Source organism: Janthinobacterium sp. P210005 (genome assembly GCF_036231865.1).
In the GTDB taxonomy this organism is placed as follows: Bacteria; Pseudomonadota; Gammaproteobacteria; order Burkholderiales; family Burkholderiaceae_D; genus Janthinobacterium; species Janthinobacterium kumbetense.
On sequence record NZ_JAZARC010000005.1, the window covers coordinates 399,048 to 510,107 of the forward strand.

Annotated in this window: 109 protein-coding genes, 5 tRNA genes, 1 other RNA gene, 2 pseudogenes and 1 riboswitch (1 of these 118 cut by a window edge); of the genes and pseudogenes, 47 read left to right on the forward strand and 70 right to left on the reverse strand. The window is 63.0% G+C overall.

Features of this window, described 5'->3' with window-relative positions; translation table 11 throughout:
* Both VPH40_RS21055 and cls read left to right on the forward strand, forming a co-directional pair.
* A protein-coding gene (locus VPH40_RS21055) for a site-specific recombinase (protein WP_289919119.1) crosses the window boundary here: on the forward strand, window positions 1-2,048 show its 3' portion. It extends 64 nt beyond the left edge of the window; the window shows 2,048 of its 2,112 coding nt (coding positions 65-2,112); its start codon lies beyond the left edge, outside the window; it ends in the stop codon at window positions 2,046-2,048.
* Between the two features lie 11 nt (window positions 2,049-2,059).
* The gene (gene cls, locus VPH40_RS21060) at window positions 2,060-3,436 is read left to right on the forward strand and encodes a cardiolipin synthase (RefSeq protein WP_442906670.1); all 1,377 of its coding nucleotides are present in this window, start codon (window positions 2,060-2,062) and stop codon (window positions 3,434-3,436) included.
* Window positions 3,437-3,575: 139 nt separating this feature from the next.
* Here the strand turns inward: cls and VPH40_RS21065 are convergent, their stop codons facing one another.
* From VPH40_RS21065 to VPH40_RS21075, 3 genes are read right to left on the reverse strand one after another with little or no spacing between them, the layout of a single operon-like run.
* Entirely contained in the window at window positions 3,576-4,394 is an 819-nt protein-coding gene (locus tag VPH40_RS21065; RefSeq protein ID WP_328574407.1) for a metallophosphoesterase family protein, read from the reverse strand.
* Window positions 4,395-4,398: 4 nt separating this feature from the next.
* Window positions 4,399-5,307: a diacylglycerol/lipid kinase family protein gene (locus VPH40_RS21070; RefSeq protein WP_289899372.1), complete on the reverse strand. Its 909-nt coding sequence runs from the start codon at window positions 5,305-5,307 to the stop codon at window positions 4,399-4,401.
* Between the two features lie 12 nt (window positions 5,308-5,319).
* Window positions 5,320-6,078: a phosphatase PAP2 family protein gene (locus VPH40_RS21075; RefSeq protein ID WP_257218687.1), complete on the reverse strand. Its 759-nt coding sequence runs from the start codon at window positions 6,076-6,078 to the stop codon at window positions 5,320-5,322.
* A 141-nt stretch (window positions 6,079-6,219) separates the two neighbouring features.
* Here VPH40_RS21075 and VPH40_RS21080 point away from each other — a divergent pair, with 141 nt between their 5' ends.
* Window positions 6,220-6,444 carry a hypothetical protein gene (locus tag VPH40_RS21080; protein ID WP_010396348.1) on the forward strand — a complete coding sequence of 75 codons (225 nt, stop codon included), beginning with the start codon at window positions 6,220-6,222 and terminating at the stop codon, window positions 6,442-6,444.
* 106 nt (window positions 6,445-6,550) lie between these two features.
* Here VPH40_RS21080 and VPH40_RS21085 read toward each other — a convergent pair whose 3' ends face one another.
* The 3 genes from VPH40_RS21085 to VPH40_RS21095 all read right to left on the reverse strand — a co-directional run bounded on the left by VPH40_RS21085 (window position 6,551) and on the right by VPH40_RS21095 (window position 10,583).
* A complete protein-coding gene (locus VPH40_RS21085) occupies window positions 6,551-7,723 on the reverse strand; it encodes an AI-2E family transporter (protein WP_328574408.1) in 1,173 nt (390 codons plus the stop codon).
* An 89-nt stretch (window positions 7,724-7,812) separates the two neighbouring features.
* Window positions 7,813-9,003 (reverse strand): DUF1501 domain-containing protein, encoded by a 1,191-nt coding sequence (locus tag VPH40_RS21090; protein WP_099664904.1) that lies wholly within the window; start codon window positions 9,001-9,003, stop codon window positions 7,813-7,815.
* A 20-nt stretch (window positions 9,004-9,023) separates the two neighbouring features.
* Window positions 9,024-10,583, reverse strand: coding sequence for a DUF1800 domain-containing protein (locus VPH40_RS21095; RefSeq protein ID WP_328574409.1), 1,560 nt, complete (start codon window positions 10,581-10,583; stop codon window positions 9,024-9,026).
* 249 nt (window positions 10,584-10,832) lie between these two features.
* Here VPH40_RS21095 and VPH40_RS21100 point away from each other — a divergent pair, with 249 nt between their 5' ends.
* On the forward strand, window positions 10,833-11,210 hold the full coding sequence (locus tag VPH40_RS21100; RefSeq protein WP_077401501.1) for a c-type cytochrome: 378 nt from the start codon (window positions 10,833-10,835) through the stop codon (window positions 11,208-11,210).
* A 24-nt stretch (window positions 11,211-11,234) separates the two neighbouring features.
* Here VPH40_RS21100 and VPH40_RS21105 read toward each other — a convergent pair whose 3' ends face one another.
* Entirely contained in the window at window positions 11,235-12,149 is a 915-nt protein-coding gene (locus tag VPH40_RS21105) for a LysR family transcriptional regulator (RefSeq protein ID WP_328574410.1), read from the reverse strand.
* 95 nt (window positions 12,150-12,244) lie between these two features.
* On the opposite strand from VPH40_RS21105, the gene VPH40_RS21110 reads away from it, so the two are divergent.
* Entirely contained in the window at window positions 12,245-13,258 is a 1,014-nt protein-coding gene (locus tag VPH40_RS21110) for a zinc-binding alcohol dehydrogenase family protein (protein ID WP_328574411.1), read from the forward strand.
* Window positions 13,259-13,260: 2 nt separating this feature from the next.
* Here VPH40_RS21110 and VPH40_RS21115 read toward each other — a convergent pair whose 3' ends face one another.
* Window positions 13,261-14,529: a glycerate kinase type-2 family protein gene (locus tag VPH40_RS21115; RefSeq protein ID WP_328574412.1), complete on the reverse strand. Its 1,269-nt coding sequence runs from the start codon at window positions 14,527-14,529 to the stop codon at window positions 13,261-13,263.
* A 32-nt stretch (window positions 14,530-14,561) separates the two neighbouring features.
* The gene (locus VPH40_RS21120; protein WP_077401491.1) at window positions 14,562-15,893 is read right to left on the reverse strand and encodes an MFS transporter; all 1,332 of its coding nucleotides are present in this window, start codon (window positions 15,891-15,893) and stop codon (window positions 14,562-14,564) included.
* A 145-nt stretch (window positions 15,894-16,038) separates the two neighbouring features.
* On the opposite strand from VPH40_RS21120, the gene VPH40_RS21125 reads away from it, so the two are divergent.
* Complete coding sequence (locus tag VPH40_RS21125; RefSeq protein ID WP_328574413.1) at window positions 16,039-17,202, forward strand: sugar diacid recognition domain-containing protein; 1,164 nt, start codon at window positions 16,039-16,041, stop codon at window positions 17,200-17,202.
* Window positions 17,203-17,247: 45 nt separating this feature from the next.
* Window positions 17,248-17,601 carry a YnfA family protein gene (locus tag VPH40_RS21130; protein ID WP_099664910.1) on the forward strand — a complete coding sequence of 118 codons (354 nt, stop codon included), beginning with the start codon at window positions 17,248-17,250 and terminating at the stop codon, window positions 17,599-17,601.
* Window positions 17,602-17,607: 6 nt separating this feature from the next.
* Here VPH40_RS21130 and VPH40_RS21135 read toward each other — a convergent pair whose 3' ends face one another.
* Window positions 17,608-18,009, reverse strand: coding sequence for a TerB family tellurite resistance protein (locus VPH40_RS21135; protein WP_077401482.1), 402 nt, complete (start codon window positions 18,007-18,009; stop codon window positions 17,608-17,610).
* Window positions 18,010-18,078: 69 nt separating this feature from the next.
* On the reverse strand, window positions 18,079-19,041 hold the full coding sequence (locus VPH40_RS21140; RefSeq protein WP_305061289.1) for a TerC family protein: 963 nt from the start codon (window positions 19,039-19,041) through the stop codon (window positions 18,079-18,081).
* A gap of 159 nt (window positions 19,042-19,200) precedes the next feature.
* On the opposite strand from VPH40_RS21140, the gene nhaR reads away from it, so the two are divergent.
* The gene (gene nhaR / locus VPH40_RS21145) at window positions 19,201-20,100 is read left to right on the forward strand and encodes a transcriptional activator NhaR (protein ID WP_289899266.1); all 900 of its coding nucleotides are present in this window, start codon (window positions 19,201-19,203) and stop codon (window positions 20,098-20,100) included.
* Window positions 20,101-20,283: 183 nt separating this feature from the next.
* The gene (locus tag VPH40_RS21150) at window positions 20,284-21,606 is read left to right on the forward strand and encodes a chloride channel protein (protein WP_328574414.1); all 1,323 of its coding nucleotides are present in this window, start codon (window positions 20,284-20,286) and stop codon (window positions 21,604-21,606) included.
* Here the strand turns inward: VPH40_RS21150 and VPH40_RS21155 are convergent.
* From VPH40_RS21155 to VPH40_RS21165, 3 genes are all read right to left on the reverse strand, one after another.
* On the reverse strand, window positions 21,603-22,730 hold the full coding sequence (locus VPH40_RS21155; protein ID WP_328574415.1) for a toxin-antitoxin system YwqK family antitoxin: 1,128 nt from the start codon (window positions 22,728-22,730) through the stop codon (window positions 21,603-21,605). The genes VPH40_RS21150 and VPH40_RS21155 overlap by 4 nt on opposite strands.
* Before the next feature lie 76 nt (window positions 22,731-22,806).
* Window positions 22,807-23,301 carry a MarR family winged helix-turn-helix transcriptional regulator gene (locus VPH40_RS21160; protein WP_099664914.1) on the reverse strand — a complete coding sequence of 165 codons (495 nt, stop codon included), beginning with the start codon at window positions 23,299-23,301 and terminating at the stop codon, window positions 22,807-22,809.
* 79 nt (window positions 23,302-23,380) lie between these two features.
* The gene (locus VPH40_RS21165; protein ID WP_328574416.1) at window positions 23,381-24,508 is read right to left on the reverse strand and encodes a toxin-antitoxin system YwqK family antitoxin; all 1,128 of its coding nucleotides are present in this window, start codon (window positions 24,506-24,508) and stop codon (window positions 23,381-23,383) included.
* A 77-nt stretch (window positions 24,509-24,585) separates the two neighbouring features.
* Between VPH40_RS21165 and VPH40_RS21170 the strand changes: the two genes are divergently transcribed.
* On the forward strand, window positions 24,586-24,993 hold the full coding sequence (locus VPH40_RS21170) for a hypothetical protein (RefSeq protein ID WP_305053508.1): 408 nt from the start codon (window positions 24,586-24,588) through the stop codon (window positions 24,991-24,993).
* Window positions 24,994-24,997: 4 nt separating this feature from the next.
* On the opposite strand, the gene msbA is transcribed toward VPH40_RS21170, so the two are convergent.
* Entirely contained in the window at window positions 24,998-26,833 is a 1,836-nt protein-coding gene (gene msbA / locus VPH40_RS21175; RefSeq protein ID WP_251350808.1) for a lipid A export permease/ATP-binding protein MsbA, read from the reverse strand.
* Between the two features lie 226 nt (window positions 26,834-27,059).
* Between msbA and VPH40_RS21180 the strand changes: the two genes are divergently transcribed.
* The gene (locus VPH40_RS21180; protein WP_328574417.1) at window positions 27,060-27,422 is read left to right on the forward strand and encodes a hypothetical protein; all 363 of its coding nucleotides are present in this window, start codon (window positions 27,060-27,062) and stop codon (window positions 27,420-27,422) included.
* A gap of 72 nt (window positions 27,423-27,494) precedes the next feature.
* Here the strand turns inward: VPH40_RS21180 and VPH40_RS21185 are convergent, their stop codons facing one another.
* Together VPH40_RS21185 and VPH40_RS21190 are read right to left on the reverse strand one after the other, a co-directional pair.
* Window positions 27,495-27,878, reverse strand: coding sequence for a hypothetical protein (locus VPH40_RS21185; RefSeq protein ID WP_251350810.1), 384 nt, complete (start codon window positions 27,876-27,878; stop codon window positions 27,495-27,497).
* A gap of 44 nt (window positions 27,879-27,922) precedes the next feature.
* A complete protein-coding gene (locus VPH40_RS21190) occupies window positions 27,923-28,885 on the reverse strand; it encodes a Dyp-type peroxidase (RefSeq protein ID WP_328574418.1) in 963 nt (320 codons plus the stop codon).
* A 158-nt stretch (window positions 28,886-29,043) separates the two neighbouring features.
* Between VPH40_RS21190 and VPH40_RS21195 the strand changes: the two genes are divergently transcribed.
* Window positions 29,044-30,465, forward strand: a complete 1,422-nt coding sequence (locus VPH40_RS21195) for an aminotransferase-like domain-containing protein (RefSeq protein ID WP_328574419.1) — start codon at window positions 29,044-29,046, stop codon at window positions 30,463-30,465.
* 18 nt (window positions 30,466-30,483) lie between these two features.
* Here the strand turns inward: VPH40_RS21195 and moaA are convergent, their stop codons facing one another.
* Complete coding sequence (gene moaA, locus VPH40_RS21200; RefSeq protein ID WP_328574420.1) at window positions 30,484-31,566, reverse strand: GTP 3',8-cyclase MoaA; 1,083 nt, start codon at window positions 31,564-31,566, stop codon at window positions 30,484-30,486.
* 113 nt (window positions 31,567-31,679) lie between these two features.
* Window positions 31,680-31,973, reverse strand: coding sequence for a helix-turn-helix domain-containing protein (locus tag VPH40_RS21205; RefSeq protein ID WP_328574421.1), 294 nt, complete (start codon window positions 31,971-31,973; stop codon window positions 31,680-31,682).
* A 166-nt stretch (window positions 31,974-32,139) separates the two neighbouring features.
* Between VPH40_RS21205 and VPH40_RS21210 the strand changes: the two genes are divergently transcribed.
* The 7 genes from VPH40_RS21210 (at window position 32,140) to VPH40_RS21240 (ending at window position 41,342) form a co-directional block, all read left to right on the forward strand.
* Entirely contained in the window at window positions 32,140-34,452 is a 2,313-nt protein-coding gene (locus VPH40_RS21210) for an FdhF/YdeP family oxidoreductase (RefSeq protein ID WP_328574422.1), read from the forward strand.
* Between the two features lie 13 nt (window positions 34,453-34,465).
* Window positions 34,466-35,845, forward strand: a complete 1,380-nt coding sequence (locus tag VPH40_RS21215) for a cytochrome ubiquinol oxidase subunit I (protein WP_328574423.1) — start codon at window positions 34,466-34,468, stop codon at window positions 35,843-35,845.
* Between the two features lie 30 nt (window positions 35,846-35,875).
* Window positions 35,876-36,856 (forward strand): cytochrome d ubiquinol oxidase subunit II, encoded by a 981-nt coding sequence (locus VPH40_RS21220; protein WP_251350817.1) that lies wholly within the window; start codon window positions 35,876-35,878, stop codon window positions 36,854-36,856.
* Window positions 36,857-36,883: 27 nt separating this feature from the next.
* Entirely contained in the window at window positions 36,884-37,804 is a 921-nt protein-coding gene (locus VPH40_RS21225; protein WP_328574424.1) for a bestrophin family protein, read from the forward strand.
* A gap of 16 nt (window positions 37,805-37,820) precedes the next feature.
* Window positions 37,821-38,666, forward strand: a complete 846-nt coding sequence (gene fdhD, locus VPH40_RS21230) for a formate dehydrogenase accessory sulfurtransferase FdhD (RefSeq protein WP_328574425.1) — start codon at window positions 37,821-37,823, stop codon at window positions 38,664-38,666.
* Between the two features lie 155 nt (window positions 38,667-38,821).
* On the forward strand, window positions 38,822-40,315 hold the full coding sequence (locus VPH40_RS21235) for a metal-dependent hydrolase family protein (protein ID WP_328574426.1): 1,494 nt from the start codon (window positions 38,822-38,824) through the stop codon (window positions 40,313-40,315).
* A gap of 46 nt (window positions 40,316-40,361) precedes the next feature.
* Window positions 40,362-41,342, forward strand: a complete 981-nt coding sequence (locus tag VPH40_RS21240; protein WP_328574427.1) for a ribonuclease Z — start codon at window positions 40,362-40,364, stop codon at window positions 41,340-41,342.
* Here the strand turns inward: VPH40_RS21240 and VPH40_RS21245 are convergent.
* Complete coding sequence (locus VPH40_RS21245; RefSeq protein ID WP_099664930.1) at window positions 41,329-41,985, reverse strand: tetratricopeptide repeat protein; 657 nt, start codon at window positions 41,983-41,985, stop codon at window positions 41,329-41,331. The genes VPH40_RS21240 and VPH40_RS21245 overlap by 14 nt on opposite strands.
* 164 nt (window positions 41,986-42,149) lie before the next feature.
* Here VPH40_RS21245 and VPH40_RS21250 point away from each other — a divergent pair, with 164 nt between their 5' ends.
* Window positions 42,150-42,809 (forward strand): XAC2610-related protein, encoded by a 660-nt coding sequence (locus VPH40_RS21250; protein ID WP_328574428.1) that lies wholly within the window; start codon window positions 42,150-42,152, stop codon window positions 42,807-42,809.
* A gap of 51 nt (window positions 42,810-42,860) precedes the next feature.
* Window positions 42,861-43,331, forward strand: coding sequence for a GNAT family N-acetyltransferase (locus VPH40_RS21255; protein WP_328574429.1), 471 nt, complete (start codon window positions 42,861-42,863; stop codon window positions 43,329-43,331).
* Window positions 43,332-43,334: 3 nt separating this feature from the next.
* Here the strand turns inward: VPH40_RS21255 and VPH40_RS21260 are convergent, their stop codons facing one another.
* Entirely contained in the window at window positions 43,335-43,928 is a 594-nt protein-coding gene (locus tag VPH40_RS21260) for a TetR/AcrR family transcriptional regulator (protein WP_328574430.1), read from the reverse strand.
* A gap of 271 nt (window positions 43,929-44,199) precedes the next feature.
* On the opposite strand from VPH40_RS21260, the gene VPH40_RS21265 reads away from it, so the two are divergent.
* A complete protein-coding gene (locus tag VPH40_RS21265; protein ID WP_328574494.1) occupies window positions 44,200-45,345 on the forward strand; it encodes an MFS transporter in 1,146 nt (381 codons plus the stop codon).
* A 3-nt stretch (window positions 45,346-45,348) separates the two neighbouring features.
* On the opposite strand, the gene VPH40_RS21270 is transcribed toward VPH40_RS21265, so the two are convergent.
* From VPH40_RS21270 to VPH40_RS21290, 5 genes are all read right to left on the reverse strand, one after another.
* The gene (locus tag VPH40_RS21270; protein ID WP_328574431.1) at window positions 45,349-45,519 is read right to left on the reverse strand and encodes a hypothetical protein; all 171 of its coding nucleotides are present in this window, start codon (window positions 45,517-45,519) and stop codon (window positions 45,349-45,351) included.
* 64 nt (window positions 45,520-45,583) lie between these two features.
* Entirely contained in the window at window positions 45,584-45,784 is a 201-nt protein-coding gene (locus tag VPH40_RS21275; protein WP_070255230.1) for a DUF3079 domain-containing protein, read from the reverse strand.
* A gap of 136 nt (window positions 45,785-45,920) precedes the next feature.
* Window positions 45,921-46,379 carry a hypothetical protein gene (locus VPH40_RS21280; RefSeq protein WP_328574432.1) on the reverse strand — a complete coding sequence of 153 codons (459 nt, stop codon included), beginning with the start codon at window positions 46,377-46,379 and terminating at the stop codon, window positions 45,921-45,923.
* A gap of 29 nt (window positions 46,380-46,408) precedes the next feature.
* The gene (locus VPH40_RS21285) at window positions 46,409-46,816 is read right to left on the reverse strand and encodes a GNAT family N-acetyltransferase (protein WP_289906434.1); all 408 of its coding nucleotides are present in this window, start codon (window positions 46,814-46,816) and stop codon (window positions 46,409-46,411) included.
* Between the two features lie 136 nt (window positions 46,817-46,952).
* Window positions 46,953-47,414: a GNAT family N-acetyltransferase gene (locus VPH40_RS21290; RefSeq protein WP_328574433.1), complete on the reverse strand. Its 462-nt coding sequence runs from the start codon at window positions 47,412-47,414 to the stop codon at window positions 46,953-46,955.
* 199 nt (window positions 47,415-47,613) lie between these two features.
* On the opposite strand from VPH40_RS21290, the gene VPH40_RS21295 reads away from it, so the two are divergent.
* Window positions 47,614-47,961 (forward strand): hypothetical protein, encoded by a 348-nt coding sequence (locus VPH40_RS21295; protein ID WP_328574434.1) that lies wholly within the window; start codon window positions 47,614-47,616, stop codon window positions 47,959-47,961.
* A gap of 237 nt (window positions 47,962-48,198) precedes the next feature.
* Here VPH40_RS21295 and VPH40_RS21300 read toward each other — a convergent pair whose 3' ends face one another.
* The 3 genes from VPH40_RS21300 to VPH40_RS21315 all read right to left on the reverse strand — a co-directional run bounded on the left by VPH40_RS21300 (window position 48,199) and on the right by VPH40_RS21315 (window position 50,760).
* Window positions 48,199-48,591: a GFA family protein gene (locus VPH40_RS21300; RefSeq protein ID WP_077401386.1), complete on the reverse strand. Its 393-nt coding sequence runs from the start codon at window positions 48,589-48,591 to the stop codon at window positions 48,199-48,201.
* A gap of 152 nt (window positions 48,592-48,743) precedes the next feature.
* The gene (locus VPH40_RS21305) at window positions 48,744-48,983 is read right to left on the reverse strand and encodes a hypothetical protein (RefSeq protein WP_077401383.1); all 240 of its coding nucleotides are present in this window, start codon (window positions 48,981-48,983) and stop codon (window positions 48,744-48,746) included.
* A gap of 466 nt (window positions 48,984-49,449) precedes the next feature.
* Window positions 49,450-50,760 carry a serine hydrolase domain-containing protein gene (locus VPH40_RS21315; RefSeq protein ID WP_328574435.1) on the reverse strand — a complete coding sequence of 437 codons (1,311 nt, stop codon included), beginning with the start codon at window positions 50,758-50,760 and terminating at the stop codon, window positions 49,450-49,452.
* Window positions 50,761-50,861: 101 nt separating this feature from the next.
* Here VPH40_RS21315 and VPH40_RS21320 point away from each other — a divergent pair, with 101 nt between their 5' ends.
* Window positions 50,862-51,977, forward strand: coding sequence for a DUF3667 domain-containing protein (locus VPH40_RS21320; protein WP_328574436.1), 1,116 nt, complete (start codon window positions 50,862-50,864; stop codon window positions 51,975-51,977).
* 344 nt (window positions 51,978-52,321) lie between these two features.
* Here VPH40_RS21320 and VPH40_RS21325 read toward each other — a convergent pair whose 3' ends face one another.
* The 12 genes from VPH40_RS21325 to VPH40_RS21380 form a co-directional block, all read right to left on the reverse strand.
* Complete coding sequence (locus VPH40_RS21325) at window positions 52,322-53,059, reverse strand: immunity 52 family protein (protein ID WP_099664945.1); 738 nt, start codon at window positions 53,057-53,059, stop codon at window positions 52,322-52,324.
* 4 nt (window positions 53,060-53,063) lie between these two features.
* The gene (locus VPH40_RS21330; protein WP_099664946.1) at window positions 53,064-53,663 is read right to left on the reverse strand and encodes a Tox-REase-5 domain-containing protein; all 600 of its coding nucleotides are present in this window, start codon (window positions 53,661-53,663) and stop codon (window positions 53,064-53,066) included.
* On the reverse strand, window positions 53,663-54,010 hold the full coding sequence (locus tag VPH40_RS21335; protein WP_251350839.1) for a hypothetical protein: 348 nt from the start codon (window positions 54,008-54,010) through the stop codon (window positions 53,663-53,665). Before VPH40_RS21335 ends, VPH40_RS21330 begins: the two co-directional genes overlap by 1 nt.
* Window positions 53,994-54,503, reverse strand: a complete 510-nt coding sequence (locus tag VPH40_RS21340; RefSeq protein WP_099664948.1) for a DUF4123 domain-containing protein — start codon at window positions 54,501-54,503, stop codon at window positions 53,994-53,996. The genes VPH40_RS21335 and VPH40_RS21340 overlap by 17 nt, the downstream gene beginning before the upstream one ends.
* Complete coding sequence (locus VPH40_RS21345) at window positions 54,500-54,916, reverse strand: PAAR domain-containing protein (RefSeq protein WP_099668180.1); 417 nt, start codon at window positions 54,914-54,916, stop codon at window positions 54,500-54,502. The genes VPH40_RS21340 and VPH40_RS21345 overlap by 4 nt, the downstream gene beginning before the upstream one ends.
* Before the next feature lie 472 nt (window positions 54,917-55,388).
* Window positions 55,389-55,604, reverse strand: a complete 216-nt coding sequence (locus tag VPH40_RS21350; protein WP_251350840.1) for a hypothetical protein — start codon at window positions 55,602-55,604, stop codon at window positions 55,389-55,391.
* Window positions 55,601-55,783 (reverse strand): hypothetical protein, encoded by a 183-nt coding sequence (locus tag VPH40_RS21355; RefSeq protein WP_442906672.1) that lies wholly within the window; start codon window positions 55,781-55,783, stop codon window positions 55,601-55,603. Before VPH40_RS21355 ends, VPH40_RS21350 begins: the two co-directional genes overlap by 4 nt.
* A 302-nt stretch (window positions 55,784-56,085) precedes the next feature.
* Window positions 56,086-56,175: transfer RNA gene (locus tag VPH40_RS21360), tRNA-Ser, on the reverse strand.
* 121 nt (window positions 56,176-56,296) lie between these two features.
* Window positions 56,297-58,342: a putative bifunctional diguanylate cyclase/phosphodiesterase gene (locus tag VPH40_RS21365; RefSeq protein ID WP_328574437.1), complete on the reverse strand. Its 2,046-nt coding sequence runs from the start codon at window positions 58,340-58,342 to the stop codon at window positions 56,297-56,299.
* 1 nt (window position 58,343) lies between these two features.
* A complete protein-coding gene (locus tag VPH40_RS21370) occupies window positions 58,344-59,432 on the reverse strand; it encodes an EAL and HDOD domain-containing protein (protein WP_328574438.1) in 1,089 nt (362 codons plus the stop codon).
* 302 nt (window positions 59,433-59,734) lie between these two features.
* On the reverse strand, window positions 59,735-60,364 hold the full coding sequence (locus VPH40_RS21375; protein ID WP_099664952.1) for a response regulator transcription factor: 630 nt from the start codon (window positions 60,362-60,364) through the stop codon (window positions 59,735-59,737).
* A 14-nt stretch (window positions 60,365-60,378) separates the two neighbouring features.
* A complete protein-coding gene (locus tag VPH40_RS21380) occupies window positions 60,379-61,749 on the reverse strand; it encodes a cache domain-containing protein (protein WP_328574439.1) in 1,371 nt (456 codons plus the stop codon).
* A gap of 241 nt (window positions 61,750-61,990) precedes the next feature.
* Between VPH40_RS21380 and VPH40_RS21385 the strand changes: the two genes are divergently transcribed.
* From VPH40_RS21385 to VPH40_RS21400, 4 genes are all read left to right on the forward strand, one after another.
* Window positions 61,991-64,051 carry a carbon starvation CstA family protein gene (locus tag VPH40_RS21385; protein ID WP_077401358.1) on the forward strand — a complete coding sequence of 687 codons (2,061 nt, stop codon included), beginning with the start codon at window positions 61,991-61,993 and terminating at the stop codon, window positions 64,049-64,051.
* Entirely contained in the window at window positions 64,051-64,251 is a 201-nt protein-coding gene (locus tag VPH40_RS21390; protein ID WP_100876906.1) for a YbdD/YjiX family protein, read from the forward strand. Before VPH40_RS21385 ends, VPH40_RS21390 begins: the two co-directional genes overlap by 1 nt.
* 315 nt (window positions 64,252-64,566) lie before the next feature.
* Window positions 64,567-67,425: a hybrid sensor histidine kinase/response regulator gene (locus VPH40_RS21395; RefSeq protein ID WP_328574440.1), complete on the forward strand. Its 2,859-nt coding sequence runs from the start codon at window positions 64,567-64,569 to the stop codon at window positions 67,423-67,425.
* Window position 67,426: 1 nt separating this feature from the next.
* Entirely contained in the window at window positions 67,427-69,586 is a 2,160-nt protein-coding gene (locus VPH40_RS21400) for a putative bifunctional diguanylate cyclase/phosphodiesterase (RefSeq protein ID WP_305058099.1), read from the forward strand.
* Here the strand turns inward: VPH40_RS21400 and VPH40_RS21405 are convergent.
* From VPH40_RS21405 to dnaX, 5 genes are all read right to left on the reverse strand, one after another.
* Window positions 69,555-70,688 (reverse strand): esterase-like activity of phytase family protein, encoded by a 1,134-nt coding sequence (locus VPH40_RS21405; RefSeq protein ID WP_328574441.1) that lies wholly within the window; start codon window positions 70,686-70,688, stop codon window positions 69,555-69,557. The two genes, VPH40_RS21400 and VPH40_RS21405, sit on opposite strands and share 32 nt — an antisense overlap.
* A gap of 88 nt (window positions 70,689-70,776) precedes the next feature.
* On the reverse strand, window positions 70,777-71,997 hold the full coding sequence (locus tag VPH40_RS21410; RefSeq protein ID WP_328574442.1) for a CaiB/BaiF CoA transferase family protein: 1,221 nt from the start codon (window positions 71,995-71,997) through the stop codon (window positions 70,777-70,779).
* A gap of 7 nt (window positions 71,998-72,004) precedes the next feature.
* On the reverse strand, window positions 72,005-72,595 hold the full coding sequence (recR, locus tag VPH40_RS21415) for a recombination mediator RecR (RefSeq protein ID WP_034786598.1): 591 nt from the start codon (window positions 72,593-72,595) through the stop codon (window positions 72,005-72,007).
* Window positions 72,596-72,642: 47 nt separating this feature from the next.
* Window positions 72,643-72,969 carry a YbaB/EbfC family nucleoid-associated protein gene (locus tag VPH40_RS21420; protein WP_034759121.1) on the reverse strand — a complete coding sequence of 109 codons (327 nt, stop codon included), beginning with the start codon at window positions 72,967-72,969 and terminating at the stop codon, window positions 72,643-72,645.
* Window positions 72,970-73,010: 41 nt separating this feature from the next.
* Window positions 73,011-75,317 carry a DNA polymerase III subunit gamma/tau gene (gene dnaX, locus VPH40_RS21425; RefSeq protein ID WP_328574443.1) on the reverse strand — a complete coding sequence of 769 codons (2,307 nt, stop codon included), beginning with the start codon at window positions 75,315-75,317 and terminating at the stop codon, window positions 73,011-73,013.
* A 56-nt stretch (window positions 75,318-75,373) separates the two neighbouring features.
* On the opposite strand from dnaX, the gene VPH40_RS21430 reads away from it, so the two are divergent.
* Window positions 75,374-75,526 carry a hypothetical protein gene (locus VPH40_RS21430; RefSeq protein ID WP_161789605.1) on the forward strand — a complete coding sequence of 51 codons (153 nt, stop codon included), beginning with the start codon at window positions 75,374-75,376 and terminating at the stop codon, window positions 75,524-75,526.
* A 28-nt stretch (window positions 75,527-75,554) separates the two neighbouring features.
* On the opposite strand, the gene ffs is transcribed toward VPH40_RS21430, so the two are convergent.
* Together ffs and ubiD are read right to left on the reverse strand one after the other, a co-directional pair.
* Window positions 75,555-75,653: signal recognition particle sRNA small type (gene ffs, locus VPH40_RS21435), an RNA gene on the reverse strand.
* 122 nt (window positions 75,654-75,775) lie between these two features.
* Complete coding sequence (ubiD, locus tag VPH40_RS21440; RefSeq protein WP_328574444.1) at window positions 75,776-77,260, reverse strand: 4-hydroxy-3-polyprenylbenzoate decarboxylase; 1,485 nt, start codon at window positions 77,258-77,260, stop codon at window positions 75,776-75,778.
* Between the two features lie 479 nt (window positions 77,261-77,739).
* On the opposite strand from ubiD, the gene VPH40_RS21445 reads away from it, so the two are divergent.
* The gene (locus VPH40_RS21445; RefSeq protein WP_180278601.1) at window positions 77,740-78,657 is read left to right on the forward strand and encodes a transglycosylase SLT domain-containing protein; all 918 of its coding nucleotides are present in this window, start codon (window positions 77,740-77,742) and stop codon (window positions 78,655-78,657) included.
* Window positions 78,658-78,778: 121 nt separating this feature from the next.
* On the opposite strand, the gene nusB is transcribed toward VPH40_RS21445, so the two are convergent.
* From nusB to ribBA, 3 genes are all read right to left on the reverse strand, one after another.
* Window positions 78,779-79,249, reverse strand: a complete 471-nt coding sequence (nusB, locus tag VPH40_RS21450; protein ID WP_034759129.1) for a transcription antitermination factor NusB — start codon at window positions 79,247-79,249, stop codon at window positions 78,779-78,781.
* A 188-nt stretch (window positions 79,250-79,437) separates the two neighbouring features.
* Window positions 79,438-79,920, reverse strand: coding sequence for a 6,7-dimethyl-8-ribityllumazine synthase (ribH, locus tag VPH40_RS21455; protein ID WP_034759563.1), 483 nt, complete (start codon window positions 79,918-79,920; stop codon window positions 79,438-79,440).
* 176 nt (window positions 79,921-80,096) lie between these two features.
* Window positions 80,097-81,215 carry a bifunctional 3,4-dihydroxy-2-butanone-4-phosphate synthase/GTP cyclohydrolase II gene (ribBA, locus tag VPH40_RS21460; protein WP_289899303.1) on the reverse strand — a complete coding sequence of 373 codons (1,119 nt, stop codon included), beginning with the start codon at window positions 81,213-81,215 and terminating at the stop codon, window positions 80,097-80,099.
* A 422-nt stretch (window positions 81,216-81,637) separates the two neighbouring features.
* Between ribBA and VPH40_RS21465 the strand changes: the two genes are divergently transcribed.
* Window positions 81,638-82,063, forward strand: a complete 426-nt coding sequence (locus VPH40_RS21465) for an OsmC family protein (RefSeq protein ID WP_305060336.1) — start codon at window positions 81,638-81,640, stop codon at window positions 82,061-82,063.
* Here VPH40_RS21465 and VPH40_RS21470 read toward each other — a convergent pair.
* From VPH40_RS21470 to glyA, 11 genes are all read right to left on the reverse strand, one after another.
* Window positions 82,060-83,439, reverse strand: a complete 1,380-nt coding sequence (locus VPH40_RS21470; protein ID WP_328574445.1) for a hypothetical protein — start codon at window positions 83,437-83,439, stop codon at window positions 82,060-82,062. The genes VPH40_RS21465 and VPH40_RS21470 overlap by 4 nt on opposite strands.
* 99 nt (window positions 83,440-83,538) lie before the next feature.
* Window positions 83,539-84,174 carry a riboflavin synthase gene (locus VPH40_RS21475; RefSeq protein WP_328574446.1) on the reverse strand — a complete coding sequence of 212 codons (636 nt, stop codon included), beginning with the start codon at window positions 84,172-84,174 and terminating at the stop codon, window positions 83,539-83,541.
* A gap of 30 nt (window positions 84,175-84,204) precedes the next feature.
* On the reverse strand, window positions 84,205-85,278 hold the full coding sequence (gene ribD / locus VPH40_RS21480; RefSeq protein ID WP_442906676.1) for a bifunctional diaminohydroxyphosphoribosylaminopyrimidine deaminase/5-amino-6-(5-phosphoribosylamino)uracil reductase RibD: 1,074 nt from the start codon (window positions 85,276-85,278) through the stop codon (window positions 84,205-84,207).
* Between the two features lie 62 nt (window positions 85,279-85,340).
* Window positions 85,341-85,937, reverse strand: a complete 597-nt coding sequence (locus VPH40_RS21485; protein WP_328574448.1) for a GspH/FimT family protein — start codon at window positions 85,935-85,937, stop codon at window positions 85,341-85,343.
* Window positions 85,938-85,994: 57 nt separating this feature from the next.
* On the reverse strand, window positions 85,995-86,498 hold the full coding sequence (locus VPH40_RS21490) for a type IV pilin protein (protein ID WP_328574449.1): 504 nt from the start codon (window positions 86,496-86,498) through the stop codon (window positions 85,995-85,997).
* Window positions 86,499-86,555: 57 nt separating this feature from the next.
* Window positions 86,556-90,506, reverse strand: coding sequence for a PilC/PilY family type IV pilus protein (locus VPH40_RS21495; protein WP_328574450.1), 3,951 nt, complete (start codon window positions 90,504-90,506; stop codon window positions 86,556-86,558).
* On the reverse strand, window positions 90,503-91,132 hold the full coding sequence (locus tag VPH40_RS21500) for a pilus assembly PilX family protein (protein ID WP_328574451.1): 630 nt from the start codon (window positions 91,130-91,132) through the stop codon (window positions 90,503-90,505). Before VPH40_RS21500 ends, VPH40_RS21495 begins: the two co-directional genes overlap by 4 nt.
* Before the next feature lie 39 nt (window positions 91,133-91,171).
* Window positions 91,172-92,131 (reverse strand): PilW family protein, encoded by a 960-nt coding sequence (locus VPH40_RS21505; protein ID WP_442906673.1) that lies wholly within the window; start codon window positions 92,129-92,131, stop codon window positions 91,172-91,174.
* Window positions 92,128-92,697: a type IV pilus modification protein PilV gene (gene pilV, locus VPH40_RS21510; protein ID WP_289899309.1), complete on the reverse strand. Its 570-nt coding sequence runs from the start codon at window positions 92,695-92,697 to the stop codon at window positions 92,128-92,130. The genes VPH40_RS21505 and pilV overlap by 4 nt, the downstream gene beginning before the upstream one ends.
* A gap of 242 nt (window positions 92,698-92,939) precedes the next feature.
* A complete protein-coding gene (nrdR, locus tag VPH40_RS21515; RefSeq protein WP_077401309.1) occupies window positions 92,940-93,401 on the reverse strand; it encodes a transcriptional regulator NrdR in 462 nt (153 codons plus the stop codon).
* A 306-nt stretch (window positions 93,402-93,707) separates the two neighbouring features.
* Window positions 93,708-94,955, reverse strand: a complete 1,248-nt coding sequence (glyA, locus tag VPH40_RS21520) for a serine hydroxymethyltransferase (protein ID WP_034786580.1) — start codon at window positions 94,953-94,955, stop codon at window positions 93,708-93,710.
* A 111-nt stretch (window positions 94,956-95,066) separates the two neighbouring features.
* A riboswitch (ZMP/ZTP riboswitch) is annotated at window positions 95,067-95,191 on the reverse strand.
* Window positions 95,192-95,505: 314 nt separating this feature from the next.
* Between glyA and ybgC the strand changes: the two genes are divergently transcribed.
* The 11 genes from ybgC to VPH40_RS21575 all read left to right on the forward strand — a co-directional run bounded on the left by ybgC (window position 95,506) and on the right by VPH40_RS21575 (window position 101,930).
* Window positions 95,506-95,907 carry a tol-pal system-associated acyl-CoA thioesterase gene (gene ybgC / locus VPH40_RS21525; RefSeq protein WP_046682324.1) on the forward strand — a complete coding sequence of 134 codons (402 nt, stop codon included), beginning with the start codon at window positions 95,506-95,508 and terminating at the stop codon, window positions 95,905-95,907.
* A 47-nt stretch (window positions 95,908-95,954) separates the two neighbouring features.
* Window positions 95,955-96,644, forward strand: a complete 690-nt coding sequence (gene tolQ / locus VPH40_RS21530; protein ID WP_034759183.1) for a protein TolQ — start codon at window positions 95,955-95,957, stop codon at window positions 96,642-96,644.
* A 15-nt stretch (window positions 96,645-96,659) separates the two neighbouring features.
* Window positions 96,660-97,100, forward strand: a complete 441-nt coding sequence (locus VPH40_RS21535) for an ExbD/TolR family protein (protein ID WP_242428498.1) — start codon at window positions 96,660-96,662, stop codon at window positions 97,098-97,100.
* Between the two features lie 48 nt (window positions 97,101-97,148).
* Complete coding sequence (gene tolA / locus VPH40_RS21540) at window positions 97,149-98,168, forward strand: cell envelope integrity protein TolA (RefSeq protein WP_328574453.1); 1,020 nt, start codon at window positions 97,149-97,151, stop codon at window positions 98,166-98,168.
* A gap of 5 nt (window positions 98,169-98,173) precedes the next feature.
* Window positions 98,174-99,442 carry a Tol-Pal system beta propeller repeat protein TolB gene (gene tolB / locus VPH40_RS21545; RefSeq protein ID WP_442906677.1) on the forward strand — a complete coding sequence of 423 codons (1,269 nt, stop codon included), beginning with the start codon at window positions 98,174-98,176 and terminating at the stop codon, window positions 99,440-99,442.
* A gap of 43 nt (window positions 99,443-99,485) precedes the next feature.
* Entirely contained in the window at window positions 99,486-100,007 is a 522-nt protein-coding gene (gene pal / locus VPH40_RS21550) for a peptidoglycan-associated lipoprotein Pal (protein ID WP_034786578.1), read from the forward strand.
* A 134-nt stretch (window positions 100,008-100,141) separates the two neighbouring features.
* Window positions 100,142-100,900 (forward strand): tol-pal system protein YbgF, encoded by a 759-nt coding sequence (gene ybgF, locus VPH40_RS21555; RefSeq protein ID WP_099664974.1) that lies wholly within the window; start codon window positions 100,142-100,144, stop codon window positions 100,898-100,900.
* Between the two features lie 67 nt (window positions 100,901-100,967).
* Window positions 100,968-101,043, forward strand: a tRNA-Lys gene (locus VPH40_RS21560).
* 89 nt (window positions 101,044-101,132) lie between these two features.
* A tRNA-Lys gene (locus VPH40_RS21565) sits at window positions 101,133-101,208 on the forward strand.
* 143 nt (window positions 101,209-101,351) lie between these two features.
* The gene (gene relB / locus VPH40_RS21570; RefSeq protein ID WP_328574455.1) at window positions 101,352-101,555 is read left to right on the forward strand and encodes a type II toxin-antitoxin system RelB family antitoxin; all 204 of its coding nucleotides are present in this window, start codon (window positions 101,352-101,354) and stop codon (window positions 101,553-101,555) included.
* A gap of 69 nt (window positions 101,556-101,624) precedes the next feature.
* Window positions 101,625-101,930 (forward strand): type II toxin-antitoxin system RelE/ParE family toxin, encoded by a 306-nt coding sequence (locus VPH40_RS21575; RefSeq protein WP_257218693.1) that lies wholly within the window; start codon window positions 101,625-101,627, stop codon window positions 101,928-101,930.
* Between the two features lie 29 nt (window positions 101,931-101,959).
* Here VPH40_RS21575 and VPH40_RS21580 read toward each other — a convergent pair whose 3' ends face one another.
* Both VPH40_RS21580 and VPH40_RS21585 read right to left on the reverse strand, forming a co-directional pair.
* Window positions 101,960-103,090 (reverse strand): acyltransferase family protein, encoded by a 1,131-nt coding sequence (locus tag VPH40_RS21580; RefSeq protein WP_328574456.1) that lies wholly within the window; start codon window positions 103,088-103,090, stop codon window positions 101,960-101,962.
* 122 nt (window positions 103,091-103,212) lie between these two features.
* Entirely contained in the window at window positions 103,213-103,554 is a 342-nt protein-coding gene (locus VPH40_RS21585) for an ArsR/SmtB family transcription factor (RefSeq protein ID WP_099668182.1), read from the reverse strand.
* A 106-nt stretch (window positions 103,555-103,660) separates the two neighbouring features.
* Here VPH40_RS21585 and VPH40_RS21590 point away from each other — a divergent pair, with 106 nt between their 5' ends.
* A complete protein-coding gene (locus VPH40_RS21590; protein ID WP_328574457.1) occupies window positions 103,661-104,749 on the forward strand; it encodes an NADH:flavin oxidoreductase/NADH oxidase in 1,089 nt (362 codons plus the stop codon).
* Here VPH40_RS21590 and VPH40_RS21595 read toward each other — a convergent pair.
* Both VPH40_RS21595 and VPH40_RS21600 read right to left on the reverse strand, forming a co-directional pair.
* The gene (locus tag VPH40_RS21595) at window positions 104,743-106,230 is read right to left on the reverse strand and encodes an MDR family MFS transporter (RefSeq protein WP_328574458.1); all 1,488 of its coding nucleotides are present in this window, start codon (window positions 106,228-106,230) and stop codon (window positions 104,743-104,745) included. The two genes, VPH40_RS21590 and VPH40_RS21595, sit on opposite strands and share 7 nt — an antisense overlap.
* Window positions 106,227-106,685, reverse strand: coding sequence for a MarR family winged helix-turn-helix transcriptional regulator (locus VPH40_RS21600; protein WP_099664977.1), 459 nt, complete (start codon window positions 106,683-106,685; stop codon window positions 106,227-106,229). Before VPH40_RS21600 ends, VPH40_RS21595 begins: the two co-directional genes overlap by 4 nt.
* A gap of 119 nt (window positions 106,686-106,804) precedes the next feature.
* Here VPH40_RS21600 and VPH40_RS21605 point away from each other — a divergent pair.
* Both VPH40_RS21605 and VPH40_RS21610 read left to right on the forward strand, forming a co-directional pair.
* Window positions 106,805-106,880, forward strand: a tRNA-Lys gene (locus VPH40_RS21605).
* Between the two features lie 79 nt (window positions 106,881-106,959).
* Window positions 106,960-107,035 (forward strand) — tRNA-Lys (locus tag VPH40_RS21610).
* A 100-nt stretch (window positions 107,036-107,135) separates the two neighbouring features.
* Here VPH40_RS21610 and VPH40_RS21615 read toward each other — a convergent pair.
* From VPH40_RS21615 to VPH40_RS21630, 4 genes and pseudogenes are all read right to left on the reverse strand, one after another.
* A complete protein-coding gene (locus VPH40_RS21615) occupies window positions 107,136-107,819 on the reverse strand; it encodes a PEP-CTERM sorting domain-containing protein (RefSeq protein WP_305053552.1) in 684 nt (227 codons plus the stop codon).
* 241 nt (window positions 107,820-108,060) lie between these two features.
* Window positions 108,061-108,219: pseudogene (locus VPH40_RS21620) on the reverse strand (transposase); the annotation flags it as partial.
* Between the two features lie 124 nt (window positions 108,220-108,343).
* Window positions 108,344-108,990, reverse strand: a pseudogene (locus VPH40_RS21625) (IS5 family transposase); the annotation flags it as partial.
* Between the two features lie 235 nt (window positions 108,991-109,225).
* Window positions 109,226-110,029 carry an AraC family transcriptional regulator gene (locus tag VPH40_RS21630; RefSeq protein ID WP_328574459.1) on the reverse strand — a complete coding sequence of 268 codons (804 nt, stop codon included), beginning with the start codon at window positions 110,027-110,029 and terminating at the stop codon, window positions 109,226-109,228.
* A 65-nt stretch (window positions 110,030-110,094) separates the two neighbouring features.
* Here VPH40_RS21630 and VPH40_RS21635 point away from each other — a divergent pair, with 65 nt between their 5' ends.
* Both VPH40_RS21635 and VPH40_RS21640 read left to right on the forward strand, forming a co-directional pair.
* Window positions 110,095-110,352 carry a hypothetical protein gene (locus tag VPH40_RS21635; protein ID WP_305053554.1) on the forward strand — a complete coding sequence of 86 codons (258 nt, stop codon included), beginning with the start codon at window positions 110,095-110,097 and terminating at the stop codon, window positions 110,350-110,352.
* 67 nt (window positions 110,353-110,419) lie between these two features.
* Window positions 110,420-111,028 carry an IMPACT family protein gene (locus VPH40_RS21640; protein WP_328574460.1) on the forward strand — a complete coding sequence of 203 codons (609 nt, stop codon included), beginning with the start codon at window positions 110,420-110,422 and terminating at the stop codon, window positions 111,026-111,028.
* Window positions 111,029-111,060 lie beyond the last annotated feature (32 nt).

The following is a 111,060-nucleotide window of genomic DNA, read 5'->3' on the forward strand; positions in this document are numbered from 1 at the left end:
TCAACTCACTGCGTCCCAAGCGCCCCCACGACAGCGCTACCGCGATTGCCAACGTGCGCACCCTGCGCCAGCTTCTCAAAGGTAACCCCGCGCAAGCGCGCGCCCTGCACGAATACGTGCTGCGCGTGCTGGCCGCGCGCCGCCACGCCAGCCTGTACACCGATATCGGCGTGCTGTCGAACAGCGGCTTTTTCACGGAATTGAAACGCCGCATCGCCTACCGCATGCTGCCGCCCGCCTTGGGCGACGAATACCTGAACGACGCGCTCGACCAGGTGCTGTACCTGAAGACCGATTATTTGTGGATCAGCAACGTGCCCGCCACGGACTGGCTGGAACTGTTCGACGTGCTCACCAGCGACGACATCGAACTGGCCGTCGGCGACGGCAATATCATGCTGCCAGGCATGCTCGACGCCATCCGCACCCTGTCCTACCGCGTCTGCGCCATGGGCCTGGAACCGGAATTGACGCGTTTCCATAGCGAAATCGAAGTGTTCCAGTCGCCGTTCATGGTGCAAAACACGGAAGTGAACGCCTACCTGGACGCCTACACGAATCTGCTGCACGGCGATCTCGAGCACATCGAGGATGCGCGCCATTTGCTGGTGATGCTGGACCAGTGCGACGCCGTCATCGCCAAGATCCGCAAGAAGGCGCTGTACCAGGGCACCAGCATCCCCCTTACGTATTTATTGGTGGCGCTGGCGCAAAGCATCGAGCGCCTGCGCAAGCTGCTGTTCCTCGTCGACACGAGCGGCGAATTGCCGGCCTCGAACAACGTGGACATCGCCGCCATCACGGTGGACGCCACGCAAGACTTGCTGCACCCGCAACCCGTCAGCCGCCGCCGCGCGGGCGCCGTCGGGCTGGCGCTGGAACTGATTCAGGCGCACAACAACAAATACAAGGTCAGCGACCTGTTTTCCGACAATATCAACTTGCTGGCACGCAATGTGACGGAAAACGCCAGCCGCACGGGCGAGCATTACATCGCGGAAAACCGCCGCGAAATGGGCGCCATGTTCCTCTCGTCCGCGGGCGCGGGCGTGATCATCGGCTTCATGGCCCTGTTCAAGATATTGATGTCCTACCTGCGCTCGGCGCCGCTGGTCGAAGCGTTCATGTTCAGCATGAATTACTCGATCGGCTTCATGTTCATCCACTTGCTGCATTTCACGGTGGCCACCAAGCAGCCGGCCATGACGGCGTCGCGCATCGCCGCCGGCCTGCACAGCAAGGATGGGCGAAATATCGACCTCGACAGCATGGCGGAATTGATCAACAAGGTGTTTCGCACGCAAAACATGGCCGTGCTGGGCAACCTGGCCACCGCCATCCCCACGGCGTGGCTGATCGCGCTCGGCTACAAGGCGATTACCGGGCACAACCTGGTGACGCCCGAGAAAGCCATGCACTTGCTGCACGATATCGACCCCATCGGCAGCCCCGCCATCTTTTACGCCATGATCGCCGGCGTGTGCCTGTTCGTGGCCGGCCTGATTTCCGGCTACTACGACAACCAGGCCCTGTACACGCGCTGGGCGCAGCGCATCGCACAATTGCGCGGCCTGGGCCGCGTCATCGGCCAGGAACGCCTGCAGCGGCTGGGTTTGTACCTGGAAAACAACCTGGGCGGCCTGATGGGTAACTTCTATTTCGGTATCCTGCTCGGTTCCATCGGCACCCTGGGTTTCCTGATCGGCTTGCCGATCGATATCCGCCACATCACCTTCTCGGCCGCCAACTTCGCCACGGCCCTGGTGGGCCTGGACCACAACATGAGCTGGCAACTGGCCGTCAAGTCGCTGTCGGGCATCTTCGCCATCGGCACGGCCAACCTGCTGGTGAGCTTCGGCCTGGCCCTATGGGTGGCCCTGCGTTCGCGCCAGGTGCGCTTCAAGCACGGCATGCAACTGTTGAAGATCCTGGGCAAGCGCTTCCTGCGCTCGCCCATCGTCTTCTTCTTCGGCTCGAAAAACCCGCCACCTTTGGCATTGGCCGATGACTCGGCAAACCTGTCACCCACGACCAAGGCTCAAAAATGACCGCCAGGCGCATGCAACCCTGCCTCACCGCCCTACTGCTGTGCTGGACCCTGGCTGCATGCGCCTCGCTGCCTAACGTCAAGAATCTCAACACCACCCTGGAACCGGTGGCCAAGCCCAAGGTGATCACGGGCAAGGGCGCCGTGCTGAACGTCAACAGCCGCGCCGCCCTGCTCAACAAGCGCTGGGCGAAGTCCGGCATGGACTTGAAAGCCCAGGCCGCGCTGGAAGAGGCGGCCACGGGCGTACCTTTAATCAAGGGCAACAAGGTGACCCTGCTGTTTGACGGCCCGCAAACGATGGAAGCCATGTTCCAGGCCATCAGCGAAGCGAAGAACAGCATCAACCTGGAAACGTATATCTTCGACCAGGACCCGCTGGGCCTGAAGTTTGCCGACATGCTCATCGAAAAGCAGCAATCGGGCGTGACGGTCAACGTCATCTACGACAGCGTGGGCACCCTCGGCGTGCCGCAGGCGTTCTTCGAGCGCATGCGCGCGGCCGGCGTGCACCTGGTGGCCTTCAACCCCGTCAATCCCGCCAAGCTCAAGGGCGACGACTGGAAGATCAACAACCGCGACCACCGCAAGGTGTTGATCGTCGACGGCAAGACGGCATTTACGGGCGGCGTCAACATCAGCGACACCTATGCGAAAAGCTCGCTGTTCCGTTCCAAGAACAAGTCCGCCGACAAGAGCGACGTGGGCTGGCGCGATACCCACGTGAAAGTGGAAGGCCCGGCCGTGGCCGCCTTCCAGTGGCTGTTCATCCGCACCTGGGCCCAGCAAGACCAGGCCGACTTGCCGGATGCGAACTATTTCCCGACCCTGTCGGAAGTGGGCGACAAGCTGGTGCGCGTCGTGGCCAGCGAGCCGGACGGCGGCTTCGAAATCTACAAGGCGTATATCCTGGCCATCCAGGAAGCAAAAAAAACCATCCACATCACGTCCGCCTATTTCGTGCCCGACCAGCAGACGGTCGACGCGCTGGTGGCCGCCGCGAAACGGGGCGTGGACGTCACCGTGGTGCTGCCGGGCGTGTCCGACAGCGGTCTCGTATTCCATGCGGGACATGCGCTGTACGACCAGCTGCTGGCCGGCGGCATCCGCATCTTCCACTTGAAACTGGCCGTGCTGCACGCCAAGACGGCCGTCATCGACGGCGCCTGGTCGACGGTGGGCTCGACCAACATCGACATGCGCAGCTTCCTGCATAACAGCGAACTGAACGTGATCGTGCTGGGCGACAGCTTCGGCCTCGAAATGGAAAACGCCTTCCAGGAAGACTTGCGCGACTCGGAAGAGATCACCAGGGCGAAATGGGAAACCCGGCCGATTGCCGACCGCATGAAGGAGTGGGCGGCCCGTTTCATGAATTACTGGCTGTAGCGGAGTAGCCATCAAAAAGTCCAGGGCGTTGTTGCATTGCCTCGCCGCACTATTCGTACTGTCTTCGGCAACGCGCCTAGCCCTGGCCATTTTGCCGGCCACTCCTGATGCCGGTTGTTGCCTACCCCATTAATTCTGGCTACAGCGGCCGCAAGCTGGTCCACACGCCGCCCTGGCGCGCGAATGCTTCCATGCTGACTTTTTCAAAGTCGGCGCTGTCTTCATTCCAGCTGTAGCGCTCGACGCGGATACAACTGTTTTCCACGCGCAGCACGTTGAAGGAATTCGATTCACCCCTGCCCCGCGTGGACGTGGCCGTGCCCGCCTGCACCATCAGGGCAGCGTAGCCGGCGATCTTGTAGCGCTCGGCCGTGTTGCCCGCCACACTGGCGTGCAAGTGCCCGGCCAGCAATAGATCCACGCCGCATTCGGAAAACATTTGCAGCGCCAGCGGCGCACGGTCGACCAGATCATCGTCGCCGAAGTGCTCGGGCAAGTCAAACGGATGATGCGTGACGATGATGCGCGTCAAACCGGGCGGCAAACGGCCCAGGCGTTCGCGCAGGAAATCGATCTGCTCGTGGCTGATGCGGCCATCCTTGAACGTCAGGGAGCGGGCCGTATTGATGCCCAGCACGGCGATTTCCTCGTCCACATATTCGGGCGACAAATCGTCCGTCACATGGCGCCGGTATTTCACCAGCGGCGTCAGGAAGCGGGAAAAGACGTTGTAGAGCGGCACGTCATGGTTGCCCGGCACCACGATCTGCGGCCCCGGCAAGCTGTCGAGAAACTGCCGCGCTTGCTGGAACTGGGCGCTGCGGGCCCGTTGCGTCAAATCGCCCGACACCACCACCACGTCCGGTTCCAGCCGTTCGACGAGCGCGCGCAAGGGCGCCAGCAAGGCCGCGTCGACCTTGCCAAAATGCAAGTCGGACAAATGCACGATGGTACGCATGGCCTTACTCCCCGGAAGGTGCCGGCGCAGGCACCAGCACCGTCAGCGCGGCGGGGCGGATGCGGTACTGCAGCGGCGTATTCATGACGGTCACTTCGCCATCCGTGGCCACACGCAGGCGCCGGTGCTTCGTGGCGATTTCCAGGTCGGTCGCCGTCAGCACGTCGAAGTCCTTGGCCTGCGACAACTTGCCGAACAGTGCATGCAAGGCCAGCTTCAGCAATCCCAGGCGGCCCGGACGCTGCGCCACGTACAGGCTCAGCTGGCCGCCATCGAGCCGTTCGCGCTCGCCGATATTCAAGCCTTCCATCAGGTATTCATTGTTACCGATAAAGACAAACGGCGTGCGCCGCGCATGCACGGCGTCCTTCAGTTTCAATTGCACGCTGAGGAAGGGATAGCGGCGCAAGGCGGCCACCAGCGCCCAGCTGAACGCCAGCCACTTGCCCCGTCCCAGCCGGCGCTGCTGCTTTTCGCGGTCGCGCACGATGTCGGGATACAGGCCCAGGCTGGAATTGTTCAGGAAGATGCGGCCATTGACTTCACCCACGTCGACCTGGTGCGGCACGCCCTGCGCCACGTTGGCAATCGCCGCATCGAGTTCGAGCGGAATGTTCAAATCCTTGGCGAAATGGTTCAGGGTACCCAGCGGCAAGACGCCAAACGGCGTGCCGCTGCCGACAACGACGGACGCGACAGCATTGATGGTGCCGTCGCCGCCACCGGCCACGACGATGGGCGCGCCATCGCGCAGCGCCTGCCCGGCCGTGGCGATCATGTCGGCGCCGCTGGCCGCCAGGGTGATGGCGGCGTCGAGCCCCACGGCGGCGAATTTCGCTTCGAGCTGCTGCGCCCAGTCGGGCGCATAGCCGCAACCGGCGCCCGCATTGATGATGACTGCAATCTTGCTCAGGATGGTTTCCCCTTATCTGGTTTGCCGGATATGCCGGCGGCGGCGCAGGGTCGACACGCCGGCGATGCAGATGGCCAGCCAGCCATAGCTTTCCGCCATGGCCGCCAGCACATCGCTCAGGTAATGCGCGCCCAGGTAAATGCGGCTGAAACCCACGAGTGAGGCCATCAGGAAGGCGCCCAGCGCGATGGCGATGCGCTTGCCCCACGCACCCGGCGCCGTCTGGCAAATCAGGTAGGCGGCCAGCAAGCCGTACAGGGCCGTCGAGGTGGCCGTATGACCACTGGGAAAGCTGTACGTGCTCAGGGCCGTCTGCAGGATGGGCTCGTCAAAGCTGGGCCGCGCGCGCACAAAAATGTACTTTAGCAGCAGGTTCAAAAACATGACGCCCGGCATGGTAATGACCAGGGTAAACAGCCAGTAGCTGGCGCCCTTGCGGTGCAGATACCAGCCCAGCAAGACGGCCAGGGTGATGGCGCCGATCACGCCGTGCATGTGCGTGACGACCAGCAGGCAACTGGTGATCCACGGCACGGCATGCTGGTTGAACCACTGCGCCACCTGCAAGTCGATCACGGTGATTTGGGCCATGCCCATGACGGCTTCGGCGATCTCATGGAAGACCACGATGGCGACGAGCATCAGGGCCACGCCCACCGTCATATGCAGGCCCAGTTCGCCTTCGGGCGACAGGCGCGCCTCGACGAAGCGGCGCAGTTTCGTGGTCCAGCCCGTGGTCATGCCCATGTCATTTTTCTCTTGCAAACTCATCTCTCTTTCATGTTCCCGGTACTGATCAAAAAAACCACACCAGTAAAAAAATACTGTTTATTCATACAGTAGCTGTGTATTCATACAGTAGTTATGCTATTCTGATGACTCGTTCAACACATCTCCCTCAAAGGAATTGTCATGGCAACATTGAATAGCGGTTTTGGCTCACGGTTCGGCCTGGAATACGCCCCAAGCTCTTTCCTCGTCCGCATGGGCAAGCGCGAAATCCTCGTCTGCCGCGACTTCCGCAAGCGCTACTACACCGTCAATCCCTTGATCGAGTGCGGTACGGGCATCGAGCCGGGCTATGTTGAAGTGCTGCTGATGCGCCGTTGGTTGCTTATTCTATCCAAGGCACATTAAGAATGACTTTAAAACAAGGTGTTCGCACCCTGTTATCAAGTCAGCTCCGTCCGGCCCCGCCGGGAACGCCTCAGTACCGGCCAGCAGCACGCTGACCGACCCCTCACTACTGTGTGCGTTCCGGCGCGGCCGGGCTGGCAGGTGTTTCGGCAGCTATGCCGGCAACCGTACCGGCAAGTGCGTCGGCACCTGCATCGGCAGCTGTGCTGGAAGGCATGTTGGCCGGCGGTACGTGGTCAGTCGCATTCGCTTCGTACCACAAGGTAACAAACAGCACCATCACGACAGGGCCGATGAACAGACCCACGAGGCCCAGGGTTTCCACGCCGCCCAGAATGCCGAACAGCACGGCCAGAAAAGGCAAGCGGGTGGCGTTGCCGATCATGCCAGGGCGCACGAAGTGGTCGGCAACAAACAGCACCACGGTGCCCCAGGCGGCCACGCCGATGGCGGCGCCCACATTGCCCTGAAACACCAGCAAGGCGGCCGCGCAGCCATACGCGAGCGGCGCACCAAACGGGATGATGGCCAGGATGCCCGTGGCAAACGCCCACAGGGCCGGTGACGGCAAGCCGGCGATGGCATAGGCGATGCCGATCAGCACGCCTTCGGCCAGGCCCACCAGCACCAGGCCGTTGACGGTGGCGCGGATGGCCGTGGGGATCTTTTGCGCATAGCGGCCCCACCGTTCGGGACGCAAAAAATGGCTGCCGACGGCCGTGATCTGGCGCGTCAGCGCTTCACCATCCTTGTAAAAGAAAAACAGGCATAAAAACGCCAGGCCGAAGTCGACCAGGCGGTGAAACACGTCCGCGCCCAGCACCTTGAGCATGTCGCGCGCGGAATGAAAGCCGCCCACGGCGCTGCCCGCAAAGAAGTGGCCCAGGCCATGCGGCTGGCTCAGGGTGGCTTGCCACCAGTCGCCGATGGCGCTGCCGGCCAGCGGGACATGCGCCACCCAGTCCGGCACGGGCAAGCCGTCGGCATTCGCATGCACGACGAAATTGGCCAGCACGGGCACTTCACGCGCCGCCTGCGCCACGCCGAACAGCACGGGAATGATGAAGATGCAGGCAAACGCCAGGGTCAGCACGGCTGCCGCGACGATGGTGCGCTGGCCCAGCGCCGCGCGCACGCGCACATACAAAGGCCAGGTGGCCACGCACAGGATGCCGGCCCACACGAGCGGCAAAAAGAAACGCTGCATGACGAAGGCCGTCACGGCGATCAGGGCCAGGGAAAAGCCTGCGCTGACAATGTCGCGCTGGGTATCGTTCATGCTGCTCCATTCGTGCCCGGCGCCATGGGCCGCCAGTATTCGCTATGCGCCACATGCGCAGGCGTAGCGTAACACGGAGATTCGCCGATTTACACGAGGCCCAGTTCCGCCGGTTTCACGCCGGCAAACACGTGGTCGAGTTGCGCCGGCGTCAAGCCGAAGGTGCGGCGCAGCAAACCGCCCAGCACGGCCCGGTATTCATTCAGCACGGGCATGTCGCGGTTCTGGAACAGGTTTGCCTGCGCAATCGCCACTTGCTCGCCCGCCACCTGCTTGCCCTTGATCCCGCCGCCCAGCACCCAGAACACGCTGCCGTGGCCGTGATCCGTGCCGCGGTTGCCGTTTTCGCGGAAGGTGCGGCCAAATTCGCTGACGACGACGACGACGGTATTGCGCCAGGCGCTGCCCATTTCCTGCGAAAACGCGGCCAGTCCCCGTCCCAGTTCATCGAAACGCCCCGCCAGGTAGCCGCTGGCGCCGCCCTGCCCCACGTGCGTATCCCAGCCGCCCACGTCGACGAAGCCGAGGTTGTACTTGTCCTTCATCAAGCGGGCGATGCGCTGCGCTTCCAGTTCAAAGCCCTTGGTACTGATGGCGTTGCGGTTGGCCGCCTGCATTTCCCCCGTCAATTCCTTCGTCACGTCGTCGCGCACGACAAAGCCCGCGCTGACGGGTTGCTGCAAGGGCGTGCCCCGGTACATGGCGGCGATGATCTGGCTTTGACGCGCATCAATGCCGGACTTGCCCACGGAGCGCAGCGCCATGTTCGGCACTTGCACGCCGCCCTGGAAGATCAGCGGCAGCTGGTCGGTGAAAGCGATGGCGGGGCCGGCCTTGCTGCCATTCAAGGTCTGCACGAGGCGGTTCAGGAAACCCGACCGGAAGTCGCGCCGCGTGTTGATCTCTTGTCCCAACTCGATGGTATCCTGCGTCTCGAAATGGCTGCGCGTCAAATCCGTCGTGCCCGCGAACGGGATGAAGGCCGCCTCGCCGCCCGTAAACATGGGATAAATGCTCTCGCGCAAGGCCGGATGCAAGGCCCAGTCGGCGTTCAAGGCCAGCGCGCCGTTTTCCTCGCCCGGTTTCGCGATGGCGATATTCGGCCGCGCCGCGTAGTAAAAATCGCTGCCGACCGGCACCAGCAAGTTATTCGCGTCATAGCCGCCGCGCAGGAAGACGAACAGCAGCTTCGCATCCGTGGCGGGTGCGGCCAGCAGGCTGCCCGCGTGAGTGAACAAGGGTGCGGCGGCCAGGGCTTTCAACAGGTCACGACGATTCATGGCAATCCTCCGATTTCAACTTAACGGTGCATCATTTCCGGCGAGGAAAGAAGAAATGTATTCCACTCCTGCGGCGAAGCGGCCTGATCCAATGCCTGGCGCGTGGCCGGACTCAAGCCTGGCTGCAGCGACTGGTAATACAGGGCGCTGGCCAGTTGCGGGAACGCCACTTTTTCCTGCGGCTGCGGGCCATCCGTCTTGAACAGGCCGGCGCTGCCCGAACCGATGGTGCGGGCGATGTCGAAGCGCGTCGTCATTTGCCCCGGACTGGCCCAGGAAGCGTCCGTCAGCGGATAGCCATCGGGCGTCTGGCGTCCGTACAGGGGCTGGCCCATGCGCGACAGCCAGTTCAGCATGGGTCCCGCATTCAGGATGGGCTTGTCGTCATAGCTGAGGCGCACGGCCGACACGACATAATGCATGGGGTCCTTGAATTTCTTGCCCAGCGATTGCCTGAATTCGGGGCTGTCGAACATGGTTTGCAGCACGTCGGCGATCAAGCCGTCGCTGCGCTGGAAGGTGGCCGCCATGCGCGCCACCAGCGGTGCGGGCGGGTTGTCGCCAACGAAATACTGGGCCAGCTTGCCGCTGATAAAGTGCGCGGTGGCGGGACTGCGGCTCAGGCGGTCCAGCGCTTCATCGAGCTCGGCCAGGCCCCTGCCCTTCACCGTTTGCCCGAGGAATTGCTTGTCGCCGTAATCGTGGCGGTTGGGATTGAACTCGAACAAGCCCCGGCGCACGTATTGCGACTGCAGCGCCGGCTTCACTTTCGGCGTGTCCGCTCCCAGGTTCACGCCCACGCCCGTCAGGATGCGCGCCAGTTCCTGCACGTCCATCTGGCTATAGCCGCCGTTCACGCCCAGCGTATGCAGCTCCATCAGCTCGCGCGCATAGTTTTCATTGATGCGCTTGGCGGCATTGGCTTCATTGTCCAGGTAACGCAGCATGGCCGGATGGTGGACGGTGGCGCCCAGCAAGTCACGGAATTTCCCCAGAGCATGTGGCGCGATGGCGTTCGCCTCGTAATCGCCCACCATGGCGCGCAAGTTGTGCTTGCCCTGGTGCACGCTGAAATGGTTGAGCCAAAACCAGCTCAATTGCTGCTGCAACTGGTTCGGCGAATACACGTCCAGCAACAAGGAGCGCGTGGCCGCTTCGCGCGCTAGGCGATTGAGTTCTTGCTGGTAATCCTTTTGCGCCTGCTGCTTCGCCATGTCGTCCATGACGCCGGCCGACTCCTTGCGCTTTTGCTCCATAGAGATCACCAATTGCTCCAGCGGCACCTGGCTGATGGTCATGGCGTCGATTTGCGCGGCGATGGCCGGCGGCAAGGCCGCTTTTCCTGGATGCAACTGCGTCCGCAGCCAGGCGTTCCAGCCTTTGTCCTGCACCTGGCGCACGCTGCCCCCGCTCACGCCCCAGCTGACCCGTTCCAGCATGGCGATGTCTTGCGCGGGACTGGTCTGCGCGGGACTGGCCTGCGCGCCATGATCGGACTGAACGGCGGGCCCGTTCGCGGCGCAGCCGGCCAGCAAGAGCAGGGAAATCAAGGTCGTCGGCAATAGTCGGTGCGGGGTCATGGCGGTCCTTCAAGCGGTTTCATGCAGAATGCTTGAGGGTACGCCCAGGTTGACCCGCGCATGATTGCCATTTGCAACGAGTTGTAATCAGGCACGATGGTTCGCCAGCCAATCTCTCGCCGGCATGAGCACATTATGATGAATCATCTCGGATAAAATGTTATCGGGAGAATTGCATATTGCAATGGCAGCTGCGTATTTTCTCTCGAACCAGACATTATCCATACAATACGTCCACATTAAAAAGAAATGAAAATATTATTTATCGCTGCATTAGGAACGTTATCGCTGATTCAAGCGCCGTCAGCCTTGGCGGAGAATCTGAATGGGAAAACCCTGTATGTACAGCGCTGTGCCGTGTGCCATGGCGCAGAGATCAAGGGAACGGGGCCGTTGGCGAATAAAAGCAATCCGCCTACGCCCGATCTGACCACCGCCGCCTTCAAAAAACGCCTGAAGGATTATCCGGGCGTGATCGTATCGTCGGTCATCCTTCGTCCGAATGGCGATCTGATTCCCAAGACCTTGAAAGAGAATGGCGTCAAGATTGCGCCATATGCCTGGCGGGTGAAAGACTTTCGCGATTTGAATCAATACATGAGCGATGTGATTTTAAAAAATCGCTGATATCAGATAAGCAAAGTTCCCCGGTCAATTCTGCTGTTTTAATAACTGCGCACATTTGTCGCGCAGGAAATCGCGCAACTGCAGCACCAGCGGCGTCACCTGCGCCCGGTGCGTGCAGACCAGGTGCAAGGGCGTGGCCTCGCCCGCCACGTCGAGCAACAGCGCTTGCAGGCGGCCGGCGTCCAGGTCGCCCGCCACGTCGAGCCGCGACTTATAGGCGATGCCCAGTCCCGCCACGGCCCAGCGGCGAACCAGGTCGGCGTCGTCGGCGCTGCGGTTGCCGCTCACGGACACCGTCACTTGCTCGCGCTGGGGCAGGCGGTAAAAAGTCCAGCGGTCGTGCAAGCCGTCTTCCAGCGCGAAGCGCAGGCAATTGCGCTGCGACAACTCTTCCAGCGCCAGCAAAGGGCCGTATTCGCGCAGGTAGGCGGGCGATGCCACCAGCACCCGGTCGTTGGCGGGCGCGATGGGCATGGCGATCAGGCTCGAATCGTCTTGCTGGCCATAGCGGATGGCCACGTCGACTTGCTGGCGCACCATGTCTGCCACCCGGTCGCTGACGCTGAGCTGGTAATGCAGTGTCGGATGGCGCAGCTGGAATTCGTCCAGCCAGCCCAGCATCAGATTGCGGCCCAGGTCGGAGGGCATGGCAATTTTCAAGGTTCCGCCGAAACTGTCCTTGCCGGCCAGCAGGGCATCGTGGCCTGCGCGCAGCAGGCGCAAGGCTTCCCGCGCATGTTCCAGGTATTGCGTGCCTTCCGGCGTCAGGCTCAGCGAGCGCGTCGTACGGGCCAGCAGGCGCAAGCCCAACACGCCTTCCAGGCGCTTGACGGCGGCACTGGCCAGCGCGGGCGAGATGCCGATCTCGCGCGCGGCCGCCGACAAACTGCCCCGGTCGGCCGTGCGCACAAATACCTGCAAGTCATCGAGTCGCAGCAATTTTCAACATTCCTTTGAAAGTGTTTCGGTACGCGCCCCCTGTTTCCAGGTCGACATTGCCACCATCATACGGTATCCACTCAACGAGGAAGCACATGAAAGCCATCGCCTACCACCACAGCCTGCCCATCACGGATGCCGACGCCCTGCTCGACATCGAGCTGCCCGTGCCCGTCGCCACGGGGCGCGACCTGCTCGTCGCCGTCAAGGCCATTTCCGTCAATCCCGTCGACACCAAGGTGCGCCAGAACCGCGCGCCGAAGGATGGCCAGCCGGAAGTGCTGGGCTGGGATGCGGCCGGCGTCGTCACGGCCGTCGGCCCCGACGCCACCCTGTTCCAGGTGGGCGACAGGGTCTGGTACGCGGGCGCCATCAACCGCCCCGGCAGCAACAGCGAATTCCAGCTGGTCGACGAGCGCATCGTCGGGCACATGCCGGCCAGCCTCGATTTCGCTCCGGCCGCCGCCCTGCCGCTGACGGCCATTACGGCCTGGGAATTGCTGTTCGACCGCTTGCAGCTCAGCCGCGACAAGAGTTTGACGGGCAAATCGCTGCTGGTGATCGGCGCGGCAGGCGGCGTCGGCTCCGTGCTGGTGCAACTGGCGCGGCAATTGACGGGTGTCACCATCATCGGCACGGCCTCGCGCGCGGAAACGGCGGACTGGGTGAAGGAATTGGGCGCGCACCACGTGATCGACCACAGCCTGCCGCTGGCAGGGGAAATCACGCGCCTGGGTTTGCCGCCCGTCGACTATGTGATCAGTCTGAACCAGACCGACCGGCATTTCGACCAGATCGTGGAATTGATCGCGCCGCAGGGCAAGTTCGCCCTGATCGACGACCCCGAGCACATCGACGTGCGCAAGTTCAAGGGCAAGAGCGTGTCGCTGCACTGGGAACTGATGTTTACCCGTTCGCTGTTCCAGACGCCGGACATGGTCAAACAGCATGAACTACTGGAAGAGCTGGCGCAGCTGGTGGACGCCGGCGTCATCAGGACGACCCTGGCAGAGCGCTTCGGCACGATCAACGCACAAAACCTGAAGCGCGCGCATGCCCTGCTGGAAAGCAATACGGCAAAAGGGAAGATCGTGCTGGAAGGGTTCTAAATTCAGGTAATCAGGATGGCCCGGAAATCATTGACATTCGTCAAGGTCGGGCCCGTGACCACGCTGTCTCCCAGCGCCTGGAAGAAGCCGTGGCCATCGTTGTTGTCCAGGCTGTCGCGGGGCTTGATGCCCAGCGCCCAGGCCCGTTGCAGGGTGTCGGGCACCAGGACCGCGCCAGCGATGTCTTCCTGGCCGTCGACGCCATCCGTGTCGCCGGCCAGCGCGTCGATGCCCTCGCGTCCATCGAGCGCGATGCCCAGCGCCAGCAGGAATTCCACGTTGCGCCCGCCGCGCCCGTTGCCGCGCACGGTGACGGTCGTTTCGCCGCCCGACAGCAGCACGCACGGGGCGGGAAACGGCTGGCCCCGCTGCGCCGTTTGCAGCGCGATGCCGGCCATCACCTTGCCCACGTCCCTCGCCTCGCCTTCCAGGCTGTCGCCCAATATATACGGCGTGACGCCGGCTGCGCGCGCCACCTGCGCCGCCGCTTCCAGCGCCATCTGCGGCGTGGCGATCAGGGTGGTTTGCGTGCGCGCCAGGCGGGGATCGTCGGGTTTCACGGATTCGCCGCGCCCGCTTTCCAAGGTGGCGCGTATGCTGTCCGGCAAGTCCATGCCATAGCGGCGCACGATGGCCAGCGCATCCTCGCACGTCGTCGCGTCGCCCACCGTGGGGCCGGACGCGATGTCGCCCAGCTTGTCGCCAGGCACGTCGGAAATCGCCAAAGTGATGACTTGCGCAGGATGGCAGGCGGCCGCCAGGCGCCCGCCCTTGATGGCGGACAAATGGCGGCGCACGCAATTCATTTCGCCGATGGTGGCGCCGGACGCCAGCAGCGCGCGGTTCAAGGCTTGCTTGTCGGCCAAAGTGATGCCATCGAGCGGCAAGGCCAGCAGCGACGAGCCGCCGCCCGAAATCAGGCACAGCACCGTATCGTCCGCCTGCAGGTTGCCGACCAGTTCCAGCATGCGGCGCGCCGCATCCATGCCGGCCTGGTCCGGCACAGGGTGCGACGCTTCCACGATTTCGATGCGTTCGCAGGGCACGGCATAGCCGTAGCGCGTGACGACCAGCCCGGACAGCGGTCCCGGCCAATGCCGTTCCACGGCTTGCGCCATGGCGGCCGACGCCTTGCCGGCGCCGATGACGATCAGACGGCCCTTGGGCGCCGGCGGCAGATGGGGCGGTATGCAGTGCGATGGCTGGGCCGCTTCGATGGCGGCCTGGAACATGGCTTGCAGCAAGGCGCGCGGCGCCGGGGTCGTCGTCATGGTCAATTCCTCCGGTTCGATGGCAGCTTCGTTCAACGGTTCACGATGCGCGCGGGAACGCGCAGCACCAGTATGGCGCCCAGCAGCATGACTGCGGAAAGAATATACAGGGCCACGTCGGTGCCGCCCGTCGCATCCTTGATCCAGCCGACGAGGAAGGGGCTGACGAAGCCCGCCACCTGGCCCAGCGAATTGATCAGCGCCAAGCCGCCGGCCGCCGCCGCGCTGCCGAGAAACGCAGTCGGCAAGGGCCAGAACATGGGCAGGCCGGACAGCGCGCCCATGGTCGCCAGCGACAGGCCGATGAGGGCGACGACCACGTTGCCGTGTGCCTGGGTGGCCAGCAGCAAGCCGCACAGCGCCATCAGCAGGGGGCCGCTCAAATGCCAGCGGCGTTCCTTGTGCTTGTCGGCCGAACGGCCCACCCAGATCATGAAGATGCTGGCGCACAGGTAGGGAATGGCGCTGATCCAGCCCACGGCCACGGGGCTGGCGAAACCCAGCGACTTGACGATGGTGGGCAGCCAGAAATTGATCGCGTACACGCCCATCTGGATGCAGAAATACACGAGGCCCAGCATCCACACGTGCTTGTTGCGCAGCACGCTGGCGAAGGTGTCGGCCGTATTCGCGCTGTTGCGGCGCTGGCGTTCGTCCTCGTCGAGGTCGGCGCGCAGCAGCTGCTTTTCTTCCGTATTGAGCCACTTCGCCTGGGCGATGCCGTCGTTCAGCAGCACATACACGAGAAAGCCCAGCAGCACGGTGGGGATGCCTTGCAGCAAGAACATCCATTGCCAGCCGGCCAGGCCGCCGTGGCCGGCGAACGATTGCATCATCCAGCCCGACAGGGGGCTGCCCAGCAAGCCGGAAATGGGAATGGCCGACATAAACAGGCCCATGATGCGGCCCCGGCGCGAAGCGGGATACCAGTTCGTAAAGTACAGCACGATGCCGGGGAAGAAACCGGCCTCGAACACGCCCGTGATGAAGCGCAGCGAGTAGAACGCGGCCGGCGTGGTGACGAACATCAGGCAGGCCGAGGCGATGCCCCAGGCGATCATCAGGGTGCCGATGACCTTGCGCGCGCCCAGGCGGTGCAGCAGCAGGTTGCTGGGCACGCCGCTGGCCACGTAGCCGATGAAGAAAATGCCGGCGCCCAGGCCGTACACGCTTTCGCTCCATTGCAGCGCATCGAGCATTTGCAGCTTGGCAAAGCCGACATTGACACGGTCCAGGTAATTGAACAGGTAGCAGATGAAGATGAAGGGGATCAGATGCAAGGTGACCTTGCGGTAGGCGCCTTCGCGCACGCGGTCCTGCGCGGACGCGCCGGCGGACAGGCTGGCGCCTGGATGGGTGGTCATGGGTGTCTCCTGACTATTTTTTATGGGATGCGACCAGCCCATCGTACAATTGCCCACAGAAACAGTCATCGTGCGGATGCATGAAGAAACATAGTGTTGAATCCGATGATTCCATGCAAATGCACAAAACCAGAAGGTGAACACCATGCCGAGCATCGATCCCCCATTGGCGCAGGACATCGTCCGGCGCACCATGCACATCATTCCCTTCAGCGTCAACGTGATCGATGCGCGCGGCGTGATCCTGGCCAGCGGCGACCCGCAGCGCGTGGGCGACCTGCATCCGGGCGCGCAACTGGCGCTGGCCCGGCACGCCAGCGTGGAAATCGGCGCGGCCGACATGGCCAGGCTGCCGGGCACGCGGGCCGGCATCAACCTGCCCCTGACGGTGCGCGGCGAGATTTGCGGCGTGCTGGGCCTGACGGGCGAGCCGGACGCCGTGCGCCAGTTCGGCGAACTGGTGCGGGCCATGGCGGAAATGATGCTGGAGCAGGCGCGGCTGGTCAGCGAGTTGCAGCATGAAAAGCGCTACCGCGAGGAATTCGTGTTCCAGCTCGTGTATCGCACGGGCATTTCCGATGCCAGCATGCAAGCGTGGGCGGCGCGCCTGGCGCTGGACTTGCGCGTGCCGCGCGCCATGTTCGTGCTGGAAATACCCGATGCGGGAGAAGGTCCGGGCGAGCGGCTGGACCAGGTGCTGACGCAGCTGCAGCAAGTGCAGTCCGACCTGTCGGCGCGCTGGCCCGCCCTGCTGATGGCCGTCGTCTCGCCGGGCGAACTGGTGCTGCTCGACGCCTTTCCCGCCAGCGGCCCGCAGCAGGCGCGCGCGGCGCAGGCAAGGCAGCGCCTGCTCGAACTGCACCAGGTGGCGCAGCAGGCGCTCACGCCGCCCGCCACCCTGTCCATGGGCGTGGCCTTGCCGGGCCTCGATGGCGCGACGGCGTCGTATGAATCGGCGAAGCAGACGGCGCGCGTGGGGCGCGCCCGCGATGGCGCGCAAGCCACTTTTTCCTACCTGGATCTGAGCCTGCCCGTGCTGCTGTCCGGCTTGCAAGCCGGTTGGCAGGCGGAGCAATTGCGCCAGACCCTGGCGCGCCTGCAGGCGCACGACCGCAAGTCGGGCACCCTGATGCGCACCCTGGCCGCCTGGTTCCGCCACCACAGCCACCCGATGGCCACGGCCAGGGCCCTGCACATCCACCGCAACACGCTCGATTACCGGCTGCAAAAGATCGCCGAACTGACGGGGCTGGACCTGGACGACACAGATGACCGCCTGCTGCTGTATGTCGCCCTGCAACTGAATTGAGGCAGGCCCGTCTACAATGGCGGCTGACCGCACAACAGGAATAGCATGAACGACGCCTTCGAATGGACCAGCCTTGCCCGCACTTTCGGGCTGTTTACCGTCACGGCCGTGGCCGAACTGCTGGGCTGCTACCTGCCCATGCTATGGCTGAGCAACAAGGGCAGCGCCTGGCTGCTGTTGCCGGCCGCCGTCAGCCTGCTGATCTTCGTGTGGCTGCTGACCCTGCATCCGGCCGCCAGCGGCCGCGTGTATGCCACGTATGGCGCCATCTATATCGCCACGGCGCTGGGCTGGCTGTGGCTGGTGGACGGCGTCACGCCCGCCTGGACCGACATCGCCGGCGTGGGCCTGGCCCTGGCCGGCGCCGCCGTCATTGCCATGGGACACAAGGCGGCTTGATTTACCTCAAGCGGCATGCGCGCGGAAGTTTGTTTCCGCCGACCATGCCGCGCTGGCGCGGGCCAGCAGGACGGCTTCGCCATCGGCCAGCCAGTCGTCCGCATCGGCGATCTTCCACATGGCTTGCAGCAGCTTGCGGCGCAAGTCCGGGTCCGTGATTTCATCGAGCAAGCTGTCGATCACGCCATGGGCCAGCTGCACGGCGCCATGCACGGTCGACGTCAGCATGTCGTCGCACAAGTCTTGCAGCAGTTGCTGGAAGGCTGCCGGTTCCAGGTCGATATGCTCGAGGATCTTGCTGCGATGCATGGCTTGCAGCTCGGCGCTGGCCAGGTTGCCGTCGACCACCATCATCAGGGCCAGGATACGTCCCGCTGCCTGGGGACTGTTCGCTTCATAGGTACGCATGATTTTCTACTCTTTCTATTAGTCAATTAAAAGGCACGCCACCGCCAGGCGGGGCGCGCCGTACAACATTTACTTCTTGTCGCTGCGGGTGATGAACACGCTGGCCACGCAGCTCGACACGATCAGTACCGCCACCACCAGCAAGGACGCTTCCACCGGCACGTGGTACCACGGCATGACCAGCATCTTGGCGCCGATGAACACCAGCACCATCGCCAGGCCATACTTGAGCATGTGGAAGCGGTCCGCCACGTCCACCAGCAGGAAATACAGTGCCCGCAAGCCCATGATGGCGAACAGGTTCGACGTGAAGACGATGAACGGGTCCGTCGTGATGGCGAAGATCGCCGGGATCGAATCGACCGCGAACACCAGGTCCGTCACCTCGATCAGGATCAGCACGAGGAACAGCGGCGTGACATAGCGCAAACCGCCCTTTGCCACGAAGAAACGTTCGCCATGGTCGCCATCGGCCACCCGCAAGTGACGGCGGGCAAAGCGCAGCACCGGGTTGTTCGCCACGTCCGGCTCCGCATCGGCCGCCACCAGCATGCGCATGCCCGTCACCAGCAGGAAGGCGCCGAACAGGTACAGCACCCAGCTGAACTCGCTCACCACCCACGCACCGGCCATGATCATCACGGCGCGCATGACGATCGCGCCCAGCACGCCATAGATCAACACGCGGCGCTGGTACTGGATCGGCACCTGGAAGGCGCTGAAGATCAGCAGGAAGACGAACACGTTATCGACCGACAAGGCTTTTTCGATCAGGTAGCCGGAGAAAAATTCCAGCGCCTTCTGGTTGGCGATCTCGGGACCGGCCGTGCCGTTCAGATACCACCACAGTCCGCCGTTGAACAGCAGGGCCAGGCTGACCCACACGAGCGACCACGTCGCCGCTTCCTTGACGCCCACCTTGTGCGCCTTGTTGCCGCCGAAGACGAACAAGTCCAGCGCCAGCATCACCAGGACAAAGGCGATGAAACCGGCCCACATGGGTGCCGTTGCAATACTTTCCAGGCCGTTCATCGGCGGCCTCCGCAATGCTCTGTTTGTATTCTGAAGTCCATGGCACTCTCCTTGCATGAATTGAGCAGCCATCATAGCCTTCTTATAAACATCGAACAAATCGAATATAATTTAAGAATACATCGAAAAATTCGATGTATTCATTTTTCGGAAAACACCATGTCCACACTCAACTTCAAGCACTTGCGCTATTTCTGGATGGTGGCCAAGACGGGCAGCATCGCGCGCGCGGCCGAGCAGCTGCACCTGACGCCGCAGTCGATTTCCGGCCAGCTCAGCGAGTTTGCCGACACCCTGGGCGTGGAACTGTTCCGCCGCAGCGGGCGCCAGCTGGAATTGACGGACACGGGCCGGCGCATCCTCAGCCATGCGGAAAGCATCTTCAGCACGGGCGATGAATTGCTGGAAATCGTGCGCGACCAGTCGCGCACGACGACGACGACCTTCCGCGTGGGCTGCGCCGATTCCGTGTCGAAACTGATCGCTTGCCGCCTCGTCGCGCCGGCGCTGGGACTGGCCGAGCCGCTGCGCATCATTTGCCGCGAAGGCCGGCTGGCCAGCCTGCTGGCGGACCTGGCCGTGCACCGGCTGGACCTGATCATGGCGGACCGTCCCATGCCGGCCCACTTGAGCGTGCGCGGCTTTAACCACTTGCTGGGCGAAAGCGGCATGACCCTGTTCGGCACGCCGGCGCTGGCCGCCACCCTGACCGGGGACTTTCCGCTATGCCTCGATGGGGCGCCGCTGCTGCTGCCCGGCGAAGACTTCGCCATCTACGGCCGCTTGCTGCAATGGCTGGGCGACAACAAGCTGCACCCGCGCATCGTCGGCGAGTTCGACGACAGCGCCATGATGAAAGCCTTCGGTCAGTCCGGCGCCGGCCTGTTCTTCGCGCCCACCGTCATCGCGCCCCAGGTCTGCGAACAATACGCCGTGGTGGCGCTGGGCCGGGTCGACAGCCTCGTCGAGCAAGTGTATGCGATCACCACGGAACGGCGCCTGAGCCACCCGGCCACCATCGCCATCAGCCAGAGCGCGCGGCGCGAGCTGTTCGTGTAAGCCGTGGCCATCCGGGCCGCACCTGGCGCCGAAAGTGCGGGCGCTCGTCGATTTCCTGGCCGAGGCGCAGCTGTTGTCGTCAATTGCCCACAAATAAGGCAGAGTAAAAACATTCGGACAAATATATCTTTATAATGGCAAGTCTTCCCGACGCCCTGCGCGCCCCTTCCTGGACTTGCCGCAATGAAGCACTTGCACGATATTCCCTCTGCCTTCAAGCATGAATTTGCCAACCCGCGCCTGTGGTGGTCGCGCGCCGTCGTCGTCGGCATGGCCGCCATCGCCGGTCTCGTCGTCGTGGGCTTTACGTGGCTGGCCGAGGAAGCGCTGGACCTGTTCCTGTTTTTTAACGGCAAGGCCTGGTGGTTCGCCCTGCTGTGGACGCCCGCCTGCGCCGCCCTGCTCGTCTGGCTGACGCGCCGCTACGCCATGGGCGCGGCCGGCTCCGGCATCCCGCAAGTGATGGCGACACTGGACCCGGCCGTGGCGCCCGGACAGCGCTCCTTGTTTGTCTCGTTGAAACTGAGCGCCGCGAAGATCGGCCTGACGGCGGGCGGCTTGCTGGGGGGACTCTCGCTGGGACGCGAAGGCCCGTCCGTGCAGATCGCCGCCGGCGTGATGCTGGCCGCGCGCCGCTGGCTGCCCCGCCACTCGCAGGTGAGCGCCCATTCCCTGCTGGTGGCGGGCGGCGCGGCCGGCATCGCGGCCGCCTTCAATACGCCGCTGGCGGGCGTCATGTTTGCCATCGAGGAACTGTCGCGCTCGCCCGAGCAGCGCAACAGCGGCCTCATCGTCGCTGGCATCGTGCTGGCCGGCATGATGGCCGTGTCCATCCACGGCAACGCTACCCACTTCGGCATCATCCATCCCGGCCCCATCGGCCTGGCGCTGGCCTTGCCGGGTTTGCTGGTGACCCTGGTCGCGGGCGTGGCCGGCGGCCTGTTTGCGCGCCTGCTGCTGGCGTCCGCCAGGGGCAATCCGCTGGGCAAGCTGTCCGCATGGAGAAAAGGCCGGCCCGTGCTGTTCGCCGCCGTCTGCGGTGTGCTGGTGGCGGCCATCGGCATCGCCAGCCATGGCGCCACGTTCGGCAGCGGCACCGTGGCCACGCGCGCCATGCTGGAAGGCTCGTCCGACGTGGCGCCCGCCTTCGTTGCCTTCAAATATGTGGCGACGTGGCTGACCGTGTGGTCGGGCGTGCCGGCCGGCATCTTCGCGCCTTCCCTGGCCATCGGCGCCGGCATCGGGCATGACATTGCGCAACTGCTGCACTACCCGCACGCGCCCGCCCTGATCGCGCTGGGCATGGTGGGTTTCCTGGCCGCCGCCACGCAAGCGCCGCTGACGGCTTTCATTATTGTCATGGAAATGGTCGACGGCCACGGCATGGTGCTCAGCCTGATGGCTTGCGCCGTCGTGGCCAGCACGGTGTCGCGCGTGCTCAGCGAACCGCTGTACGGGGCGCTGGCGCAGCTGCAATTGCAACGGTTGCCAGCGGCAACAAGCTAGAAATTACGGCAGGCACGCAGCAAGCGGCCATCCTGCCACTCGCAGACGGTGCGCGTGCCGTCGCCGGCCCAGGCCCGTTCCAGGCCCTGCTTGCGCCCGTGCACGTAGTCCACGGCATGGCGGGGCGAGCCGTCCGCATGCCATTCGCGCCAGGCGCCATGCGGCTCGCCATCGCGGTAGGAAGCGAGCCGGGCCAGCGTACCGTTCGCATGCCATTGCCTGTCCTCGCCCTGCGCGCGGCCCTGTTCATCCTGCTGGCGCTGGCGCAGCGGCGTGCCATCGTCGCGCCAGCTTTGCGTGCTCAGCATGACGCCATCTTCGAACAGGTTTTTCTGGTCCAGCTGGCCATTCGCGAAATACAGCAGCGACCAGCCCTGCGGCTTGCCATGCAGGAAATTGAGGCGCGACATTTCTCGGCCGTCCGGCCACCAGGCCTGGTGCAAGCCGTTGCGCTGGCCGTCCAGATACGGTCCCCGCTCGGCCAGCCGGCCATCCGGATGAAACGCCGTCACTTCACCGGTCAGCACGCCATCGGCGAAATGCGCGCGGTTGCTGACCTGGCCATGCTCGTCAAAGCTCAGGAATTCGCCATCGGCGGGCTGGCCCGCCTGGTACAGCAAGGCATGCCTCAGCTGGCCATTCGCATGAAAGTGGCTGTGCAAGCCGTCGTACTCGCCGTCGCGGTACGCCTTGCGGCTCTTCACCGTCCCGTCCGCATAGTATTCCACGTTCACGCCATTGAAATCGCCCTCCCCGTTGCGCTCTTCCAGCAGGCCCAGTTGGCCATCGGCAAAATACACGCTGCGCCGGCCGGCGTAGCGCGGCGACGCCACGTCGGTGCCCAGCAGCCAGGCATCCATGTGCAGCTTGCCCGGCGGCTGGGCGAAATGCAGCTGCCAATGCCAGGCCTGGCGGGCCGCATCGTAGCGCAGCGGCGCGCGCTGCTCGTACACGGCCGCGGCGGGCGCCACGGGCTGGTAATCCCCGTCAAAATACTGGGAGGCCGGCGACGGTTCGGCAGCCAAGGCCGGGGTGGCCGGGGCATTGTCCAGGGCGTGGGCCATGGAAACGGGCGGGGAACCGGCCAGGACGGCGGCCAGCAAAACAGAGGTGAGTATCTTCAATGCATGCTTTCATCAACGGTGCGACGGCGCCGATGATACGGGCAAGCGGAGCGGCGCGCCACACGCTTGCGCGTGACTACATGGTGAACGGAAACGGCTGCATGCCCGCCTGCCGGTCGTCGGGGGCGACGACGGCCAGCAAGGCGTTCAAGCCCTGGTTCAGGTGCGCCAGGCTGTCGGGGTCCAGCTGGGCCAGCGCACTGGGCAGCAAGCCGCGCGCCGGCTGCGGCGCGCCGGCGATGACGGCTTGCCCTTCCGCCGTCAGGGTCAGGGTGACCACGCGCTGGTCTGGCTGGTCGCGCGCCTTGCGCACATAGGTTTTTTTGACCAGCGCCTCGACCAGGTTGCTGGCCGTCGTCTGGTGGATCGACATCTTGCTGGCCAGCTCGCCCATGCGCAAGCCCGGCCGTTCCAGCAATTCCTGCATCACCCACAATTGCGCGCCCGACACGCCGCATTGCTTTTCGATTTGCGCCGAATGGCGCTGCGCCGCGCGCATGACGACGCGCATGTTTTGCAAGGCCATGCCTTGCGCCCTGGCCATCGCCGAAACTTCCGCTTCCACCACCATTGCCTCCAGTTATCCTGCCGGCTTCGCGCCTGCTGGCGGGCCGGAATCCCTGCATGATACCTGCAAAGGCGGACGACTCCTAGCGCATGGAAACTGGCTCTCCGGCCTGCCACGCCTGCTCCAGCACCAGCTTGCCGGCCTGGTCCCAGTGGCGCTCGATGCCGTGCTTCTTGCCGTGCTCATACGGCACGATCTGCCGCAGGCTGCCGTCGCTGTACCAGGTTTGCAGCAAGCCGTGGCGCTGGCCTTCGACAAACGGGGTCACGCTGGCGCGCGCGCCGTTGGCATGCCAATCCGTCGTGTCGCCGTGGTCGCGCCCCTGCGCGTCTTTCTGCCAGGCAAACACGGGCCGGCCATTCGGGGCCCACGTTTGCAAGCTGAGCACGGCACCCTTCTGGTACAGCGTCTTGTTCGACACGACGCCATTGCCATGGCTTTCAAACGACCAGCCGTCGGGTTGGCCGTGCACCCACACGGTGCTGGCCAGCACCTTGCCATCCTGCGCGTACATGACGAACTCGCCCTCGCGCTGGCCATCGACGTACCGCCCCTTCCGGAACAGCTTGCCATCCGCATAAAACGATTCCTCCACACCATCCATCTGGCCATGGCGTCGATACGAGCGGCTGCTGACTGCCCCATTCGCACCATACGACACATGCTCGCCATCGGCCATCTCGTCGCCGTGATACAGCGTACGACTCATCAGCTGGCCATTCTGGTGATACGTTTCCGAGATGCTGTCGCGCCCGTTCGGCAACGCGGTCACCCGCTGCTGAACCTGGCCATTTTCAAAGTACACGCTGCCGCCGAGCAGTTCCTCGCCCTGGGCATCGAAATAGGTTTCGCGCAGCAGCTGGCCATTTTCATGGTAATACTTGCGAAACTTCACGAACTTGACCTGGCTCAAGTCCAGGTCCGTGGCATAGGTTTCAAAGGCCGGCACGCCCGGCGTGTCGGGAAATTCGAGCCGCACATGCCAGGCGCCCAGCGCCTCGTCGCGCACGGGCGGCGTGCGCAGCGCATACACGGCGCCACGCTGATTGCTGGGCATGAAATTTTCATCCAAATACATGGTCCGGTCTTCCTCCTGCAAGGTTGGCGTCGGCGTTTGCCCTGCGGGCTGTGCCTGTGCCGCCAGCGGCGAGGCCAGGACCGCGCCCAGCAAGGCGGCCAGGGCCACGCGTGTCTTCTGTCGTGTGTGCATTGTGTTCCGTTGCAATGTTATCGTGCGGCGGCCATCATAATGGAAAGCAACGTTTTTCCCCGTCACGAAAGAAATCCATGCACTTGCCCTCCGCCCCCAGCGATACACAGATACTGGACATCATCGACGCCTGGATCGCCGACCTGGCGCGCGGCGATTACGCGTGCGCCCATGCGCGCACGGCGCACGACGCGTATTACGGCTGGACGCCGGCGCTGCTGCGCGCCGTGATCGAGGGTTATGGTTCGCCGCAGCCGTATGCGGATGGCAGCGTGTATCGCGTCACGCCGGCGGCGCTGGCCAGCGGCGCGCCGCACGAACGCTGCGTCGAGCGCCCGGCAAGCGAGGACGGCGGCGTGGCGATCGCCGAAGCGCGCCACGCCCTGCCACTGAACGGCGCCTGGTCGGACCTGACCGCCACGTTCCGCGTGGAAGGCACGGCGGCTGGCGCCATGCTGGTATTACAGGAAATTCACGTGTTCTAAGGTTCTAGGCCGCGCCATCCTTGACGGGCGACAACTGGCTCGCATGCAGGCGCGCATACGCGCCGCCCTGCTGCAGCAAGGTGGCGTGGCTGCCCGATTCCACCAGGCGCCCGCCCTGCATGACGACGATGCGGTCGGCGCTTTCGATGGTCGACAGGCGGTGGGCGATGACGATGGTGGTGCGGTTGCGCATCAGCACTTCCAGCGCCGCCTGCACGGAACGTTCCGACTCCGTGTCCAGCGCGCTGGTCGCTTCATCGAGCAGCAGGATGGGCGCGTCCTTGTACAGGGCGCGCGCGATGGCCAGGCGCTGGCGTTGCCCGCCCGACAGGCGCGAACCGTTCTGCCCCGCCTGCGTTTCGTAACCTTGCGGCAACTGCATGATGAAGTCGTGCGCATAGGCGGCGCGCGCCGACGCTTCGATGCGGGCCTGGTCCGGGGCCGGGTCGCCATACGCGATGTTCGCCGCCATCGTGTCGTTGAACAAAATCACATCCTGGCTGACGAGGGCGAACTGGCGCCGCAGGGCCAGCAAGGCGTAGTCGCGCAGGTCGACGCCATCGAGCAGGATCTGGCCGCCGCTGACGTCGTAAAAGCGCGGCAGCAAGCCCAGCAAGGTCGTCTTGCCGCCGCCGGAGCCGCCCACCAGGGCCACCGTTTCACCGGCGCGGATGTCGAGCGTGATATCGCTCAAGGCCGTGGGCGCATCGGGATCGTCGCTGTTGTAGCGGAAGTTGACGTTCTGCAAGGACAGATTGCCCTGCACCGTGACCGGCGCGATGGTGCCCGGGTCCGGTTCCAGCGGCGTGTCGATCAAGCCGAAGACGGACTCGGCCGCCGCCAAGCCCCGCTGCAGCGGCTCATTGATCTTCGTCAAATTCTTGATCGGCGACTGCATCGCCATCAGCGCGCCCATGAAGGCGACGAAGGCGCCCGGCGTGATGGCGCCGCTTTGCGCGCGCAGCATGGCGAAATAGATCACGGACGACAGGGTAATGCCGACGAGCATCATGATGAAGCCGGAATTCATGGCCGAGGTGGCGGCATGCTTGACGGCCAGCTGGCGGTTGCGCTTGACGACGTTGACGAAGCGCGCCTGTTCATAATCCTGGCCGCCAAAGATTTTCACCACGCGCTGGCCGCCGATGCTTTCGTCCAGCACGGACGTCAGCTCGCCCACGGCTTGCTGCGAACTCTTGCTCAGGTGGCGCATGCGGCGGCCCGCCAGGGTCACGACGATGGCCACGATGGGCATCGACGCCATGCAGAACAGGGCCAGTTTCACGTCGATGCTGAACAATAAAATCAGGTAGCCGACGGTGGCGACGGAATCGCGCACCATCACGTTGAGCACGTTCAAGCCCGCCTGCGACACCTGGCTGGCGTCGAAGGCCACGCGCGACTGCGTCAGGCTGGTGGTGGTGGTGTCGAAAAAGCGGCTGGGCAGGCGCATGATGGTGGCGAACATCTTTTCGCGCAAATCCGCCTGCACCCGGCTCGATAACCAGACGGAACCGTAATCGCCGGCAAAGCTCGACACCATGCGCAACACGGCCAGGCCCAGGATGGTGGCGGGAATCACCCACAAGTCCACCTGCCCTGCCTGTGCCGGCAAGAAACGGTCGACCCAGCCCTGCAGCATGCCCATCACGCCGGACGCGGGCGCGGCCTGCGTGCTGGCCGTCGCGCGCATGGCGTCGACGACGTTTTGCAGTTGCCTGATTAACAACACATCGGTGGCGGACGCCACGCCCACGGCCAGCAAGGTGGCGGCAACGATGGCGCCATAGCGGCGAAACTGGCCGGCCAGGCGGAAGAACAGGAGGCGACTTTGCTGCATGCAGATGGGAAAAAGAAGGTAAAACGTGATTCTAACCGTTGCGGGTGGCTTTCCCCCAAGAAAGTAGAGCAGCATGGCTTGCGCGCCTGGCCATGGTGACAATTGGAGATGGTGATGGTGAAAATACGACCTACACTTGCTGAGCTAGCTTAACGATGCCGAGACATCGGGACTGGCCCTACACGCCGCGGGCCTGGCGGCGCACCCCATCCTTCCTGGAGATACCATGAGCGTTCCCATCTACAAAGTAAAGGCCGTGCACCTCGCCATCGACAAGAGCCTTCCCCCGCATTTGCATGTGAGCGCGATCGGCGAAGTCAGCTCCGGCGGCTGGCAGGCGGTCCCCCTCGCACCGCGCGTCTACCTCAAGCCGCCGCAGGACGGCATCCAGGACCTGGACTTCGGGGCGACGCCGCCCAGGGGCAGCGAGTCCGTGATCCAGGTCATCCTGCCCATCGTGGCGGGCGCCGTCCTTGCCCTGCCGGACTGGCTCAAGGGCGTGCGCGTCCATGCCAGAACCAATGCGGTGGTCACCTTGCTCACCGACGAGGCATGCTTGCACCAGGTGGCAGCCATCAACCACGACTAGGCAGCCGCAGCGCACGCTGCGGGCAGTCATCGCGACGCCGCCCTCCCGGCAAGGAAGGGCGGCGGCCGGTGCTTATTGTTTTTTCACTTTCCAGGCAGCCGTGCCGGCCTTGCAGACCGTCAGCTTGAGGGTCTGTTCCTGACCCTTGGCGCTCAAGCCCACCTGTACCTTGCGGCAGGTTTGCTCATCCGTCTTTTGCGTGTCGCTGGCCGTGATGTCGGCGGCGATGCGCACGGAATTGCGCAAGCCTTCATTGCTCCATTGCACGGTTTCGCCATCTTTCTTGTCATTGAGCACGTCGGTGACGGCCTTGACGAAGACGGGCTTGTCGTTCTTGTTCAGGTAAGCCATCGGCGTATCGGCCAGGAAACCCAGGCCGACGGCGGAAGCGGAAGCGCTGAAGACGACGCTGCCGAAGATCAGGGCGGACAGCAGTGTGGCGGGACGTATACGCATGAAAAACTCCTTTAAAGTAAAAATAGGGACCGCCGGGGCGGCCCTCAGCCGGGGTCCGCCGGCGAAATGCCCGCGGCCAGCAAGGCGTCGATGCTGGGCACGAAATAGATCGCCGACGACAGCGCCGTGGAAAAATCCAGCAGCCGGTCCGTCTTGGTGACGCCATCATAGCCTACGCCGTACATTTGCCGCAGCATGCCCATGGTCACGGAGATGTCCTTGCAAAAACCGACAAACATGACGCCCGCCTCGGTGGCATTGGCGTAATTGGCGTTGCGGCGCACGATATCGACTTCCTCGCCATCGCGGATGAACTGGTTGCGGCCCACGTGGGAATCGACGGGCAGTGGCGACAATTCATGGCTGCCGGCCTTGGTGCGGCCCCACACCTGCTCCGCCGCGTGCACGGGCAAGGCCCGCAGGCGCTCCACGTCCATGCGCCATTTCTGCAGCAGCACGGTGGAGCCGCCCGCGCCCGCTTCGCCGTCCGGGATGATGGCCACGCCGTTGGCGCGGAACGGATTCGGGTTGGCGACGCCGTCGGCAAAGCCGTCAAACGTCACATTATTGTGATACGGAAAACACACCTGTTCGCTGGCCAGCTCGGCGAAGGGACTGAGCAAGGTGAGCGTCGTGCGCATGCTGTCGTACAGGGTGGCCGCGTTCGACTGCGTGATCCAGACCCAGAAATCGTGCTGGGTGGCCGGCGCCGTCTTGCCGTTGGCGCCCACCAGGTCGTGCGCGAACGATGCCATATTGTCCGGCACGCAGCCGGGGCACGCGGCGCGCCACAGTTCGGGCTTGAATCCCAGCACCACATTGGCCGTGCCGCCCGTCAACTGATGGTGGCGGTTCAGGGTGGGGTCCAGGATGCCCGTGACTTCGGATTCCCACAGCTTGCCCAGCCGCTGGAACAGCTGCCGCATGTCGACGCCGGCCTTCACCTTGAACTGCAAATGCACTTCGTCGCGCGCGACGACAGACAGCATGCTTTGTGGAATTGCCATGACAGTTGTTCCTCTTTTTCGTTTCTATGTGGATCTTAAACCAGAAGTGCCGGTTGGCAGTTTCATTTTGGCAACATGCGATAACTGTAACTATAGGTAGTCATGAATTGGACGATAATGCAATGACGTAGAGCAAGAATAAGAATGGATACCATTGCATGAAATTGTATGAAAAGCTCGTCAGCGACATCGAGCAACTGGTGGCCAAGGGCGTGCTCTTGCCCGGCGAACGCATTCCCTCCGTGCGCCAGACCAGCCAGCAGCACAAGCTGAGCATCACCACGGTGCTGCGCGCCTACGTCAAGCTGGAGGGCATGGGCGTGATCGAAAGCCGGCCCCAGTCCGGCTACTTCGTGCGCCAGCGGGCCAGCGACACAGCCACGCCGTCCATCTGCATGCAGGCATCGCACCCCAGCCCCGTGCCGGCGGAAGTGCACGTGAGCCGCCTGGTGCTGTCGACCCTGCGCTCGATCGGCTTGCATGACGCCATCCCGCTGGGCTCGCCCTACCCCGACCCGTCGCTGTTTCCCTGGGAACGCATCAACCAGTATGCGGGCGCGGTGGCGCGCCGCAACCGCGCCTGGAACGTGACGGACGACCTGCCGCCGGGCAACCCGCAACTGATCCGCGAAATCGCCCGCCGCTACATGGAAAACGGCCTGGCCGTCGATCCCGACGAAATCATCGTCACCGTGGGCGCCACGGAAGCCATCAACCTGTGCCTGCAAGCCGTGGCCAAGCCGGGCGACACCATCGCCGTCGAGTCGCCCACCTTCTACGCCATGCTGATGGCCGTCGAGCGCCTGGGCATGAAGGTGGTGGAAGTGTCCACCGACCCGTATGAAGGCATCAGCATCGAGGCGCTGGCCGACATCATGGCCCGGCAGCCGATCGCCGCCGTCATGGTGATGCCGAACTTCCAGAATCCGCTGGGATTCCAGATGTCCGACCAGCGCAAGCGGGCCTTGTACCAGCTGCTGGAGCAGCACGACGTGCCCGCCATCGAAAACGGCGTCTACAACGAGCTGTATTACGGCGACGCGCACCCAACCTCGCTCAAATCCTACGACCGCAAGGGCCTGGTGCTGCATTGCTCCTCGTTTTCCAAGAGCCTCAGTTCCGCGCAGCGCGTGGGCTGGGCCCTGGCCGGACGCTACCGGGGCAAGGTGGAGGAACTCAAATTCCTCAACACCCTGGCCACGTCCTCGTTTCCCCAGCTGGCCATCGCCGAATACCTGCAAAACGACGGCTACGAACAGCATCTGCGCCGCACCCGCAAGGCGTATGCCCAGCAGGCGCGCATCATGGCGGCCGCCGTGCAGCGTTTCTTTCCTGCTGGCACGAAAATCTCGCACCCGCAGGGCGGCTACGTGCTGTGGGTGGAATTGCCTGGCGACATAGACTCCATGCAGCTGTACCGGCGCGCGCTGGAATGCAAGATCACGGTGGGTCCGGGGCGCATGTTTTCCGTCAGCCAGGCCTACAAGCATTGCATCCGCCTCAACTACAGCTATCCGTGGAGCGTGGGCGTGGAACAAGCCATTATTCTTCTCGGCAAACTCATCACCGAATTCCTGTAGGCATTTCACGCAGTCCCGTCACCCGCCCACCAGCGACATGCGCACGGTGGGATATTGCTTGCGGCCGCTGGCCTGGGCCAGTGCGCCGCGCACTTCCGAATAGCGGTCGCCGCGGCGCTGCCAGTGCCGGCGCAGCAGGCTTTCCAGACCTTGCGCAGAATCAAGCCGGGGCCGCAGGTCGAGGCCGTCCTGGGCGAACAAACAGGTAAACAGCTTGCCGTCCGACGACACGCGCACGCGGCTGCAATCGCCGCAGAACGGCTGCGACACGCTGGAAATGAAGCCCACTTCGCCGCCGCCATCCAGATAACGGTAGCGGCTGGCCGTTTCGTGCGAGACAGGCTTGCCTTCGCCCAGCGACACGAGGGGGAACTCGGCGGCGATCAGCGCGCGCGCCGCCTCGGACGTGACGACGTGCGTGCGCGACCAGGCGCCGATGCCGCCCACGTCCATGAATTCGATCAGGCGCAGCACCACGCCCGTGTGGCGGAAATGGCGCGCCAGCGGCACGATCTGGCTGTCGTTGACGCCTTTCTGCACCACCATGTTGACCTTCACGGGAGTCAAGCCCACGGCTTGCGCTACCTCAATGCCGTGCAGCACTTTTTCGACGGGAAAATCGACGCCATTCATGCGCTGGAAAATGCCGTTATCCAGGCTGTCGAGGCTGACGGTGACCCGCTCCAGGCCCGCATCCTTGAGCGAACGCGCCTTGGCCGCCAGCAAGCTGCCATTCGTCGTCAGCGCGATGCTCACGGCGCGCCCGTCCGGCGTGGTCAGTTTCGCCAGCGCCTCGATCAGCTGTTCCAGGTTCTTGCGCAGCAGCGGCTCGCCGCCCGTGATGCGGATCTTGTCGACGCCGAGGCGCACGAAGGCGCGCGCCATCGTCTCGATCTGCGCGAAGGACAGGCGTTCGCTCGATGGAAGAAACGGGTAATCGCTGGGGTACAGCTCGGCCGGCATGCAATAGGTGCAACGGAAGTTGCACTGGTCGATGACGGAAATGCGCAAATCCGTCAGGGGGCGGCCCAGCATGTCCACGCACGGTTCGATATGGCTTGGCTGCCGGAGCGCCGGCTGCGGATACAGGATGGTGTTCATGGTGCTTCCCCTCGATAGGCATTCGTCTGGAAGTAGCATAGGACGAATGAAGGGGGTCAAGGAGGTACAGTCCGGCGCCAGCCGATAGAGTACAGACGCGCGGGACTGTGCTCCTACTGCGCTGGCGGTGCCGCAAACACCGTGGCGCACAGGTCCGCGCCCGCCGCGCTGAGCAGCGCGCTGCCGCCGCCGCTCTCCGCCGTCGTCACGTTCACCAGTCCCGCGCTGGACAGCGCATTGAGCTGGCGCAACAAAGTGCTCATCTGTACTCCCGCCCGCTTGGCCAGCTTGGCCAGCGACCACGGCTTCTCCGGCGCCTCCTGCCGCGCTTCCCACAGCAGCGCCAGCAGCGCTATCAGGGCCGCGTCGATGCCGTCTTCCTTGTCTTCCTTGTCTTCCTTGTGCATGTTTTTTCTCCTTGTCCACATCATAGATCACGGCCGGCGCCGGCGCGACCGACATCGTCATCTTGCCATCTGTACTCTGTTTTTTTGTCCGGAACTGTGCGCCTACGGGGCAAGCCGCCGCCCCTACCATGTGATTGTCCCATCGCATATCACCAGGAGAGTCATCATGAGCAAGCCAAAGTCCGACGCGCGCATCGCGCCCTACACCCATGCCGCGGCCGGTTGGGGTGCCCTCAAGTACGTGGCCATCAACCTGTTCAAGGAAAAAGTCAGCGCGGGCAATTACCGTTCGCTGTTCGAACAAAACCAGCCCGACGGCTTCGACTGTCCCGGCTGCGCCTGGCCCGACCGCGAACACGCGTCCACGTTCGAATTCTGCGAAAACGGCGTCAAGGCCGTGGCCGCCGAATCGACGAGCAAGCGCGTGCGCCCGGAATTTTTCGAGGAGCACACGGTCACCGCATTGATGGAGCAGTCGGACTATGATCTGGAACAACATGGCCGCTTGACGGACCCCATGGTGTACGACGCGGCCAGCGACAAATACCAGGCCATTTCCTGGGACGACGCCTTCGCCCTCGTGGCGCACCACCTGCACGTGCTGGACGACCCGAACCAGGCCGCCTTCTACACGTCGGGCCGCGCCAGCAACGAAGCGGCTTTCCTGTATCAACTGTTCGTGCGCGCCTACGGCACGAACAACTTCCCCGACTGTTCCAACCTGTGCCACGAAGCGACGAGCCGCGGCTTGCCGGAAACGGTCGGCATCGGCAAGGGCACGGTGCTGCTGGACGACTTCGAGCACGCGGACACCCTGCTGCTGTTCGGCCAGAATCCCGCCACCAACCACCCGCGCATGCTGGGCGAATTGCGCGAAGCGTCGCGCCGCGGCGCCACCATCGTTTCCATCAACCCGCTGCACGAACGGGGCCTGGAGCGCTTCACCAGCCCCCAACATCCGCTGGAAATGCTGACGGGCGGCAGCACGAACATTTGCTCGCTGTTCATCTGCCCCACGCTGGGCGGCGACTTCGCGCTGATCAAGGCCATGGCCAAGCGCGTCGTCGAACTCGATGACGACGCCATCTCCCATGGCCAGGAGCGCGTGCTCGACTGCGATTTCATCGCCGAACACACGAGCGGCTTCGACGCCTTCGCCGCCGACCTGCGCGCGGAAAGCTGGGACTTGCTGCTGGCCGAATCGGGCGTGGCGCGCGACAAGATCGAAGAATTGACGCAGATCTATGTGAAGGGCAAGGCCGTCATCGCCACCTGGGGCATGGGCGTGACGCAGCACAAGAATTCGCTGGCCACCGTGCAAATCCTGTCGAACTTGATGATGATGCGCGGCAATATCGGCAAGCGGGGCGCGGGCCTGTGCCCCGTGCGCGGACATTCGAACGTGCAGGGCGACCGCACCATGGGCATAGAAGAACAGCCGACCAAGGAATTCCTCGACCGCCTGGGCCTCGTCTTCAACTTCGAGCCGCCCCGCCACCACGGCTACGACGCCGTCGGCACCATCGAAGCCATGCTGGAGAAAAAGGTGAAAGTGTTCGTCGCCCTGGGCGGCAATTTCTCCATGGCCACGCCGGACACGCCGCGCACCTGGGATGCGCTGCGTTCGTGCGACCTGACCGTGCACATCGCCACCAAGCTCAACCGCAGCCACCTCGTGCACGGCAAGGATGCGCTGATCCTGCCCACCCTGGGACGCACGGAAATCGACGTGCAGTCAGGCGTGGCGCAAGGCGTGACGGTGGAAGACTCGATGAGCATGGTGCATATCTCGTTCGGCATGAACCAGCCCGCCTCGCCCAATCTGCGTTCGGAAATCGCCATCGTGGCCGGCATGGCGCAAGCGACCCTGGGCAGCGAGAAGATCGACTGGCTGCGCTATTCCGGCAACTATGCCTTGCTGCGCGATTCCATCGAGCAAGTGTTCGATGACTTTTTCGACTACAACTTGCGCGTGGCCAAGCCGGGTGGTTTTCACCTGGAAATCGCCTCGCGCGAACGGGTATGGAAGACGGAAAGCGGCAAGGCGCAATTCCTCGTCAACGCAGTGGAACTGGACACGCCGATCCACCGTGCACGCCAGCAATATGGCGAGCGCCTGATGGTGCTGATGACAACACGTTCGCACGACCAGTACAACACGACCATCTACGCCATGGACGACCGCTACCGTGGCGTCTTCGGCCAGCGCCGCGTCGTCTTCATCAACAAGGACGACCTGGCCATGCTGGGCTTTGCGGCCGGCGACTGGGTCGACCTGATCGGCGTGTGGCACGACGGCATAGCACGCCGCGCCGACCGTTTCCTGCTGGTCGAGTACGACATCCCGCGCGGCTGCATCGGCGCCTACTATCCGGAAACCAATCCGCTGGTGCCGCTCGACAGCGTCGGCTACGGTTCGCGCACGCCGACCTTCAAATCCATCCCCGTGCTGCTGTCGCCTTCGGCCGCAGTCAGCTGAACAGGAGAACGCCATGTTCGGTTTCGATACCCTGGACCTGTCGCGCGCGCAATTTGCGATGACGGCCATCTTCCACATCCTGTGGCCCATCTTGACGATCAGCCTGTCGCTGTTCCTGTTCGTCGTCGAGGCGCTGTGGCTGCGCACCAGCGACCCCGTGTACTACCGCCACGCGCGCTTCTGGAGCAAGTTGCTGGTGCTCAACTTCGCCGTCGGCGTCGTCAGCGGGATTCCCCTGGAATTCCAGTTCGGCACCAACTGGGCGCCGTTTTCGCACCATTCCGGCCAGTTCATCGGCAACATCCTCGGCTTCGAAGGCGCCATGGCCTTCATGCTGGAAGCGGGTTTCATCGGCGTCATGATGTTCGGCTGGGGCCGCGTACCGAAGGGCGTGCACCTGTTTGCCACCGGCATGGTGGCGCTGGGGTCCAGCATTTCCTCGTTCTGGATCATGGTCGCCAATTCCTGGATGCAGACGCCGGCCGGCGTGCGCGTGGTGGACGGCAAGATCATCGTCACCGATTACGTGGCCGCCATCTTCAATCCCGACATGGCCTGGGCCGTGGGCCACATGTGGGTGGCCGCCGTGGAAACGGGCTTGTTCGTCATCGCCGGCATTTCCGCCTGGTATATGTTCAAGCGCCGCGAACCGGCCTTCTTCGCCCGCTCGTTCAAGCTGGCGCTGATGTTGCTGCTGGTCATTGCACCGTTGCAAGTGTGGCTCGGCGATTCCAGCGGCGTCGACGTCTTCAAGACCCAGCCCGCCAAGGGCGCGGCCATCGAAGGCCACTGGCACACGAACCGCGATGGCGAGGGCGCGGCCTGGTCCTTGCTGGCCTGGCCCAACCAGGCGGAGCAAAAGAATGACTGGTCCGTCGAAGTGCCCGGCATGCTCAGCGTGATCGCCACGCATAGCGCCACGGGCAAGATCACGGGCCTGGCCGACATCGCCCGCGCAGACCAGCCGCCCATGCTGCCGCTGCTGTACTACGCGTTCCGCGCCATGGCCGGCATCGGCATGTGGTTCGTGCTGCTGTCGTTCTGGACCTTCGTGGCCTGGCGCAAGGTGGGTGGACGGGTGCAGGAGTTCGTGTGCAACCGCAAGCTGCTGCTGGCCTGGGTGCTGACGATTCCGCTGCCCTACATCGCCGTCGAGTGCGGCTGGATCGTGCGCGAAGTGGGCCGCCAGCCGTGGGTCGTGTACGGCTTGCTGCGCACGCGCGACGCCGTCTCCGACGTGGCGGCCCACGCCGTGGCCGGCAGCATGCTGATGTTTGCCGTGTTTTACGTCGTGCTGTTCCTCACCTTCTTTGTGTTCGCAAAGAAATGGCTGCAACAAGGCCCGGACGTGGCGCTGCCGCTGCCGGACGCCGCCCATGCCGCGGGGTATTGACATGCGCCGCTATCTGACTAGGAGTATGTAATGGATATGAATTCGCATGCCATGCTGGGCAATGCCTGGTTCGGCTTGATCGGCCTGATGCTGATCTTTTACGTCGTCACGGACGGCTTCGACCTGGGCGTGGGCATCCTCAGCCTGTTCACCCGCCGCGAGCAGGAACGCAACCTGATCTTCCAATCGATCGCCCACGTGTGGGACGCCAACGAAACCTGGCTGGTGGTGGTGGGCGGCGCCCTGTTCGGCGCCTTTCCCAGCGCTTACGCCACCTTGCTGGAACAGCTGTACATTCCCATCATGCTGCTGATCGCCAGCCTGATCATGCGCGGCGCCTCGATCGAGTTCCGCCATGCGGCCGGCAACAAGCGCCTGTGGGACGTGGTCTTCGGCGTGGGCAGCCTGCTGGCCGCCGTGGCGCAAGGCGTGGTGCTGGGCAAGGTCATCACGGGCTTGCAGCCGGGCTGGCTGAGCGGCATCTTCACGGCGTGCACGGCACTGGGCGTGGTAGCCGGCTATTGCCTGCTGGGCAGCACGTATCTGATCAAGAAGACGGGCGGCCTGCTGGAAGCGGCGGCGCGCCGCTACGCGACCACCAGCGTGCTGGCGACGGTCGCGGCCGCCATCGTGCTGTCGGCTGGCACCATGGTCTTCAGCGCCATCGGCCACGACCGCTGGGCACAGCCGGGCGTGTTCGGCGTGCTGCTGGCCCTGGCCGCCATCGCCGCCAGCGCCTTCATCTACATCCTGTGGGCCGTGCATGTGAACGGCGTGCGCGGCCCCTTCCGCGGCGCCATCGTGCTGTTCCTGGCGTCGTTCGCGGGCCTGGCCATCAGCTTTTTCCCCGACCTGGTGCCGGGCAAACTGAGCATCGCGGCGGCCGCGTCCGACGAACCGACCCTGATCTTCATGCTGATCGGCATGGGCACGATGCTGCCGATCATGATCGGCTACAACCTGTTCCAATATTACGTCTTCGAGGGCAAAGTCGTGCCCCGGAAACATTGATTCACATCACAGCATGCGTCTTCCATCATGATCATTCGCCCCACCACCAACTGGTTCCGCATGCTGTTTGTCTGGGATGGCTCGGTGCTGCAAGCCATCATCCCGCAATTGCTGCTGATGCTGGTCGTCAGCTCGCTGGCCTTGCTGACGGATGGCCGTATCTTCGGCGTCAAGATTCCGCTCGATACGGCGCCGTTTCCCATGGTCGGCATCAGCCTGGCGATCTTTCTCGGCTTTCGCAATAACGCCAGCTATGCGCGCTTCGTCGAGGCGCGGCATATCTGGGGGCAATTGCTGATCGCCGCGCGGGCCCTCGCTTCGCAGGCGCTCACGTATCTGCCGCAGGAAACGAGCGGCCTGGACCACCAGTTGCTGCTGCGCCGCCTGGTCGCCTTCGTCTACGCGCTCAAGCACCAGTTGCGCCAGACGGACCCGCAGGAAGACCTGGCGCGCTACCTGCCGGCCGAAGACGTGCAGCGCTTGCAGGGCGTCAACTTCAAGCCCGTCGCCATACTGCATGCGGTGCGCGCCATGCTGCACGACGCCGTGCAGCGCCAGCCGGGCCAGACGCAGCTGCTGTGGATGCTCGACACCCAGCTCAACGACCTGGCCGCCACCGTTGCCGGCTGCGAGCGCATCAAGAACACGCCGATCCCGTATCCGTACGGCGTGCTGGTGCACCGCACCGTCTACATGTACTGCTTCCTGTTGCCGCTGGGCCTGGTGGACGCCATCGGCGTGGCCACGCCCCTCATTTCCGTCTTCGTCGCCTACACCCTGTTTGCGCTGGAAGCCATCGCGCAGCAGATCGCCGAACCGTTCGGCCTGGCGCCCAACTGCCTGGCCCTGAACGCCATGACGCGGGAAACGGAACGCTCGCTGCTGGAATTGCATGGCGACCCGCTGCCGCCCTCGATACGGCCCTGCCCGCGCTATCAGATCGATTAACTGGAGGATACATATCATGGAATGCGACATCACCACCATCGAGCGCGACGGCTACCTGGACGTTCCCATGGTGCGCCACCAGGGGGGCGTGGCCACGGCGGGCCGCGACATGGTGGCCGAGGAGTATCCCGTGGCCCTCGTCTACAACGGCATCGCCCACGCCGTGATGATGGCCACGCCGCGCGACCTCGAGGAATTCGCCGTCGGCTTTACCTTGACCGAAGGCATCGTCGGCAGCGTGCGCGACATCTACGACCTCGACGTGTGCTGCGGCGAGGATAGCGCGGAAGTGCGGCTGACCATCGCGCAGCCGGATTTGATCAAGCTCAAGGGCCGCCGCCGCGCGTTGTCCGGGCGCACGGGCTGCGGCGTGTGCGGCATCGAAAGCCTGGCCCTGCTGGACCTGGTGCCGGAAAAGATCACGCGCCCCCTGCCGCCGCTGGTGGCCAGCAGCGCCATCCTCGGCCGCGCCGCGCGCGAACTGCTGCCTTACCAGGAGCTGATGCACAAGACGGGCGGCGTGCATGCGGCCGCCTGGTGCACGGCCGAGGGCGCCATCGTGAAAGTGTTCGAGGACGTGGGCCGGCATAACGGCCTGGATAAACTGATCGGCTACCTGGCGCTGCACCGCATCGCCATGCACGACGGCTTCGTCTTCCTGTCCAGCCGCGCCAGCTATGAACTGGTGCGCAAGTCGGCGCGCATGCATATCGGGCTCGTCGCCACCATCTCGGCGCCCACCTCGCTGGCCATCCGCATCGCGCGCCAGGCCGGCATGCAGCTGGCCAGCTTTTGCCGCCGCGACGGCTTTGTCGATTACACGGCCGGCGACGGGGAAGATTGCGGCCAGCATGCACCTTAGCATGCACCTTGAACGGCAAATGCTGCATTCTTTGCTGTAAAGCAAGTGCACGCTTGACTTGCCATCGCTGCGGGCTTTCAATGGTCATTGTTTCCATTAATTAACTTTGTCCGCGTGCCGGCACACGACGCGGCAGCGATGAAAGGATGACCGCAATGGCCCTGGCACAGGAGCAGCATCTGATGGATACGTGGCAAACGGGCGGCTTGAAGCCGCGCGCCTGCGACTGCGGCGGCACCGTCTTCACCATCCTGCACCAGCGGGTGATGGCGGACATGCGGCGCCGGCAATTTCTCGGCGGCGCGGCCGCCATGCTGGCGCCCTTCATCGGATTGTCCACCAGCAACGCCATCGCCCAGCAGCCGCAAACGCCCCAGCGCCCCCTGCTGCTGACCAATCTGCGCCTGTTCGACGGCACGGGCAAGGCGCCCCGTTCCGGCATCCACGTGCTGGTGACGGGCCCGACCATTACCGCCCTGTTGCCGGCCGGCGAAAAGGTGGACGGCGCGCAAGTGATCGATTGCCAGGGCAAGCTGGTGATGCCGGGCCTGATCGACGCCCACTGGCACACCATGCTGGCCGCCATCAACCAGGTGACGGCCATGACGTCCGATATCGGCTATCTGTACCTGGTGGCGGCGCAGGAAGCGCAGCGCACCTTGCTGCGGGGCTTTACGTCCGTGCGCGATCCGGGCGGCCCCGCGTTTGCATTGCAGCGCGCCATCGATGAAGGCATCGTCGATGGCCCGCGCATCTTTCCGTCGGGCGCCATGATTTCGCAAACGTCGGGCCATGGCGACTTCCGTTTGCGCTCCGACATCCCCCGTGCGGCGAATGCGCCGCTGGGCATGGCGGAAACGGCAGGCATGGCCATGATCGCCGATGGCGAAGCGGAAGTGCTGCGTCGCGTGCGCGAGCAGCTGATGCTGGGCGCGACGCAGATCAAGATGATGGCGGGCGGCGGCGTCGCCTCCATGTACGACCCGCTCGACAGCACGCAGTATTCGGAGCGCGAACTGCGCGCCGGCGTGGAAGCGGCGGCCGACTGGGGCACGTATGTGATGACCCACGTCTACACGCCGAAAGGCATACAGCGGGCCATCCGCGCCGGCGTGCGCAGCATCGAGCATGGCCAACTGGCGGACGACGACTCCGCGCGCCTGATGCGCGACACGGGCACGTGGTGGAGCCTGCAACCGTTCCTGCAAGACGCGGATGCGAACGTGTATCCCGATGCGGCGCGCAAGGCCAGCCAGAGGATCGTATCCGAAGGCACGGTGAGGGCGTATGCGCTGGCGCAAAAGTACGGCATCAAGACGGGCTGGGGCACGGATATCCTGTTCAACGCGAAAAACACGCCCACGCAAGGCCGCCAGCTGGCGAAACTCACGCGCTTTTACGATCCATTGACCTTGCTGGCGCAGGCGACGGGGCAAAATGGCGAACTGCTAGCCCTGTCCGGGCAGCGCTCGCCCTACCCGGGCACCTTGGGCAAGCTGGCCGCGGGCGCGCTGGCCGACTTGCTGGTGGCCGATGGCGACCCTGCGAAAAACCTCGATTTCCTTGCCCAGCCGGAAGAAAACCTGCTGCTGATCATGAAGAACGGGCGCATCTACAAGGACAAATTGCGCGCGCCATTGGCAAGCTGAAGACTGGCGCGTTGGCAACGGCGTTGGCTTGCCGCATAATGCGCCCATGTTCAAACTGACTTTTCTCGGCACGTCTTCCGGCGTGCCCACGCGCTACCGCAACGTCACGTCGCTGGCCCTGCAAACGACGCACAACCGCGACTGGTGGATGATCGATTGCGGCGAAGCCACGCAGCACCGGCTGCAGCGCCTGCCCCTGTCCGTGCACGACCTGGTGGGCATCTGCATCACCCACGTGCACGGCGACCACAGCTATGGACTGCCGGGCTTGCTGGCCAGCGCCTCGATGACGGGGCGCAAGAAGCCCTTGCTGCTGATCGCCCCGGCCGCCATCAAGGCCTGGATCGACGCCACCCTGCTGCACACGGAACTGTTCCTGACGTATCCGCTGATCCACATCGACGTGGACAGCGCGCCAGTGGTGTACGAGGAAGCGGGCTTGACCGTCTCGCGCCACGCGCTGTCGCACCGCGCACCGAGCGTCGGTTATCGTTTCGCGCTGGAAACGAGCAGGTGGAAGCTGGACAAGGCCGCCCTGCAGGCGGCCGGTGTGCCGCCCGGTCCCGCCTGGGGACTCTTGCAGGCTGGCCAGGATGCGCTGCTCGACGATGGCACGGTCTTGCGCGCCGCCGCTTTCCGCCAGACGGAAACGCAGCGCGCCACGGTGGTGGTCGGCGGCGACAACGACACGCCAGCCTTGCTGGCCGACGCTTGCGCGGATGCGCAACTGCTCGTGCATGAAGCCACCTACACGGAAGCCATGCTGCAGAAAGTGGGGCCCGGCCCCACGCACAGTTCCGTGCAGCGCGTGGCGCAGTTCGCCGAAGCGGTCCGCTTGCCGAACCTGATCCTCACCCACTTCAGCGCCCGCTATCACCATGCGGAAGGCATGGCCGAGCTGGAAACGGAAGCGCGGCTGCATTACTCGGGCGAACTATTCCTCGCGCGCGACTTCGACAGCTATGAACTCGACGCGGCCGGCGTGCTGACCAAGCTGCCGGCAAAATCGTCGCTCAGTGGGGATTGACGCCATACTGCGCCGCATACTCCGCGGCCAGCGCGCGCGCCGCCTGCTGCTGTGACGGCGTGAGAATTTCCAGCAACTGGTCGCGGTTCTTGATCGATTGCGCGCTGCCCGCCTCGGCCGGCATGGCGATCCACGCATACGCCTGCACGTAATCGAGTTCCACGCCCTGCCCCTGCGCGTACAGCAAGCCGTATTCATTCTGCGCCGACAGGGAACCGGCTTCGGCCGCCTGCTTGTACCAGAACGCCGCCTCGGCATAGTCTTGCGGTACATCAATTCCCTTGCGGTAAGCCTGCGCCAGGTTGAATTGCGACTGGCCATCGCCCGCCTCGGCCGCCTGGCGGCCATACGCGAGCGATTGCGCCATGTCTTGCGCGACGCCATCGCCGCCCGCATACATCAGGGCCAGATTCGCCAGCGATGGCGGGAAACCCGCTTGCGCGGCCGCCGTGAACAATTCCACCGCTTTCGGCAAATCCTGCGTCACGCCATGGCCCTGGTAATACAGGCTGGCCAATAAATGCTGGCCAGCCGGATCGCCCGTGCGCGCCGCCGCATCGAATTGCTTGAAGGCCTCGGCATAATGACCGTCGTTATAAGCGAGAATGCCCGCTTCATTCAAAGATTCAGGAGAGGAGCTCATAAAGATTCCTTATTCGGGGATTTTTTGGCATTGTACACAGCACTGTTCCGCGCAGAATGCACGATAGGAATCGTGTGGCGCATTGCCGGATTCATGCAGTATGATCATTCTCCGCCTGATGTAATCCACGCATTGTGCACTCGTGCCAGCCCATAAATATCGCCATGAAACTGATCGCTCTGCTTTTATCCCTGATTTCCACCTCGGTCTATGCTGGCACCTTGCATCTGGATAAAGCCGCGACAGGCAAAGTGCGGCAAGCCGCCGATATCCGCTATGCGAATCACGATGAAAAACAGACGTATCGGCTGAAAATCGGAAAGCAGTGGATGAATGGCAGTTGCAGCAGCAGCGGCACGGGCAATTTGCACGCGCTGCTGCTGGACATGAATTTCGACGGCCATGCCGACCTGTGGGTCACCGGATACACGGATAGCCAGGGACGCATCCGCTGTTCCGATGTATGGTTATGGGATGCGCCAGCGCAGCAATACCGTTTCAATCAACCCTTGTCAGCCATTCCGAATCTGAACATCAACATGGCCGAGCAAAGAATCGAAGGGGGCATTCCCAATTGCGGCTGCGCGGCGCAATGCTTTTATGAAGACAGCTATGCGTGGCAAGCCAGCAAATTAATTACCATCGCCCGGCGCGAACAGGATTGCGAACGCTATCGGGAATACCGCTTGAATGACAAAACCGATTTGATTATCGTCAAGGATGAAATCATCGATAGCGGCAATCCCGGCCAGCAGGCAATCGAGAATAGCAAAATCTTTGACTGGCAGCGCCATGCGCAAACCATGCGCAAACCCTGGGAATGAGGTTTATCCAGCCTCATTTTCGCCACAGACACGACACCAGCGAGTAATGACATGACGACACATCCAGCTTCCATTACCTTCCATCCCGCCAAGGCGGAAGACACTCCGGCCTTTATCGACTTGCGGGGCAGGACGCGGCAAAACGCCGTGTCCGCGGAACGCCTGGCGGAAGTGGGCATCACGGCCGACACCTGGGCGGAAATGATGCGTTCGGGCAGCCTGCCTGGCCACGTCTGCCATCATGACGACCAGCTGGCCGGCTACTGCTTTGGCGAGCGTGACACGGGCGAAATCATCGTCCTGGCGCTGCTGCCGGAATTCGAGGGGCTCGGTATCGGCAAGACCTTGCTGGAACTGGTGATGACGGAACTGCGCGCGCACGGTCATCAACGGCTGTTCCTCGGCTGCTCCGACGACCCCGCTTCGCGTTCGTACGGCTTTTACCGCTACCTGGGCTGGACCTCGACGGGCGAGACGGACAAATATGGCGACGACGTGCTGGAGTTTCGCTTTACGGCCTAGCGTCTAGCCTGGCACGCGGCTGGCATCCCACACGCGCAGAATCTGCGTGATGGCGCCGTCCAGCACGGAGTAGCCCACGCCATCGCGGGTCTGGATAGCCACGCCCGACAAAAAACTGTCGAAGACGGACGCCAGCGCTACGGCATCCATATCACCAGGCAATTCACCGCTGGCCATGCCCCGTTCGACGCAGCGCACGAAGCCGGCACGCGTGCGGGCGCGCGATTGCGTGAGGGGCGCGGCCACAGCCGCATGCTCGGCCGTCGGCGCGCTCATGCAACCGAGCGCCACCATGCAGCCGGGCGGGTGGCCCGCATCGGACTGCATGCTGGCCGACTGGCGCAAGGCCAGCTCGATGGCTGCGCGCGGCGCCAGGCCGTCGTCCCACAGGCATTCCGTCACGCGTGCAAACGTGTCCAGATAGCATTGCGCCGCTTCGCGGAACAACGCTTCCTTCGAGCCGAACGCCGCATAAAAGCTGGGCGCGGAAATACCGCCGCCCAGGCTCGCCTTGAGCTGACTCAAGGACGTCGATGCATATCCCTGTTGCCAGAATAAAAACATGGCCTGCTCGACCGCCGCTTGCCGATCGAACATGCGCGGCCGTCCCATTTGCGCCATCCATCGTTCCTTTTCATCTACCCGTATGCTACTTACATACTACTCGATACAGAAGTCATTGACAACGCGGCGCGCCATCGCCTATATTTGTACCGATCGATACATATGTACCGCAACGACGGTCAGGGGCACTCCTGCGCCTGATCACTTGACAAGGATGTTTGCCGTGAATCACGCCACTATCACCACCGGAGCCAGCCCTGCGCTGACCGACCGCCTCCCCGTCGCCGGCCTGCTGGCCCTGGCCATGACGGGGTTTATCTGCATCGTCACGGAAACCTTGCCCGCCGGCTTGTTGCCACAGATCAGCGCAGGACTCGGCATCAGCGCCGCGCTGGCCGGGCAAATGGTCACGGCCTATGCGCTGGGCTCCCTGCTGGCGGCCATTCCGCTCACCATCGCCACGCGCGGCTGGCGCCGCCGCAATGTGCTGCTGCTGACCATCATCGGTTTTCTCGTGTTCAATACCGTCACGGCGCTGTCGTCCCACTACTGGCTGACCCTGGCGGCCCGCTTCTTTGCCGGCATGGCGGCCGGACTGGCGTGGAGCTTGCTGGCAGGCTACGCACGGCGCATGGTGGCGCCGCATCAGCAAGGCCGCGCCCTGGCGCTGGCCATGGTGGGCGCACCCGTCGCCCTGTCCCTGGGCGTGCCGCTGGGCACCTTGCTCGGTTCGCTCGTCGGCTGGCGCGCCGCATTCTGGATCATTTCCGCCCTGACATTGATCCTGATCGCCTGGGTGCTGGCGAAGGTGCCGGACTATCCGGGCCAGTCCGTCCATGAACGCCTGCCCCTGCGCCGCGTCTTCACGACGCCGGGCGTGCGCTCCGTGCTGGCCGTCGTCATCGCCTGGATGCTGGCGCACAATATCCTCTACACCTACATCGCCCCGTTCGTGGCGCCGGCCGGCTTGACGGAGCGGGTCGACTTGGTCTTGCTCGTCTTCGGCGTCGCCGCCATGGCCGGCATCTGGATCACGGGCAAGCTGGTCGAGCGCCACCTGCGCGCCACCGTGCTGGTCAGCCTGGCCGTGTTCGCCGCGACGGCCCTCGTGCTGGGCATCGCGTCACAGTTTCCCATTGTCATTTACCTGGGCATGGCCGTCTGGGGCTTGTCCTTTGGCGGCGCGGCAACGCTGTTGCAGACGGCGCTGGCCGACACGGCCGGCAGCGGCGCCGACGTGGCCTTGTCGATGAATGTGGTGGCGTGGAATGGGGCCATCGCGGCAGCGGGCGTGGCAGGCGGCGCCTTGCTGGAAACCTGGGGCGCGGGCGCCTTCCCATGGGCCATGGTCAGCTTGCTGGTGCTGGCCTTTGCCATCGCCTGGTCGGCCCGCGCGCATGGTTTCCGGCCGGGACGGCGCAGCGGCGGCGCGCCCGTGGCCGGGCATTGAGCATCAGGGAGCCGCAGGGACACTCATGATGCGCGGCACGTGTCCCGTCTGCGCGAGAAAACGGACCAGGGTGGCATGCGACAGCGCCACCGTGGCCGTGTTGCGCAGCGGGTGCTCGACGAACTGGACATCGCCGGCGCTGCTTGCCAGCCAGCGGGACAGGGTTTCTTGCATGGAGGCTCCTCAGCGCGGACGCGATGAAGAGATTGTAGCGGCGCGCCGCGTGCTGCGCTTGCCGTCAAGGCGGGTTCTCGTCCTTGTCGGCCTTGTCGGCCGCCGCCAGCCCCCAGTCATTCCAGCCTTCGCCAAACAGCTCGATCGGATGCTGCGTGCGTTCGGAACCATTGCCGCAGCGCATGGCATCCGGCGGACAATACTTGTCGCAACCCCAGCAGATGCGTTCGGGGTTCTTCGGGTTTAAGGGAAAGGGCTTGGCCATGGGAGGCGATCGTGGTCCGTTGAGGGTTCTTGTCGACTCTAGACCTGGCGCGGGGGGAGGTCAAACCAATTTCAGCTAGAAACTTGTCCAATATCAAGCTTGTGCAGATCGTGGAGCATCGGCATGGCGCCGTCCCCTACTCTTTATCGTTTCTGACGGATATGGCCACTTCCAGCACGATACGCGCCACATTGACGCCGCCGTCGGCGGCAGGCTGTGCCTTCAGCTCATCTTGCGCGTAGACCATCGTCACCATGGCGCCAGGCACGAACAGCCTGATGTCTTGCTTGTGGTTTATGTAGATGCTTTCGTCCACTGTCGAGCCATTCGCCAGGCGCAAGGTGAAGCTGTTGACCTGATCGCCACGGCGGCTGTCCTGGCCCGCGAAATACGTTCGTTCGATGATGCCCGTCAAGGTTTGCGTCGGGAGGCGCTGGGCCTCGATGCTTTCCCACCAGGCTACGGAAGCGAACAAGCCATGCCTGCCTTTCAGGCCCATGTGGGGCCTGGCACTGTCGAGGGTGAGGGCCTGGGTTTTGGCGACGCGGCCGGGATCTTTTGCCAGGGCTTCAGCGAGGGTATAGACGGGTTTCATCAGCTGCGGGAATTGTTAAAAACAGTCGCTCAATGTTTGCGCCGGATGACGTAAGCGTTGCCGGCAGGCTCGAAACCGAGCGTCGGATAGTAGGACATGGCGTCCGGGGCGGAGAGCAGTATCAAAGACACGTCGTCGCCGATGATGGCCTGGGTGCGCTTGACAAGTTCCTTGCCGATACCCAGGCCCTGGTACCGCTGGTCGACGGCCAGGTCCGACAGATAGCAGCAATACGCATAATCGGTCAGCGAGCGGGCCAGCCCCACCAGCTCATTATCCACCCAGGCCGACAGCGAGAGACAAGGTGCGGCGAACATGCGCGCGATTCTCGGGAGATTGGCGGTCGGGCGCTTGATGCCGGATTGATCGAAGACACGGACGACATCGAGCGGATCGAGGGGGAAGTTATGGCGATATTCGACAGTGCTGTTTTTCATGGATTCAAAAGTGGAAAGTGATCGCGCATGGGAATAGCTTGTTTCTGCAAACTTTACTCAGATTCGCATATGCATTGAATAGTATGCCAGTTGCGGGAGAGAAAGGCTGTTCCCGTCCCCACCGCGCCTGTGACGCTCATTCCGATGTCCGGAACTTCAAAAAGCGTTGGCCTTCATACTCCACCTCGCGATCAAACAGGAAGCCGATTCTTGCCAGCCCCTTGACGCGAGTGCGGCTGGGCGGCAGCAGGATGCTGACCGGGCCAATGCCCAGTTCCAGCCGGCGGTGCATGAAATGGCGCGCCAGCGCCGGCCCATGTCCCCAGAACCCGGGGAGCAATACCAGTGCCAGGTCTGCTTCGTCCCCTTCATTCTGAAAACCGCCCCAGCCGGCAAACGCGCCATCCACCCGGATAGCCCTCGGTCCATAGCCATTCGCTTGCCACTGCGCGTCCTTGCCTTTCGCCCATTCCGCAATAGCGCCATCCGTCCAACGTTCGGTGGCCAGTGGCATATGGCGGATGACGTCCGGGTGATTCAACAGAAGGAGCCATTCTTCGTGGGGAATATCGGAAAACGGGTGAAAAGTAAAAGCCATGTGCGTTCAGTCAGTTGAATGAAAAGCCGATGAACTTATCATCGTGCCACGAAAAGTACGTACTCGCCAACGGAGAACAAAAACGGCGGATCCGGGATTGCAGACTGTAGAATGCAAAACCTTTCATATCTCTATCTGATATCGAACAGACTTGGCAAGGATTGTAAATATGTTGGCACCGTTACGTTTGAATAGATGCATGTACGCTTCCTTGGTCGTCGCCGTTTTTCTTGTTGCTGGCGTCTCATCGACACTCGCGGCCACGCTTGACGAAGACCGGACACGCGGCGACATCCATGGTTTGTTTGAAATCAGGGAGGCCGCAGTACAGTTCATTGCAGCAGAAAACTCCAAAAAGGGAACAAGTTGGCAAGTCCTGGAGCCGAACCGGAAGATTCTGGTGACAAAATGCGCGGCAGCTTTGAGCGTGAAATGGGTTCCGCAAAGCCACGGCCTGTCTGGGCCGAATGTTGCCGTGAGTTGCGCCAAGACCGTCAATCCCGCGATACAGCATAAATGGGAAGTGTTTGTGCCAGTTAGCCGTTAAAGGGGGCATCGCGCATAAATGATCGCTTGGGAAGCCAAGATCGAATGGGCGCAAAGGCCAGTTCCGCCATTGGCGCATGGACAAAGGCGTTGGACGTCGTGGATGCCGGCTCAATTGAAAAGCAAGCCACGAAATAGATATCAAGGCAACAGGGCCATGGGCGAATAAAAGCAATCCTCCCGCACCGGACCTGACAACATGCGATAAAAAAGCCAGTCAAATGACTGGCTTTTCTTATTATGTCGGACTTTCTTGAAACTGTTTTGCACTATCACAAATCTCATACCATGCAGGCTTGGAGCCAACATGCACATGGAATTGTATTCTTGCCTCAGGGTCATCATCCAGGCAATTGACTGAGATGGGAAATGAATCATTCTCTGAGCCAATTTCCCCTAAAGAAGTTCCGCATTTTTTGCAAAAAGTTCTTGCATATGTAAACGGAGGTTCCGGCTCATAGCGTTGAATGAATTCCCGTCCCGCCAGCAAGGTAAATGAATTTTTATCAACAAAGGCCAAGGCGCTCGCTCCGGCCTTCCGACAACGGGAACAGTGGCACATGCCCATCATGCCCGGGGGGGATGCCAATTCAAACTTTACCGAGCCACAGCAGCAACTGCCTTTGATCATGAGGAGTCCTTTTTGAAAGTTGACACTGTATTTTTACACAGTATTTCCAAACAGACAAGGCACACATGATTCAGAAAACACCGCGCGCGGGGCTGCCGCGCAGCGGGGCATTGCTGCCGCATCACCGGATACCGGCAGACTATTCTTGGCCATCAGGGCCAGATCATCTCCAGACCGACCATCTTGACGACGAAAAAGGTGACGAGCCCCAGGCCCAGGAGCGTGAGCACGAAGAGTGCGGCCACCTTGCCGCCCGCGCGCAGCACCGCGCGCGCCTCTTGCTCTTTCCCCTTCTTCCCTTGATCGTAATGCCACTTGATGGCGAAGAACATGCCCGTGCAAAGCACGAGAGCCTTGAACGTAACGAAGACTATAGGGGTCCAATCCATCATTTTGAGTATTTCCAGGTGTTATTACTTGATACTGTCTATCGTGAGGAGCACATCCCCAAAACGCCGCTTCCGCAACTACGGTTCAAACCATCCCCCAGGGCATCCTGCGCGACTCTTTCATTATAGCCAGCTATGAAATATCAAGAGCACCGAGCGCCGTGATTTGCCGAATGCGGATGAGCGAGGTGAAAACGTCAGCGACGGCCATGCAAGGATGGTGTTGCTGCAGGTTCTGACACATACTACTTTAAAACAATATCCATACATTGAGACAAAATGTCCCAGTTGCAAACCATACAAGATTGAAACCTGACCATCTGCTTGCCGCGCCTGGCCGGGAATAAAGGGCCGCGTTTGTTGCGGCTTGCGGAGGCGTTGCAGGCGGCGGTGGCAGAAGGATTGCTGACACCGGGTGACCGCCTGCCTCTGCAGCGCCGGTTGGCGGCACGTGTGCATCCCCCTCGAATTACTCAGGAAAACCATTGCCAACTGCAATAGTCGCCGCCTTCACCGCAATCATTTCGGCCCCCGGGAGGCCCCTGTCAGCATTGGTCAGCACCGCCACATACAGCTGTTTCTCGGGCAGACGCAAAGCGTAGGTGGAAAAGCCGGGAATGCCGCCGCCATGTGACTGCATTGGCATGCCGCGCATCTTGCGCACGCTCCATCCGTAGCCATAGGGAACACTTTTGCCGTCGGCCAGGACATGGGCGGTAAACGCTTTCTGCTGGCTGGAAGGCTTAAGCAGTGTGCCGGCGCTGACGGCGGCATCCCAGCGCGCCAGGTCGTCCACCGTGGACACGAGCGCTCCGGCCGCATACGGCAGCGTCATGCTGACCGCCTTACCTGGTTCGAAGGCGGAGCCGGCACTGCTGCGCGTATAGCCCCTGGCGCGCATCGCACTGCCACGCTCATGGCCTTCGTACGCGCTGTCGAGCATACCGAGCGGCACGAAGATGCGCTGCTCGACGAATTTGGCATACGACAGGCCTGATACCTTCTCAATAATTGCACCCAGCAAGAAGTAACCCGAATTACTGTACGAATAGCGCGTGCCTGGCTCGAACTGGAGCGCATCGTTCTTGAAGCTGTCGATCATCTGACCCACCGTCAGATCCGTATTCATTCCCGCCTCAAAGGCCGGCTTGTTGGTAAAGTTTGCGATGCCCGAGGTATGCGTCAGCAGATGCTCGATCGTAATGCGCTTGCCTCCGCTGGGGTAGTCGGGAAGGAACTTCCGGATGTCGTCGCCCAAAGCCAGCTTGCCTTCATCCGCCAGCATCAGGATGCCGGTGGCGGTGAACTGTTTGCTGATAGAGGCGATGCGCATCACCGTGTCCGGGGTCATGGGCAGGCCCTTGGCCACGTCGGCCATGCCATACGCCTTGCGAAACACGGTAAGGCCAGCCTGCGTGACAATGACGGTGGCGCCAGGCTCGTTTGCCTTGAACAGGGGCGCGATCTCGCTGTCGATACGTGCGGCCAGCGCCACTTCTTCGCTGGCCCCAGTGACGCTTGCAGGAGCGGCGGTGGAGGCGGAGTCAGCGTGGCTGGCGGGAGCTTGCAGCACCAAAAGCAATGTCAGCAGCAGCGGTGAGGCGAGGCGACGCGAGTAAAGTTTCGACATATGGATATCCCGTTGAAAGTGGCTCGGCAGCGCGACCGTTCGCGCCAGCTCAGTAAGGAAGATAAAGAGGATGACGGCAAAGAACCAGCGGCTTGCGACGAACTGCGTTTTCGGCGGACAAGCGGAAGAAAAACGTCGTTTTTTTAGCACGCACCGGGCTGGTCGAACGGATAGCCGTTTTTGCCAGTATTTACTTGAACATACAGGCTCCTTGTTGCACAATCAGCCATTTTCCTGGTGGGAGATGCACGATGAGTGAGCAGAAAGCGGCCGGCGCCCTGACGATGGCAGATGTGACGGCCAGCGAGATCGCGGGCGATCAAACGCCGCAGCCGGCCAGTGCCGCGCACTTGGCGAACTGCGCCAACTGCCAGGCGCCGCTGGGCGGCGCGTTTTGCCAGGCCTGCGGCCAGCCGGCCCACATCCACCATTCGCTGCTGCACCTGGCCGAAGAAGTCGTGCACGGCATCCTGCACTTCGACGCCAAGGCTTGGAAGACGCTCCCGCTGCTGGTGGCCTTTCCGGGCCGCCTGACGCGCCGCTACATCGACGGCCAGCGCAAGAACTATGTTTCGCCGCTGGCGCTGTTCCTGTTCATGGTCTTCCTGACCTTCTTCGTCACCTCGTTCGGCAGCGGCCAGCTTCTCAGCCGCGACGCCAATATCGCCTCGCTGACCAACCACGCCGCGTCCGCCAAGCTCCGGGTCGAGCGCAATGAGCAGGCGCTGGAGGAGGCCCGCAAGGCCAATACCGGGGTCGCCGGTGTCGAGAAGGCGCTGGCCGTTTCGCGCAAGCTGCAACACGAAGCCGAGCAACGCCTGCTGTACGTCGCATCACCCGAAAAAGTGAACAGTGAGGAGGCAGTTGAGCTGAGAGGGCCCGGTTGGTTCGACAAGACTGTCTCCAGGATCGCGTCCAGCCCGCCCAATCCCGACGCCACTTTTCCTGAGCTGGAAAAAAGCTTTCATCACGCCGCAGAGAATCCCGAGTTGGCGTTTTACAAGCTCAAAAACACGATCTACAAGTTCTCGTTCCTGCTGATCCCGATCTCGCTGCCCTTCATGTGGCTGATGTTTTTCTGGAAGCCTGGCGTGACCATGTACGAGCATGCGGTGTTCGTGCTGTACTCGCTGTGCTTCATGTCCTTGCTGCTGACCGTGCTGATACCGCTATCGATACTCAACCAGGGCTGGCTGATCGGATTGCTGGTGTGCGTGGCGCCGCCCCTGCACATGTTTCTGCAGCTACGCGGCACCTACAACCTGGGCAAATGGGGCGCGCTGTGGCGCACTTGCATGCTGCTGGTGGTGGCCAACATCGTGTTTTGCGTGTTCATTGTGCTGGTGTTGATGAAGAGCGTGCATTAGAGTCACAAAAATAGGGGGATTCGGGGCGGGCTGGGCAGGTAGGCCCAGCCCTTTGAATCTCACACGCAGGGCGCCGCCCTGCTCGTTTCCGCTAGACAATAAAAAACCGCCCGAAGGCGGTTTCTTTATTTCCTGGCGGAAGCGGTGAGATTCGAACTCAGGAACAGTTTAACCCGTCGCCAGTTTTCAAGTCTTCAAAATACTTCATACAGTTCAAATGCTTACGCGTAATTTTGTTCCGCACGCAATGTTTTTCCACCACCTTGCAACGCACTGTTTTCACCGCCCCACACGGACGATGCGGAAACGTTTTTTTGTGCAAGTGTGGTCTGTACAGCCAGCGCTTAGTGGTCCGCGAAAGGAGGTAGTAAGTCTTGATCGACCAAACGGATTTCGATGGCGTTGGCTATCTTGACGTGCTCAGGGTTCTCGTCCGAGAACGGCACGTCGGTGACACTGACAATGATGGTGCCGATTTGTTTATCGTTATCCTTCTCGTCCGTGATCATCACAGGCACAAGCGCGCGGGCCTCTGGCACTTGCTGGACCGCCAGCACGCGCGGAAGGTAGAGCATCCAGCCTACGCCAGGCCGATCCTGGAATACCTGCTTCTCAAAATACTGATAGCGTGCGACATTGATGATGCTAGGTTGAAGACTACCGGCAATCATTGAGAGAAGCTCTATCACGCCATCAAGCCCCCCAAGACGTTGAATACCTTCGCCTTGATAATTAATCTCAAGGCTCCAGGCAGGCCAGTCCTCATCGTGAAACTGAAAAGTAATAGTCGCTCCATCGCCTTGCTTAAGTTCTCCATTCCATGCAGCAAAATAACGAATATTGTCGCCTTTAAACTCTGTTTCGAGTACCGCCTCGGCTGCAGGGGTGAGTTCTCCCAGGGCGTCGAAAGCTGGGTATCGAAGCGACTCCTCTTCGGTATCCCCCATCAGGAACCACTGTTTTCCCAGGGGATCAGTTTTTTGCAGAAATCGGACGATAGGCCCAATCTGTTCGACATTGGACCGGAAGGCTAACGATGTGCCGGGTGTCAGTTTTTTGAATGCGGCTTTTATTATGGTCATAATATTATGGAATGTGAAGGACGGATATTCCCAAACTGAGTAACTTTGGCTTCATATATCTGCAAGCCATCGCGGTTTGGAAGTAATACGTTAATGCGGCCGGTTTGTTTCTGCCTACGATTATTGATTGGGCCAGGGCCTGTTTCCCCATGTCAACGAAAATTTTTTCTTGAAAGGGGTATAGAAACTCACCTTCTCTATTAAAAAACTGATCGTATTCTGCTTTTGCCTCTTGCAACAAGCACATGCCAGATTTAAAGCCGTCGAAGTCTTTTCCTTCAAATAACCATTCCATGCCTGTAGGAAATCCCGTTATTCTGGCCTGATACTCCATCGAGTTTTGCGACATGTGGTGATTGACAGGCATAAGAGCACCACGGTCCGGCGGGCACTCTTTGCACTTTTCTTTTTCTTTCGTTGTGGCCTCCGTGCGCGCAATCGCGCCTGATTTAGCCTTATCGGCCTCTTCCTGGCGTTTGCGTGCCTGCTCAAGCGCCGCTTCGCCCGCAGCGCCGGCGGCGAGGCCGACACCGAGTGCAGCCAGTACACGCACTGCAACGGCCTCAACGACAGGAATGACGACAGGAATGAAAATTGCTGGCATCAGTTCATTCCCTGTAATTTGTTGCGCATGATTGCATCGATTTCATCTAGGCGCTGCTCCGGAGTCGCGCCGCGTTTACATAGATAGCCATTGACCAACGGATCATCATGAATACGTACGGCATCAGCAGACAGGTACATCAATCGCATAATGTGCGGCGTACTGGTGAAACCCACACGGGCAGCATAGTCATGCGCATTCTGCATACGTGCCAGAACGGCCTCCCGGCCGGGCTGTACAAGCATGTCAGGCCGGTTAGCAAGGAACTCATCGCATACCATTGAGACGAACTGGCGGGCTTCGCCTTGCTGCAGGGCCTGCCACTGTTCCTCAGTGAGCGTCAGCATGTTGCCTCCCGACCCAAACACGCTGCCCGTTGTGCAGCAGGTGCCACTCGTAAATATGGCTGAAAAATTCCTCCCGCTGCCCGGCATCGAGCGTCTGAGCAAGGTTGGCCAAGACGCGTGGGTCCCAAAAACGCAGCAAGGCGCTACGGCCATCCGGCAGGCGCACCTCCAGCCTCAGTTGCAACAGTTGCGCGAGTCCATCCAAGTCTTGTGGCGAGATCAGCCAAGACAGAGAAGGAGTATCGCGCTCAAGCGCAGTCAGCTCTTCGACAAAAGACTCCGCCACGCTGGCCACATCGACCAGCCAAGGCCCGGCATGCCTGAGCGCAGCGTCCGGGGTGCCTCTGAATAGGGGAAAAAGTCCGGTGCCGGCCAGTAGCCGCTTGTTGCGTTGGGTTTGGTACTGAGCACCATCCACCAAGGCGTATAAGTGTAGCTCGGGCATCGCGTCGCGTCGCTGTTCCCACCGAATTCTGACGTCAAGCATCGTCATTCGCGGATCACCACGGGACTGCCAACGTGGGCAGCCTTGAGCAGGCAATCAAGACAGATGCCCGACGATGTGACGGCCGCGATCTGAGGCGTGGCCTCCAGAGCTGCGATCTTGTCTTCGGCTGCCGGGTCGCCCATTGACGATTCGTCCGACCAGCTCGTGGTTATTTGGCCGGAAATCAGTTTCGCACCGCAAGCGGTCATATCCATGTGACGCGCATAGCCGTTGCCGCTGCCATCCACCAGGTCGCTCGGACCGGACTTGATGGCGAAAGCCCCCTTACATTTGGGACACACTGTCATGTCACCCACGCGCGCGACATACTTGCCGTTGATATCGACGGTGAGATCGGCGCTGATGACTGTGCCGCCGTGACTGGTCTTGTCGCCCAAGACGATGAGGGGTCTGTTCAAATGATGCTCCTGTATGGGATGCCGCCACGCGATAAGTTGCATTTATAGCATACTTTTTAAATATGCCTGATAAGCACGATTCAAAACTCATAGAACTGGCTCGCGAATCGGAGCTCAATGATTCAGCGCGTTAAAGCCGATATCTACTCGAACGCCGCACCGCACGAAAAACTGCTCAAAGTGCGTCAAAATGCGTCAAATCGCACTCCCCCTCTTCGCCCCGACACGCCAGTCCTCATGCGCCTTCGGCCATGGCGCACATTTGAGTCAAAAGAGCCCTAACTAGCGGGCAGGTGTGGAGGGGGGACAACTGCGCGCGCCGGGCCGAAATGGGGATTTTTCTTACTTCCATAGCAATTCCATTCGTCCGGACGTGAAAAAGCCGCCTCGTGGGCGGCTTGTGCGGTGGCTGGGGCGCTCCGGCGCGGCGGGACTGTCGCGCCCGCCCCTGCCGGCTATCGTTGCGTGACGCTCATCCTGCGCGGCCGGCGCGGATCATCGCCGCCTGTTCCTTCTCGTAGTCGTCGCGGCAGTCCACATTGCAGAACAGCAGCGCGGGCGCCAGCGCCTCGTCGCAGTAGTGGCAGCAGCCATGCGCCACCAAGCCCGGCCGGCGGCGCACCGCGGCCAGCCAGCGCGCCACCTCGGCAAAGATGATCTTGTCCGTGTTGTCGATGTGGTCGCTCATGCCGCGCCCTCCCCGCTCGTGGCCAGGTCATACGGGGCGAAGCGCAACACCTCCACGCCGGCCCACTCGTTGATCGCCATGAACTGCGCCTGCAGCGGCACCAGCTCGTTGCGGGGGAAGATGCGCGCGGCCGGATCCACGGCTCCGAAGCCGCCGGCATTGTTCGGCAGGATGCCCATGAGCTGCTGCGGTGCGCGGTGCGCGGCCAGTTGGTCGTCGAGGCAAGAGGGTCAGGTCGGCTATTCGGACACGGACTGATGCGTGGGGCGCTGTAGAAGCTGGCTCAGTTGAAGACCTAGTTAGAACCACGAACGCGCGCCCTCGGCGCGCGGGGCTGCCGCGCAGCGGCAGCGGGTGGAGGATTCGGGGCGGACTGGGCCGGTAGGCCCAGCCCTTCGAATCTCACACGCAGGGCGCGAAGGCGCCCTGCTCGTTTCCGCCAGGCAATAAAAAACCGCCCGAAGGCGGTTTCTTTATTTCCTGGCGGAAGCGGTGAGATTCGAACTCACGAACAGTTTAACCCGTCGCCAGTTTTCAAGACTGGTGCCTTCAACCACTCGGCCACGCTTCCAGATGGCAGCATTATACATAAAGGTCCGTGGCTTACCAATGGCGAGTAGTCGGTGGGGCGCATTTAAGCCCCAAAGCGGCCTCTGGGGTCAGTGACCGGCGCCGGTACGCCAACGGAAAGCCTACACGCCCCAGTTTTCCCGCAGCGCCTTCTCGAACTCCCCCGCCGGCAATGGGCGCGAGAACAGGTAGCCCTGCACCTCGTCGCAGCCCGAACTCTTCAGGAAGGCCAGCTGTTCCGTCGTTTCCACGCCTTCCGCGATCACCTTGTGGTGCAGCTGCTGGGCGATGCTGATGATGGTGCTGGCGATGGCGCAGTCGCTGGCGTCGGTGGGGATGCCGGTGGTAAAAGACCGGTCGATCTTCAGGGTGTCGATGGGGAAACGTTTCAAATATGACAAGCTTGAATAGCCGGTGCCGAAGTCGTCCAGCGACAGGGCCACGCCCAGGGCCGTGATGCGGTCCATGATGCCGATGACCCTCTCGATGTTGTGCATCAGGGTGCTTTCCGTGATTTCCAGCTCCAGCCAGGCCGCTTCCAGGCCATAGCGGGCCAGGGTCGCCGCCACCCTGGCGGGCAAGGCTGCCGTGAATTCGCGGGCGGAAACGTTCACGGCCAGACGGATCGGCGGCAGGCCGGCCAGTTTCCACGCCTGCGCCTGGGCGCAGGCTGCTTCCAGCACCCATTCGCCCACTTGCACGACCAGGCCCGTCGATTCGGCCAGGGGGATGAATTCGGCCGGCGGGATCATGCCGTGCTGCGGGTGGTGCCAGCGCACCAGGGCTTCGGCGCCGATGATGCGGCCGCTGCCCAGCGCGTATTTCGGCTGGTAGTGCAGCAACAGTTGCTGCTCGGACAAAGCCTGGCGCAAGCCTGTTTCCAGGCGCATGCGCGCCTGCATGCCCAGGTTCATGTCCTGGCTGTAGAAAGCCACGCTTTCCCCTTCGCCGCCGCTGTCCTGCTTGGCGCGGTACATGGCGATATCGGCCAGGCGCAGCAGGGTTTCCGCATCCTGCCCGTCCTGCGGGTACACGCTGATGCCGATGCTGGCGCCCACGCGCAGGTCGTGGCCTTCGATCAGGAACGGTTCCACCAGCGAGCCCAGCAGCTTTTGCGCCACCATACTGGCCTCGAAATGCTGGCCGATGTCGAACAGGCCGACGGCGAACTCGTCGCCGCCCAGGCGCGCCACCAGGTCCTGGTCGCGCAAGGCATGGCGGAAACGCAGCGAGACTTGCCGCAGCAATTCGTCGCCGATGCGCCGGCCCAGGGTGTCGTTGATCAGTTTAAAACGGTTCAGGTCGATGAACAGCACGCAGCCCAGCATCTTGCTGCGCTGCGCCACGGAGAGGGCCTGGTCGACCAGCTTGGCCAGCAAGGTGCGGTTAGGCAGGCTGGTCAGCGGGTCGTAATACGCCAGGTGGTGCAAGCGCTCTTCGGCCAGCTTGCGCTCCGTGATATCCGTCAGGTAGGCGATGAGTCCGATGGGCTTGTCGTCCAGGTCTTGCAGCGGCGACAAGGACAGGCTGGCCCAGAAGATCTCGCCTGACTTCTTTCGGCGGCGCACCTCCATCAGGCGTCCTCCCTGCTCCAGGAAGGCGTCATGGAAACCCGTGTCTTCATCGTCGTACAGAAACAGGATGTTGCGCCCCACGGCTTCCACCGAAGTGTAGCCGAACAGGCGCTCGGCGCCCTTGTTCCAACTGGTGATGTAGCCCGTCAAGTCCATCGTCAGCACGGATTCGTGCAACTGGTCGAGGATTTGCGTCTGCTGCGCCAGCAAGGCTTCGACTTGCGCGTAGGCGTGCGTGGAACGTTGCGCCAGCGAATGCACTTGCAAGACGCCCGCCGTCAAGGATGCCAGGCTGGCCAGGTGGCGGCGGTCGGCGTCGCTGTACAGGCTGCGTCCCGCCACGCTGTAATGACCGAAACAGTGGCCATCAAAACTGATTTCCTGCAGCAAGGCGGGCGTATCGCGGGGAAACGGCACTGGCGGCGCAGCGGCGTCCAGGCTGGCAGCAGGCAGGAACTGGCCGTGCGGGCTGGCCATCACGGCGCTGGCGATGCGGCCCAGCTCAGCGACCAGCGCGGGGCCGCGCAAACGCACGACGGCGTCGCACAGGGCGGCGCTGTCACCGAGGAAATCCGACACCGGAAACAGGGTCATGCTAGAGGTTCCGGCTGACCTGGATGGCCCATTGGTAGGCCTGCAGCAGGCTGCGCCAATAGGTTTCTCCATCGATGCCGGCGCGGCGCAAGCCCTCGGGCGGCGGCGTGGCGCTTTCGACCAGCGCCAGCAAGGTGCCCAGCTCGCCATTGCGTTCGAGCAAGGCGACGCTCACTTCCGGCGCCAGGTTCAGGGTGGCGATGATCTCTTCCATCGGCATGCCCAGCAGGACGTCGAGCAGCGAGAACACGCCCGCCATGAAGGCCAGGTCTTGCGCGTCGCGGTCGCCGCCGCGCAGCTGGCACAGCGCTTCCATCTGCGCCGCGCGCACGGCCGCCAGCGGCAGCAGCGCGTGGATCTTGCCATCGTCCTGTTGCCGTGCATACAGCAGCAGTTGCAGCCAGCGCTGCAGCTGGCGCCGGCCCAGCAAAGTGATGGCCTGGCTGAAGCTGGTAATCGGCGCCGTGAAACCGAAGGCGGCTGAATTGACCAGTTTCAACAAATGATAGCTGAGCGATGGATCTTGCTTGAGCGGCACTTCCAGCTCGTGCGCATCGGCATCGCGGGCCAGCAAGCCCAGCAGCGCCAGCAGGCGGCGCCGCGACGTGGCGTCTTCCGGCTCGCTTTGCTGGCGCGCATGGTGCAGCGCGTAATCGCCGGCAAACCAGCTGACGCCAAGTTCTTGCAAGGCGGCAAACTGCCCCGCGTCGGCGATGTTGTAGGCCAGGTGCGGCCCCGCCAGGGGCAGCAACTGGTGCAGGGCCGGACGGGCGCCGGACGCGTCAAAGCTCAGCGCGCGCGCGTCGACTTGCGCCGCCGTCACGGGACCGGCTTCGGCGCCATCGAGAATGAGGCGATAGCCGGCATCGCGCCATTGCTGGCATTTTTTCTGGATGTGCTTGTCGCTGGCAAGATGGGCCGGCAAACGGAAGATGGTGCGTTGCGGCGCCAGTTGCGCCAGCACGGCCTCGTCCACGTCATGCGGGTCGGCCAGAGGAATGATGCAGTCGAGCGGCGCAAGGAAGGCATACGCATCGGCGGCGGCCAGCGCTGCCAGCAGCGGCGCCGTCGAGGCCTGTGGTACATGCAAGGTGACAGCGACCCACTCGTTATGAGCATTGGCAACTGCTTGTAATCCCACCAACGGAAACAGGTTTGATTCAGACGCTGACATCGGTATCTCAGTGTGGGTAGGGCGCCATAGTAAATAAACTGACCAGCATTGGCAACCCTGGCCCGACAGGGATGCCATTTCGACAGCGAGAATCATTCTATCCGAATCTCACCCACGAAACAGTTTAATTTTGGCAATAAATATTCAAAAAAAACATTCCACCGGGAGACCCGCCTGTCATGCGGGTTTGACAAAACCACGGCACCGCGCACGCCTGCTCAGGCGCTGCCGCCATGCGCGTGCTCGACCGCATATTTGATCAATTCGGCCTGCCCTTCGATACCGAGCTTGCGCTTGATGTTCAGCCGGTGCGTCTCCACCGTGCGCACGCTCAGGTCGAGGTCGCGGGCGATCTGCTTGTTCGACTGGCCCGCCGCGATATGCTGCAGCACTTGCTGCTCGCGCGTGGTGAGGAAGGAATCGTGCACTTGCGGACGCGACAGCTGCCGCGCCAGCGCGGCGCTGTAATAGATGCCGCCGGACATCACCGTCTCGATGGCGAAGACGATATCTTTCCCAGGGGCATCTTTGAGCACATAGCCGCGCGCGCCGGCGGCGATGGCTTGCGACACGTATTCGAGCTTGTCGTGCATGGACAGGATCAGCACGGCAATCTGCGGAAACGCCTGCTTGAACAGCGCCGTCGCCTCGATGCCATTCGTGCCGCGCATATTAATATCCATCAACACGAGGTCCACCTGGTGTGCGCGCGCCTGGCTCAACGCCTCGTCGGCGCCGCCCGCCTCGGCCACCACGTCGAAATGCGCCACCGCTTCCAGGCGCGCGCGCAAGCCGTCGCGCACGAGGGGGTGGTCGTCCACCAGCAGGATGTTGATCTTCTCGGTCATGGTTGCGTATCTATTTAGTGTGTGGATGGAAGGCCGAGCCGCGCCAGCACCAGGGTGCCGGCCGGAGACGAGGTGATGTGCAGGCTGCCGCCGATGGCTTCCATGCGCTCCGTCATGTTGCGCAAGCCGATGCCGCGCTGCGGATGCAGGGCGATGCCGTCGAAATCGAAGCCGCCGCCATTATCCTGGATGCGCAATTCCACCGCCTTGCCCGCCTCGTGCAGGCTCACTTCCACGCCGCTGGCGTGCGCATGGCGCTCGCAATTGGTCAGCGCTTCCTGGGCGATGCGGAACAACACGGTATTGACCATGTCGGGCAAGCCCTCGCCCGCCGCCGCCGGGCTGGCCGTGAAACTGGCTTGCGCGCTGCTGCTGTCGTTAAATTCATGCACCAGGTGGTCGAGCGCGGCGGCCAGGCCCAGGTCGTCGAGGATGGCCGGGCGCAGGTTATGCGAAATGCGCCGCACCTCGCCCAGCACCTTGTTCAGCTGCTCGGCGGCCCGCTCGAACGTGGCGGGCGCCTTGTCTTTCTGTTCGGCATTGCCGGCCAGGCGCGCGATGCCCGCCTCGATCTGCAGTTTGATCGACACCAGCCACTGGCTGATGCCGTCATGCAAGTCGCGCGACAGCCGCGCCCGCTCCTCTTCCTGCGACTCGACCACGCGCTGCGCCAGCACTTTCAGCTTGGCGTCGGCCACGCGCAATTCGCGCAAGTTCAGCACCAGGCCGCAGGCGGCCACCAGCAGGGAACCGAGGATGGCGATGGCGGCGATCAATTCCATGGTCGAGCGGATATTGCGCGACTGCTGGGCGTCGACCTTGGCCAGCGCCTGATCCACGTCATCCATGTAGATGCCCGTGCCCATCATCCAGCCCCATTCCGGCATCAGGATCACATAGCCGAGCTTGGGCGCGGACTTGTTGCTCGACGGCTTGATCCAGTTGTAGCGCTCGAAACCGCCGCCGCCCTTCGCCCGCTGCATCAGGCGCTGGATGGTCAGATTGCCCTCGGCGTCGCGCAACTGCCACAGATTCTGCCCCACCAGTTCGGGCTGGCGCGGATGCATCAGCGACTTGCCCTGCAAATCATAGATGAAGAAATAGCCATCGTCGCCATAGCTGAGGGCGGACAGGATGCGCTTGGCTTCCTCTTGCGTGGCGTCATCCTTGCGCCCCGACTGGTACAGGGAAGCGATGGAATGGCTGGCCAGGGTCACGTAATGCTTGAGTTCGGCTTCCTTGCTGGCCAGGTACGCCTGCTGGATGGTGGCGCGCTGCTGCTCGGCCAGGGTGATGGCCTGGTGCCGCACGGCAAATGCGATGGCGCACAGGGCGAGGATCAGCGGCGTGAGGGCCAGGAAGATGACTTTCTGTCTGAGTTTCATGGCCTGGCGCTCCGGCGGCGTCGATGCTGGTGGGAATGCGTGATTTTACGTCGCGGCGGCGCGATCGGCCTGCGTAGTAATACTGAGCGTTACTGCGTAGTCGTGCGCTTGCGGCAATTATACGATTCCTGAATACTCGCCATAAGCTGCAGATACACCAATTCATACCAAACTGGCAACGACCAGGCTCGGCAGCACACATCATCGCACGGCACAGCGCCCGTCAATCTCTGGAGGAAGCATGAACCGCATTTTCAAACAGCTCGGCTGGGCAGCGCTTGCGCTGGCAGGCGCCGGGTCCCTGGGCGTCGTCGCCCTGCAACGCGGCGAACCGATCAGCGCGATCTGGATCGTCATCGCCGCCGTCTGCGTCTACCTGATCGCCTACCGCTTCTACAGCCTGTTCATCGCCGACAAGGTGCTGGGCCTGGACGCGCGCCGCATGACGCCCGCCTTCAAGCACAACGATGGCCTCGACCACGTGCCGACGAATAAATATGTGCTGTTCGGCCACCATTTCGCGGCGATTGCCGGCGCCGGCCCCCTGGTCGGCCCCGTGCTGGCCGCACAGATGGGCTATCTGCCCGGCATGCTGTGGATCTTGGCGGGCGTCGTGTTTGCCGGCGCCGTGCAGGATTTCATCGTGCTGTTCATTTCCATGCGCCGCGACGGCCGCTCCCTGGGCGACCTGATCAAGGCTGAACTGGGCGAAATTCCCGGCATGATTGCGCTCCTGGGCTGCTTCATGATCATGGTCATCATCCTGGCCGTGCTGGCATTGATCGTCGTCAAGGCGCTGACGGGCTCCCCATGGGGCAGCTTCACCGTGATGGCGACGATTCCCATCGCCCTGTTCATGGGCGTGTATTCGCGCTTCATCCGCGTGGGCCGCATCGGCGAGATTTCCATCATCGGCTTCGTGCTGCTGATGCTGGCCATCATCGGCGGCCAGTACGTGCAGGAACACGCGGTGCTGGGCCCGATGTTCACGTTCACGGGCACGGAACTGACGTGGATGCTGATCGGCTACGGCTTCATCGCTTCCGTGCTGCCCGTGTGGCTGCTGCTGGCGCCGCGCGACTACCTGTCGACTTTCCTGAAAATCGGCACCATCCTGGGCCTGGCTATCGGCATCATCGTCGTCGCGCCTTACCTGAAAATGCCGGCCATGACCAAGTTCATCGACGGCTCCGGCCCCGTCTGGTCGGGCAATCTGTTCCCCTTCCTGTTCATCACCATCGCCTGCGGCGCCGTGTCCGGCTTCCATGCCCTGATTTCCTCGGGCACCACGCCGAAGATGATTGAAAACGAAAGCCACGCCCGCTTCATCGGCTATGGCGCCATGCTGATGGAATCGTTCGTCGCCATCATGGCCCTGGTGGCCGCCTCGACCATCGAGCCAGGCATCTATTTCGCCATGAACAGCCCGGCCGCCCTGATCGGCACCACGGCAGAATCGGCCGCACAGGCGATCTCGCAGTGGGGCTTCTATGTCACGCCGGACATGCTGACGCAGACGGCCAAGGACGTTGGCGAGCACAGCATCATCTCGCGCGCCGGCGGCGCACCGACCCTGGCCGTCGGCATGGCGCAGATCCTGTCCGGCGCCATCGGCGGCAAGGCCATGATGGCCTTCTGGTACCACTTCGCCATCCTGTTCGAAGCGCTGTTCATCCTGACGGCCGTCGATGCGGGCACGCGTGCCGGCCGCTTCATGCTGCAAGACTTGCTGGGCAGCTTCGTGCCTAGCCTGAAAAAGACGGAAAACGTCATCGCCAACCTGCTAGCCACGGGCCTGTGCGTGGCGGCCTGGGGCTACTTCCTGTACCAGGGCGTGGTCGACCCATTGGGCGGCATCAACACCCTGTGGCCGCTGTTCGGCATCGCCAACCAGATGCTGGCGGCCATCGCGCTGATCCTCGGCACCTGCGTGCTGTTCAAGATGAAACGGGGACAGTATGCGTGGGTGACGATCACGCCGACCATCTGGCTGCTGCTGTGCACCCTGACGGCGGGCTGGCAAAAGATCTTCGACGCCAATCCGCGCGTCGGCTTCCTCGCGCACGCCAAGAAATACTCGGCGGCCCTGGATGAAGGCACCCTGCTGGCGCCGGCCAAGTCGGTGGCGCAGATGCAACAGATCATCTTCAACGATTACCTGGACGCCGGCCTGGCCGCCTTCTTCGTCATCGTCGTCGTCAGCGTGCTGTTCTTCGGCATCCGCACGATTCTGAAGGCGCGCGCCGACAGCCGCCCGAGCACCAAGGAAACACCGTTCCAGGCCATGCCCACGGTGCAATGATGATCGAAGAAATCATCAAGGCTGGACGGTATCTGGGGCAAAGCATGCGGCTCATGTGCGGCTTGCCCGAGTACGACACCTACGTGGCGCACCGGGAAGTGACCCATCCCGGCGAGCCGATGATGACGTATGAAGAGTTTTTCCGCGAACGGCAGGAAGCGCGTTACGGCGGCGCCGGCAAGCGTGGCGGTTGCTGTTAGCGGACACCTGCCCCAGCCTGCTGCGCGTCGGTATAGGCGGCTTGCGATGCTCACCGCCTCGGCGGCCCCGTACAAAGTACGGTTGCGCTTGTCGGCCACCTCTCCCTTCCGCTCGCTACGGCTAAGTCAGGTGTTGTTGCTCAGCAATAATTTGAGGGCGGTCTTGTGAGACCGCCCTTTTCATTTCCTCTCTTATAAGTTCCCCTCCCCTTTCGTCCATTAGACCCACATCAATATCAGGGTGTGTCTTCGCGTCTATATTTTTCCAATAGGAATTAAATAACAGTCAACGGGCGACCGGGGAAGCAGCGACGCATGTTCAATTTCCAACGCTCCAGCATCAGCCAGAAGCTGACCATGATCTCGGTACTGTCGTCGGGCTGCGCGCTGCTGCTGGTGTTCGTGGCGTTTGCGCTGACGTCCGTGCTCAGCCACAAAAATGATGAAGGCAAGCAACTGCTGTCGCTGGCGGGCGTGATCGGCGCGGCTGGCGCGGTGCCTTTGCTGGCGGGAAAATCGGCGCAGGGGCAGGCGGAACAGGTGCTGGCGGCCTTGTCCGCGCGCAACGAGGTGGCCCAGGCAGCCCTGTTCGACAAGGGCGGGCGCCTGTTCGCCCTGTACCGCGCGCCGCAGCATGCGGACGGCCTGCCGGCGCCGGAAGACATGGACCCGGCCTTGCTGGCCGACATGGCCGTGCAGCCCGTCACGCAAGGTTCGGGCACGACCCTGGCGCCCGCCATGCGCCTGTACCGCCCCGTCTACCGGCCCGGCGAGCCGCAACAGATCATCGGCGCCGTGCTGATCGAGGCGGACCTGAACCACATGTGGCGCGACATCGGCCGCCACGTGAGCGCCATCGGCGGCGCCACCGTGCTGTCCTTCCTGGTCGCCGTATTCCTCGCGCGGCGTTTCAAGAGCGTGATCGCCGAGCCGATCACCAAGCTGATCGATACGGCGCAGAAAGTGTCCAGCAGCCAGACCTACAGCCACCGCATCGCGCACCAGCGCAGCGACGAGCTGGGCGTGCTGATCGACAGTTTCAACGACATGCTGGCGCAGATCGACAGCCGCGACAGCACCCTGGCCAATTACCGCGACCAGCTGGAGCGCCAGGTGGGCGTGCGCACGGCGCAGCTGGAAAAGGCCAAGGATGCGGCCGAGGCGGCCAGCCAGGCGAAGAGCGCCTTCCTCGCCACCATGAGCCATGAAATCCGCACACCGATGAATGGCGTGCTGGGCATGACGGAACTGCTGCTGGCCAGCCCTTTGAGCCCGCAGCAGCGCCACTACACGAGCATGGTGCAGCGCTCGGGGCAGAATTTGCTGGTGATCATCAACGACATCCTCGACTTTTCCAAGATCGAGGCGGGCAAGCTGAGCGTCGAATACATCCGCTTCAACTTCCGCGAATTGCTCGACGATATAGAACACGTGTTCGCGCCGCAGGCGGAAGCGAAAAACATCAGCCTGGAATTCGACATCGCCTACGACATCCCGATCGCCATTTGCGGCGACCCGAACCGTTTGCGCCAGATCATCGTCAACCTGCTGGGCAACGCCATCAAGTTCACGGAAACGGGCAAGGTCACGGTGAAAGTGACCGTGTGCAGCGAAGACGCGCCCAGCGTGGGCTTGCGCTTCGAGGTGCACGACACGGGCATCGGCGTCTCGAACGAGGCGCAGACGCGCATCTTCGAATCGTTTTCGCAGGCGGACGGCTCGACCACGCGCAAGCACGGCGGCACGGGCCTGGGGCTGACGATCTCGAAACAGCTGGTGGAGCTGATGGGCGGCACTATCGGCGTTGATAATGCTTTAACGCAAGGCTCGATCTTCTGGTTCGAAGTAAATTTCGATAAGCGGCGGGTCGACAGCGACGACCCGTCCTTCAACCTGAAAACCACGCGAGGGTTACGCGCCTTGATCGTCGACCACACACCCGCCACGCGCGCCGTGCTGGAGCGGCAACTGGCCAGCTGGCACATCGTCAGCGACAGCGCCGGCACGGCCAGCGATTGCCTGGGCAAGCTGCGCGCGGCCGCCCAGGCGGGCACGCCGTATGCCGTGGCCCTGCTCGACATGGAATTGCCGCGCACCAGCGGCCTGGCCCTGGCCGCCAACATCAAGAGCGACCCGCTGCTGGCCGACCTCAAGCTTTTGCTGCTGAGCACGGAACAGGCGGCGGCCGACCCCGTGCAGCGGCGCGAGGCGGGCGTGGCCTACCAGCTGATCAAGCCGGCCCGCGAATGCGACCTGTTCGACTGCATCGTCACGCCGCCGCGCGCCAGCGACAGCCTGCGCATCCATCCGCCGCACACGGCGCGCCAGGTGGGCCGGCGCCAGCGCCGCCGCGTGCTGCTGGCCGAGGACAATCCCGTCAACGTGGAAGTGGCGCTGGCCATGCTCGACAGCCTGGGCCTCGATGTCGTCTGCGCGCGCAACGGCGAAGAAGCCTTGCAGGCGGCGCAAGCCGAGGATTTCGATCTGATCCTGATGGATTGCCAGATGCCCGTGATGGATGGCTTTGCCGCCACGGCGGAAATACGCCGCCATGAACAGCACTGCGGCCACGCGCGCGTGCTGCCCATCGTCGCCATCACGGCCAATGCGCTGCAGGGCGACCGCGAAGCGTGCCTGGCGGCTGGCATGGACGATTACCTGAGCAAACCTTTTACGCAGCAAGACCTGGGCCACACGATCGCCCGCTGGATCACCCTGCCGCGCGCGGCCACCGTGCACCACAGCGAAGCGCCGCAGGAGGCGCCTGCCGAGCCGCCGCCCGTGGCGACGCCGCCGGCGCCTGCATCCCCGGCATCGGGGCCACCGCTGAACCGGCAGGCGCTGGAAAATATCCGCGCGCTGTCCGGCACGGATGGCGATGCGCTGCTCGAACGGGTCATCCTCGCGTTTACCGGCGAGACGCCGCGCCAGCTGGGCGCCATGCGCGAAGCCATCGCGACAGCGGATGCGGAAGCGTTGCGCAAGGTGGCGCACAGCCTCAAGTCGGGCAGCGCCAACGTGGGCGCCGACGGCCTGGCGCAGCTGTGCAAGGAAATGGAAAAACTGGGCCGCGCCGGCAGCACCGAGGGCGCGGCTCCCCTTCTGCAGCAGATGCAGCAAGCCTTCCTGGCCGTACGCGAATCGCTGAACGCCATCCTCGTGAAGGAACACTGACATGACAGCGCCCCTCTCCCCTCCCCGCGGCCTGGTGCTGGTGGCCGACGACGATCCCGTGATGCGCCTGCTGATGCGGCAAATGCTCACGCAGGTGGGCCTGGACGTGATCGAGGCCGAGGACGGCGTGCAGGCGCTGGCCAGCTACAAGCACAGCGGGCCGGACCTGGTCATGCTCGACGTCGACATGCCGGCCATGGACGGCTTTGCCGTGTGCCGCGAAATCCGCCACCAGGAAGTGGGCGGCACGGTGCCCATCATCATGGTCACGGGCGGCGACGAACTGGAAGCCGTCACGCGCGCCTACGAGGTGGGCGCCACCGACTTCATTTCCAAGCCCATCAACTGGCCCATCCTCGGCCACCGCGTGCTGTACGTGCTGCGCGCCAGCGACGCCATCGCCCGCCTGCGCATCGCCGACGCGCACAACCGCGCCGTGCTGGCCGCCATCCCCGACACCTTCTTCCGCCTGAACCGCGAAGGCTTTTATCTCGACTACGAACAGGGCCACGACGCCAGCGCGGGATTTTCCCTCAGCGACTGCGTGGGCAGCCATATCCGCGACGTGCTGCCGCCCGAAATCGCCGCGCGCCTGCTCGACAAGGCGCACGCCGTGCTAGCCACGCAGCATATCGGCTCGGTCGACTACACGCTCACGCACGAAGACAGCACGCGCCATTTCGAGGCGCGCCTGGTGGCGACGGGGGCCGACGAGGTGCTGGGCCTGGTGCGCGACATCAGCGAACGCAAGCGCACGGAAGAACAGATCCGCCGCCTCGCGTATTGCGACAGCCTGACGGGCATCCCCAACCGGCAAGCATTCCTGGAAACCCTGGAGCGCGAACTGCTGCGCTCGAAAGAGCACGACAAGAAATTCGCCGTGCTGTTCATGGACCTGGACGCGTTCAAGCGCATCAACGACACCCTGGGCCACGACGTGGGCGACCATTTGCTCAAGGTGGTGTCCGAGCGCCTGCGCGAAACCATCCGCCCCAGCGACCTGGTGCTGCGCGCCGAACACGAGTTTGAAACCACCTTCGGCGGCAACAACCTGGCGCGCCTGGGCGGCGACGAATTCACCATCCTGATTCCCGACCTGGAGCGGGTGGAAGACGCGCTGAACGTGGCGCATCGCGTCAAGGAAGCCATGCGCCGGCCCTTCATGATCGAGGGACACGAGATTTTCGTCACGGCCAGCATCGGCATCTCGCTGTATCCGGAAGATGGCGAGGATTGCAACTCGCTGCTCAAATATGCGGACACGGCCATGTACCACGCGAAGAACTGCGGCAAGAACAACGCCAAGCTGTACAGCTCTTCGCTGACGATGGAAATCATGAGCCACGTCAAGATGGAAGTGGGGCTGCGCAAGGCCTTGCAAAACAACGAGCTGTACCTGCTGTACCAGCCGCAGATCGACGTGCCCAGCACCCAGATCGTCGGCGTGGAAGCGCTGGTGCGCTGGCGCCATCCCGAACGGGGCATCATCTCGCCCACGGAATTCATCCCGCTGGCCGAAGAGACGGGGTTGATCGTGCCCATCGGCGAATGGGTGCTGCGCACGGCGTGCAACCAGGCCAAGGCGTGGCAAAGCGACGGCGGGCGCGCCATCCGCATGGCCGTCAACCTGTCGGCCAAGCAATTCAAGGATGAAAACCTGATGCAGATCGTGCTGTCGGTCCTGGCCGACACGGGCCTCGATGCGCGCCTGCTGGAACTGGAATTGACGGAGGGAACGTTGATGGACGATGCGCGCGCCACCATGGTGACCCTGGAACAATTGCGCGGCATCGGCGTGTACCTGTCCATCGACGACTTCGGCACGGGCTATTCGTCCATGAATTATTTGAAACGCTTCGACGTGCGGGCCTTGAAAATCGACAAGAGTTTTATCGCCGGCTTGCCGCAGGATACGGAAAACGCGGCCATCACGCGCGCCATCATCGCCATGGCGCATGGCTTGAAAATGGTGGTGGTGGCCGAGGGCGTGGAAACGGACGAGCAGCTGCTGATGCTGGAAGAATACGGCTGCGACATGGCGCAGGGATACTTTTTAGGCCACCCGTCGCCGCACGACACGATCACGGCCATGCTGGCCAGGCAACGGGGCCAGCTGGCCAGCGTGGAAACTAGAGCACTTCGAAGGCAAGGATTTGCGTGACTTGCTGGGCGTTGAAATTATCGTCGGAAATCATCACCAGGCTGCGGCGGCCGTTTTCCAGGCGCGGGCCCCAGCTGATGCCTTCGATATTGTCGACCCGCGGCAAACCGATCTTTTCCAGGTCCAGCAGCAATCGCTTGCGCGCCGGCACATAGCTTGCACCCGCCAGGGCCGGGATGGCCTGGATATCGGTGGCGCCCTGCGTATCCATCTCGTAGATGCGCACGTGATTCGTGTAGATGCCGTCGGCGTGTTCCACGCCGGCCCGCTCCACCACCAGCACCTGGTGAGCGTTGACGGCGAGGATTTCCGACACGCCATTGTCCGCTTCCTTCCCCGGCGCAGGCCGCGATGCCACCGGCTCGATCGGATACGCGTACTGGCCCAGCACGGTGCCCGCGCGGTCCAGGCGCGTGATGCGCACCACGGAGCCGTGGTCCGGCGTGGCCAGCGGGCCATCCTGGTACAGGGCCGCTTCCATGCCCAGCCACAGGCTCTTGCCATCGCTGGCAAACGACAGCCCCTCAAAGCTCATGTTGTTGCGCGATCCCGTTTCATCCTTCGCCACCTTGAACATGGCGGGCGTAGGCAAGGTGGCCAGGTAGTGGCCGCCGCTATCGGCGTGGCGCACGAACGGGTGCAAACCCACCTTGCGGTTGCCTTCGCTGCCGTACCACAGGCTGCCATCCTGCGGATCGACGCGGATGGTTTCGATGTCGGCCACCTGGTCGCCCTGCTCCAGCCTGGCATGGGCCAGGTTCGGATAGCGGCTGCCGTCGGGCTGCGTGAAGAAATGCACGCTGTTGAAGGTCACGCCGGCAAATGCGCGGCTGTCGTAGTCGAGCGCGGCGCGGTAGAAGCGGGCCGGATTGATTTCCGAGCGGTCATCGCTTTCCATCACCCAGCTGTTGTTGGCCGCATCGTAATCGATGCCGGACAGGCCGCCCACCGTCGTGCCCTCAAACGGCTGCTTGAGCGCAATGCGCTGTTCGCCGATCAGGCGCAAGCCCGCGATGGGTGCGTCGTGGGGGAAGCTGGCGCAGGCGGAGAGGAGGATGGCGGCGGACGCCAGGGCAAGCGCGGTGCGGAACAATGGAGGCATGATCGGTATCAAATAAGTCGGGAAGCAAATTCCGGGGTCTGACCCGCCGGGTCTGACCCCAGCTTTAGTTCTGTGGGTTAATAGCGAATTACACCACGCCATCAGTCTTGAGCCGCGCGATGGCGGCCGCATCATAGCCGAGCGACGCCAGCACCTCGTCGTTGTGCTGGCCCAGGGTCGGCCCCAGCCACTGCGTCTTGCCCGGCGTGGCGGACAGTTTCGGGCTGATGGCAGGCAATTTGACGGGCGTGCCGTCGGCGAAATGGTGTTGTTCGAACATGTCGCGGGCGAGGAATTGCGGGTCGCTCAGCATGTCGCGCACGGAGTAAATCTTCCCGGCGGGGACGTCTGCCGCCGTCAAGACGGCCAGCGCGCTGTCGATCGTGTGCGTGGCGCACCAGGCGCCGATGGCGTCGTCGATTTCCTGCGTGCGCGCCACCCGGCCGTCGTTGCGCGCCAGCTGCGGGTCGCCCGCCATGTCGATGCGGCCCATGGCCAGCATCAGCCGCTTGAAGATGGCGTCGCCATTGCCCGCGATGACGATGTTTTCGCCGTCGCCCGTCGTGTAGGTATTCGAGGGCACGATGCCGGGCAAGGAACCGCCCGTGCGCTCGCGCACCACGCCCGCCTGGTCGTATTCGGGCACCAGCGACTCCATCAGGTTGAACACGGATTCGTACAGGGCCACGTCGACCATCTGCCCTTCGCCGCCATCCCGGCCACCCGTCACGTCGCGGTGGCGCAGCGCCATCATGGCGCCGATCACGCCGTGCAGGGCCGCCACGGAGTCGCCGATGGACACGCCCACGCGCACGGGCGGGCGGTCGGCAAAGCCGGATACATAGCGCAAGCCGCCCATGGATTCGCCGATGGCGCCGAAGCCGGGCAAGTCCTTCATCGGTCCCGTCTGGCCAAAGCCGGACAGGCGCACCATGATGAGGGACGGTTTCTCTTTCTTGAGCTGCTCGTAGCCGAGATCCCACTTTTCCAGCACGCCGGGGCGGTAATTCTCGATGATGATGTCCGCTTCCAGGGCCAGCTGGCGCGCGATGGCGCGGCCCTCGGGCGTTTTCAGGTTCAGCGTTAAACTTTTCTTGTTGCGCGCCTGCACCGACCACCACAGCGAGGTGCCGTCTTTCAGCACTCGCCAGGTACGGATGGGGTCGCCGCCATCGGGCGACTCGATCTTGATCACGTCGGCGCCGAATTCGGCCAGCATGCGGGCGCAGAACGGCCCCGCGATCAGGGTGCCCAGTTCCAGCACTTTAATGCCTTTCAATGGACCAGTGGTCGCGGAGGATGTTGTCATGTTGTGCTCAGGTTGCCCTGCGGTCGAGCATCGCGCGGGCAATCGTGCCCGCGTCGACGTATTCCAGTTCGCCGCCCACGGGCACGCCGCGGGCCAGGCGGCTCACGCGCAAGCCCCGCGCCTTCAGCATTTCGCTGATGTAGTGGGCCGTCGCTTCGCCTTCATTCGTGAAATTGGTGGCCAGCACCACTTCACCGACCACGCCATCGTTGGCGCGGTTCAGCAATTTTTCCAGGTGGATATCTTTCGGGCCGATGCCGTCCAGCGGAGACAATCTCCCCATGAGGACGAAATACAGGCCCTTGTAGGTGAGCGTCTGCTCGATCATCAGCTGGTCGGCGGGCGTTTCCACCACGCACAGCAAGCGCTTGTCGCGCTCTTCGTCGAGACAGGTCTCGCACACTTCGTGTTCGGTAAACGTATTGCACAGGCCGCAGTGATGCACGGCATCGACGGCCTGGAACAGGGCGCGCGACAGCATGGCCGCGCCTTCCCTATCGTGCTGCAACAAATGAAATGCCATCCGCTGCGCCGACTTGGGGCCGACGCCGGGCAGGCGCCGCAGCGCCTCGGTCAAGAATTCAAGCGACTTGGACATGGATCAACCTTGCCCCGTGCCATAGATCGAGCGCATGCGGCAGTGCATCAGAATGGCATTTTGAAGCCGGCTGGCAAGTTCATGCCGCCAGTCAAGCCTGCCATTTTTTCCGCGGACGTCGCTTCCGCCTTGCGCACGGCGTCGTTGAAGGCGGCGGCCACCAGGTCTTCCAGCATGTCCTTGTCGTCGGCCAGCAGCGACGGGTCGATGGACACGCGCTTGACGTCGTTCTTGCACGTCATGACGATTTTCACGAGGCCGGCGCCGGACTGGCCTTCCACTTCCACCAGCGCCAGTTGTTCCTGGGCCTTTTTCATGTTGTCTTGCATTGCTTGCGCCTGCTTCATCAGGCCAGCCAGTTGATTTTTCATCATGAGAATGCTCCGTTCAATTCAGTTTGTGAGTGTGTTAATCATCAATGCAGGGTCGGCGCGGCGGAGCCGGCCGGTGCAGGGGTAATCGTTCCCGGCACAACAAAAGCGTCGAATACACGCTTCATGTCGAGCACGAAGGGATCGCTGGCGATGGTCGCTTCCGCTTGCAGCTGGCACGCCTCGCGGTGGGCCTGCGCTTCCGCGCTGGCCGTGTACCAGACGGCGCCCAGTTCCGTGTCGACCGCGACCTTGCGGCCGAAGCGTTCGGTGAGCGCGGCCGCCAGTTTTTCCACGTTGGCGGGACTGCGCCACGTGTCGATGGGCACGCGCAGGCGGAACGTGGTGCTGTGGCCGTCGTGCAGGCATTCGATCAGCTCGGCCTGCACGGCCAGCTGCTGGGCCACGCCGCGCAGGGGCAGCACGGCGGCGACGGCCGGCCAGTTGCCGTCCCAGTCCAGGCCCGGCACGGGCGTGATCACATACGGCCCGCTGGGCGCGGCTTGCTTGGCGGCGCGCAGCGGCATGACGACGGCCGGCTGCTCGCTGCTTGGCGCGGCGGGCGCCGACACGGCGGCGGACGCGCTGTCGTCGGAAAATTCGGTGACCCACGGCGGCAAGTCGTCATCCGGCTGCGCTGGCGGCGGCGCGGCAGGACGCGCCTGCTGCACGGGCGCCGCAGCGGCCGCTGGTGCTTCCATCACGGCAACTGGGGGCGCATCGTCCCACGGCGCAGGCGCTTTCGCGGCGGCGGGCGGCGGCGGAGCTGCCTGGACGGGTGCGGCCGGGGCTGGCGCCGCGGCGACCGGCTCCGGCGCGGGTGCAGCCGGCTTGGGCGCCGACGATGGCGCCGACGGCGCGCTGCCGGGACGGCCTTTCGAGGCGGCGCGGGCCGCTTCCAGCGCCGCGTTGATGGCGGCGCGGGCGGAACTGATCGGAGCGCCCGATGCGGCCGGGGCGGCTGCGGCCGGAGCAGCCGCCGGCGGCGCCGCTGGTGGCGGCGCAGGGGCGGCGACAGGCGCCGGTGCCGGAGCAGCCGCGCGCGGCGGCGGCGCTTCGCTGCGCGCCATGCTGGCGGCAGCGGCGGCCACGACGGCGGGCGGGGTCACGGCGGCATGGCTGGCCACGCTGTTCGTGGCGGCGCGGGCTGCCGGGGCGGATGCGCCAGCGGCGGCGCGCGCGGCGGCCACGGCGGCGGGACGGTTGCCCGTGGCTGCGGCAGGAGCCGCCGGCACGCCATCGGCGCCGCCTATGCCGGGCCGAAAGGCCAGCATGCGCAGCAGGGTCATGGTAAAGCCCGCATATTCATCGGGCGCCAGGCCCAGTTCATTGCGGCCATGCGCGGCGATCTGGTAAAACAGCTGCACTTCTTCCGCGTCAAACGCGCCAGCCAGACGCACGATATCCGCGTATTCAGGCAAATCTTGCGGCAAGGCGGCGGGCACGGTTTGCGCCAGCGCAATGCGGTGCAATAAAGTGCCCAAATCCTGCAGGGCGCCGTTATACGACAGGCTGCGCGAGGCCATTTCGTCGGCCACGGCCAGCAAATCGGCGCCATCCTGCTGCGCCAGCGCGTCGAGCAGGCGCACCAGGTACGACTGGTCGAGCGCGCCCAGCATGCCTTGCACGGCATCTAACGTGACTTCGCCGGCCGCATAGGCGATGGCCTGGTCCGTCAGCGACAGCGCGTCGCGCATGGAGCCGTGGGCGCCCTGGGCCAGCAGGCGCAAGGCCGGCTGTTCGAAGGCGATGCCTTCCTGCCCCAGGATATTGTCCAGGTGGCTGATGATGTGGCCGGGCGGCATCTGCTTGAGGTTGAACTGCAGGCAGCGCGACAGCACGGTCACGGGTATCTTTTGCGGGTCCGTCGTGGCCAGGATGAATTTGACGTGCTCGGGCGGTTCTTCCAGCGTCTTCAGCATGGAATTGAACGCGTGGTTCGTCAGCATGTGCACCTCATCGATCATATAGACCTTGAAGCGGGCATTGCTTGGCGCATACACGGCTTGTTCCAGCAGCTGCGCCATTTCATCGACGCCGCGGTTCGACGCCGCATCCATCTCTATATAGTCGACAAAGCGTCCCGCGTCGATCGCCGTGCACGCTTCGCACACGCCGCACGGCTGGGCCGTGATGCCGCCCGTGCCATCGGGGCCGATGCAATTGAGCGACTTGGCCAGGATGCGCGACAGGGTCGTCTTGCCGACGCCGCGCGTGCCCGTGAACAGGTAGGCGTGATGCAATCGGCCACTGTGCAAGGCATGCGTGAGCGCGCGCACGACGTGCTCCTGGCCGACGAGCGTCTCGAAATTCTTGGGGCGGTATTTACGGGCGAGGACTTGATAGGACATGCTGAGATTTTACCATGCGATTTTGCGGGTGATCCTGCGCGGCGGGCGCAAGCCTCATGGCCGGGCCATTCAAAATGGCAAACGCGGCAAAGCAGCAATTGTATAACATGGCCAGCTGGAAATATGGAAAACACGGCAAGCCCGGCAATGCTGCGGGCCGGCAAGAAAATGGCGCCGTAAAAGCAAAAAAGCTGCCCATGGCAGCTTGATTGTCGATCCTGATAAAACATTCCCGAAGGAGGCGAGCCTGATCTGCGGCACTCATGGTTAATAGCCGTGGCTGCTTCGTTCCCGACCTGACCAGGTTAGCCATGCCACGATGCGCAGGGGCCCGCCGGGGACAATTATAACCGACCTGCGCCCGATTGGGGAAGCAAGCTGAAATCCGGGGTCAGACCCCCGGTCAAGTTGACAATGACCATTGCGTCAGCGGTGTTGAGGGTCTGACCCCAGCCGTTCTACAGCCCCAGCTCTTGCCAGATGCCATCCACCTTCGCCTTCACTTCCGGCGTCATGGCGATCGTCGTGCCCCATTCGCGCGTCGTTTCGCCCGGCCATTTATTCGTCGCATCGATGCCCATCTTGCTGCCCAGGCCGCTGACCGGCGAGGCGAAGTCCAGGTAATCGATGGGCGTGTTGTCGACCAGGGTCGTGTCGCGGATGGGGTCGACCCGCGTCGTGATGGCCCAGATGACCTCTTTCCAGTCGCGGATATTCACGTCTTCATCGACCACCACGATGAACTTGGTATACATGAACTGGCGCAGGAAGCTCCACACGCCGAACATCACGCGCTTGGCGTGGCCCGCGTACTGTTTCTTGATCTGCACCACGGCCATGCGGTAGCTGCAGCCTTCGGGCGGCAGATAAAAATCCGTGATTTCGCTGAACTGCTTTTGCAGCAGCGGCACGAACACTTCATTCAGGGCCAGACCCAGCACGGCCGGCTCGTCCGGCGGTTTGCCTGTATACGTGGAGTGGTAGATCGGGTCGCGGCGCATGGTGATGCGGTCGATGGTAAACACGGGGAAACTGTCCTGCTCATTATAGTAGCCCGTGTGGTCGCCATACGGCCCTTCCAGCGCGTGCTCGTAGCCGCTCGGATGGTTTTCGTCCGGATAGATATGGCCTTCGAGCACGATTTCGGCGGACGCGGGCACGCGCAGCTCGCTGCCGATGGCTTTCACCAGTTCCGTGCGGCTGCCGCGCAGCAAGCCGGCGAACTGGTATTCGGACAGGCTGTCCGGCACCGGCGTGACGGCCCCTAATATAGTAGCGGGATCGGCGCCCAGCGCGACCGCGATCGGATACGGCTTGCCCTTGCTCTGGATCGCGTGCTCGCGGAAGTCCAGCGCCCCGCCCCGGTGCGCCAGCCAGCGCATGATGACTTTATTACGCCCCAGCACTTGCTGGCGGTAAATGCCCAGGTTTTGCCGCTTCTTGTTCGGGCCCTTGGTGATCACCAGGCCCCAGGTGATCAGGGGAGCGACGTCGCCTGGCCAGCAATGCTGGATCGGCAGGCGCGCCAGGTCCACGTCGTTGCCTTCCCAGACGATTTCCTGGCACTTCGCGCCGCGCAACTCCTTCGGCGACATGTCCCACACGGATTTCACCAGGGAACCGAGGCCCAGCAAGTCCTTGAAATCCTTCGGCGGCTCCGGCTCCTTCAGCCGCGCCAGCACATGGCCGATCTTGCGCAACTCGCTGACATCTTCCGCGCCCATGCCCAGCGCCACGCGACGCGTGGTGCCGAACAGATTGCCCAGCACCGGCATGTCGTATCCCGTCGGGTTATTGAACAGCAAGGCCGGTCCGCCTGCGCGCAAGGTGCGGTCGCACACTTCCGTCATCTCCAAAATCGGTGAAATGGGGGTCGAAATGAGCTTAAGTTCACCCATTTGTTGCAGTTGAGAAATAAAATCTCGCAAATCTGAATATTTCATGTGTTTTTAATTTTTTTTGACGTCGGACGCCGTTGCTGAAGGATCTATGCCAAGTAATTGATTTTATTGGCTTTTGGCACAATGCAAGTCAAAAAGTAAGACATAAAAGTAATAAAGAAACGATTCGTTAGTATTGACTTGATATAAAACGGCTTCTACAATTCGCCCAACTTGAAAGAGCACGCCGGCCCAGAGCTTGATTTTAGCGTTTCTCTTTCATTCACGGAGTCGGGGCTCCACATGACATTTTAAGGAGTGTTTTCAAAAGGCGTCTGCCTTACCCCCGGTAAAAGTTGTATTGCGACTGATCCAATACCAAAAACGGGACCGATCAGCTCAAGCAAGCAATGACGGCGTTTCTCGCACGCATCCATACGCGGCGGAAACGATGATATTTCTGATGCACGGCATTGGCAGTACCCACAACACCGCGAGACCGCGGAGGGACTGCCTGTTGACGCGACATTTCGGGGAACTCTATGACTCATCGTAGCACTGAAGCAGCATTGCCTGCTTCAACCGTGGCTGGCCAGCCAGCGTTGGCGCGCTTGCGCGCCCGCGCACAGGCCATTTCGGCACGTGGCGTTTTGACCACTGCACAACACACACTGACAGTCTTCGGCATTTCCGCCCTGGCACTGATCGCCCTGCTGATGTTCCGCCCTGACCTGGGCAAGCAACTGACGCACAGCCTGTTCCCGCTGCCGATGGCAGAGGCGCAAGCCGTTGAAGCACCGGCCCTGTCCGCACTGATGGAAGCGCCTGCTTCCGTGCAAACGGCCGCCGCCAGCGATACCCCGCTGACCAAGGAAGAAAAAGCCTTGCTGGGCACGCAAAAGCAGCAGCAATGGGTTACCAACTGGCTCTCCAAGCGCTACCGCGTGGCCAACGACGCGACCAATATGCTCGTCTCGACGGCTTACCTGACGGCCCGCGAAATCAAGCTGGACCCGCTGCTGATCCTGGCCGTGATGGCCATCGAATCGGGCTTGAACCCGTTCGCGGAAAGTCCCGTCGGCGCGCAAGGCTTGATGCAAGTCATGTCGAAAGTGCACCACGAGCGCTTCCAGGAAATGGGCGGCGTGCAAGCAGCGCTGAACCCTGTCGCCAATATCCGCGTCGGTTCGCTGATCCTGAAGGATTACGTCACGCGTGGCGGTTCCGTCGAAGCGGGCCTCAAAACCTACGTGGGCGCCGCCAACTTCGCCACCGACTCGGGCTACGGCTCGCGCGTGCTGGCCGAATACCGCCGTCTGAAACAAGTGTCGGCCGGCCAGCGCGTGCCGACGACGACGCCGGTGATGGCATCGAACACGCCAGCGCCAGCCAAGGCGCCGGCAGCGGAAAGCGGCATCACCATCAAAGTACTGCCCCACAACGAGATCGCCGGCCTGTGACCCTTTAAAAGCCCTCACAGGGGCATCCAAAAAGCAGCACGCAGTAAAAAAGCCACCGCACGCAAGTGCCGGTGGCTTTTTTATTGCCCTGCGGCACTGGCCGCAGGAACTGCTCTCTATATTACTTGCGCTTGTTGGCGTTGACTTCTTCCTCGCGGAATTTCACTGCCAATTTATCCAGCACGCCGTTCACATACTTGTGGCCATCGATACCGCCAAACGACTTGGCCAGCTCGACCGCTTCGTTGATGACGACGCGGTACGGGATTTCCATGTTGTTCTTCAGCTCGAAAGCGCCGATCAGCAGGATGCCGTGTTCGATGGGCGACAGTTCCGCGATATTGCGGTCGATCAAGGGTGCCATGCTTTCGCGCAACGCCAGCGAATCCTTGATAGCGCCGTACAGCAACACCGTGAAATGATCGCCATCGGCCTTGTCGAAACCATGCGCGGCGCGAATATTGTTCACGACGGTAGTCGCGTCTTCATTGTTCAGCAGCCACTGGTACAAGCCCTGCAGCGCAAACTCGCGCGCGCGGTGACGCGGCGTGCGGTTTTTGCTGGGATTGGCGAGCAAATTTTTCTCAGTCATGATTGTTACCTGTTCTTAAGTACGTGTTCACTACAAATTCCGGCGAGACACTACGGCGCGCTTTTAGGCAGCGCAGCCGCGGCTCAAGCGTGCGTGAGAAGGATGTCAGGGCAAGGCGCGAGGCCGAAGACAGTACGAAAGTACGGCGAGGCCTTGCAACGCAGCCATGGCATTCTTATCACACGCGCTTAGTCTTCGTCGGTGTCCTGCAACTCTTCCAGCGCTTGCGCCAGATTGGCCATTTCCACTGCCACGCGTGCCGCTTCTGCTCCCTTGACCAGCATGCGTACTTCCGCTTGCTCGTCGTTTTCCGTCGTCAACACTGCGTTGGCGATGGGGATGCCGTAATCGAGACCGACGCGCGTGATGCCCGCGCCCGATTCGTTCGATACCAGCTCGAAGTGATAGGTTTCACCGCGAATCACGGCGCCCAGTGCGATCAGGGCGTCGAATTGCTCGGTTTCCGCCATTTTTTGCAGAATCAGTGGGATTTCCAGGGCGCCCGGCACGGTCACGTGCAGGATATCTTCATCGGCCACGCCCAGCTTGCTCAACTCTTCCAGGCATGCCGACAGCAAGCCACCACCGACGATTTCATTGAATCGTGCCTGGACGATACCGACGCGCAAACCTTCGCCGGCAAAATTAGTTTCGTATGCTCCTACGGTCATCATATGCCTCTTTAATCTGGTGGTTCAGGGCGACATGCACATGTCGCCATCGTTTACTCTACATCGACGCCTGACAAAATCGTAGCGAGCGGCAGCGAGTTGTGGTCGAGAAGCGCAACTGTAAGAAGGTACAGTGAGCATCACAGGCCGCAAATCGCGACGCGCAGTAGATTTAGTCAGGTGTCCTGGCCTGGGTGGCACTGAAAACCTGTTACTTCCAGGTCGAAACCGACCATCGACGGCATCTTGCGGGGGCTGGCCAGCAATTGCATCTTGCTCACGCCCAGGTCGCGCAGGATTTGCGCGCCGATGCCGTAGCTGCGCAAGTCCATGCTGGCGGCGCGGCCTTTCGGCTTGGCTTGCGGCGTATCGAGCGCGGCGAACTGGGCAAACAGCTCGCCCGACGTCTCGCCGCAATTCAGCAAGACCATCACGCCCCGCTCGGCCTGCTTGATGGCGGCCATCGAGGCGGCCACCGTCCACGAGTGGGTAGTCGCTTCGCTTTCCAGCACGTCCAGCAGGGAAACGGGCTGGTGCACGCGCACCAGCGCTTCCAGGCCAGGCGCCAAATCGCCATGCACGAGGGCCAAATGGGCCGACGCGCTCGGTTTATCGCGGAAGGCGATCAGACGGAATTCGCCATGCGCCGTATGCAGGGTGCGCTCGGCAACGCGCTCGACCAGGGACTCCGTCTGGCTGCGGTAATGGATCAGGTCGGCAATCGTGCCGATTTTCAAGCCATGTTGCTCGGCAAACAACAGCAAGTCCGGCAAGCGCGCCATGGTGCCGTCGTCCTTCATGATTTCGCAAATCACGGACGCGGGCGTCAAGCCGGCCATGGCAGTCAGGTCGCAACCGGCTTCCGTATGGCCTGCGCGCATCAGCACGCCGCCTTTTTGCGCTTTCAGCGGGAAGATATGGCCAGGCTGGACGATATCGCTGGGCTGCGTGCCCTTGGCAACCGCCACCTGGATGGTCTTGGCGCGGTCGGCGGCGGAAATGCCCGTCGTCACGCCTTCAGCCGCTTCGATGGACACGGTAAAATTGGTGCCGTAGGCGGTGCCGTTGCGCGATGTCATCATCGACAGGTTCAGCTCGTCGCAACGCTCTTCCGTCAGGGTCAGGCAAACCAGGCCACGCGCATGCGTGATCATGAAATTGATGGCTTCAGGCGTCACGAAATCGGCGGCAAGCACCAGATCGCCTTCATTTTCCCGGTCTTCTTCATCGACCAGTATCACCATGCGGCCGGCGCGTAATTCAGCGACGATCTCTTCGGTGCTGGATATTGACATTATTCATCCTCTGAAGACACCTGGCAAAACCTGCTGCGCGTCGGTATAGGCGGCTTGCGATGCTCACCGTACCTTCGTACGGTTGCGCTTCTCAGCCACCTCTTCCTTCCGCTCGCGACGGTTTTGCCTGGCGTTGTTAATGAAACTAAAAACTGAAATATCGAGCGCGAAAATTCCGCGAATTTCCGGGAATTTTCTTATAACCTGCTATTTTAAAGGATTTAGCGCTTGCAGACCTGAAATAAGACAGCTTTGCGGCACGGATGCCACCGCCTGCCCCGCAAAGCGCCAATTCCCTGATCCAGCGCACACGGCGGCGGCAAGACGCGCGCCGCCGGCCTTGCAAAGAGCATAAGATCAACCCGTCACCGCCACGGCGCTGACGCCCCATTCGCAGCGACACCCCACACAGGAGCGGCACTATGAAAACCAACGGATCGGCCATCTGGTCAGGCGGCATCAAGGATGGCAAGGGCGCCATCAGCACGCGCAGCGGCGCCTTGCAGGAATACCCCTACGGCTTTGCCAGCCGCTTCGAAGGCAAGCCGGGCACGAATCCCGAGGAACTGATCGGCGCCGCCCACGCGGGTTGCTTCACCATGGCCCTGTCGCTGATCCTTGGCGAAGCGGGCCTGACGGCGGAAAAGATGGAAACGACGGCCGAAGTGACCCTCGACAAGGTGGACGACGGCTTTGCCATCACGGCCGTCCATTTGATCCTGAAAGCAAAAATCCCCGGCGCCAGCCAGGCTCAATTCGAGGAATTGACGGCCAAGGCCAAGGCCGGCTGCCCCGTGTCGAAGCTGCTCAAAGCCACTATCACGCTGGACGCCACCCTGCTGCCCTAGATTTTCGTCACGGGCTTGACGGGCTCCACGGCAGCTACGGGCGCCACCAGCGGCAGGCGCGAGTCGCTGGCCGGCAAGGGCCGGTTCATCAAGCCGGGATTCAAGGCTGCATTGTTCAGGTTATACGCGGCGATGGCCGCCGCCACGGACGGGTCTTGCGACGACGGCGGCGGCACGGCCATGCCCGCGTTTTGCGCGGCCAGCTCTTGCGCCTGCGCATTTTGCTGGGCCAGCTGGGCTTGCGCCGTCGCCAGGCCCGCGTCGGCTTGCCCCTGCGCTGCGCGCGCCAGCGACTGCGCCCGGTCGGATGCCGCCTGGGCCGCCATCTGCGCGTCGCTGGCGGCCAGCTGGGCCCGCACGGCGTCGTCCGCGGCCGCTTGCGCCTGCTGCTGCAAACCCTGCTGCTGCACTTGCCCCTGGCGCAGCTCGTCCACGCGCGCAGCATCCTGCTGCTGCGCCTGCTGATCGGCATCCAGGCGCTGGGCATCGACGCGCAGGTTGTCCGTGCGCTGCGTCTGCAGCAAGTCCGCTGCATTGTCGGCCTGTTGCGCTGGCGGCTGGGGCCGCAGTTCCTGCAAGTCCAGGTTCAGTTCTTCCGCTTCCAGTTGCTGCTGCAGTTCCAGTTGCCGCTGCGCAATGGCGGCTGTCTGCGGCAGTGCCGCGTCGACGGGCTGCTGCGCGGCCTGCGACGCCTGTACGGCGCCGGACGGCAGTGTTTCTCCCGTCAAATCCGCTTCGACACCGGCCGCCAGCGGCGCGCCCTGCTGCCGGGCCAGCACGGCGCCCACTTGCGCCAGCACCTCCGTTCCCTGTTGCAAGGCGTCCAGAGTGGCATTGCTGTCGGCCGCATACGCGGCTTGCAATGTTGCCGCATCGACATCTTCATTGCGCAAGTCGATGCCGATGCGGGTCAATTGTGCCTGCGTGAGCAAGCTGCCGTCCTGCGCCAGCGCCGTGGCCGCATCCGTCGTGCCGTCGCCCGACAATAAATCGTAGCGCTGCGCCAGGCTGCCCGGCGTGTCGCCGGCCGTGGCCAGCTGGCTGGCGTCGATGCCGCTCGTTTGCAACTGGGCGAACGATTCCGTCAGTTGCCGCGCCAGCGCCAGCAAGTCGTCATTGACATTCACGGGGGTATTGGCCGCCCTGGCCTCTTCCGTGGCGCCCTGCAAGGCCAGCAGTTGCCGGCGCGATAAGGCCACGCCGGACAGGAACTGGCCCAGCGGGGAGATGTCTACCTGCGTCGAGGAAAGTATTGCAAGGGCAGCCGCCGCGCCGGATGCCGGCACGGGCTGCGCCGGCGCCAGAGCTGCCGTTGCGCCCACGCGGGACGTGGCCGGGATGGTGTTGGGCACGGTTGCGCGCGAAATCGGGTCCATGGCTAGCCTCCACTGCGGAAAGCTTCATAGTATGCGCGTCTGCAAGAAAAGCAACACACGCCTGGCAAGGCGGCTGTGTTGCCCTGTTCAGTTCTTATATCAGGCGGCGGCCTTGTCCAGCGACAGCATGCGCTCGACATAGCGGGCGATCAGGTCGATTTCCAGGTTGACCTTGCCATCCACCGTCAAATGTTTCAGGGTCGTCATGGCGATCGTGTGCGGGATCAGGTTGATCGAGAAGCGGCAGCCGTTGACGGCGCCCGCGCCCAGGTCTTCCACGCGGTTGACGGTCAGCGACACGCCATTGACGACGACGGAACCCTTGAAGGCCAGGTATTTCGCCAGTTCGTGCGGCGCTTCGATCACCAGCTCCCACGATTCGCCCACGGCTTCGAACTTGCACACGATGCCCAGGCCGTCGACGTGGCCGGACACCAGGTGGCCGCCCAGGCGCTCGGCCAAGGTCAGGGCTTTTTCCAGGTTCACTTCCGTGGTGGTATCGAGGCCCACGGTGCAATTGAGGCTTTCACGCGAGACATCGACGGCAAAACCCGTGTCCGACTTTTCCACCACCGTCATGCAGGCGCCATTGATGGCGATCGAATCGCCCAGGGCCACGTCGGCCAGCGGCAAGCCACCCGCGTGGATATTCAGGCGCACGCCTGCATCGAGGCCGCCGTCGAGCGGTTGCACGGTTTCAATCTTGCCGATGGCGGCAACAATTCCTGTAAACATGGAGCTAACCTTATAAAAAGTGTAAATCTATTAAGTACGCTGGGCGAATCTTGCAAGGATACGCACATCTTCGCCCACTTGCTGAACCTGGTGAAATTGCAAAGTGCGCTGCTGCTTGATATCCGTCAAGGCGGGCAAGGCAAACATGCCTTGCGCATCGCCCAGCAAGGTGGGCGCCAGGTAGACCAGCAGCTCGTCGACGCAACCTTCGCGGATCAGCGAACCGTTCAGTTTGGCGCCTGCCTCGACGTGGACTTCATTGATTTGCCGGCGTCCCAGTTCCAGCATCAGCGCGGCCAGATCGACCTTGCCGGCCGCGTTCGGCAACAGGATGACTTCGGCACCCAGCGCCTGCAATTGCGCCTGTTTCTCCGGATTGGCGACGGCCGCCACGATCCACGTGCCGCCGCCCTGCAGGATGCGTGCGTCGAGGCTGATGTCGAGCCGGCTGTCGACGACGATGCGGCGCGGCTGGCGCGGCGTCTCGACGGCGCGCACATTCAGTTGCGGATCGTCCGCCTTGACCGTGCCGATGCCCGTCAGGATGGCGCAGGCGCGCGCGCGCCAGGCGTGGCCGTCGGCACGCGCTTCGGGACCCGTGATCCACTGGCTTTGCCCATTGTGCAAGGCCGTCATGCCGTCCAGGCTGGCCGCCGTTTTCAGGCGCACCCACGGCTTGCCGCGCTGCATGCGCGAAAAGAAGCCGATATTCATTTCATGCGCCTCGTCGGCCAGCACATCCGTGGTGACGGCGATGCCGGCCGCTTCCAGCTTGGCCAGCCCCTGCCCCGCCACCAGCGGATTCGGATCCGTCATGGCGGCCACGACGCGGCCCAGCCCCGCGCGCACGAGCGCATCGGAGCATGGCGGCGTGCGGCCATGGTGGTTGCACGGTTCCAGAGTGACATAGGCTGTGGCGCCGCGCACGTCGTTGCCACGCGCCGCCGCGTTGGCCAAGGCTTGCACCTCGGCATGATCCTGCCCAGCCGCCTGCGTCACGCCGGCACCGATCACCTGGCCATCCTTGACGATCACGCAGCCGATACGGGGATTGGGCGAGGTCGTGTACAAACCGCGCGCCGCCCATTCCAGCGCCAGGCGCATGCCATCGATATCGTTGAGTATTTCCACGGGCTTCTTTGATAGTGAGTGATAGGTGAGTCGGATTACGAACTGTCGGCCACGCCGCTGCAATTGGCCGCTTGCTGCTGCGGGTCGCACACGCGCACCCTGCCCAGCATATTGATTTTAATATGGCGCACCTGCTTTCCCAAAGCCAGGGACAAGGTCCCCCAGCGCGCCGCCAGGCTATTGGTCGCGCTGCAACTGCGGCCTGCGCCATTGTAGGCGATATAAAACGGCGCCGTGGCCGACGAAAACACGAACTGGGCCGTGATGCCCTCCGGCAGCGGCCCCTGGCGGAACAGCAATTCGTCATCGCCATCGAACGCCAGGTTGGCATTGCGGTCGATGAATGCCAGCCAGCCCGTGCGCCAATCCACGCCACCGGGCCCGGCCGGCATCAGCAGCACGCGCTGCCCCCGCGCCATCGCCTGCGCCCGCGTCAATTCGATGGCCGAGAACAAGTCCGTGGCCGCCGCCCGTACCTGCTGGCGCGCCAGCACCTGCTGCAGACTGGGCATGGCGGCGGCCGCCAGCAGCGCGGCAATCGCCAGCACGGCCAGCAATTCGAGCAAGGTATGCCCCGCCCGGCGTGGCTGCTTGCGCGAACGGGCAAACCAGGGCTGGCCGCAGGAAGGCAAAAGGCGGCATGACAGTGAATCCCCGCTGCCTCGTGCCCGCGCCAGCGCAACCATGACCTAGGGCCAGCAATGGCTGGCGGGGCCGCTGCTGCCGCGCTGGCCCGTGCTGTTCAGGGACAGGATGCCGCAATCGACATCCTGGAATTGCGCATCGACCTTGGCCGTGCCCGGCATGGCCCGCAACAGCACGCATTGCCCGATAGTCGCGCCGGGGCAGGCCAGCGCCTCGATTTCATACGCGCTGCCGGCAGCCGGTCCTTCGCCGGACCACCAGGGAAACTGCTGCGCCTGCGGCGCGGGCGACGCCGAGGAAAAGGCCAGATAGTGATTGTTTTGCGAATAATAGCGCTCCTGCTTCTGCATCAGGCGCAGCAGGGCCGCCTGCCCCTGCACCCGCTTGGCGCGCACGACATGGCCGTGATAAGCGGGCGCGGCCAGCGCCAGCAGCAGGCTCACGATCGCCAGCACGGCCAGCAGTTCGATCAGGCTGAAGCCCGGTGGGTTGGCAGCAAGAGCGCCTTCGTTTGCAGTGCACCAGTTCCGCCTTGCCAACGTCCCCATGCGATTTCCCCCTTTCCAAAAAGCGCCAGCCGATACGCTGCGCCGGCCTTGCCATGCCTATTTTTTCTTGGCCGCCTCGTGCAATTCGCGCCAGTTCGCCACTTCGCGCCAGCTGAGGCGCCGGGCCGGCAGCGGCGCGCTGACGACCTTGAGCGCCGCCCCGCTGGCTGCGCCAGGCAAGCCCGGTTGCAGCACGGCCAGTTCCTTGCGCCCCTCGGCCCGCCCTGCCGCCGTCGGGGCGCCCACCGTGCTGTTCAGTTCGAGCGCCAGCGGCGGCGCGCGCGCCAAGCCATCGAACAAACGCCCCGTCTGCTCGCCCGCCTGCACGACACCGGCGCCATCGGCGGCAAAGCCGCTCAGCACATCGAGCACGTACAGGCGCGTGGCCGGCTTGGCGCAAGGGTCGCGCCCCGGCAAGACAGTGTTGAAGAGCACCTTGCCGGCGGCCAATACGGGACTGCTGACGCTGCGTTCGCCCGTCTGCGCGGTCTGCATAAAATCGAGGTACCAGCCGCGCATGGCGTCGCTGCCCGTATAGCGCAGCTCGGCGCCGTCGACGCGCAGGCCGCCCGCCGCCTCGCCCAGGCTGCGCTGCTCCAGGTCGGCCCGGCTGCGCGTGGACGATGATTCCCGCAGATCGTCGTGCACGGCATAAAACGATTGCGACAGGAAGGCGGAAGGCCAGGTATCGGCCGCTTCGACCAGCTTGCCCGTGCCGAACAGCAGCACATAGCCGCCGCCGGGCGCGTAGGCCACGCTCAGTTGCTGCGTCACGGGCTGGCGCCGGCCCTGCGCATCGCGCGCGACAAAGACGAGCTTGCGTCCCTGCCCCTCCTTCCACGGCGGCCCGCCAGCCATGTCGAGGCGCCAGATATTGCCCTGCAAATCGCCTGCATACATATACGCCAGCGCGCCGTCGCTGCCCGGCACCACGGCGGGCGGACCCAGCGCCCGGGGCATGGCGTCCACATCCGCGTTCGCGCCCGCATCAGCGTCATGGCCGCCGCCGCTGGCCACGGGCACCTTGAGGCGGAAGTAATTACTTCCCAACACCCACGGCGTGCCGGGCGCCTTGTCCAAGGCCAGCAGGAAGATGGCGGCGGCCGACGCGGGCGCCGTCGTGTCCTTGCCGTCGTTCACATGGTTGTTGTAGCCGCTGGCGACGATGGCAAAGTCGCGGTAGGCCGGCGCGCCCTCCTTGCCACCCATATTGATGCGGGCGAAGGCGGGCGGCGCGCGCACATTGCCCATCAGCCTGTCGTCGCGGTCCGTAAATTCCCACAGCGCCCCGTCTTGCGCGAAGCGGGCCGGGTCGGTGATGTCGAGCGCAAACACGCCCTGCGCCCCGCCGCCCATGCCCGACACCAGCACCGTCTTCCAATGTCCCAGCGCCAGCACTTCCGCCGTGGCCGCCGCGCCGTCAAGCAGCGGGCCGGAGCTGTAGTGAGTGCTTGCAGCGGCTGGCGCAAGGTGCAGCAGCGCTTGCGGCAGATAGGCAAACAATTCGCTGCCCGTGCGCGCATCGAAGGCATGCAGCAAACCGTCGCTGGCGCCCAGGTACAGCATTCTGCGCCGCTGCAGCAGCGCCTGGCGGTGCAAGCCATAGCCGGTACCCGGCATGCCCAGCCCGGGCGCGCCCACGTACAGCAGATTGCCGTATGGCGCCGCGCCCAGGCTGCCTGACCTGCGCCGCAGGAAGCCGCCTGGCTGGCCCACCTCGTGCGTGCGCTGGCCCAACAGGTACGCCAGGCGCGCCTCGCCCCGGCCATCGCCACTGTCGAATGCGCCGCGCTGCACTGCGTCGAGGCGGTTCCAGGCCAGCGGCATCAGGCTGCCCTGGGCGTCGAGCGTGTAGACGGGACGCAAGGACGCAGGCGCGCCATCCGGCACGGGCTTGTCCTGTCCGCCGGCAATCCACCATGGCTTGCCGGGAAGCAGTGCTCCATCGGCCCCCACGGCAAACGCGGTGCGCGACAAGGTCATGCCGCCATCGGCCAGGCGCAGCTGCGTCTGGAACCAGTATGCCTCTTCCGTGCCGGTGGCCAGCGCCATCAGGGCCGGTCCTGCGAGCGCCGCCGGCAAGGTGCCCTTATCGGCTGCTGCGAAGGCTGCGCGCAGTCCCGCGATCAGGGCGGCAGGATCGCTGCCGGGCAAGTAATGGCCAGGCCAGCGGCCATCCAGGCTCCATTCATCCAGCGCGCCGCCCGGCGCGCTCTTGAAGGGGTTGGCGTCGCCATTCGCATCGAGAAAGCCGCCATACTTGGACGCCAGCAGCAAGGGGGTAGAGGCGGGAGTGGCGGCAGATTCGCCGGCCGGGTCGCCCTGGCGCAAGTCGCCCGCATAGTGCTCGACCTTTGCACCGCCGTCGTTCTTGCCGCCGGGACGCAAGGCCTGCACGTGCGACCAGTAGGCCAGGCCCGCCGCATGGTAGCTGGCGCCGCCCGCTCCGTCGGCCAGCCATTCCAGCGCCGCCAGTTCCGGCCGCGGCGCGGGATTGCCGGGCGTACCACCGCTTTCCAGGCTGCCCACCGCATGCGTCCAGGCCATCGCATCGAACGGCGGCGGCGCAAAACCGTCCGGCGCGCGGGCGCGGTCGCCGGATGCGGCAGGAGGGACCGGGACATTGCCGGGCACGTAACGGTCGCCCGCCATGCCCGCATCGCCGAGGCTAACGACGATGTGGCGCTGGCAACTGGCCGTTTGCGGATCGCTCCATTGGGTCACGACCGGCAAGCCGTCGTCGATGGCAGGCGGGGCCGTGGCAGGCGGCACCGGGGCGCTCGCTTGCCGTCCCTGCAGGTAGCGCAGCGATTCGTACAGCAATTCGGCCAGCGGCGCCGCCCTGGCGTACGCGCCAGGATGCCCCGCATTGCCGCGGCCCAGGCCATTGATGTAAGCGGTCACCCCGCCGCCAAGGCCCGCGCCCTGGGCCGCAGCTTCGGCCACATACACGCCGGTGGCGGGATGCCACTCGGCGCCGGCATTGTCTTGCGGCAAATAGTCGGGCGCCGTCCAGCGCTGCCTGCCCACGTGGGCCAGCGGCGCGCGCAGCACGCCGCCATACGCGGGGCCGGCGCTGGCGGGCATGCCGTTCAAATGACCAAACACGCCCACGCGCACCCTGCCGCCATGGCGCTGCACGGCGCCCACCGGCTTGTAGTTCTTGCCATACGCCAGGCACAAGTCGTCGCGCAGCGGTCCCTCATCAGCGTCGCACACGCGCACGCGCGCGAGGAACACCCCGTGCGTAGCAGCAAGGCCAGGCGCATCGCAAGTGCCGCCCGCAGACTGGCCAAGGCTGGCGTCGCCGAACAGCAGGCGGTTGCGGCAGGACACGATGGCCAGTTGCGCCAGCGCAAATGGCGTCGCCGCCGCCACGCCGGCCTGCAAGACCTTGCGCGGAAAAAAGACGGGGTGGGAAAAAAAGTCGATGGGGCTGCCGGCATCAGGCAGGTAGGCGCGCTGCAGCACCGTCTTGCGCACTTCGTCGATGACGCGGTCGCCGCCCGTCAGCGCGTAGCGGACGAGGTCGAGCATGCTGGTGCTGGCCCAGTTGAGAAAGTTGCCGCTGAAACTGTCGCCGCCGCAACCGTGCAGGGCATCGGCCGGTTTCAGCACGGAGAAGTAAGCGGTCGCTACGCGCAAGTCCGGCAGCATGACGCCGTCCTTGCTGCGGTACGGATAGCTGTAGCACATGCGCGCATGAAAGTAACCGAGGTACTCGCGCTGCGGCGCATACTCGCCGCCATACGCGGCAGCGGCCGCCGCATGCGTGAGGGACAGGTTGAGCAACAGATTCGGCGGCACCCTGGCGCCGTGCAAGCCCGCGTCGGCCCGTGCCAGCGTCACCGGCGGGACGGCGGCGGCAAGGGCGCCGCCGCAAGAGAGGCTGAGCAGGCAGGCCAGCAGCATCAGCCAGACGCAGCCGGCATGCCGCCGGGCAGACCGCAAAGCATGCCACAAAGTGGACGGCAAAGTGGGCGGCAAGATGAACCACGACGCCCTCATGGCCCCGCTCCCGCCGCCTGCTTGCGGTAATAGCTTTGCAGCACGACTTGCGTGCTTTCCTGCGCGCCAAAACCGATGGCCGTGATGCGGTACACATAGCTTTCCATGGCCAGACCGCCGGCCGCTGCCGTGGCCTGCGCGCCGGGCGGGTGAAACAGCAGCAGTTCGATAAGGTAGCGGGGCCGGCGCGACGGCAGGAATCCCTGCCCCGTCTGCATGACGGCGCCCGTAAACTGGCCATACGACACGGCGCGGCTGCTTCCTTCTGCGCCATCGAGGTCCATGCTCAACCAGAGGGCCGGCGCCTCCGGGGCCGCGGGCAGGCACAAGCCCAGCGCGCCTCCCTCGCCGCAGCCGTCCGAGAACCCGGCCGCACTGCCTGGCGCGAAGAGGCTGCTGCGTCCCGGCGCGCCGGGCAAGCCTTCGATATCGTTCTGCGCATCCACCAGTGCCTCCTCCGCCGCCTGAAACGCGATCTGCCGGTCGCGCTCGCCGCGCGCCGCCTTTTCTCCCTGCAAGGCCATCTGCGCCGCCGAAATGCCCAGCAGCAAGATGATCACCAGCAGGCACAGCACATACACGAGGGTGGCGCCGCCGCATCGCGCACGAAGTGGGCGCCAAGGCACGCAACAGCGGACGCCCGCGCCAGCCATCGCGCCGCCCGCCTAGGCCGGCCCGTTGCGCAGCATGATGCTCGTCTGCACCAGTTGCCGCAGCCGCGAACGCGTCGCGGCAGGCAAGGATGCGCGCGCAATGCGCACGCCCGTGTCGCCGGCGCCATGCGCCTCGGCATACGCCTTGCCGAACAGGTCGAACTGCGCCGGCCCCAGTTCCGCCATCTTGTCGGCCTGTCCCGCCTCGCCATGCAACAGCAGCGCCACGCGCACGCTGGCCACGCGTTTCCAGTGCGTGCGCCGTTGAAAATCGCGCTGGCGCGCGGCCGCGTCCGCCCCCTCCAGCAGCAGCGCCGCATCGTAGGCGTCGAGCGCGCTGGCGTTGACATAGCGGTTGGCCACGCCGTCAGGCGGCGTATCCGTGTCGAGGCCATACAGCACCTGGAAAGCATCGACGCCACGGATGACGGCGTCCGCGCCCCAGCCGTTCGCGCCCCGGTATTTGCAGCGCAGCTCGCCTTCGCCATCGGCGCCCTGCGCCACGTAGAAAATGCTCCAGCCCCGCTGCGCCTCCGTTTGCGCCGCGCCCACGCCGAAGCCGGCGCAATTGAGCACGGAACCGTCGCCGCCCTCTTCCTTGCCGGCGCCGTAATAGCGCAGGGCCAGCACGTCGCTGCCATGCAGGGCGCCGGGCAGCGCGCCGCTGATGCCGTCGCTGCTCTTGCCCAGGCTGCGCGCGTCGAGCCCGGCGACATTCGCGCTGTCGTAATCCGCATGGGCGACGGGCGCGGCGCTGCTGTCCCAATTCACATACGCCGTCTGGCGCACGGCGCGGGCGATGGCGTCGAGCGCGTAGCGGGCGTTGTCATCTAGGCGAGCGCTGGCGGACTGGTCGCCATAGCTGCCGCTGGCCGCCAGCAGCACGCTACTGGCGGCCAGCATCAACAGCGCACCGAGCGACAGGGCCACCAGCAATTCGATCAGGCTCATGCCACGATGCCCGCCGTTCATGCGCCGCCCCCGCCCAGCTGGAATGCCAGCCTGGGCAGCGACTCGCCTGCCGCATTCACGGCGGGCGAGCCATCGGGCAGGCGGCCGCGCCAGCCCAGCTTGATGACGATGGGCGCCCCCTTGCCGCCGCTGCACGCCCACTGCAAGCCCTGGGCGGCGGCATCCCACGCGGCAAGGTCGCGGCAGATGCGCAGGCGCGCGCCGGGCAAGGCCGCATGCAGCCCTTGCTTCCATTCGGCGATGTCGAATTGCGCCAGTTCAGCCGCGCTGCAGGCGGCAGCGCCAAGACAGTCTGGCGCACCACCGCCAGCTTCGGCGCCGTCCGCCGCCGCGTAGGCCACATTCAGGTAGGGATTGCCCGCATCGGGGCCATTCATGAGCACGTTGTTCGCGCGCATGCGCTCGGCCATGCCGGCGGCCAGTTGCACGCCTGCCGACAGCAGCGCCGACTCGTGGCGCGCGCGCAGGGCGTTCAATTGCAGGATGCTGGCGCCCAACAGGCCCAGCGCCAACAGCAGCAGCGACACCAGCACTTCGACGAGGCTGCTGCCACCCGCAGGAAACATAGTGCGACCGCCCTTGCGCATGCGCTACTCCCTTCCGCAGAAAGAGCCACACAAACAGGTGGCCCAGCTACAAGATAGGCGCGCACAAAAACCCGCGTCTGCGCTAGCGCAAACAGGACGATGATAAGTCGAGAAGAACGGCGGTGGGATTGGTCAGACCGCTTGCCAGGCAAGCGCTGGCATGGTGAACACGGGGCGCTGAAGCGGCCCCGCTGCCGGCAAAGTGAACGTCCGGGTGAGCGTCAGGGCTTGCGCGCCTGGCCCACTTCGGCGATCGCGTCCTGGAACTCGGCCAGGTCTTCGAAATTCTTGTAGACGGAGGCAAAGCGGATGTAGGCGATCTTGTCCAGGCGCTTGAGTTCCTGCATGACGAGTTCGCCGATATAGCCGGATTCGACTTCGCGCAAGCCGCTGGTGAGCAGCTTTTCCTGGATGGACGCTATGGCCGTATCCACAGAGGCGGCCGCGACGGGACGCTTACGCAAGGCCAGCATCAAACTGCCGCGCAACTTATCCGCAGCGAACTCCGTCCGGCTGCCATTCTTTTTGACGACGGCCGGCATGATAAGTTCAATGCGTTCGTACGTGGTAAAACGCTTGTCGCATTTGCCGCAGCGGCGGCGGCGCCGAATGGCATCCCCTTCCTCCGATACGCGCGTATCGAGAACCTGGGTGTCGCCGTGCTGGCAAAATGGACATTTCATGGGCTGGCTACAACTTTATAGTAATAATTACGGGAAATCGCCGCCCTTGTACAAAGGGCGCCCGAATCACTCCGGGCGCCCTTGGGCACGACTGGAATGTGTCATACAGAATCTTACTCCGTATGACACATTCTGGACAAATAATTAGCGACTATTCCGGTAAGGAGCGTCTGCAGCAGATTGCTCATCGGTCGCGCGGACAAGGCGCGAGGAGGACGCATGGCTAGCCATGCTACGACGAGCAACGCAGTACCCGCTTCCGAGGGGCTGTCTGCTGTAGATGTATTCCTTTACCGGAACAGGCTCTTAAGCTGCGTACACTGGGTGCGCGTCGGCCAGTACTTTCACGGCCGCTTTCACGCGCTCGATGGTGGCGGCGTCATGCGGATTGTCCAGCACGTCGGCGATCAGGTTGCCCACTTCTTCCGCTTGCGCTTCCTTGAAACCGCGCGTCGTCATCGCCGGGCTGCCCAGGCGGATGCCCGAGGTGACGAACGGTTTTTGCGGGTCGTTCGGGATGCCGTTCTTGTTGCAGGTGATGTGCGCGGAACCGAGGATGGCTTCGGCTTCCTTGCCCGTCAGGTTCTTGGCGCGCAGGTCGACCAGCATGACGTGTGATTCGGTGCCGCCGGACACGATGCGCAGGCCGCGCTTGATCAGGGTTTTCGCCAGCACGTCGGCGTTCTTGATCACTTGCTTCTGGTATTCGACGAATTCAGGGCTCAGCGCTTCCTTGAAGGCAACGGCCTTGCCGGCGATCACGTGCATCAGCGGGCCGCCCTGGATACCAGGGAAGATGGCAGAGTTGATGGCTTTTTCGTGTTCGGCCTTCATCAGGATGATGCCGCCGCGCGGGCCGCGCAACGATTTGTGCGTGGTCGAGGTGACGAAGTCGGCGAACGGCACCGGGTTCGGGTACAGGCCGGCGGCGATCAAGCCGGCGTAGTGGGCCATGTCGACCATGAAGTAGGCGCCCACTTCCTTGGCGATCTTGCTGAAGCGTTCGAAGTCGATCTTTTTCGAGAATGCCGACGCGCCGGCGATGATCAGCTTTGGCTTGCGTTCGCGGGCCAGACGTTCCATTGCCTCGTAGTCGATGTCTTCTTCCGCCGTCAAGCCGTAGGAAACGACGTCAAACCATTTGCCGGACATGTTCAGCGGCATGCCGTGGGTCAAGTGACCGCCCTCGGCCAGCGACATACCCATGATCAGGTCGCCTGGTTTCAACATGGCGAAGAACACGCCCTGGTTCGCCTGCGAGCCGGAGTTCGGCTGCACGTTCGCGCATTCGGCGCCAAACAGCTGTTTCACGCGGTCGATGGCCAGTTGCTCGGCCACGTCGACGTATTCGCAGCCGCCGTAGTAACGCTTGCCCGGGTAGCCTTCGGCGTACTTGTTCGTCAGCTGCGAGCCTTGCGCTTCCATTACGGCTGGCGACGTGTAGTTTTCCGACGCGATCAGTTCGATGTGGTCGTGCTGGCGCGTGTTCTCTTTTTGAATGACGGCGAACAATTCAGGATCGACGTTGGCGAGGTTGTGATCTTTTGCAAACATGTAAAAACTCCAAGTATGAGGGTGCTTGTACTGGCAGGTTGGATCGAATGAGGGGAGCCGGCGTTAAGTGAATAACAACATTGGACAGGCAGCCTCTTCGTGCTTTTCCATAGTGGCTACCCAGGCGAACGGCTGATGAAAAATCTCACGTTTCCCGGTGGGTGCCCACCTTTCGCCGGTTTGCCGACCGCCCTTCATGGAGATCGCCCGACTTTTCGCCAGTCACGTGAGACGTAATGGAAGTCAAATTGTAAGTTAAGTACCCAAATTGAGCAAGGAATGCAACCGTGCGGCTATAATCGCCGCGCGCCATCGCCGCCCGGGCGCGGCCACAGGCCGCCCCGGGGATGGCTGCGGCTTTTAAGCTGGGCTTAAACCTGGCCATGGCATGTAAGCGTATGTTACGAAGCTTGCCATTGCACACGCCGGATTTACAATGCTGCGGTGCAACTTATATGCAGCTTTTGCATGGCTTTCCAGCAAGCGCCCACAGTCACAAGAAGAAAAATCGCGTAAAATGTTGCTCAATCTCACTACTGGCGCAATAAACATGCCTTCAGTCTTTACCTGGAACGTACGTGTCTACTATGAAGACACCGACGCCGGCGGCATCGTCTATTACGCTAACTACCTGAAATTCTTCGAGCGCGCGCGCACCGAATGGCTGCGCGCCATCGACGTGGGCCAGCAGGAATTGCTGGAACAGCATGACGCGATGTTCGTTGTCAAAAGCGTCAACGCCGACTATCATGCGCCAGCCAGGCTCGATGACACGGTAAGATTAACCTTAAGCATAGAAAAAATGGGGCGTGCCTCCATCGTTTTCTTGCAACAAGCCTGGTGCGGCGACCGCCTGCTCAACACGGCCCGCGTCAAGATCGGCTGCGTCGATTCGGCACTGCGCCCGCGCGCCGTGCCTGATGCAGTCGCGGCCCGCATGCGCGCCGCCTGAGCCCTACCCGCCACCTCCGGACAATTCACCCAACAGACTGCCAGCCAATGAACGTTACACAAGATCTTTCTTTCCTCGCGCTCATCTCCAATGCCCATTTGATCGTGCAACTGATCATGGCCCTGCTGCTGCTGATTTCCCTGACCAGCTGGACCTACATTTTCCGCAAGATGTTTGCCGTGCGCCAGGCGCGCAAGCAAACCATCGAATTCGAACGCAGCTTCTGGGCCGGCGGCAACCTGCATGCGCTGCACCAGAACGCCAGCGGCAACCGCGACCAGAGCGGCGCGCTGGCCCGCATCTTCGACGCCGGCATGGGCGAATTCATCAAGGGCAAGGCTTCCTACGGTTCGCGCGAAGCGCTGGACGTCGGCGCCGTGCTCGACGGCGCACGCCGCGCCATGCGCGCCGCCTTCCAGCGTGAAATGGACGTGCTCGAATCGCACCTGGCCTTCCTCGCGTCCGTCGGCTCCGTCTCGCCGTACATCGGCCTGCTCGGTACCGTGTGGGGCATCATGAACGCCTTCCGCGGCCTGGCCAACGTGCAGCAAGCCACCCTGGCCGCCGTCGCGCCCGGCATTGCCGAAGCGCTGATCGCCACCGCCATCGGCCTGTTCGCGGCCATTCCCGCCGTCGTCGCCTACAACCGTTTTTCGCATGACATCGACCGCCTGGCGATACGCTTCGAGAGCTTCGTCGAGGAATTCTCCAACATCCTGCAGCGCCAGTCGCGCTAAGAGGGAGCAAGGTCCATGGGTTCCTCCTTTAATAGTGGCGGCATGCGCGGTGGCCGTGGCCGCAAGTTCAAGTCCGAGATCAACGTCGTGCCGTATATCGACGTGATGCTGGTGCTGCTGATCATTTTCATGGTGATGCCGTCGTCGAACAATCCCAGCGTGGTGAACTTGCCCAACGCGGAAAGGTCGGCGAAACCGCCCGATGACTATATTCAGATCGTGCTGAAGCCGAATGGTTCGCTGTCGATCGGCGTCATCGGCAAGGAACAGCTGTCGCCGGAAACGGAACCGAACCGCGACGCCCTGCTGCGCAAGCTGCGCGGTTTGCACGAAAGCAATCCCGACTATCCCGTGATGATCGCGGGCGACAAGGAAAGCAAGTACGACGATGTGATCCAGCTCATTTCGGAAGCAAAAAAAATGGGCATTACCCGCGTCGGCCTAGCCACCAAGTAAGCGCAGCACCCTGTTTCCAGACTTGACCGTTTTTAGATAGACTAGACTTTGCAGACCAAACAAATCGACCATGTACTCGGCAAGCCCTACAGCGTGCCGCGCGAACGCAGCCGCTGGCCCTCGCTGGGCCTGGCGCTGGCGATGCACCTTGGCCTGCTGTTTTTCCTGTGGGTGGGCGTACACTGGCAAAATACGGAACCTGTCGCCGTCGAAGCGGAAGTGTGGGACCTGAAAGTGCAGACGGCCGCGCCGCCGCCCGAAGTGGCGACGGAACCGGAACCGACACCGGCGCCGCCGCCGGAACCGCAAGTGGAACAGCCGGCTCCGCCACCACCGCCGCCCGTGGCCGCGCCCGAGCCGAAGGTCGACCTGCGCGAGGCGGAGATCGCCCTCGAACGCAAGAAGGCCAAGCTGAAAGAAGAAAAAGAGAAAGCGGCAGCGGAAGAACGCCGCAAGCAGGAATTGAAGGAACGCGAGGAAGAAAAGCGCGAACTGGAAAAACAGAAGCAGAAAGAAAAAGACAAGGCTGAAAAGCTGGAAAAAGAAAAGGCCGACAAGCTGGAGAAAGCCAAGCAAGCGAAAGAGAAAGAAAAAGCGGCGGAAGAAAAAGCCGAGAAAGAACTGTCCGATAAAAAAGCGGCGGCCGAAAAAGCGGCCAAAGCGAAAAAAGCGGCTGCTGAAAAAGCGGCTGCCGACAAATTGCGTGCCGATGACATGAAGCGGTTGATGGCGCAGGCAGGCAATGGCACAACAGGTACGGCCGCGAAAGCGACCGCGCCACGCAAGGACAGCGGCTATGTCGCAGCCCTGACGAGCAAGATCAAGAGCAATATCGCGTACAGCGGTAGCACGGACGTGCCGGGCAACCCGCGCGCCGTGTTCAAGATCGAGCAACTGCCAACTGGGGAAATTATTTCGGTCCGAAAGATTAAAAGTAGCGGCCTGCCGGCGTATGACAGCTCGGTAGAAAACGCCATTAATAAATCGTCGCCACTGCCGAAGAAAAAAGACGGCACCGTGGAACGCGAGATTGAACTCATATTCGAGATGAAGGATTTGCCTAAATGATGACCATGAAAAAAATGAGCTATGTCGTGCTCTGCGCCGGCCTGATGCTGGGAGCCTCCGGCGCCCAGGCGCAGCTGCGCGTGGAGATTACGGGGATCGGCAGCAACCAGATCCCGGTAGCTGTCGCCAGCTTCGTCAATGAATCGGCGGCGCCGCAGTCGCTGTCGGGCATTATCAAGGCCGACCTGGCGCGCAGCGGCGTGTTCAAGCTGATCGACGCCGATGCGCCCGTGTCGGAAACGGCGCCCGTCAGCTACGAGCAGTGGAAATCGCGCGGCGCCGACGCGCTGGCGGTCGGCACCGTGCAAAGCATGGCCGATGGCCGCCTGGACGTGCGCTACAAGCTGTTCGACACCATCAAGGGCGCCCAGATCTCCAGCATGAACAATGCGGCCGCGCCGCAATTCAACCGCTTGCTGGCGCACAAGATCGCCGACGACATCTATGAAAAGTTGACGGGCGTCAAAGGCGCGTTCGCCACGCGCATCGCCTACGTCACGCAATCGGGCCGCGAATACCGCCTGGAAGTGGCCGACGCCGATGGCGAAGGCATCCAGGTCGCCCTGCGTTCGAACGAGCCGATCATTTCGCCGTCGTGGTCGCCGGACGGCACCAAGGTCGCGTATGTGTCGTTCGAAAAGAAAAAGCCCATCGTCTACGTGCAAAACCTGGTGACGCGCCAGCGCACCATCGTGTCGAATGAAAAAGGCAGCAACTCGGCGCCGAGCTGGAGCCCGGACGGCTCGCGCCTGGCCGTGGCCCTGTCGCGCGACGGCCATACCCAGGTCTACACCGTCAATGCCGACGGCAGCGGCTTGCGCCGCGTCAGCGCCAGCAGCGGCATCGATACGGAACCCCAATTCTCGGCCGATGGCCAAAGCATTTATTTCACCAGCGATCGTAGCGGCGGACCACAAATCTACCGCATGTCGACCAGCGGTGGCGAAGCCAAGCGCGTGACGTTTGGCGGCTCCTACAACATCAGCCCGCGGATTTCGTCCGACGGGAAGACACTCGCTTATATTTCCCGTCGCGACGGCAATTTCCAGCTCTACGCGCTCGACCTGGCTAGTGGCCAGGAACTGCGCCTGTCGGACACCGCCAACGACGAATCACCGAGCTTTTCGCCCAACGGGAAATATATCATGTACGCGACCGAATCCGGACGACGCAAGTCGCTGGCAGTGGTATCGGTGGATGGCCGCGTCAAACAGCGTTTGACTACGCAAGCTGGCAATATCAAGGAGCCCACCTGGGGTCCTTTTATGAAGTAAATGCTGTACAGTTTCACCTTTAACCATGACCCGGAGAATAAAAATGAGTAACTTTAAAAGTTTGGCTTTCATCGCCGCTACCGCAGCCCTGCTGTCCGCCTGCAGCACCCCAGTAAAAGTAGCAGAGACCCCAGTGGTTGAGCGCGCTCCTGAAAAAGTCGTCGCTCCAGTTGACACCCGTCAAGTTCAGCCAGTAACGACCGCATCGGTCGATCCACTGGACGATCCAAAAGGCGTGCTGGCTAACCGCAGCATCTACTTCGACTTCGACAAATACGTCGTGCGCGAAGCGGACACCCCAGTCGTGCAAAACCACGCTGGCTACCTGGTGAAAACGCCTAGCCGCAAGATCCTGATCCAAGGTAACACCGATGAACGCGGTGGCGCTGAGTACAACCTGGCCCTGGGTCAGAAACGTGCTGAAGCCGTGCGCAAGTCGATGGCAGCCCTGGGCGTGCCAGAAGGCCAAATGGAAGCCGTGTCGCTGGGCAAAGAAAAGCCTAAAGCTCAAGGCAGCAACGAAGCAGCATGGGCAGAAAACCGCCGCGCTGACATCGTTTATTGATGTTCAGGGGTGAGCGCGGCAGCATTGACGCTTACCTAACTGGCCAGTCATAGGCATAATAATGGGGCGCAGCGCGGTGATTCACCGCCCGGCGCCCCGTTTGCATGTTTGCGTAACTTTTGAAAGCCCGACTCATGATGACATTCTCGAAAGCCGGCGTCGCCGCCGCCTTGATGGCCGCGTTTGCCTACCTGCCCCTGCACGCCAACGCCGCCCTGTTCGATGACGACGAAGCACGCAAGGCCATCCTCGAGCTGCGCGCCAAGGTCGACGCCATGGCGCGCGACCTGAACAGCCGCATCGACGCCAAGGCGGACAAGACCAGCACCTTGAGCCTGCTCAACCAGCACGACCAGACCATGCAGGAGATCGCCCGCCTGCGCGGCCAGATCGAAGTACTGGGCAACGACCTGGCAAACACGCAAAAGCGCCAGAAGGATTTCTACACCGATATCGATGCGCGCCTGCGCAAGCTCGAACCGCGCCAGGTCACCATCGACGGCCAGGAAGCGGCCGTGGGCGTGTCCGAGCAAAGCGCGTACGAATCCGCGTTCGGCCTGTTCAAGTCGGGCGATTACAAAGGCGCCGTGACGGCCCTGGACGGCTTCGTGAAACGCTATCCGGAATCGGCCTATGCGGCCAACGCGCAATACTGGCTGGGCAACGCCTATTACGCCCAGCGCGACTGCAAGAGCGCCATCACGGCCCAGCAGGCCGTGCTGAAACACTACCCGGACAGCCCGAAAGCGCCCGACGCCATGCTCAACATCGCCAGCTGCTACACGGAGCTGAAAGACAAGCCGAACGCGACCAAGACACTGAACGCCCTGATCTCGCGCTACCCGGACTCCAGCGCGGCCCAGGCGGCCAAGGAACGGGGCGGTAAAAAGTAGAAGCGGGGAAAAAGTTGCCCGTTAGGTTTGACAGAATCCCGGGCACCCCCTATAATCTTTCTTCTTCGGGTCGTTAGCTCAGCTGGTAGAGCAGCGGACTTTTAATCCGTTGGTCGCAGGTTCGAATCCCGCACGGCCTACCACGAATACGCAGTACTGATCTGCTTGCGAGTTGTTATAGCAAGCATTTTTTTACGGCACAGTGTTACCGAAGTTGTTGTAAAAAGTTTTTGGGTCGTTAGCTCAGCTGGTAGAGCAGCGGACTTTTAATCCGTTGGTCGCAGGTTCGAATCCCGCACGGCCTACCAAATACTATGAAGAAGCCAACCGTTCGCGGTTGGCTTTTTTGTTTTCGGCAGCATCGCCTGCACGGGATGCGACCGCTGACGCAAATCAAACACCCTACCACCTGCGATGCGCCTCTGTCGAACTGTCGTATAATCAGGCAATCATGAACGGCTCTCCATCCTCGACCACGTCCGCATTTGAGACAGCGGAAGCAGCCGAAACCTATGACCACTGGTTTCGCGCAAAGGTATCGGCATCATTAAATGATGACCGCCCTGCCCATCCACATGCAGCGGTCATGGCGCAACTGAAGAAAATCGTCGCAGCCCAGCCTGATGACCATGCTGCCGGTTCTATGGAAGGCTAACAACGCCTAACAAAACCGTAGCGAGCGGAAGTAATTTGTGGTTGAGAAGCGCAACTGTACGAAGGTACAGTGAGCATCGCAGACCGCAAATTACGACGCGCAGTAGGTTTTGATAGGTGTTCTAAAGCGCAGGAAGATTTGACCGCGATCCTCACTTACATCGCGCAGCGCAACCCGCCAGCAGCACTTCAGCTTTACAACGACATCGACAACGCCATCTCCCAACTTCCAAATCATCCTCATTTATACCGGACCGGAAGAGTTGCCGGCACGCGGGAACTGGTTGCTCACCCAAACTATGTCGTCGTATATCGCGTTGAGGCAAGCGCAATAGAAATTCTTGCCGTCATGCATACACGGCAACTATATCCCTGAACCTCTCCCGGCATACCGGAAACCAGTCGTTAACGCGACACCAGCGCCGGCCTCCCGGCCAGATGCGCCACCGCGCTGCCCATCGCGCGCCCCAGCGGCACCTCCACCCAGCGGTAAAACGCGGCGCCGGCCGCCAGGCTGGCGCCCCAGGCCGTCAGCATGCCCAGCGCCTGCCACTCCGGCTCAAGCGGGACATAGCTGATAAACAGCGCATTGACCAGCAGGCTGACGGGAAAGTGGACGAGAAACACGGCATACGAAATGCGTCCCAGGGTGTTGATGACGTTCCAGGCGCCGCCCTGGGACGGCGTGCGGGCGCGGCCAAACAGGAACAGGGCGCAGGCGACGATCAGGGCCAGGGCGATGCGGCTGCGGTAGTCGACGGCCAGGGCCAGCAGGACGGGCACGGCTGCCATGGCCATGAGCGCGCTCATGGCCCCCGGCTTGCGGGCCGGATCGCTGGCCCACCAGGCCAGCATGCCGAGACCGTAGCTGCCGAAGAAATACGGCGCCCAATTGTCCCAGCCCGCGTCGAGATTGAAATACAGCAAGGAAAAGGTGATGCCCGCGGTGACGGCCAGCGGCATCAGCCAATGCCCGCGCCGCTGGCCCGCCAGGCGGCCGCCCAGCCACAGCAGCGATACCGTCAGCAAGTACAGCTGAAAATCGATGGCCACGTACCAGGCGCCGGCCGACAGCGACTCATAGCCGAGCACGCCGTGCAGCAGCAAGGCATGGGCGCTCAGCTGGCCCAGGGTGACGGCGGCCGACATGGAGTCGTGCAGCATCCAGATGCCGGCCACGGGCGTGACGATGGCCGCGAGCAAGGTGGCGGCCAAGAAAGGCGGCGCCAGCTTGGCATAGCGGCGCCAGATCGCCTGCAGCGGCGTGGCAATGCCGGGGCGGCCGGCGGGCGACAGGGATTTGGCGACGAGAAAGCCGCCGATGACGAGGAACACTTGCACGGCGATGCGCGCGCTACCGCCCAGCCAGCCTAGCAGCTCGGGCCACAGGGGTTGCACGTAGTCGGACATGGGCCCGTAAAACGCCAGGTGATGCAACACGATCAACTGCGCCGCGCCTGCCTTCAAACCATTGATCCAGCCAAACTGCGGACGATGTGCCAGGTCCGCCTGTGATACCACTGCTGCTGCCGTCATTCCCATCCCTTGCCATGCCAGGCAGTGTCGCCAGCCCATCGCGCAACAGGCGCGCGGCTGAGGATTTACCGAAAGGCCGATATCATAGCCGAGCCTGGAAAATGGCGGGGCACGGCAGGCGGCTAAACTGTCGGCTTTTCCGCCTGCGGCGGCTCGGGCGCCAAGGGCTGCTGCGCCAGGATGGCATCCAGCAAGCCAGGGAAGCGGCTCTCGATATCGGCGCGGCGCAGGGTATTCATGTGCGTCGTGCCCGCGTTTTCCGTGTAGACGAGGCCCGCTTCACGCAAGACCTTGAAATGGTGGGAAACGGTCGATTTCGGCCGTCCGCCATCGAGGTCGCCGCAAGCGGCCGCGTCGACTCTGGCCAGGTGGCGCACGATGTCGAGGCGGATGGAATCGCTCAGGGCGTACAGCACGCGCTCGAGGACGAATTCGCTGGCGGGAGGATGTTTGTGTGGGCGCATGAGCAGAATCATACAGCATGCGCTATACTAATTCCATTCTTCGAATATTTACGAACTACCGAATCAGCATTCCCTGACATTTCCACCAACAAACACAAAGGCCACCATGTCCGCCCTCTTCCAGCCCTACACCCTCAAAGGCATCACCCTGCGCAACCGCATCGCCGTGCCGCCCATGTGCCAGTACATGGCCGTCGATGGCCAGGCCAACGACTGGCATCTGTCGCATTACGCAGGCATGGCGCGCGGCGGCGCGGGCCTGGTGATCGTCGAAGCGACGGCCGTGGCGCCGGAAGGCCGCATCACGCCAGGCTGCACGGGCATCTGGAACGATGATCTGGCGCAAGCCTTCGTGCCGGTGGTAAAGGCCATCAAGGCGGCCGGCTCCGTGCCCGGCATCCAGATCGCCCACGCGGGCCGCAAGGCCAGCGCCAACCGCCCCTGGGAAGGCGACGACCATATCGCGCAAGGCGACGCGCGCGGCTGGCAAACCATCGCCCCATCCGCCATCGCCTTTGGCGGCGGCCTGCCGAAAGTGCCGCGCGCCATGGACCTCGACGATATTGCCCGCGTGAAACAGAACTTCGTCGACGCGGCCGTGCGCGCCCGCGAAGTGGGCTTCGAATGGCTGGAACTGCACTTCGCCCACGGCTACCTGGCGCAAAGCTTCTTTTCCGCCCACTCGAACCAGCGCGACGATATCTATGGCGGCAGCCTGGAAAACCGCAGCCGCTTCCTGCTGGAAACCTTGAAAGCCGTGCGTGAAGTGTGGCCCGAGCACCTGCCGCTGACGATCCGCTTCGGCGTGCTGGAATTCGACGGCCGCGACGAGCAAACCCTGCTCGAATCGATAGCCCTCGTGCGCCAGTTCAAGGATGCCGGCATGGATATGATCAGTGTCAGCATGGGCTTTACCATTCCCGATGTGGCAATTCCCTGGGGCCCTGCCTTCATGGGCCCGATCGCCGAGAGAGTGCGACGCGAAGCGGGCGTGCCCGTCTCGTCCGCCTGGGGCTTCGGCACGCCGGCCATCGCCGAGCGCGTCGTCAAGGAAGAGCAGCTGGACGTGGTGATGGTCGGCAAGGCGCACCTGGCCAACCCGCACTGGGCATATTTTGCCGCCAAGGAACTCGGCGTGGAACGCGCCTCGTGGACCCTGCCGGCGCCGTACGCGCACTGGCTGGAACGCTACTGATCATCCTTGACCGTCGCCGGATGCCCCTCCAGGGGCAGTTCCGGCAGGAACAGCAGGAAGACCAGCCCCACCAGCAGCAGCACGGCGCCGGCGCCGAACACGCTGGCAATCGCATGGCGGTACACCTCCACCGTCTGCACGGCCGCCTGCGCGCCCAGCGCCGAAACGGCTTCCACGCCATGCTGGTGCAGCTGGCGCGCGAGGATGGCGCCGGACGCCGTCACGCCCAGCAAGCCGCCCAGCGAGCGGAAGAAGGCCAGCATGGCCGTACCCACGCCGCGGCGCGCCAGCGGCAAGGCATTTTGCACGGCGATCGTCATGTTCGGCATCACCAGGCCCAGCCCCGTGCCGAGGAAGAAGATGGCCGGCTCGATGATCCAGTAACCGCGCGACGTTTCCATGGCCCAGGCCAGCACGGCAAACGCCACGACCGCCACGGCCAGCCCCGCCACCTGCACCATCTTGTACTTGCCCGAACGCGACAGCACCCGGCCATTGAACATCGACGACGCCACCAGCCCCACCATCATCGCCACCGTCATCACGCCCGATTCGGCGGGACTGGTGCCCATCACCAGCTGAAAGAACAGGGGAAAGAAGACGCTGGCGCCCATCAGGCCCATGAACGTCATGGCCATCACCAGGCTGGCGATATTGAAGGTGCGGTTCTCGAACAGGTCGGGCGGCAGCACGGGTTCATCCACCCGCCCCACATGGAAGGCCAGCCATATCCCCAGCAGCACGGCGACGCCGACGCACACCTTGATCGCCAGCGCATCCCACGGCCACTCGGTGCCGCCCAGCGCCAGCACCAGCAGCGCCGCCGTGACGGCGCCCGTCAGCAAGGCGGAGCCCAGATAATCAATCTTGTGCGCATGCGCGGGCGCGGGTTTGCGCATGGCGCGCGCGATGATGACAAAGGCGGCGGCGCCGACGGGCAGGTTGACAAAGAAAATCCAGTGCCACGACAGGGCATCCGTGATCACGCCGCCCAGCACGGGCCCCAGCACGCTGGTGACGGCAAACACGATGGGCACCATGCCTTGCCGCTTGCCCCGCTCGGCGGGCGGCACGATGTCGCCGATGATGATCTGCGCCAGCGGCATGAAGCCGCCCGCGCCCAGGCCCTGGATGGCGCGGAAGATGATCAGTTCCGTCATGTTCTGCGCCAGCCCGCACAGCACGGAACCGAGCAGGAAAGTCAGCAAGGCCGTGAAAATCATGGGGCGGCGGCCGTACTGGTCGGCCAACTTGCCGTACAGGGGCATGGTGGCCGTCGAGGCCAGCACGTACGCCGTCACCACCCACGACAGGTGCGCCATGCCGCCCAGGTCATCGACGATGCGCGGCAAGGCCGTGGCGACGATGCTCTGGTCCAGCGCGCCGAGGCCCAGCACGGCCATCAGACCCAGGTAGGTGGCGCGCACTTCGCGCTCCGTCAATGGCGCCTCTGCGCCTGCGGGTATGCCAAGGCCGCTCATGCCTGGCCTATCTCGAGCAGCGGCTGCATGGCGGCGGCCAGCGCGTCGACCTGCTGCGGCGTCAGACGGGCGATGCGCCGCGCCAGCGCATCGCGGCGCCGCGCGCGCAGGGTGTCGAGGATGGCCAGGCCATGTGCGGACACGTGCAGGCCGGAACGGCGCCGGTCCTGCGGATCGGGCGCGCTGCGCTCGACGAGACCCGCCTCTTCGAGCGACTTGACCTGCGCGCTGACGGTCGGCCCGCGCACGTTCTGCAGGCGCGCCAGCGCGGCCACGCCGATGCCGGGCTGCTCGTGGATCAGCGCCAGCAGCATGTACTGCATCATCGACACGCCGCCTTCCAGCTCGCCCCCTTCGCGCTGCATGGAGCGCAGCAGGCGCTTGAACGCCGTGCGCAATTCATCGGACAGCGCCAGCGCGCGTTCGGGGATGGGAAGGTCTTCGGTAGTGGGCATGGAAATATATAAGTAGGTAGACTACCTACTTATATTAGTCCGCCCCCGAGCGTTGCGCAAGGTTTTTTCCATCCCCGCCCTTCCCAAAACCGCCATTGGCCGTCATAATAGCCGCCCTTGGGTCGTTAGCTCAGCTGGTAGAGCAGCGGACTTTTAATCCGTTGGTCGCAGGTTCGAATCCCGCACGGCCTACCAAGAATTTGTGGTTTGTTTGCAAGCCTTCATGGCACGCATCACCGCGCAGCATTACCGCAGTAATAGTAAAAAGTTTTTTGGGTCGTTAGCTCAGCTGGTAGAGCAGCGGACTTTTAATCCGTTGGTCGCAGGTTCGAATCCCGCACGGCCTACCAAATACTTCAGAAAAGCCCACGAACCCGGTTCGTGGGCTTTTCTGTTTCCGCCGCATCTGCGCTAGCACACGACAGCCCTACATACCCCCTCCCTGGCATCTCAAGCCATATCAGATTTGGCGCCGCGGCGCCTTCTTGCCTGCAACCCAATCGCAACAATTCCTACAAGCAACATTCCATAGGTACTTGGCTCAGGAACGGGCGATACCAACGATCCATTCAAGACAATCTCACCAATGGCATATAGGGGCAGACCATTACCTATATTTTTAAAATCACTAATCGTTATTACATCCGTGGCAATTCCCTCCAGAGCCGTTCCGGCAAAACTGAATCCATTATTGCACAGGTTACTGCTGCATTTTGGTCCCCAGTTAGTCGCATTCAAGTATAGCGACTGATCGCCAAAGCTGATCTTTGCCCCCGACAAATTTCCAGCAGAGACATTTCCTGCGTGCAACATACTATAAAAATTCATCTCATGAATAATACTCTGACCCGACAAGTGCAAAGTAATTATCGGATTATCAGGGGAATAGATGAACTGGGTACTCTCAACGCCACTCGGAACTATTCCATCATTCAACGATCCTTTACCGCCACTGTAATCATAAATCAAATCCAATGTGGGATGAACTCGCGTTAGCGTTCCATCGTAATTATTATTCCAGTTCCCTGCATCCTTTGCACGCCCATTTTTTATATCATATGTGACAATTGTTTGAGCATTGGCAGAAGCGCATGTCAGTGCCAAAAAAATCGCCGCAACTCTCAAAAAATTCATAGTATACATTTCCTTATATTTACATTAACAAATATATGTTAACTGAAATGAAACACACTATCAATTATTATTTCAACACTACCGATTTTTAAAAATACAACCTCACTTGATAGCTTCCACACACTCACTATCCTATCGCCGCAGGAAAATACTTCACTGAGCTCAATTAAATACGATAATTTTCCAAAAAAAATATGAATTAACCAAATAAAAAACAAACCTGGATTGAGACTTAGAACGCCTAACAAAACCTCTGAATGTATATCCAGCAGATGAGTATGCAGGCAAGCGAGAGGAATGCCTGATGGATATCGGCACGGCGCTCGTAGCGGATGCGTAATCGGCGAAAGCGGTGCAGCCAGCCCATTGTGCGTTCGACCACCCATCGCCATTTACCTAAGTAATTCTCAGGAAATTATTGTGAATTTATGACGAACAGAACTGGATGCTATGCAAGGCGCCCGCTGCGACGCAGAGCGCCGGTTATGGAAGTCAGAAATCACAATAATTTATTGGGGGCTACTTAGGCGTTCGCGCGACTCAATGCCGTAGCGGGCTATGCGTGGAACGATGCCACGGCTGCGCAACCAGGCCCGATGGGCACGCGAAGCGTAGGCCTTGTCGGCATGCAGTTTGGCAGGACGTTTGCGTGGACGGCCAGCAAGACCTGCTACTGGAAGGACGGCTTCAAGCAGGGGAATGAGCATTCGGGAATCATGTACCTGAGCCCCCGATATGCTCGCCACCAGAGGCAGACCGCGTTGATCGACGAGCAGATGGTGCTTGCATCCGAGCTTGCCGCGGTCGGTGGGATTGGGGCCGGTATGCTGTCTGCCGAGGGGGATGGCACGCTGGCCGAGTCGACACTGGCGCGTTCCCACTGAATTTTGTCGTATTCCCGCAAGTGCTGCAGCATGGCGTCATGGATGCGTTGCCACGTGCCGGTTTGTTGCCAGGTATGTAGACGCCGCCAGCAACTCATGCCGCTGCCGCAACCGAGTTCACGGGGAAGATATTCCCAAGGCAAGCCGGTCTTGAGGACGAACAGGATGCCGGTCAAGGCGGCACGGTCGTCAATGCGAGGACGCCCGCCTTTGGGAGAGCGACGATGTGCTGGCAGCAAAGGCTGAATCAGCGCCCACAGGTCATCAGGAAGAAGTGCTTTGGCCATGGCGCGGCCCTCGAAAATGATGTCAGGTAGGTTTGACCAGCATCGGTGCCCTTTGTTTCTCTGCACGACGTTTTGTTAGGTGCTATTACCCTCTCTCAAACGATCAAAAGACAAGCCGTCAAGCGTCAACATCGGAACAGCACAAGATCAGGAAGGACGAGGGATAGGGATCAAGTCCGGCATTCGCACACGATTTCAGCCTTGGCCGCCTCTATCAACAGCAAGGTGCGCTTTATCAAATACCGATATTGCTCGATTCACCGCCATGTCCGTCCCCATACCTGCCCGGCGTCACGCCCATCACGCGCCTGAACATGGCGATGAAGGCGCTGACGGTCTCGTAACCCAGGTCGAGTGCAATCGTCGTGACGGGCTGGCCGGCGGCCAATAGTTCCAGGGCGCGCAGGATGCGGGCGCGCTGGCGCCAGGCCGAGGGCGTAAAGCCCGTCTCGATCGTGAATCGGCGCGCCAGGGTGCGCGGCGAGACGCCGGCCCAGGCGGCCAGCACTTCCACGCCCCGCTCGTCGGCCAGGTCATCGAGCACGGCGCGCGCCACGCGCACCAGGCGCGGGTCCGTGGGTAGCGACAAACCGAACGGCTCGTGCGGCGCCGCGGCGATCTCGTCGAGGATCACGCCCGCCACCCGGGCCTGCCGCGCATCGAGTACGCCATCGCCCCAGCTGCTGGCGCGATCCACCGCTTCGCGCAGCAAGCCCGAAACGCGCATCACGCACGGTGCGGCGGGCAGACCGCCGCAACTGGCCTCGTCCACATACACGCTCCAGCCCGCAAACGGTCCATGCGAACGCAGCGCATGGACGTGATGGGGCGGCATCCACACGCAATGGCTGGCCGGCACCACCCACTGCCCGCGGTCGGCAGCCACGGAGAGCAGGCCCCGCTCGGCGCCGAACAGCTGACCGCTGGCATGGCGGTGCGCCGCCGTCACCCGTTCCTGCGGCTGAGACATGCGCATGGCGCGCAGCGGCGCCAGCAGCGTCGGCGGCAAGATTGGCGGATTTGACGTATCGATAGTCATAAACAACGCAGGCAAGACAATCCCGCCATCATACAGTGGAGTCTTTCGATATTCAGGAGTGCAGCATGCGTGCAGAAGACGTCTTACCGGATCAACAAAACCAGGGCCAGTTCAATGGCGTCACCGTGCGCAAGGGCACGGTGGGTGCCTTCCTGGCGAATGCCAGGCTATGGCTGGATGAGGCCAGCAGCGACGCCGAGCGCAGCAGCGCCGAGCGCGACATCCGCGACGCCCTGCCCGCCCTGCACGCGCTGGGGCTGTTCGACATCGTGCAAGTGCGCGATGCCGCGCTGCGCGAACTGGTATCGCCATCGGCCACGTAGGCGGCACTGGCTCGTCGCGGGCGCGCATTTCCTCTATCATGCTGCTTTGCCCGCCTTAGCACCCGCCATGCCGTTTACCATTGCCACCCCCGTCCACAGCGAACTGATCATCAAGAAAAGCCGTTTCATCGGTTGCGTGCAACCGATGACGGACCGCGCCAGCGCGCAGCAGGTGGTCAACGATTTGAAGGCGCAGCATCCGGGCGCCTGTCATGTGTGCTGGGCGCTGCTGGCGGGCGGGCAATCGGCGGCCGTCGACGACGGCGAACCGAGCGGCACCGCGGGGCGGCCCATGCTCGACGTGCTGCGCCACCAGGACCTGGAAGGCGTGCTGGCGACCGTCGTGCGCTACTTTGGCGGGATCAAGCTGGGCGCGGGCGGCCTCGTGCGCGCCTACACGGACAGCGTGGCGCAAGCGTTGCTGCAGGCGGAAAAGACGGCCATCGTGCGCCAGCGCAGCCTGCGCTGCACGGTGCCGTACGCGATGGAAGGCATGCTGCGCCGCGAGCTCGATGGCGCCGGCGCCACCTTGCTGAACGTGGCGCACGCCGACGCCGTGCTGTTCGACTTCAGCCTGCCGGAAGCGGCGGCCACCGCCCTGCTCGCCCACATGCTGGAGGCGGGGAATGGACGGATACAGTGGCTGGACGCGCAGGATGGCGAGGATCAGCCATAATCAACTGCTGCAGTCTGGCGGACATGATGGAC

Bases quoted from the DNA above. Each gene is read 5' to 3' on its own strand.
- cls (WP_442906670.1), top strand. From the start codon at position 2,060: ATGCAACCCTGCCTCACCGCCCTACTGCTGTGCTGGACCCTGGCTGCA.
- VPH40_RS21065 (WP_328574407.1), bottom strand. From the start codon at position 4,394: ATGCGTACCATCGTGCATTTGTCCGACTTGCATTTTGGCAAGGTCGAC.
- VPH40_RS21075 (WP_257218687.1), bottom strand. From the start codon at position 6,078: ATGAGTTTGCAAGAGAAAAATGACATGGGCATGACCACGGGCTGGACC.
- VPH40_RS21080 (WP_010396348.1), top strand. From the start codon at position 6,220: ATGGCAACATTGAATAGCGGTTTTGGCTCACGGTTCGGCCTGGAATAC.
- VPH40_RS21085 (WP_328574408.1), bottom strand. From the start codon at position 7,723: ATGAACGATACCCAGCGCGACATTGTCAGCGCAGGCTTTTCCCTGGCC.
- VPH40_RS21090 (WP_099664904.1), bottom strand. From the start codon at position 9,003: ATGAATCGTCGTGACCTGTTGAAAGCCCTGGCCGCCGCACCCTTGTTC.
- VPH40_RS21095 (WP_328574409.1), bottom strand. From the start codon at position 10,583: ATGACCCCGCACCGACTATTGCCGACGACCTTGATTTCCCTGCTCTTG.
- VPH40_RS21100 (WP_077401501.1), top strand. From the start codon at position 10,833: ATGAAAATATTATTTATCGCTGCATTAGGAACGTTATCGCTGATTCAA.
- VPH40_RS21110 (WP_328574411.1), top strand. From the start codon at position 12,245: ATGAAAGCCATCGCCTACCACCACAGCCTGCCCATCACGGATGCCGAC.
- VPH40_RS21115 (WP_328574412.1), bottom strand. From the start codon at position 14,529: ATGACGACGACCCCGGCGCCGCGCGCCTTGCTGCAAGCCATGTTCCAG.
- VPH40_RS21120 (WP_077401491.1), bottom strand. From the start codon at position 15,893: ATGACCACCCATCCAGGCGCCAGCCTGTCCGCCGGCGCGTCCGCGCAG.
- VPH40_RS21125 (WP_328574413.1), top strand. From the start codon at position 16,039: ATGCCGAGCATCGATCCCCCATTGGCGCAGGACATCGTCCGGCGCACC.
- VPH40_RS21130 (WP_099664910.1), top strand. From the start codon at position 17,248: ATGAACGACGCCTTCGAATGGACCAGCCTTGCCCGCACTTTCGGGCTG.
- VPH40_RS21135 (WP_077401482.1), bottom strand. From the start codon at position 18,009: ATGCGTACCTATGAAGCGAACAGTCCCCAGGCAGCGGGACGTATCCTG.
- VPH40_RS21140 (WP_305061289.1), bottom strand. From the start codon at position 19,041: ATGAACGGCCTGGAAAGTATTGCAACGGCACCCATGTGGGCCGGTTTC.
- nhaR (WP_289899266.1), top strand. From the start codon at position 19,201: ATGTCCACACTCAACTTCAAGCACTTGCGCTATTTCTGGATGGTGGCC.
- VPH40_RS21150 (WP_328574414.1), top strand. From the start codon at position 20,284: ATGAAGCACTTGCACGATATTCCCTCTGCCTTCAAGCATGAATTTGCC.
- VPH40_RS21160 (WP_099664914.1), bottom strand. From the start codon at position 23,301: ATGGTGGTGGAAGCGGAAGTTTCGGCGATGGCCAGGGCGCAAGGCATG.
- VPH40_RS21165 (WP_328574416.1), bottom strand. From the start codon at position 24,508: ATGCACACACGACAGAAGACACGCGTGGCCCTGGCCGCCTTGCTGGGC.
- VPH40_RS21170 (WP_305053508.1), top strand. From the start codon at position 24,586: ATGCACTTGCCCTCCGCCCCCAGCGATACACAGATACTGGACATCATC.
- msbA (WP_251350808.1), bottom strand. From the start codon at position 26,833: ATGCAGCAAAGTCGCCTCCTGTTCTTCCGCCTGGCCGGCCAGTTTCGC.
- VPH40_RS21180 (WP_328574417.1), top strand. From the start codon at position 27,060: ATGAGCGTTCCCATCTACAAAGTAAAGGCCGTGCACCTCGCCATCGAC.
- VPH40_RS21185 (WP_251350810.1), bottom strand. From the start codon at position 27,878: ATGCGTATACGTCCCGCCACACTGCTGTCCGCCCTGATCTTCGGCAGC.
- VPH40_RS21190 (WP_328574418.1), bottom strand. From the start codon at position 28,885: ATGGCAATTCCACAAAGCATGCTGTCTGTCGTCGCGCGCGACGAAGTG.
- VPH40_RS21195 (WP_328574419.1), top strand. From the start codon at position 29,044: ATGAAATTGTATGAAAAGCTCGTCAGCGACATCGAGCAACTGGTGGCC.
- moaA (WP_328574420.1), bottom strand. From the start codon at position 31,566: ATGAACACCATCCTGTATCCGCAGCCGGCGCTCCGGCAGCCAAGCCAT.
- VPH40_RS21205 (WP_328574421.1), bottom strand. From the start codon at position 31,973: ATGCACAAGGAAGACAAGGAAGACAAGGAAGACGGCATCGACGCGGCC.
- VPH40_RS21210 (WP_328574422.1), top strand. From the start codon at position 32,140: ATGAGCAAGCCAAAGTCCGACGCGCGCATCGCGCCCTACACCCATGCC.
- VPH40_RS21215 (WP_328574423.1), top strand. From the start codon at position 34,466: ATGTTCGGTTTCGATACCCTGGACCTGTCGCGCGCGCAATTTGCGATG.
- VPH40_RS21220 (WP_251350817.1), top strand. From the start codon at position 35,876: ATGGATATGAATTCGCATGCCATGCTGGGCAATGCCTGGTTCGGCTTG.
- VPH40_RS21225 (WP_328574424.1), top strand. From the start codon at position 36,884: ATGATCATTCGCCCCACCACCAACTGGTTCCGCATGCTGTTTGTCTGG.
- fdhD (WP_328574425.1), top strand. From the start codon at position 37,821: ATGGAATGCGACATCACCACCATCGAGCGCGACGGCTACCTGGACGTT.
- VPH40_RS21235 (WP_328574426.1), top strand. From the start codon at position 38,822: ATGGCCCTGGCACAGGAGCAGCATCTGATGGATACGTGGCAAACGGGC.
- VPH40_RS21240 (WP_328574427.1), top strand. From the start codon at position 40,362: ATGTTCAAACTGACTTTTCTCGGCACGTCTTCCGGCGTGCCCACGCGC.
- VPH40_RS21245 (WP_099664930.1), bottom strand. From the start codon at position 41,985: ATGAGCTCCTCTCCTGAATCTTTGAATGAAGCGGGCATTCTCGCTTAT.
- VPH40_RS21250 (WP_328574428.1), top strand. From the start codon at position 42,150: ATGAAACTGATCGCTCTGCTTTTATCCCTGATTTCCACCTCGGTCTAT.
- VPH40_RS21255 (WP_328574429.1), top strand. From the start codon at position 42,861: ATGACGACACATCCAGCTTCCATTACCTTCCATCCCGCCAAGGCGGAA.
- VPH40_RS21260 (WP_328574430.1), bottom strand. From the start codon at position 43,928: ATGTTCGATCGGCAAGCGGCGGTCGAGCAGGCCATGTTTTTATTCTGG.
- VPH40_RS21265 (WP_328574494.1), top strand. From the start codon at position 44,200: ATGACGGGGTTTATCTGCATCGTCACGGAAACCTTGCCCGCCGGCTTG.
- VPH40_RS21270 (WP_328574431.1), bottom strand. From the start codon at position 45,519: ATGCAAGAAACCCTGTCCCGCTGGCTGGCAAGCAGCGCCGGCGATGTC.
- VPH40_RS21275 (WP_070255230.1), bottom strand. From the start codon at position 45,784: ATGGCCAAGCCCTTTCCCTTAAACCCGAAGAACCCCGAACGCATCTGC.
- VPH40_RS21280 (WP_328574432.1), bottom strand. From the start codon at position 46,379: ATGAAACCCGTCTATACCCTCGCTGAAGCCCTGGCAAAAGATCCCGGC.
- VPH40_RS21285 (WP_289906434.1), bottom strand. From the start codon at position 46,816: ATGAAAAACAGCACTGTCGAATATCGCCATAACTTCCCCCTCGATCCG.
- VPH40_RS21290 (WP_328574433.1), bottom strand. From the start codon at position 47,414: ATGGCTTTTACTTTTCACCCGTTTTCCGATATTCCCCACGAAGAATGG.
- VPH40_RS21295 (WP_328574434.1), top strand. From the start codon at position 47,614: ATGTACGCTTCCTTGGTCGTCGCCGTTTTTCTTGTTGCTGGCGTCTCA.
- VPH40_RS21300 (WP_077401386.1), bottom strand. From the start codon at position 48,591: ATGATCAAAGGCAGTTGCTGCTGTGGCTCGGTAAAGTTTGAATTGGCA.
- VPH40_RS21305 (WP_077401383.1), bottom strand. From the start codon at position 48,983: ATGATGGATTGGACCCCTATAGTCTTCGTTACGTTCAAGGCTCTCGTG.
- VPH40_RS21320 (WP_328574436.1), top strand. From the start codon at position 50,862: ATGAGTGAGCAGAAAGCGGCCGGCGCCCTGACGATGGCAGATGTGACG.
- VPH40_RS21325 (WP_099664945.1), bottom strand. From the start codon at position 53,059: ATGACCATAATAAAAGCCGCATTCAAAAAACTGACACCCGGCACATCG.
- VPH40_RS21330 (WP_099664946.1), bottom strand. From the start codon at position 53,663: ATGCCAGCAATTTTCATTCCTGTCGTCATTCCTGTCGTTGAGGCCGTT.
- VPH40_RS21335 (WP_251350839.1), bottom strand. From the start codon at position 54,010: ATGCTGACGCTCACTGAGGAACAGTGGCAGGCCCTGCAGCAAGGCGAA.
- VPH40_RS21340 (WP_099664948.1), bottom strand. From the start codon at position 54,503: ATGACGATGCTTGACGTCAGAATTCGGTGGGAACAGCGACGCGACGCG.
- VPH40_RS21350 (WP_251350840.1), bottom strand. From the start codon at position 55,604: ATGAGCGACCACATCGACAACACGGACAAGATCATCTTTGCCGAGGTG.
- VPH40_RS21355 (WP_442906672.1), bottom strand. From the start codon at position 55,783: ATGGGCATCCTGCCGAACAATGCCGGCGGCTTCGGAGCCGTGGATCCG.
- VPH40_RS21365 (WP_328574437.1), bottom strand. From the start codon at position 58,342: ATGACCCTGTTTCCGGTGTCGGATTTCCTCGGTGACAGCGCCGCCCTG.
- VPH40_RS21375 (WP_099664952.1), bottom strand. From the start codon at position 60,364: ATGACCGAGAAGATCAACATCCTGCTGGTGGACGACCACCCCCTCGTG.
- VPH40_RS21380 (WP_328574439.1), bottom strand. From the start codon at position 61,749: ATGAAACTCAGACAGAAAGTCATCTTCCTGGCCCTCACGCCGCTGATC.
- VPH40_RS21385 (WP_077401358.1), top strand. From the start codon at position 61,991: ATGAACCGCATTTTCAAACAGCTCGGCTGGGCAGCGCTTGCGCTGGCA.
- VPH40_RS21390 (WP_100876906.1), top strand. From the start codon at position 64,051: ATGATCGAAGAAATCATCAAGGCTGGACGGTATCTGGGGCAAAGCATG.
- VPH40_RS21395 (WP_328574440.1), top strand. From the start codon at position 64,567: ATGTTCAATTTCCAACGCTCCAGCATCAGCCAGAAGCTGACCATGATC.
- VPH40_RS21400 (WP_305058099.1), top strand. From the start codon at position 67,427: ATGACAGCGCCCCTCTCCCCTCCCCGCGGCCTGGTGCTGGTGGCCGAC.
- VPH40_RS21405 (WP_328574441.1), bottom strand. From the start codon at position 70,688: ATGCCTCCATTGTTCCGCACCGCGCTTGCCCTGGCGTCCGCCGCCATC.
- VPH40_RS21410 (WP_328574442.1), bottom strand. From the start codon at position 71,997: ATGACAACATCCTCCGCGACCACTGGTCCATTGAAAGGCATTAAAGTG.
- recR (WP_034786598.1), bottom strand. From the start codon at position 72,595: ATGTCCAAGTCGCTTGAATTCTTGACCGAGGCGCTGCGGCGCCTGCCC.
- VPH40_RS21420 (WP_034759121.1), bottom strand. From the start codon at position 72,969: ATGATGAAAAATCAACTGGCTGGCCTGATGAAGCAGGCGCAAGCAATG.
- dnaX (WP_328574443.1), bottom strand. From the start codon at position 75,317: ATGTCCTATCAAGTCCTCGCCCGTAAATACCGCCCCAAGAATTTCGAG.
- VPH40_RS21430 (WP_161789605.1), top strand. From the start codon at position 75,374: ATGGCCGGGCCATTCAAAATGGCAAACGCGGCAAAGCAGCAATTGTAT.
- ubiD (WP_328574444.1), bottom strand. From the start codon at position 77,260: ATGAAATATTCAGATTTGCGAGATTTTATTTCTCAACTGCAACAAATG.
- VPH40_RS21445 (WP_180278601.1), top strand. From the start codon at position 77,740: ATGACTCATCGTAGCACTGAAGCAGCATTGCCTGCTTCAACCGTGGCT.
- nusB (WP_034759129.1), bottom strand. From the start codon at position 79,249: ATGACTGAGAAAAATTTGCTCGCCAATCCCAGCAAAAACCGCACGCCG.
- ribH (WP_034759563.1), bottom strand. From the start codon at position 79,920: ATGACCGTAGGAGCATACGAAACTAATTTTGCCGGCGAAGGTTTGCGC.
- ribBA (WP_289899303.1), bottom strand. From the start codon at position 81,215: ATGTCAATATCCAGCACCGAAGAGATCGTCGCTGAATTACGCGCCGGC.
- VPH40_RS21465 (WP_305060336.1), top strand. From the start codon at position 81,638: ATGAAAACCAACGGATCGGCCATCTGGTCAGGCGGCATCAAGGATGGC.
- VPH40_RS21470 (WP_328574445.1), bottom strand. From the start codon at position 83,439: ATGGACCCGATTTCGCGCGCAACCGTGCCCAACACCATCCCGGCCACG.
- VPH40_RS21475 (WP_328574446.1), bottom strand. From the start codon at position 84,174: ATGTTTACAGGAATTGTTGCCGCCATCGGCAAGATTGAAACCGTGCAA.
- ribD (WP_442906676.1), bottom strand. From the start codon at position 85,278: ATGCGCCTGGCGCTGGAATGGGCGGCGCGCGGTTTGTACACGACCTCG.
- VPH40_RS21490 (WP_328574449.1), bottom strand. From the start codon at position 86,498: ATGGGGACGTTGGCAAGGCGGAACTGGTGCACTGCAAACGAAGGCGCT.
- VPH40_RS21495 (WP_328574450.1), bottom strand. From the start codon at position 90,506: ATGAGGGCGTCGTGGTTCATCTTGCCGCCCACTTTGCCGTCCACTTTG.
- VPH40_RS21505 (WP_442906673.1), bottom strand. From the start codon at position 92,131: ATGAACGGCGGGCATCGTGGCATGAGCCTGATCGAATTGCTGGTGGCC.
- pilV (WP_289899309.1), bottom strand. From the start codon at position 92,697: ATGTTTCCTGCGGGTGGCAGCAGCCTCGTCGAAGTGCTGGTGTCGCTG.
- nrdR (WP_077401309.1), bottom strand. From the start codon at position 93,401: ATGAAATGTCCATTTTGCCAGCACGGCGACACCCAGGTTCTCGATACG.
- glyA (WP_034786580.1), bottom strand. From the start codon at position 94,955: ATGTTTGCAAAAGATCACAACCTCGCCAACGTCGATCCTGAATTGTTC.
- ybgC (WP_046682324.1), top strand. From the start codon at position 95,506: ATGCCTTCAGTCTTTACCTGGAACGTACGTGTCTACTATGAAGACACC.
- tolQ (WP_034759183.1), top strand. From the start codon at position 95,955: ATGAACGTTACACAAGATCTTTCTTTCCTCGCGCTCATCTCCAATGCC.
- VPH40_RS21535 (WP_242428498.1), top strand. From the start codon at position 96,660: ATGGGTTCCTCCTTTAATAGTGGCGGCATGCGCGGTGGCCGTGGCCGC.
- tolB (WP_442906677.1), top strand. From the start codon at position 98,174: ATGAAAAAAATGAGCTATGTCGTGCTCTGCGCCGGCCTGATGCTGGGA.
- pal (WP_034786578.1), top strand. From the start codon at position 99,486: ATGAGTAACTTTAAAAGTTTGGCTTTCATCGCCGCTACCGCAGCCCTG.
- ybgF (WP_099664974.1), top strand. From the start codon at position 100,142: ATGATGACATTCTCGAAAGCCGGCGTCGCCGCCGCCTTGATGGCCGCG.
- relB (WP_328574455.1), top strand. From the start codon at position 101,352: ATGAACGGCTCTCCATCCTCGACCACGTCCGCATTTGAGACAGCGGAA.
- VPH40_RS21580 (WP_328574456.1), bottom strand. From the start codon at position 103,090: ATGACGGCAGCAGCAGTGGTATCACAGGCGGACCTGGCACATCGTCCG.
- VPH40_RS21585 (WP_099668182.1), bottom strand. From the start codon at position 103,554: ATGCGCCCACACAAACATCCTCCCGCCAGCGAATTCGTCCTCGAGCGC.
- VPH40_RS21590 (WP_328574457.1), top strand. From the start codon at position 103,661: ATGTCCGCCCTCTTCCAGCCCTACACCCTCAAAGGCATCACCCTGCGC.
- VPH40_RS21595 (WP_328574458.1), bottom strand. From the start codon at position 106,230: ATGAGCGGCCTTGGCATACCCGCAGGCGCAGAGGCGCCATTGACGGAG.
- VPH40_RS21600 (WP_099664977.1), bottom strand. From the start codon at position 106,685: ATGCCCACTACCGAAGACCTTCCCATCCCCGAACGCGCGCTGGCGCTG.
- VPH40_RS21615 (WP_305053552.1), bottom strand. From the start codon at position 107,819: ATGAATTTTTTGAGAGTTGCGGCGATTTTTTTGGCACTGACATGCGCT.
- VPH40_RS21630 (WP_328574459.1), bottom strand. From the start codon at position 110,029: ATGACTATCGATACGTCAAATCCGCCAATCTTGCCGCCGACGCTGCTG.
- VPH40_RS21635 (WP_305053554.1), top strand. From the start codon at position 110,095: ATGCGTGCAGAAGACGTCTTACCGGATCAACAAAACCAGGGCCAGTTC.
- VPH40_RS21640 (WP_328574460.1), top strand. From the start codon at position 110,420: ATGCCGTTTACCATTGCCACCCCCGTCCACAGCGAACTGATCATCAAG.